The following is a 115,343-nucleotide window of genomic DNA, read 5'->3' on the forward strand; positions in this document are numbered from 1 at the left end:
TGCCCAGTTCGATACCCAGGCGCAGGGCCGCGACTTCTTCCGTGTGCCGTGAACGGTCTTCGCCCATCTGCCAGGTCCCCTGGCCGATAACCGGGACCCTGGCGCCAGCCAATTCAAGCGTGCGCATGCAAACCTCCTGTGTGTATTCGGTGAAAAGTGTAGGAGCTGCCGCAGGCTGCGATCTTTTGACTTTGATTTTTCAAGATCAAAAGATCGCAGCCTGCGGCAGCTCCTACAGGGACCTTCGGTGTTTATGCGGTCACGGCCTGGTCCACCAGATGGCCATTCTCGATACGGATGTGCCGTGGGTGGAAGCGCTTCAAGCTGCTGCGATGGCCGACGCTGACAATGCTCAACCCCGGCAACTCGTCGATCAGCGCCTGATACAGCGTGGCCTCGTCCTCTTCGTCCATCGCCGAGGTCGCTTCGTCCATGTACAGCCATTGCGGTGCATAAAGCAGCGCACGGGCGAAGGCCAGGCGCTGCTGCTCACCCGGGGACAACATGCGCTGCCAGTGGTTGGCTTCGTCGAGACGGGCAATCAGGTGCGGCAAGCGACAGGTTTCCAAGACCTGCACGTAGCGTTCGTTCGGATAGATATCGCCAGCCTGTGGATAACTGAGAACATCACGCAGGGTGCCAATCGGCAAATACGGTTTTTGCGGCAGGAACAGGTAACGCGCCGCTGGCAGGCGAATACTGCCGTGGCCGGCCGGCCACAGATGGCCCATCGCCCGCAACAAGGTCGACTTGCCGCTGCCGGAACGACCGCTGAGCATCACACGGTCGCCCTCCTCCACGGTCATGTCGGCGTTGGTCAGCAGGTGACGACCTTCAGCCAGGTCGAGGCCGAGGTTGTGCACCTTCAGCACCGAGCCCGAATTCTGTACGTCGATGGCCGGCGCACGCTCTTCGTTGTCACGCATGGCCTGGTGGAAGCTCAGCAGACGATCGCAGGTGGCGCGCCAGGAAGCGAGGCTCTGGTACGCGCTGATGAACCAGCTGAAACTCTCCTGCACATTGCCAAATGCCGAGCTGATTTGCATCAGCTCGCCCAGTTCGATCTTTCCGGAGAGGTAACGCGGCGCGGCAACCATGAAGGGGAAAATGATGGCGGCCTGACTGTAACCGGCGGTGAAGAATGTCAGGCGCTTGGACACCTTCATGATGTCCCAGAAGTTATGCCAGACCATCCCGAAGCGACTGCTCAACCGACGATTTTCGTTCGGCTCGCCGTTGTACAACGCGATGCTTTCGGCATTCTCGCGAATCCGCACCATGGAGAAACGCAGGTCGGCTTCGAAGCGTTGTTGCTGGTTGTTCAGGCCGATCAGGCGACGACCGATCAAATGCGTCAGCCAACTGCCCACCACGGCGTAAACCAGCACGCACCAGAACATGTAGCCGGGAATGGTGATGCCGAATACTTCAATGCTGCCCGACACGCCCCACAGAATGATCGAGAACGACACCAGGCTGACGATATTGCGCAGCAACCCGATCCCCAACTCAAGGGTGTTGGAGGTGAAGTTGTTGAGGTCTTCGGAAATCCGCTGGTCCGGGTTATCGGTGTAACCGCCCTGCTCCAGCTGGTAGTAATTCTTGTCGGCGAGCCAGCGCGCAAAGTGCTTTTCCGTAAGCCATGCCCGCCAGCGGATCGTCAGCATCTGCGTCAGGTAGAGCCGATACACCGCACCGACGATCGCCACCGCCGCAATCGCGCAGAAGTACAGGATCAGTTGCCAGAACGCCGCCTCGTCCTTCTTTTGCAGGGCGTTGTAGAAATCCTTGTACCAGGTGTTGAACCACACCGAGATCCCCACACTGATCAGCGACAACGCAATCACCGCGATCAGCAGCGTCCAGGCCTTGACCTTCTCCTCACTGCGCCAGTAAGGCGTGATCATCGCCCACACTTTGCGAAAAAACTGCCCGCGCACGGCGTCGTTGACCGCAGAATACTCAGCGTTCTGATTCATGGATAAGGCTCGATAGAGAAAAGAACACGCACGAACCGATCATAGATGATCGGTTCGGTTTGTCGTGAGATACGGCCTGCATTCGTTCAGCGCAGGTTCAGCGGCGAACGGGACGCTTCTGCAGTTTGCGCTGCAGGGTGCGACGGTGCATGCCCAGGGCACGGGCCGTGGCCGAGATGTTGCCTTCGTGCTCGGTCAGCACGCGCTGGATGTGCTCCCACTGCAGGCGGTCCACGGACATCGGGTTTTCCGGCACCAGGCTGTCGAGGTCAGCGTGTTCGGACAGCAGCGCCGCCAGCACGTCGTCGGCGTCCGCCGGTTTGCACAGGTAGTTGCAGGCACCGCGCTTGATCGCCTCGACGGCGGTGGCAATGCTCGAATAACCGGTGAGGATCACCACGCGCATTTCCGGGTCCATTTCCAGCAACTTGGGCAGCAGCACCAGGCCGGAATCGCCGTCCATCTTCAGGTCCAGGGCGGCGTAATCCGGCAGATCGGCCTTGGCCAGTTCCAGGCCTTCTTCGGCGGAACTGGCAGTGCTGACGCGAAAACCGCGGCGGGCCATGGCGCGGGCCATGACGCGGGTGAACGTGGCGTCGTCATCGACCAGCAGCAAATGCGGCAGTTCTTCGCCTTCGACTTGGATCTCTTCACTCATGTTCGTCTCCTCGGGCGACACGGGGCAGGCGCAGCTCGGTGAGCGTGCCGCCTTCCTCATGACTGTAGAGTTTCACTGAGCCGCCGGCGCGTGTCACGCTGGCCTTGCTCAAAAACAGGCCCAGGCCGAAGCCTTTGCCCTTGGTGGTAAAAAACGGTTTGCCGATTTGCTCGGCGATGGCCAGCGGCACACCGGCGCCGTGGTCACGAATGCTGATGGTGAGGTTTTCCCAATCCCAGTCCAGCGTCACTTGCAGCCCTTCGGGGCAGGCATCGGCGGCGTTGTTCAACAGATTCAGCAAAGCCTGGGTCAAGTCCGGCGGCGGCGCCATGCGCGGTACCGCGCCCTGGCCGAGGCGCTGGAAGCGATAACTGGCCTCCGGGCGCATCAGGTGCCAGCGATTGAGGGCTTCATCAAGCCAATCGGTGACGTCCTGCATCTCCACCGCCAACCGGCGATTGGCCTCGGCGGCGCGCACCAGATGCTGCAAGGTCTCTTTACACAACTTGACCTGATCCTGCAGCACGCTCAGGTCATCTTGCAACATCGGGTCATGGTGGTCCTGACGCATTTCCTTGAGTAGCACACTCATGGTCGCCAGCGGCGTGCCCAGTTCATGGGCCGCACCGGCGGCCTGGGTGGCGACGGCCAGCAGTTGCTGATCGCGCAGGCCTTCTTCGCGACGAATGGCGCGCAGTTCTTCCTGACGGCGCAGCTCTTCGGCCATGCGCGCGGCGAAGAACGTGATCACTGCGGCGGCGAGGGCGAAGCTCAACCACATCCCGTACACCTGCAGGTTTTCCCGAGCGATCGGGAAGGTTTGCAGTGGGTAGAACTGTGCCAGCAACAGCGTGTACATCGTCAGCGCGATACCCGACAGGATCACCGAATAACGCCATGGCAACGTCACCGCGGCAATGGTCAGCGGCACCAGGTAATAGGAGACGAAGGGGTTGGTCGAGCCGCCGGAGAAATACAGCAAGGCGCTGTGGATAAACAGGTCGCAGGCCAGTTGCACGGCGTATTCGAGCTCGGTCACCGGCCACGAGGTACGCAGGCGAATCGCCGTGAACACGCACAACAGCATCGAACAACCGAGGGTCGCGGCCAATTGAAACCAGGGCAGTGGCAGCAATTGGAGCCAGTAGGCCAGGCCCACGGAACCGGCCTGTGCGGCCAGCACCAAGGTGCGGATGAACGTCAGCCGCCAGAGGTTCTGGCGAGTGGCGGAAGTGATTTGAACGGGGGCGAGCATGAGCTCTCCTGATGAGCGCTCCAGGCGGATCGCAGGGAGTATAACCAAGCGCGGGGGCTGACAGGCAAAAGTGCGGCAAACGGCCACACGCATGGAATGCTTCAAGACGCCTCTTGTAGGAGCTGGCTTGCCAGCGAGGGCTGCGTGTCATTCAACGCTTATTTTGAATGATCCACCGATTTCGCTGGCAAGCCAGCTCCTACAAGGACTACAGGTGCCTCGATCTGTATAGAAGTTGTAACTGTGCGAACCGGAACATAAAAGCTAGAGTCTGATGGTTTCACGCAGGCCCGGACCATACCCCTGCGCACCTTTCAAGGAGCCTTCATGTACAGATTCCGCCGCAGCGCCGCCCTCCTCGCCCTGAGTGCTGGCACCGTCGCCAGCCTCCCGGCCCTGGCTGCCGACGAGCTGCATTACAACCAGATTTCCCTGCGCGCCGAAGTCAGTCAGGAAGTGGCCCGCGACTTGATGATCGTGACCCTCTACACCGAAGAACAGAACAGCGACCCGGCCAAACTCGCCGCCGACGTCAGCACTGCAATGAACAAGGCGCTGGCCCAGGCCAAGAAAGTCAAGGACATCACCCTGCGTCAGGGCAGTCGCAACAGCTACCCGATCTACGATACCAAGGGCCAGAAAATCACCGGCTGGCGCGAGCGCGCCGAATTGCGCCTGGAAAGCTCGGACTTCGCCGCGCTGTCGAAGCTGACCGGCGAACTGCTCACCGACCTGAAAATGGGCGGCATGGACTTCGCCATCGCCACCCCGACCCGCAAAGCCAGCGAAGACGCCCTGCTCAAGGACGCCGTGACCGCCTTCAAGGCCCGCGCCCAACTGGCCACCGACGCCCTCGGCGGCAAGAGCTACAAAATCGTCAACCTGAACCTCAACAGCAACGGTTATCCACAGCCTTACCTGCGCGCGCCGATGATGATGAAAGCCGCCGCCATGGACGCCGCACCAGTGACGCCAGATGTTGAAGCCGGCACCAGCCAGGTCAGCATGACCGCCGATGGATCGATTGAAGTGCTGATGCCTTGATTCGATAGCCTCTAAATAAAAAAAACGGCGATCACTCACATGATCGCCGTTTCTTTTTTTTTTTGAGGGGGGGGCTGTTTTCAGGCATGAGCTATAACTGGAGAGTCCACTGAGAAAAGCCGGCAGTTGCACCGGGTGCAACTGAGATTGATTGGCCACTATCGGTGCAACAATAACCACTCTTATTCACGCCATACCCACCTCACAAAACGGGGTATAAATAAGTAACACCCCGCCCTGATCGGGAGCACCCTGCGCTCAGGACGCACCGTGAAAGTGCGTCGTTTGCACCGTGAAAATGTCGCGCAAACGGTAAAATAAGTCAGGATTTATACAAATGCGACATTAAGGTACGTTCGTACCACCGTTTAAGGCTTGCAGTCACTCTGGATCTTGCATTGGGTATGGCCCCTGCATAAGTATCCGCAGGCACGACTCACGAGGTCGTCCTCTAATTCCAAAAATGACAACAAATCATGAGGCCACCATGCTTAAACACGCGGTCATTCCGTTCTTAGTTGGCGCAAGCTTGCTAGCCAGCGCACCGTTCGCCCAAGCAGCGACTAACCTGGTGTTCTGCTCCGAAGGGAGCCCGGCCGGTTTCGATCCAGGTCAATACACCACCGGAACCGACTTCGACGCCTCTGCAGAAACCATGTTCAACCGCCTGACGCAGTTCGAGCGCGGCGGCACCGCCGTTATTCCTGGTCTGGCAACCAGTTGGGACGTCTCCGATGACGGCCTGACCTACACCTTCCACTTGCGTGAAGGCGTCAAGTTCCACACCACCCCGTATTTCAAGCCGACTCGTGAGTTCAACGCCGACGACGTGCTGTTCACCTTTAATCGCATGATTAACAAGGATGACCCGTTCCGCAAAGCCTACCCGACCGAATTCCCGTACTTCACCGACATGGGGATGGATACCAACATCACCAAGATCGATAAAGTCGACGACAAAACTGTCAAGTTCACCCTCAAAGACGTTGATGCCGCGTTCATCCAGAACATGGCCATGAGCTTCGCCTCGATCCAGTCCGCCGAGTACGCTGCCCAGCTGCTCAAGGAAGGCAAGGCTGCCGACATCAACCAGAAGCCGATCGGCACCGGCCCGTTCGTATTCAAGAGCTACCAGAAAGACTCCAACATCCGCTACTCCGGGAACAAGGACTACTGGAAGCCTGACGACGTGAAGATCGACAACCTGATCTTCGCCATCACCACCGACCCGTCGGTACGTATCCAGAAGCTGAAGAAGAACGAGTGCCAGGTCACCCTGTTCCCTCGTCCGGCCGACCTGAAGGCGCTGCGTGAAGACAAAACCCTGAAGCTGCCTGACCAGGCTGGTTTCAACCTGGGCTACATCGCCTACAACGTGATGCCCAAGGTCAAGGGACAAACCGATGCGAACCCGCTGGCCGAGCTGAAGGTGCGCCAGGCACTGGACATGGCGGTCAACAAGCAACAGATCATCGACTCCGTGTACCAGGGCGCTGGCCAACTGGCCGTCAACGCCATGCCTCCGACCCAGTGGTCCTACGACACCACCATCAAGGATGCGCCGTACAACCCTGAGAAAGCCAAAGAGCTGCTCAAGGAAGCCGGCGTGAAAGATGGTACCGAAATCGTTCTCTGGGCGATGCCGGTGCAGCGTCCATACAACCCGAACGCCAAACTGATGGCAGAAATGCTGCAGTCCGACTGGTCCAAGATCGGCCTCAAGGTCAAGATCCAGAGCTACGAGTGGGGCGAGTACATCAAGCGCTCCAAAGGTGGCGAGAACCAGGCGATGCTGATTGGCTGGAGCGGTGACAATGGTGATCCGGACAACTGGCTGAACGTGCTGTTCGGCTGCGACTCGCTGGAAGGCAACAACTTCTCCAAATGGTGCGACAAGAAGTTTGACGACATCGTCAAGCAAGCCAAGCGCACTTCAGACCAAGGCAAGCGCACCGAGCTCTACAAACAAGCGCAACACGTGCTCAAAGATGCTGTGCCCATGACACCTATCGCTCACTCGACGGTGTTCCAACCCATGCGCGCCAACGTGCAGGATTTCAAGATCAGCCCATTTGGCTTGAACTCCTTCTACGGCGTCAGCGTCAGCAAGTAAGACATTGCTACGGCGACGTTTCTGACGTCGCCGTAGCTTTATCTAACGAGAAAGCAGGAATTTGCCTACATCCAAATCCGCAGCTGACTACAGCATCGGGGGAGGACGCGTTGCCATTTCCTACGAGCCTTTAGGACTTTACGCATTTACTGCCGGACCCGCGGCTCATACCGTCGGGATCCGACCAGTGCATGCGTGGGTCATCGGTTACTGCTGCGTGCATGGCTTGAAATCAATGATGCCTCTACGTCCGCTGACGGGACGGCGGCTCATTGACAACACTTTGAGAGAAAAGGAAGCGTTATGCGCCATACCTTGGTTTTATCCGCATTGCTGGGCACCGGCCTGTTGGCCGCCACTTCCATCAGCCAGGCCGCCAACAACAGCCTGGTGTTCTGCTCCGAAGGCAGTCCCGCCGGTTTCGACACGGCGCAGTACACCACTGCGACCGACAACGACGCCGCCGAACCGCTGTACAACCGGTTGGCAGAGTTTGAAAAAGGCGCGACCAACGTCGTACCGGGCCTGGCCACGAGCTGGGATATTTCCGAGGACGGCCTCAAATACACCTTTCACCTGCGCGAAGGGGTGAAGTTTCATACCACCAAGTACTTCACGCCGACCCGCGATTTCAATGCCGATGACGTGCTGTTCACGTTCAATCGCATGCTCGATCCGCAACAACCTTTCCGTAAGGCTTATCCGACAGAGTTTCCGTACTTCAACGGCATGAGCCTGAACAAGAACATCGCCAAGGTCGAAAAGACCGGGCCGCTGACCGTGGTCATGACGCTCAACAGCGTGGACGCCGCGTTCATCCAGAACATCGCCATGAGCTTCGCCGCCATCCTTTCGGCCGAATACGCCGAAAAGCTGCTGGCCGAAGGCAAGCCGAGCGACATCAACCAGAAGCCGATCGGCACCGGGCCGTTCGTGTTCAAGAGCTACCAGAAAGACTCGAACATCCGTTACACCGGCAACCAGCATTACTGGGACCCGAGCCGGGTCAAGCTCGACAACCTGATTTTCGCCATCAACACCGACGCCTCGGTGCGCGTGCAGAAACTCAAGGCCGGCGAGTGCCAGATCACCCTGCACCCGCGCCCTGCCGATGTGACCGCGCTGAAGAACGACCCGGCCCTGCAACTGATCGAGAAGCCTGGTTTCAACCTCGGCTACATCGCCTACAACGTGCGCCACAAGCCGTTCGACCAGCTCGAAGTGCGCCAGGCGCTGGACATGGCGGTGAACAAGCAAGGCATTCTCAATGCCGTTTATCAGGGTGCGGGGCAACTGGCGGTCAACGCCATGCCGCCGACCCAATGGTCCTACGACGACACGATCAAGGACGTCGCCTACAACCCGGAAAAAGCCAAGGAGCTGCTCAAGGCTGCCGGCGTCAAGGAAGGCACTGAAATCACCCTCTGGGCCATGCCGGTCCAGCGTCCGTACAACCCCAACGCCAAGTTGATGGCCGAGATGCTCCAGGCTGACTGGGCGAAGATCGGCCTCAAGGTCAAGATCGTCAGCTATGAGTGGGGCGAGTACATCAAGCGCACCAAGAACGGCGAACACGACATCAGCCTGATCGGCTGGACTGGTGACAACGGTGATCCGGACAACTGGCTGGGCACGCTCTACAGCTGCGACGCCATTGGCGGCAACAACTACTCGATGTGGTGTGATCCGGCCTACGACAAGCTGATCAAGCAGGCCAAGGTCGTCACCGACCGTGACCAGCGCACCCTGCTCTACAAACAGGCGCAGCAGTACCTCAAGCAGCAGGTGCCGATCACGCCAGTCGCCCACTCAACGGTCAACCAGCCGCTGAGCGCCAAAATCGAAGGGTTCAAGGTGAGCCCGTTCGGTCGCAATGTTTTCTCGGGTGTCAGCATAGAAAAATAACCGATTAGCCAGAAATGCCGGGGGGCGGATTTTCCGCCCTCACGCAGACGCTTTGCCGTCTTTTGCCAATTTGGCTGGCAGCAAACGTTTGCGATGCCGTGAATGAGTTCTAAACCAATAGCCGGATCACAAAAAAAGACCGGCATAAAAAAAGAAAGTAAGGAGCTTTACCCATGAAACTGAGCAGCACCGCGTTATTGGCCTTGGCCATAAGCAGCGTAACCGCCACGGCTTACGCAGAAACCCAAAGCCAGGCTTTCACCCCGGTTACCGTGAACGAGAAAAGCGCCCAAAGCGAAGCCACCGGCTTTGTCGAAGGCCAGTCGATCACTGGCACCACGCGTAACTGGTACGCCAACGAGCAATTGCAACGTGGCGCCAAGTTCGCCTACAAGAAAGACGGCGTTTCGACCCCGACCGATCGCCGGATCAACTGGGTCCAGGGCACCATCCTCAAGTACAACTCGGGCTTCACTGAAGGCACTGTCGGTTTCAGCACTGAAGTCGCCGCCTACAACGCCGTTGCCCTGGACCGGGACCGCAAAGACCTGGCGTCCAACAACGGTGGCGCACCGGGCTCTCGTCCAGGCGCGGGCAACAACCGCACCCTGACCAAGGAAGGCGGCGACGCTCAAGGACAGTGGAGCAAGCTGGGCCTGGCCAACGTCAAGGCCCGTGTCTCCAACAGCACCCTGACTGCCGGCCGCATGAACTTCAGCAGCCCGATGGTCGACGTGATCGGGAACCGTGCACTGCCTTCGAGCTTCCAGGGCGTGGCCATCCACAGCGAAGAACTGAACAACCTGGCCTTCGACCTGGCCACCTTCGACCGCAACTCACCGCGTACCGAAGAAAGCCTGCGCAAATTCCGCACCGAATACGCCAACGGCATCGTCGAAACCGACCACATCTACACCGGCGGTATCACCTACAACCCGCTCGCCAGCCTGACCACCAGCCTCTGGGCGACCCAGGCTGAAGACATCTGGAACCAGTACTACTTCGGCGCCTCTCACGTACTGGGCGACAGCCAGGTACTGAGCCTGACCACCGGCCTGAACTACTACAAAACCAAGGAAACCGGAAAGGCCCTGATCGGCGATATCGACAACGACACCTACTCGCTGTCGTTCGGCCTGACCCACCAGGCCCACACCCTGACCTTCTCGTACCAGGAAGTGAACGGTAACGAGTACTTCGACTACCTGCACGAAACCAACGGCATCTACCTGGCCAACTCCCTGCTGTCGGACTTCAACGGCCCGAACGAAAAATCGTTCCAGGTTGCCTACGGCCTGAACATGGCCGAATACGGCGTACCGGGCCTGAAGTTCAACATCTACCAGGCTCGCGGCTGGGGTATCGACGGTACTCACTACACCGGCAACGGCGGCGTGGCCGGCAAGGGTTACGACGGCATCCAGTCCCAGGATGGCGAACACCACTATGAATACGGCATCGGCGCGACTTACGCCGTGCAGAGCGGCCCGCTCAAGGCCACCACGATCCGCGGCACCTACACCGCTCACCGTGCCAGCGAAAACCAGGCTGACGGCAGCATCAACGAGTTCCGTCTCGTGACCACGGTTCCGTTCAACATCCTGTAATGCCGCTGCCGAACGGCTGATTCATTGACGAGTCGGCCGTTGGGCTTTTGTCCTTTAACTGATTGCAGAGGGTTCTTGATGAAAATGCTTCCCCTACGTGCGGCCATCGCGGCTGCGTTGCTCAGTGTCGCTGTCGGTGTCTCGGCCAAACCCCTGGTGGTTTGTACCGAAAACAGCCCCGAAGGCTTCGACATGGTCCAGTACACGACTGCAGTCACAGCCGATGCGGTGGCCGAAACCATCTTCAATCGCCTGGCAGACTTCAAGCCCGGTACCACCGAAGTGATTCCGGCGCTGGCCGAATCCTGGGATATCAGCGAAGACGGCCTGAGCTACACGTTCCATCTACGTAAAGGCGTCAAGTTCCACACCACCGAATACTTCAAGCCGACCCGCGACATGAATGCCGACGATGTGGTCTGGAGCTTCCAGCGCCAGCTGGACCCGAATCATCCGTGGCACAAACTGTCGAGCGTGGGCTTCCCGTACTTTGAAAGCATGGGCTTCAAGGAGCTGCTCAAGAGCGTCGAGAAAGTCGACGACAACACGGTCAAGTTCACCCTGACCCGTCCTGAAGCACCGTTCCTGGCCGACATCGCCATGGCGTTCTCCTCGATCTATTCCGCCGAGTATGCCGACCAGTTGCTCAAGGCGAACAAGAGCGGTGACCTGAACAACAAGCCGGTCGGCACCGGCCCGTTCGTCTTCCAGCGTTACAACAAGGACGCCCAGGTACGCTTCAAGGCCAACCCGGACTACTTCCGCGGCAAGCCTCCGGCTGATGCGCTGATCCTGGCCATCGCCACCGACAACAACGTGCGCCTGCAGAAGCTAAAGGCAAACGAGTGCCAGGTCGCGCTGTATCCAAAACCGGATGACATTCCGAGCATCAAGAAAGACGACAAGCTGAAAGTCGATGAGCTGAATGCGATGACCGTCGCGTACATCGCCATCAACACCACGCACAAGTACCTGAGCGATGTACGGGTGCGTAAAGCCATCGACATCGCCTTCGACAAGGAAGCGGCTGTCAACGCGCTGTTCGGCAAGGACAATGCAACAGCCGCAGTCAACCCGTTCCCGGACACCCTGCTGGGCTACAACCACACACTGAAGAACCCGGCCCGTGACCTGGACAAGGCCCGCGCCCTGCTCAAGGAAGCCGGCGTACCGGAAGGCACCACCTTCACCCTGTTCACCCGCAACGGAGGCGGTGCAACCAACCCGAACCCGATGCTCGGTGCGCAGATGATGCAGGCCGACCTGGCCAAGGTCGGGATCAAGATCGACATTCGCGTGATGGAATGGGGCGAAATGCTCAAACGCGCGAAAAACGGCGAGCACGACATGGTTTCCGCCGGATGGGCGGGCGATAACGGCGACCCGGATAACTTCCTGACGCCTATGCTCAGTTGTGATGCGGCCAAGAACGGCGAAAACTACGCACGCTGGTGCAATGACAAGTTCCAGGCCCTGATCGATCAGGCCCGGGAAAAAACCGACCCGGCCGAGCGTGCAGCCCTGTACGAGCAGGCCCAGGTCATTTTTAACCAGGACCAGCCGTGGATCAGCTTGGCGCACACTAGAATGTTTACCGCAATGCGCAACAACGTAGAGGGCTATCACATTAGCCCCCTCACCACGAATAACTTCGCCACCACCCAGGTGAAGTAATAAGAAAACTCCCGGCATGCCTGACCCAGGCATGCCGGGCACGCCTAACCGGCTGATGAGGTACAACACACGATGTTTAGTTTTATTGCCCGCCGACTGGGGTTACTGATCCCCACGTTCTTCGGTATCACCTTGCTGACTTTCGCGTTGATTCGCATGATCCCGGGCGACCCCGTGGAAGTCATGATGGGAGAACGTAGGGTCGATCCCGAAATGCACGCTCAGGCAATGGAACGCCTAGGTCTGAACAAACCCCTGTATGCCCAATACCTGGATTACATCGGCAAACTGGCCCACGGCGATCTCGGTGAATCCCTGCGTACCCGTGAAAGCGTCTGGACCGAATTCACCTCTCTGTTCCCCGCGACCCTGGAACTGTCCTCGGCCGCGCTGTTGTTCGCCGGTGTCCTGGGACTCTTGGCCGGAGTGATCGCGGCACTCAAGCGAGGATCCCTGTTCGACCATGGGGTGATGGGCATCTCCCTGGCGGGATATTCGATGCCGATCTTCTGGTGGGGCCTGATCCTGATCATGTTCTTCTCGGTGTCGCTGGGCTGGACCCCAGTGTCCGGGCGGATCGATCTGCTCTACGACATCGAGCCACGCACCGGCTTCATGCTGATCGATACGCTGCTGGCCAATGACGTCAGTGCGTTCTTCGATGCCCTGCACCACCTGATCCTGCCGGCCATCGTGCTGGGTACCATCCCGCTGGCGGTGATCGCGCGGATGACCCGTTCGTCGATGCTCGAAGTGTTGCGTGAAGACTACATTCGCACCGCCAAGGCCAAAGGCCTGTCGCCGTCGCGCGTGGTGTTCGTGCACGGTCTGCGTAACGCGTTGATTCCGGTACTGACCGTGGTTGGCCTGCAAGTCGGCACATTGCTGGCCGGTGCGGTCCTGACCGAAACCATCTTCTCGTGGCCGGGCATCGGCAAATGGCTGATCGAAGCCATTGGCGCCCGGGATTACCCCGTCGTGCAAAACGGCATCCTGTTAATCGCCTGCCTGGTGATTGTGGTCAACTTCGTAGTGGACATCCTCTACGGCTTTGCCAACCCACGCATCCGTCACCAGCGCTGAGATCATGACCATGACCACTCCAATTCCATCGGTAGCAGTCGATCAAAGCCTGCTGTACCCGTCTCCGTACAAAGAATTCTGGCAAGCGTTCTCCAAGAACAAAGGCGCCGTCGCCGGCCTGATGTTCATGCTGCTGGTGATTTTCTGCGCGATCTTCGCCCCGTGGGTTGCCCCTCACGACCCGAGCGAGCAGTACCGCGATTTCCTGCTGACCCCGCCGGCCTGGCTGGAAGGTGGGCAACTGCAATTCCTGCTCGGCACCGACGAACTGGGCCGCGACCTGCTGTCGCGTCTGATCAATGGTTCGCGCCTGTCATTGCTGATCGGCTTGTCGTCGGTGGTGATGTCGCTGATTCCGGGCATCCTGCTGGGCCTGTTCGCCGGGTTCTACCCGCGGATTCTCGGCCCGACCATCATGCGTCTGATGGACATCATGCTGGCCCTGCCATCCCTGCTGCTGGCCGTGGCGATTGTCGCCATCCTCGGCCCTGGCCTGATCAACACCATCATTGCCATCGCCGTGGTTTCGTTGCCGTCCTATGTTCGTCTGACTCGCGCCGCGGTGATGGGCGAGCTGAACCGCGACTACGTGACCGCCGCGCGCCTGGCCGGTGCCGGCCTGCCGCGCCTGATGTTCGTTACCGTGCTGCCTAACTGCATGGCGCCGCTGATCGTTCAGGCCACCCTGAGTTTCTCCTCGGCGATCCTCGATGCCGCCGCACTGGGCTTCCTCGGCCTTGGCGTACAACCGCCAACCCCTGAGTGGGGCACCATGCTGGCTTCGGCCCGCGACTACATCGAACGCGCCTGGTGGGTGGTGAGCCTGCCTGGTTTGACCATTTTGCTCAGCGTGCTGGCAATCAACCTGATGGGCGACGGCCTGCGCGATGCGCTGGACCCGAAACTCAAGAACGCCGCCTGAGGAGATTCCCATGTCACTGTTAGAAATCAAGAATCTCAACGTTCGCTTCGGCGACAAAAACGCCACGCCAGTAGTCGATGGCCTCGACCTGCAAGTGGACAAGGGCGAAGTGCTGGCCATCGTTGGCGAATCGGGTTCCGGCAAGTCCGTGACCATGATGGCGCTGATGGGCCTGATCGAGCATCCGGGGATCGTCACCGCCGACGCCCTGAATTTCGACGGCAAGAACATGCTCAAGCTCAACAATCGCCAGCGTCGACAGATCGTCGGTAAAGACCTGTCCATGGTCTTCCAGGATCCGATGACCGCGCTGAACCCGAGCTACACCGTCGGCTTCCAGATCGAAGAAGTGCTGCGCCTGCACCTGAAAATGTCCGGCAAGGCCGCGCGCAAGCGCGCCATCGAACTGCTGGAAAAAGTTGAAATCCCGGGTGCCGCGAGCCGTATGGACGCCTACCCGCATCAACTGTCCGGTGGTATGAGCCAGCGTGTCGCGATTGCCATGGCGATTGCCGGCGAACCGAAACTGCTGATCGCCGACGAACCGACCACGGCGCTGGACGTCACCATTCAGGCGCAGATCATGGACCTGCTGCTGGCGCTGCAGAAAGAGCAGAACATGGGCCTGGTGCTGATCACCCACGACCTCGCCGTCGTGGCCGAAACCGCCCAGCGCGTGTGCGTGATGTACGCCGGCCAAGCGGTCGAAGTCGGCCAGGTGCCGCAACTGTTCGACATCCCTGCGCACCCGTACAGCGAAGCGCTGCTCAAGGCGATTCCGGAACACAGCCTGGGCGCCTCGCGCCTGTCGACCCTGCCGGGCATCGTTCCCGGTCGCTACGACCGTCCGCAGGGTTGCCTGCTGTCGCCCCGCTGCCCTTACGTGAAAGACAACTGCCGTCAACAACGTCCGGCACTAGACCAGAAAAGCAACAGCCTCGCTCGCTGCTTCTACCCGCTGAACCAGGAGGTGGCGTAATGGCCGTCGTTCTTACCGCCCGCGACCTGACCCGTCACTACGAGGTGTCCCGAGGCCTGTTCAAGGGTCACGCCACTGTGCGCGCCCTCAACGGCGTGTCGTTCGAACTGGAAGCCGGCAAGACCCTCGCTGTCGTAGGCGAGTCGGGTTGCGGCAAGTCCACCCTGGCCCGGGCCTTGACCCTGATCGAAGAGCCGTCCTCCGGTTCCTTGAAAATTGCCGGACAGGAAGTCGCCGGTGCCGACAAGGCCCAGCGCAAACAACTGCGCAAAGACGTGCAGATGGTGTTCCAGAGCCCGTACGCATCGTTGAACCCACGGCAAAAAGTCGGTGATCAGCTTGCAGAGCCATTATTGATCAACACCAACCTCAGCGCCGCGGAACGTCGCGAGAAAGTCCAGGCGATGATGAAGCAGGTGGGCTTGCGTCCCGAGCACTACCAGCGTTATCCGCACATGTTCTCCGGCGGTCAACGCCAGCGGATCGCCCTGGCCCGGGCAATGATGCTGCAACCGAAAGTGCTGGTAGCGGACGAACCGACCTCGGCGCTGGACGTGTCGATTCAGGCGCAGGTGCTCAACCTGTTCATGGATTTGCAGCAGGAGTTCAACACCGCCTATGTGTTCATCTCCCACAACCTGGCGGTGGTACGCCACGTTGCCGACCACGTGATGGTGATGTACCTCGGTCGTCCGGTGGAAATGGGCTCGAAAGAGGACATTTACTCTCGTCCTCTGCACCCCTACACCCAGGCGCTGTTGTCGGCGACGCCAGCCATCCACCCGGATCCGAACAAGCCGAAAATCAAGATCGTCGGCGAATTGCCCAACCCGCTGAACCCGCCGTCCGGCTGCGCTTTCCATAAGCGCTGCCCGTACGCCACCGAGCGTTGCAGCACCGAAGAGCCGGCCCTGCGCCTGCTCGACGGCCGCCAAGTGGCTTGCCACTACGCCGAGCAATTCCTCGACGGCGCGGCATAAAAAACTGTAGGAGCGAGCTTGCTCGCTCCTACAGGGATTGAGTTGCTCAAATTCTTGATGCGTTGACCAAACCCCTTCCGCCTCGATTGCGCATCAGTCAGGCAGAAGGGGGTTTCTTTTACCTGCCATTCAGCGACTACGTCTGGCTGTCACCTTCTTCTTCATCGGAGTCCGGCTCGTCGGTGGTCGAGTCATCGTCGTTGTCAGCACCACCCTGCCCCTGATCTCCCGGCTCCGATTCGGATTTGGCGAGCATCAACCCCGCGTACCCCGCCTGCCCGCTCGAGGCCTGCTCACCGTGATTGGTGCACTCGGCCCACGCCATCGACGTTCCGAGCGAAAGCATCACCAACACCTTCAACAGCAGTAAAACGCGAAACAACCTGTTCATAGCCGATTCCTTCCTTTCGTAGAGTGCCTGTCTGGCGCTGAGTCAAATCTAGTTCCGATCAGTCGGGTTCTCCAGATTGGACGTTGTCGAACCCGCGGAAATGCCCTTGGCTTGGAGACTGGTTTGCTATAAAGGTTATGCCGAAAAAATCAAAGCGTGTTCCGCCGTCCAGAACGCTTGTGTACCCACAGAATTCCTCGCAGGATTCGCGGGATGTACGCAGGACAGGACTTCCCGCGATCGGCACGTTTAATCAAAGGACACAGCATGATCAGCAGCACCTTCGCACCGATGCAATCACTCGCCACCACCCTGCTGCCCCACGTCCTGGAACCCTCGGAAGACGGCGCTCACGACCTTTCGCACCTGCAACGGGTTTGGCACAACGCCCACTTGATTCAGGCACAGGAAGGTGGCGATCTTGAGGTGCTGCTGGCGGCGGTGCTGCTGCATGATTGTGTAGCAGTGGAAAAGAACTCGCCGTTGCGCTCGCAGGCATCGCAATTGGCAGCGCGCAAAGCGTCAGGGGTATTGGCGAAGATGGATTGGCGCGAGACAAAAATCGCCGCCGTCGCCCACGCCATCGAAGCCCATAGCTTTTCCGCCAACATCCCGCCGACCTCGCTGGAAGCGAAAATCGTGCAGGACGCCGACCGCCTCGACTCCCTGGGTATGCTCGGAGTCGCCCGCACCTTTTACGTTGCCGGGCGCATGGGCAGCGCCCTCTACGACCCGCAGGACCCGCAGGCCAATGACCGCGACTATGACGACACTCGCTTCTGTATCGACCATTTCCAGACCAAGCTGCTGCACTTGGCAGACGGTTTCCAGACTGCGACAGGGCAACGTCTGGCACAGGTTCGTCATGAGCGTTTGAAGGGGTTTCTGGAGCAGTTCAAGGAAGAGATCGGGATTGGCTGATACGCCAGGAGCACTGAACCTGCATAACTCAGGAAAGGACAAGCGCTATGGATCTGTCGCAAATACTGCTGCAACTTGAACGACGCCTCCTATCACACACGACTCGACGAAATGCTGAAGAAATCTCACGCCTGCTCGCGGATGACTTTATCGAGTTCAGCGCCAGTGGCGGCATCTGGAGCAAGGCCGAAGTGGTCGAGCAGTTACCCCATGAGTCGTTTATCCAACGGAGCATCAGCCATTTTGCCATCAAGCCATTGTCAGAAGAGACCGCCTTGGTGACTTATCATTGTTACGGCCATCCCGGCGCAGTCCACAGTCTGCGCAGTTCCATCTGGCGTAATCGGGGCGAGCAGTGGCAGATGGTTTTCCACCAGGGGACATTGATTCCCAGTGAACAATGACGCAGGCATTCATGGCGAATCCGGATCCCTCGCGAGCAAGCTCGCTCCTACAGTGCCCGCGGCGAGTCAGAGAATGTTGTGAACACCCCGGATTACTGTAGGAGCGAGCCTGCTCGCGATGGACGTCAATGATGACGCATACTGCCTGAATAAACGCGGCGGGTCTGAATTCTTCGCGAGCAGGCTCGCTCCTACAGGGGGTTGCGTCAGGTAACAAAAAACCCCGCAGCTTTCGCAACGGGGTTTCTGGTGTTTCAACTCAGCGCTTAATGGTGCTCACGCGTCGCACGGAATTTAACATCCGGCCAGCGCTCTTCCATCAGTGCCAGGTTGACCCGCGTAGGCGCGAGGTAGGTCAAGTGACCGCCGCCGTCCAGTGCCAGGTTTTCCACAGCCTTGTTGGAGAATTCCTCAAGCTTCTTCTTGTCGCTGCATTCGATCCAGCGCGCGGAATAAACGGTGATCGGCTCGTAGGAGCATTCGACCTTGTATTCCTCTTTCAAGCGGCTGGCGACCACATCGAACTGCAGCACACCGACGGCGCCGAGGATGATGTCGTTGCTGCGTTCAGGGAAGAACACCTGGGTCGCGCCTTCTTCGGCCAACTGTTGCAAGCCTTGGCGCAGTTGCTTGGATTTCAGCGGATCCTTCAGACGCACGCGACGGAACAGTTCCGGGGCGAAGTGCGGGATGCCGGTGAAGCCCAGGACTTCGCCTTCGCTGAAGGTGTCGCCGATCTGGATGGTGCCGTGGTTGTGCAGGCCGATGATGTCGCCGGCGAACGCTTCTTCCAGTTGCTCACGCTCGGAGGAGAAGAAGGTCAGCGCGTCGCCGATGCGCACGTCCTTGCCGGTGCGCACGTGGCGCATCTTCATGCCCTTCTCGTATTTGCCGGAGCAGATACGCATGAAGGCGATGCGGTCGCGGTGTTTCGGGTCCATGTTCGCCTGGATCTTGAAGATGAAGCCCGAGAACTTCTCTTCCACCGGCTCCACGGTGCGCTCGTTGGCCACGCGTGCCAGTGGGCGCGGCGCCCAATCAACGACGGCGTCGAGTACGTGGTCGACACCGAAGTTGCCCAGTGCCGTACCGAAGAACACCGGGGTCAGTTGGCCGTCGAGAAATTCCTGCTGGTTGAACTCGTGGCAGGCGCCCTGCACCAACTCCAGCTGCTCGATGAAACGCTCGTACTCGTCACCCAGATGCGCACGGGCTTCATCGGAGTCGAGCTTCTCGATGATCTTGGTTTCGGTGCGCTCGTGGCCGTGACCGGCGGTGTACACGATGATGTAGTCATCGGCGAGGTGATACACGCCTTTGAAGTCACGGTAGCAACCAATCGGCCAGGTGATCGGCGCAGCCTTGATCTTGAGGACAGCTTCGATTTCGTCGAGCAGTTCGATCGGGTCACGGATATCACGGTCGAGTTTGTTGATGAAGCTGACGATCGGCGTGTCACGCAGACGGCAGACGTCCATCAGGGCAATGGTCCGTGGCTCTACACCCTTACCGCCGTCGAGAACCATCAAGGCCGAGTCCACTGCCGTCAGGGTGCGGTAGGTATCTTCGGAGAAGTCTTCGTGGCCCGGGGTGTCGAGCAGGTTGATCATGTGCTCGCGATACGGGAACTGCATGACCGACGTGGTAATGGAAATACCCCGCTGCTTTTCCATTTCCATCCAGTCGGAGGTGGCATGGCGGTCGGATTTACGCGATTTCACCGTACCAGCTACCGCAATCGCCTTGCCCATCAGCAAGAGCTTCTCGGTGATGGTGGTCTTACCGGCATCGGGGTGGGAAATAATGGCGAAAGTGCGGCGTTTCGCGACTTCGGCGGCCTGTTTGGTCATGGGAAATCGCCTGGCAGGTGATTCAAAAAAGGGCGCAGATTATAGCCCAAGTTGATCGAAGAACCGAACCGTTGAGCACATTAGGGGTGGCCAAATGCAGCTTCAGATGGGAACCTTTTAAAGCACGGAGACGTCCACTCCCCCGTTACGACCACTCGTCGGGGGCCTGAAACACCTGCAATTCAGCCTGACGAGGCTGTGCTCATGGCTCAATAGCCGTGTGCCTACCCTCTGTAGGAGCGAGCTCGCTCGCGAAAAACGTCCAGACAACGCGTACATTCAGATACCCAGCGTTATCGTTGACGTCCATCGCGAGCAGGCTCGCTCCTACAGTGGAACGCACTCGGCATGAGCTGCTTCTCGCGATCATTTTTCGGCAGCCAGGCATGGCGTTGCCACACGAAAATTTTTCGCCGACTGAAAAAAGGAGTCCGCCTGTGGCTATCCACTATGGCAAAGGGCTGATAGGAGGCGCGCTGGTAATCGCCCTTCTGGCCCTGCTGATCCACTGGATCGGCATCGACACGATCGAACACTACCGCGACGATTTGTTGTTTTACCTGCAAGCTCATCTGATTCTCGTCCTCGCTTCCATGCTGGCCGCCCTTGTCGTGGGCATTCCTGCCGGCATCCTCCTCAGCCGCCCGTCCATGGTCGGCCGTGCCGAACGCTTCATGCAGTTTTTCAACATCGGCAACACCGTTCCGCCCCTCGCCGTTCTGGCCATAGCCCTCGGTATCCTCGGCATCGGCAGCGGCCCGGCCATCTTCGCCCTGTTCCTCGCCTCGCTACTGCCCATCGTACGCAACACCTACGAAGGCCTGAAAAACGTTCAGGGTTCGCTCAAGGAAGCCGCCGTCGGCATCGGCATGACCCCGCTCCAGGTGCTGCGGAAAGTCGAATTGCCCAACGCGGTGCCGATCATCATCGGTGGTGTGCGCGTGGCGTTGGCGATCAATGTCGGGACGGCGCCGCTGGCGTTCCTGATCGGCGCCAACAGTCTCGGCAGCCTGATCTTCCCCGGCATTGCCCTGAACAATCAGCCGCAATTGCTCCTCGGCGCGGCCTGCACCGCTCTGCTGGCCTTGTTGCTCGACGGCCTGGTGACACTCGCCAGCCGCCTCTGGCTCGAACGCGGCTTGCGCCCGTCTTAAGCCTCGGCAAAGGAATCGTCATGAAAACATCAAGCTTTTTACTAGGCTGCGTCCTGCTGTTCGCAGGATTTGCCCAAGCCGCTGACAAACCCTTGATCCGCATCGGCGCCCGGGTGTTCACCGAACAGACCCTGCTGGCGGAAATCACTTCGCAGTACCTGCGCACCAAGGGTTACGAGGTGCAAGTGACCGGCGGCCTGGGCAGCAATCTGGCCCGCAGCGCCCATGAAAGTGGCCAGTTGGACATGCTCTGGGAATACACCGGCGTTTCGCTGGTGGCCTACAACCATGTCACTGAAAAACTCGACAGCGAACAGTCCTACGCCCGAGTGAAAGAACTCGATGCGAAAAAAGGCCTGGTCTGGCTCACCCCGTCGAAATTCAGCAACACCTACGCCCTCGCCCTACCGAAGAATGTCGCCGACCAATACCCGCGAATCAACACCATCAGTGAGCTGAACACGGTGCTGCGAAAGGAAGCCGAGACCAACAACCTGGTGGCGCTGGATACCGAGTTCGCCAACCGTTCGGACGGTCTTGATGGCATGGTCAAGCTCTACGACATGAACCTGACCCGCAAAAACATCCGGCAGATGGACGCAGGGTTGGTCTACACCGCCCTGCGCAACGGCCAGGTGTTTGCCGGTCTGGTCTACACCACTGACGGTCGCCTCAACGCCTTCCAGCTGAAACTGCTGGAAGACGACAAGCACTACTTCCCCGACTACACCGCCGCGCCCGTGGTGCGTCAGGCCTACCTCGATGCGCATCCGCAATTGGCCGCACAGCTCAAGCCGCTGGCTGAACTGTTCGACGACAACACCATGCGCGAACTCAACGCGCGGGTCGACGTCGAGCACCAAAATCCTTCAGCCGTTGCCGCGGATTTCCTGCGCCAACACCCCTTGCTTTCTAATAATTGAGGCGGGAAGAGAAAAAGTCATGGAATTTATCAACGCCTTTTCCCATCTCGACTGGCAGCAGGTGATCCACCTGACCTGGCAGCACATCATGCTGGTCGGCATCGCCGTGACCCTGGCGATTGTGGTTGGCGTGCCGCTGGGCATCCTGATGACACGCTTCCCGAGCCTCGCCGGGCCGTTGCAGGCCAGCGCCACCGTGCTGCTGACTGTGCCGTCGATTGCCCTGTTCGGCCTGCTGCTGCCGTTCTACTCAAAGTTCGACCAGGGCCTGGGGCCGATGCCGGCGATTACCGCGGTTTTCCTGTACTCGCTGTTGCCGATCATGCGCAACACCTACCTGGCCCTGACCAGCGTCGAGCCGGGCATCCGCGAAGCCGCCCGCGGTATCGGCATGACCTTCGGCCAGCGCCTGCGCATGGTCGAACTGCCCATCGCCGTACCGGTAATCCTCGCCGGTGTGCGCACCGCCGTGGTGATGAACATCGGTGTCATGACCATCGCCGCCACCATCGGCGCCGGAGGCCTCGGCGTACTCATCCTCGCTTCCATCAGCCGCAGCGACATGTCGATGCTGATCGTCGGTGCTGTGCTGGTCAGTGTGCTGGCGATCATCGCCGACCTCATTCTGCAAGTGCTACAGCGCTCGTTGACTCCAAAAGGACTGCTCAAATGATCGAACTTCAAAACCTCAGCAAGACCTTCCAAAGCAACGGCAAAGATGTGAAAGCCGTGGATTCGGTGAGCCTGACCGTCAATGAAGGCGAAATCTGCGTGTTCCTCGGGCCATCGGGTTGCGGCAAAAGCACCACGCTGAAAATGATCAACCGCCTGATCAAACCGACCTCGGGCAAGATCCTGATCAACGGCGAAGACACCACCGGCCTCGACGAAGTGACCCTGCGGCGCAACATCGGCTACGTGATCCAGCAGATTGGTCTGTTCCCGAACATGACCATCGAGGAGAACATCGTCGTGGTACCGAAACTGCTCGGTTGGGACAAGCAGAAATGCCACGACCGCGCCCGCGAGTTGATGAGCATGATCAAGCTCGAACCCAAGCAATACCTGCATCGTTATCCACGAGAATTGTCCGGTGGCCAACAACAGCGGATCGGCGTAATTCGCGCACTGGCCGCCGATGCGCCACTGTTGCTTATGGACGAACCCTTCGGCGCGGTCGACCCGATCAACCGCGAGATGATCCAGAATGAGTTCTTCGAAATGCAGCGGGCGCTGAACAAGACCGTGATCATGGTCAGCCACGACATCGACGAGGCGATCAAGCTCGGCGACAAGATCGCGATCTTCCGTGCCGGCAAACTGTTGCAGATCGATCACCCGGATACTCTGCTCGCGCATCCGGCGGATGAGTTTGTCAGCAACTTCGTCGGTCAGGACAGCACACTCAAGCGCCTGCTGCTGGTAAAAGCCGAAGACGCGGCGGACAACGCGCCTTCCGTCAGCCCGCAAACCCCGGTGGCCGAAGCGCTGGAGTTGATGGACGAGCATGACCGACGCTACGTGGTGGTCACTTGTGCCGAGAATAAAGCCCTGGGTTACGTGCGCCGTCGCGACCTGCACCGTCAAGCCGGCACTTGCGCGCAGTACCAACGCGAGTTCAACGCCACCGCAGCGTACGACGAGCACTTGCGCATCTTGCTGTCGCGCATGTACGAGTTCAATCGCGCGTGGTTGCCGGTGATGGATGCCGAGCGGGTGTTTTTGGGGGAGGTGACGCAGGAGTCGATTGCGGCTTACCTGAGCTCTGGCCGATCGCGCGGGATGAAGACCAATATCGTGTCGCCTGCCAAGGCAGTGATCGCCTGATCACCCATATCGCCAGGTAAAAAACGCAAAACCTGTAGGAGTGAGCCTGCTCGCGATAGCGCAATATCAGTCAACGACGATGTTGGCAGTGAAAATGCCATCGCGAGCAGGCTCGCTCCTACAAGGTAGGTGCAATTTTTGGGTAATCGGCATACCGGAAAAAAATATCAACAGTCGCGTCTGTAAAAGCTATCCGAAAACACGCTAAGAAATAGTCAAATCCCCTCTCAGCCTACCTTTTCGCAGCCAACGTCGGCGATATTAACGCTATCGTAGTTACTAGCGACTTGGCGCACAAAAGCGTCGAACGTGCAGGTATTCTTAACACTTCACAATTCCTTGGGAACATCCGACTGTCATCTGTGTCGGTTACAAAGAGTAATGCTCGCAACGCACGTCAGAAGAGTGCAAAAACGCGACATTTTTTGTTGATCTCAGGCCCCTCACGCCCTAAAGTTCGCGCCGAACGTCCATGCTGGAAACGATCCATCCGGCTCAAGTACTGACGACGAGACAGCAAGGCCAAGGGAAAGCTGCACTTCCCATGGCCTTTTTGCTTTCGGCGACATGCCTTGGGAAGTAGGCGAACCAAAGTGGGGATACGGAGGACGTTCATTTGCACCCATTGATTACTAATGTTTGCCACTAGGAGTCCCAGGTATGTCGATCCAGGTCGAAGACTATTTCGCGCGTGAAACCTTTCAGAAAATGAAGGCGTTCGCCGACAAACAGGAAACCCCGTTCGTGGTGATCGACACCGCGATGATCAGTCAGGCCTATGACGACCTGCGCGCCGGTTTCGAATTCGCCAAGGTCTACTACGCGGTCAAGGCCAACCCGGCCGTCGAGATCATCGACCTGCTCAAAGAGAAAGGTTCGAGCTTCGACATCGCCTCGATCTATGAGCTGGACAAAGTGCTCGATCGCGGCGTCAGCGCCGACCACATCAGCTACGGCAACACCATCAAGAAGTCCAAGGACATCCGCTACTTCTATGAGAAGGGCGTGCGCCTGTTCGCCACCGACTCCGAAGCCGACCTGCGCAACATCGCCAAGGCGGCACCGGGTTCGAAAGTCTACGTACGCATCCTGACCGAAGGCTCGACCACCGCCGACTGGCCGTTGTCGCGCAAATTCGGCTGCCAGACCGACATGGCCATGGACCTGCTGATCCTCGCCCGTGACCTGGGCCTGGTGCCTTATGGCATCTCGTTCCACGTGGGTTCGCAGCAGCGCGACATCAGCGTCTGGGACGCGGCCATCGCCAAGGTCAAAGTGATCTTCGAACGCCTGAAGGAAGAAGACGGCATTCACCTGAAGCTGATCAACATGGGCGGCGGCTTCCCGGCGAACTACATCACCCGCACCAATAGCCTGGAAACCTACGCCGAGGAAATCATCCGCTTCCTCAAGGAAGACTTCGGTGACGACCTGCCGGAAATCATCCTGGAACCGGGCCGTTCGCTGATCGCCAACGCCGGCATCCTGGTCAGCGAAGTGGTGCTGGTCGCGCGTAAATCCCGTACTGCTGTCGAGCGTTGGGTGTACACGGATGTGGGCAAGTTCTCCGGCCTGATCGAAACCATGGACGAAGCCATCAAGTTCCCGATCTGGACCGAGAAGAAAGGCGAGATGGAAGAAGTGGTCATCGCCGGCCCGACCTGCGACAGCGCCGACATCATGTACGAAAACTACAAGTACGGCCTGCCGCTGAACCTGGCCATAGGTGATCGCCTGTACTGGCTGTCGACCGGTGCGTACACCACCAGCTACAGCGCCGTCGAATTCAATGGCTTCCCGCCGCTGAAGTCGTTCTACGTTTAAATCCTGCGTGCTGTACAAAAAAGGCCTGTGAGTAATCACAGGCCTTTTTTATTTCTACCATTTCCTCTTGAAAGCGATTTCAAAGCAACTTCACAACACATTACGTTTCGATATCAGAAAGCTGCACTTTATTCAATAGAAACAGCAAAACTCAGAGTTTCACTCCCTACCCGACACACATTGAAATTCTTCCAGACTTAACTTTAACCACAACTACCATTACTTTTCAGCGGCAACAACAAGGACCTCCATGACGAAAAAACATAAAAGGGATTTTCATGTTAGCCATTCAAGAACAGACCATTACCGCCGAAGAACTTAACTCACTGACATCGGATTTCATGGGGGCCGTTTCCGGCACCCTCGAAGGTGTCGAGCGTGAACGTGGACTATTGGTTACAAACGATGACATCAGAAAAATAAGACGCTACGTCAATGCCGGACTGGCGCTACCCATCGAAATTGATGAAATAGAACAGATACACAAGTATGACCAACTGAATATCGCCGGGCTTAAATCTGCCGATATGCAAAAATTGTATAAATCCATGAGAAATCATGCTGAAACCTGGTCGCCACTGGAATCAAACATGAAGAGAGTTGGTTCGGATCTTCATGTATTTGCCGACAATTTCACTTCAAGCAGTCAATCCATCATTCACTATCTGACGAGCCTTCCCAGTTACATCAGCGGAATCGGAAAAGTCGGTGGCCTGAGCCCGGAGGAAATCGACAATCTGCCGGAAATCCAATTGACTGGAGATGAGAAACGAAAAATTCCGGCATTACTGGAACTGGTTGAAGAGCTTAAAGCAGTTATTACCGAACACAGCGCAAGCACACAGATCACCAAAGCCCAGATCACCGAATTCAAATGGAAAATCAGCAACTCACTGAAACCGGCACTGGGTTTAAAAATAGCCCTGTGCAACAGCCGCAACTTCGACGTAGAAATAAAACTGCTCAATGAAAGGCTTGAAATTCTCAACCAGCGCATCAACGGAAAACTCGCGGAAATCGAAGAATACTCCAAAAGTAAATGGTGGGGACTCATCGGTGGCGCAATTGGCTTTATCATTGCTTCTACAATATATGGAGACAACGCCAACAAGGCTCGTAATGAACTGGATCTGCTAACAACCGAACGACGTGAAATCGAAACAAAAGTTGCAACCACCAATGCGATCCTCGCATCGTTGCGGGCATTCGAAACCAGCCTACAGGACCTGCATGTCAGGATTGAAGGTGCTGCTGGCAGTTCATCGAACCTCGAAAGCCTCTGGGAATTGATACAGGCTTATATCGACTCATCCAGCAAAAGACTCGATGGCGTTACCAATGCCATGTACCTGGTGTCTTTTGTCTCCAGGCTAACCACGATGATGGATAACTGGTCAGCGATAAAAAAGCAGGCAGGTGATTTACTGACCGCCTTCAACAATGCCACGAGCACTATCTGATATTCCGGCTTGCACACCAATGCCAAATCCGAAACTTACTTTTTTAAAGGCGGAACAATCATGACCGTATACACTCTCGACTTGCCATTTCAATACCCCTCTCCCGACATGAAAAAAATCAAGCAAAACAGGGATGAGCTCCATTATAAAATACGTACATTGAGCACTGTTTACCTACCGATACTTGGCGAGCAATTAACATCATTACTGGAGGAATTGAATTCCATCGACAAGCAAGCACTTAGCACCCTGACTCTGCTACCCACCGTATTACCCATTAGCGAAATTCAACGCTTTTACACCACCATCGAAAACCTGAAACTCAAGCCCTCCTCCCCCGAGCAACGGGAGGCCATAGACAGTTTTTACGAAGAAATCAATTCATCGATTAAAATCGGCACGTCCGAAGTCTCAAAACTTGCAACAATACTGAACAACAATTTGGTGAACCTCAAAGCGGTGACCCTCAGCGACAACCAATACCGCATCAAGGAACTGGAAGCATCCATCAGCAACATCAGCCCGAATGTAGCAGAGCTGGAAAGCGACATCGAGAAACTGGTAATAGACGAATCAGAACTGAACAGCGCCATCAAACTCATTGAAGCGACGGACACTTTCTCGCTAATCAAAGAGTTCTTTCTCACGGCGGAAAAACTTGCAGACCTTAACCTGTCCGCTCCTCAAATTGAACTCGTCAAGACTGGTATTTCCGTCGCTGGCAAGATCCTCAATTTAATCAGCGACAGAATTAAATATGGCAACCTGATTGAAGCCAGGCGCCAGATCCAGGTGCGACTTGATGGCCGCCGTGAAAACCTCGCCCGTATTAATAAAGATATAAAAACCTTGCAAGACCAAAAAAATCAGTTAGTGGAATTCCAGTCTGTGCAAACCCCCAGAGAGGTTTATACGAATGAGATAAGCACCCTCGTCGACGCCGCTTACAAATTCCTGGAGATTAATGAATATGATGCTGCGGACGATTTCAATTCGGTTGTCAAACGGTTCATCGAACAGTCGAACATCTTCAGCAAGCATTTGAAAAACCTGCGCCAGGACTGGAGAAGCTAAACCGGGCTCGCTCCGTTTGGAGATAACCCCCTGATCAGCGCGAGCGAAGGCGCGCACAACGCCATTTCGCTCGCCTTGATGACAGCTACAGTTCTCGGTATCTAGGCCACCTGCGCGTGATTTTGCAATTGCTCGGCACGCTGTTGAAAGCGCGGGGCCAATGCCCGCAGATCAGGGTGGGGAGCACACAGCAGTGCCTGGCCGCTCACTTGCAGGAAACTCAGATTGCCTGCCTCCAACGCCCGATGAAGCCACACCAAGGCCTCTTCGACTTTCCCGGCCTGCGCCAGAACAGCCGCATAGCTGAATTGCCCGCGAAAATCTCCGCCCTCAGCAGAACGTCGATACCAGTTGAAAGCGGCATCCTGGTCCGCCGGACAGTACCGGCCTTCCTCCAGATAACGCCCCAGCAGGTTCATCGACTTCGCATGGCCGAGGTCCGCCGCACGCCGATACCCGTTCAGCGCCAGCACCTGATCCTTGGTCACACCGCGCCCGGTGGCCAACAGGTTGGCGAAGTTGTACATCGCCCAATCCAGCCCTCCTTCAGCTGCGATCCGATAATGCTGTGCCGCAATCGTGGCATCGGCAACACAACCCCAGCCATGTTCATGACAACGACCGAGCATATTGCGCGCCATCAGGTGCCCCTGGCGAGCGGCGATACCGAACCAGCGTAACGCCAGCGACTGGTCCTGCGCGATACCCTGCCCGTCCAGCAGAATCTGCCCGAGCAAGGCCTGGGCCTCGATCTCACCCTCACGTGCAGCGATCAGGATGGCCTGGGCCGCACGTGCCGGGCTTTCGTCGAGCATGGAACGCAGGCGTTCACCGTCGAGCGTTTCCTCGCGGCGTAAACGAAAATCCGCCACTTACACCTCGACCCAGCGACGCAGCAGATTGTGATAAGTGCCGGTCAGGCGGATCAGCGATGGATGATCGGGCACATCGCGGGCCAGTTGCTGGATTGCCCCGTCCATCTCGAACAACAGGGCGCGCTGGCTGTCTTCGCGCACCAGGCTTTGAGTCCAGAAAAACGAGGCGAGTCGCGTTCCGCGCGTCACCGCGTTGACCTTGTGCAGGCTGGTGCCGGGGTACAGCACGATGTCACCGGCAGGCAGCTTCACCCGTTGGGTGCCGAAGGTGTCCTGGATTTCCAGCTCGCCGCCGTCGTAATCCTCGGGCTCGCTGAAGAACAGCGTGGCGGACAAATCCGTGCGCACTCGTTCGACGCTGCCTTTGGGCTGACGCACCGCGTTGTCGATATGGAAGTCGAAACTGCCACCGGCGGTGTAACAGTTCACTAACGGAGGAAAGACTTTGTGCGGCAGTGCAGCTGACATGAACTGCGGATTTTTCCACAGCCGTTCCAGCATCGCCGCGCCGATCTCCTTGGCCAGCGGATGCCCTTCAGGCAGCTGCAAATTGTGCTTGGCCTTGGCCGACTGGTAGCCGGCGGTGATCTTGCCATCGGCCCAATCGGCCTGTTCCAGAGCCTCGCGAATGCGCTGCACCTCGTCTTTTTCGAACAGGCCGGGAATGTGCAGCAGCATGACAAAGACACCTGAAAACCAAGGGGTGCCAATGGTATTGATTCTTATTGCCCTTGTAAAACCCATCTGACGAATGAGTCAGCAAAAACCGTAAGGGTAAATTGTAAAGAATGTAAATCCAGTGCAAATAGCAATATTTCGCAATTGATACAAATACGTGTTTACCCTATATTCCGCCGCCTCAAATCCTTGGGGAGGGGAATTCAAATGTCGCGTCAACAACCACAAGTACCGGTCAGTTCACCACGTTTGCTCGCATCGGCCATCGGCATGGCGATTACTGCCGGCTCTGCGGGCCACATGGTTTTCGCGGCGGAAAAAACCGACGAAAAAGCACCGGACAAAGTGATTTCGCTGGGCGCCACCGCCATCACCGGCGAAGCCCGGGACGAGACGACCTACAACGTCGAGAAAGCCTCTTCGCCCAAGTACACTGCACCGCTGATCGACACACCGCGCTCGGTGACCGTTGTTCCGCAACAAGTCTTGAAAGACACCGGCTCGCTCAACTTGCAGGACGCGCTGCGCACCGTTCCGGGCATCACCTTCGGTGCCGGTGAAGGTGGCAACCCGCAGGGCGACCGCCCATTCATCCGCGGCTTTGACGCCCAGGGCGACACCTATCTGGACGGCGTGCGCGATACCGGTTCCCAGAGCCGCGAGATCTTCGCCTTTGAATCGATCGAAGTCAGCAAAGGCCCGAACTCCGCGATCGGCGGCCGTGGCGCCGCCGGCGGCAGCATCAACCTGGTCAGCAAGAAAGCGCACCTGGGCGATTCGCTCGACGGTGGTTTCACCTGGGGCTCCGACCAGACCCAACGCTACACCTTCGACGGCAACTATCAGTTCACCGACACCGCCGCTGGCCGTCTGAACCTGCTGAGCCACGAGAGCAACGTCGCCGGACGTGACAGCGTCGACTACGACCGTTGGGGTGTTGCACCGTCCCTGGCCTTCGGCCTGGGTACGGACACACGCGTCAACCTCGACTACTACCACCTCGAAAGCAATGACACGCCGGACTCGGGTATTCCGTACTCCATCCCGGTCGGTGGCTCGACTGCCCGTACCAAGGCCAATCCGGACAAGCCGAATGACGGCGGCGACAGCAGCAACTTCTATGGTCTGACCGATCGCGACTTCCGCAAGACCCGCACCGACACCGCGACCTTCGCCATCGAGCACGACCTGAGCGACTCGCTGACCATCAAGAACACCCTGCGTCACGGCACCAGCATGCAGGATTACATCCTGACCCAGCCGGACGACAGTAAAGGCAACGTCAACAACGGCAGCGTCTGGCGCCGCGCGAACACCCGCGTGAGCAACACCGAGACCACCACCAACCAGACCGACCTGTTTGGCGATGTCTACATTGCCGGGTTCAAGAACAGCTTCTCCACCGGTGTCGAATACACCCACGAGGAAAGCGAAAAGTCCTCGTACAACGTCAACACGGACACCACCCCGGGAACAGCAGCGGTGACCACCAACTGCTCGCCGGCACTGATCGGCGCGCCAAGCGGCTTCAACTGCACCTCGCTGTCCAACCCGAACCCGAATGATCCATGGAACGGTGCCATCTCGCGTAATTACGCCGGCACCAACACCAAGGCCGACACCTACGCACTGTACGTGTTCGACACCCTGACGTTGTCCGAGCAGTGGCTGGTGAACATGGGCCTGCGGTATGACCATTTCAATACCCAGTACCGTACCTTTGACGGTTCCGGCGCCACCGTCGTGACCAAAGGCAACGCAGCCAAAGGCAAGGACACCAGCGAATTCGTCACTGGCCAGTTCGGCGTGGTCTACAAGCCAGCCGAAAACGGCAGCATCTATGCGTCCTACGCGACGTCTGCCACGCCACCGGGCAACACCTTGGGCGAAGGTTCGGAAGGCAACCCGTTGGGTGGCACGCCGGATCGCAACGGCAACCTGCTGAGCAGCGACATGGAGCCGGAAACCACCAAGAACTACGAAATCGGTACCAAGTGGGATCTGCTGAACAATCGCCTGTCATTGACCGCCGATATCTTCCGCACCGAGAAAGACAACGCTCGTGTGCAGACCAACACCACCACCTTCGAAAACGTCGGCAAAACCCGCGTTCAAGGCATCGAACTGTCGGCCAGCGGCAAGCTCACCGACAAATGGCAAGTGTTCGCCGGTTACGCCTACATGGACAGCGAACAAATCGATGGTGGCCCATTGGGCGCGGCCAATGACGGCAACCAGTTACCTAACACGCCGGAAAACAGCGCCAGCCTGTGGACGACCTACCAGGTCACGCCAAGGCTGACCATCGGTGGCGGTGCGTTCTATGTCGATGACGTGTTCGGCAGTACCGCCAACACCACCATGGTTGATTCCTACGTTCGTTACGACGCGATGGCGGCCTATAAGCTGACCAAGAACGTCGACCTGCAACTGAACGTGCAGAACCTGACCGACGAAACCTACTACGACAAGGCGTTCTCGACTCACTTCGCCAACCAGGCGGCCGGTCGTACCGCCTTGCTGAGCACCAACTTCCACTTCTGATGGAATTGTGAAGGTCGAGCCAATGTAGGAGCTGCCGAAGGCTGCGATCTTTTGATCTTGAATGTTGGCGGCATTTGAATCGCCGAAGATCAAAAGATCGCAGGCTTCGCCAGCTCCTACATTGGGCAGGGCCCCGTTCATCCATATGATCGGGGCTTTTGTGCGTAAAAAAGAATGCGTCTCGACAACCCCACGGCATAATGCGCACCGTGATGAATCAATTTGAACGAACAAGGCGAGCGACGTGTTGAAGAAAACCCTGTTCCAGTTGCACTGGTTTTTCGGCATCAGCGCCGGGCTGGTCCTGGCCCTGATGGGCATCACCGGGGCGACGGTGTCGTTTCAGGATGAAATCCTGAGCACACTCAACCCTTCTGTGTTGCAGGTCGAGAAGCAGGTCGCCGGTGTGCTGCCACCCGCCGAACTGGTGGAGCACATCGAAGCCGCGTCGGGTAAAAAAGTCTCGATGCTCACCGTGGAAACCGACAGCGGCAACGCCGCTAAAGTGTGGTTCACCCCGCCGCCGGGTGAACGCCGTGGCGAGATGCGCTACTTCGATCCATACACGGCCGAGTTCCTCGGCGACGCTACCGGCCAGGACTTCTTCGGCCTGATGCTGCAACTGCACCGCTTTCTCGCCATGGGCGACACGGGTCGGCAGATCACCGGCGCGTGCACGCTGATCCTGGTGTTCTTCTGCCTGTCCGGCCTGTACCTGCGCTGGCCTCGCCAGTGGAGAAGCTGGCGCGCCTGGCTGACTCTGGACTGGAAGAAAAAGGGTCGCAGTTTCAACTGGGACCTGCACTCGGTGGCCGGCACCTGGTGCCTGGTGTTTTACCTCCTGGCGGCGCTGACCGGGTTGTCCTGGTCCTACGAGTGGTACAACAAGGGGTTGACCCGGTTGCTCTCCGACTCACCGCAGAACGAACGCGTTCGCGGCGGACGCGGCCCTGCGCCAAGCGGTCCGGCACCGACGGCCGATTACGCGGCGATGTGGAGCAGCATCTACAGCGCGGCCGGTCCGCAACTCAGTTCCTATAATGTGCGCATGCCGTCCGTGGCCGGCCAACCAGCGACCGTGTACTTCCTGCTGAAAACTTCGCCTCACGACCGCGCCCTCAACCAGATCACCCTCGACCCGGCCACCGGTGTGGTCAAACGGGTTGATCGCTACAGCGACAAGAGCCTCAAGGCGCAACTGCTGACCAGCATCTATGCGCTGCACGTCGGCAGTTACTTCGGCATCGTCGGGCGCATCATCCTGACCCTCACCGCGTTGACCATGCCGCTGTTCTTCGTCACCGGCTGGATGCTGTACCTGGATCGTCGGCGCAAAAAACGCCAGATCAAGGATGCGCGCAGAGACCTCGTGCAAACCGCCAGCGATGCGCCGGCGTGGCTGATCGGCTTCGCCAGCCAAAGTGGTTTTGCCGAGCAGTTGGCATGGCAGACCGCCGGTCAATTGCAGGCCGCAGGCTTGCCGGTAAAAGTGCAACCATTGGCGGACGTCAGCGAGCAGGACTTGCATGAATCGAACAATGCCTTGTTCGTCATCAGCACCTTCGGCGACGGCGAAGCACCGGACAGCGCCCGCGGTTTCGAGCGCAAGGTACTGGGCCGGGCACCGAGCCTGGGACGCCTGAATTATGCCGTCCTTGGGTTGGGCGACCGGCAGTATCAACACTTCTGCGGTTTCGCCAAACGCCTGCACGCCTGGTTGGGTGAACATGGCGCAAAGACCCTGTTCGCCCCGGTGGAGGTCGACAGCGGTGACCCTTACGCCTTGCGTCACTGGCAACAGCAACTGGGCCTGTTGACCGGTCAGGCCCCCGTGGATACCTGGCAAGCACCCAACTACGACAACTGGACCCTGCTGCGTCGTGAACTGCTCAACCCGGACAGCAGTGGCTCGCCGGTGTACTTGTTGGGCCTCAAGCCTCCTTCCACCAGCAGCTGGCTGGCGGGCGACCTGGTGGAAGTGTTGCCGCGCAATTGCCCGTGGGCCATCGAGCATTTCCTCGACGGCCTGGGCATTCACGGTGAAACCAGGGTGCAACTCAACGGCCTGGAGGAAACCCTCGAACAGGCCCTGGCCAGCCGCCAGTTGCCGGAGAACCGCGCCCATCTGGTCGGCCTGCACGCCCAAGCGTTGGCAGAGGCCCTCGTGCCGTTGGCCATGCGCGAGTATTCCATTGCGTCGATCCCGGCCGATGGCGTGCTGGAATTGATCGTGCGCCAGGAAGTGCATGCCGACGGCAACCTCGGCGTCGGCTCCGGTTGGCTGACCGAGCACGCGCCCGTAGGCAGTTCCATCAGCCTGCGAGTGCGGCGCAATAGCGGTTTCCATCTGCCGGCGCAGCCGGTGCCGATGATCCTGCTGGGCAACGGCACGGGGCTGGCCGGGTTGCGCAGCCTCCTCAAGGCCCGGATTGCCGACGGTCAGCAACGTCACTGGCTACTGTTTGGCGAGCGCAATCGCGAACACGATTACCTGTGCCGAAAGGAGCTGGAGGAGTGGCTGATCAATGGTGATCTGGCGCGCCTCGACCTGGCGTTTTCCCGCGACCAGGCCGAAAAGGTTTACGTACAGGATCGCCTGCGCGAATCGGCAGCCGAGCTCAAGAAGTGGCTGGCGGACGGTGCGGTGATCTACATCTGCGGCAGCCTTCAAGGCATGGCTTCAGGCGTGGACCAGGTGCTCAACGAGGTGTTGGGCGCCGCCGAAGTGGAGCGCCTGATCGAACAGGGCCGCTACCGCCGCGACGTGTACTGATTCACTGAATTCCCTGTGGGAGCGAGCTTGCTCGCAATGACTGTTTTACATTCAACAAATCTGTTGGTTGTCAGACCGCCATCGCGAGCAAGCTCGCTCCCACGGGGGCTTTGTGTCCAGCGATCAGACCGGCTGCAACTTCTGCTCAAACACCGACACACCATCCAGATCGCGCAACACCACGCTCAACTCCCCGCTCTGCCCATCGATGTTCACCTCGCCAAAAAACTGAAACCCGGCAAACGGCGAGAGGTTCTGCGCCGGTGGGGCCTTTTCGAACACCGCTTCAGGACCAAAGGTTTTATCCAGCGGATTCGGCCCGTAGCTGCCGGCATTCAAAGGCCCGGCGACGAACTCCCAGAACGGTTCGAAATCCTGAAACGCCGCCCGATCCGGGTGGTAATGATGGGCCGCGCAGTAATGCACATCCGCGGTCAGGAACAGGAAATTGCGCACCTGCTGCGCCCGCAGAAAGCCGAGCAATTCGGCGATTTCCAGTTCGCGGCCCTGGGCCGGGCCGGGGTCACCGTTGGCCACCGCGTCCCACCTCATGACACCGGGGCTGACTTCGCCGTCCCCTTCGCCGAGGCCGATGGGCATATCGGCGGCGATCACTTTCCATTGCGCATTCGAGGCCTGCATTTCGCGCTTGAGCCAGTCCAGTTGCTCACGACCGAGGAATGGCTTGGCCTCGCCCAGATTGTCGTCATTGGCCCCGCGATAACTGCGCATGTCCACCACGAACACATCGAGCATGGGCCCGTAACCGAGCTTGCGATAGATCCGCCCGCCGCCATCGGCGCTCTGCCAGCGCATCGGCGCGTATTCGAGCCAGGCCTGGCGTGCGCGGTCCACCAGACTGTGGATATCTTTGCTCTGGTAACGCGCACCCAGCTGCTTGCCGGGCGACCAGTTGTCCACCACTTCGTGGTCGTCCCACTGCCAGATCTGCGGGACCTCGGCGTTGAAGCGACGGATGTTTTCGTCCATCAGGTTGTAGCGGTAATTACCACGGTACTCATCGAGGGTCTCGGCGCCTTTGCTCTTGGCCTCGGTGGTGATGTTGCGCCATACCCGGCCGCCTTCTGTGGTGAGCTGCGCCCGGATCGGGATATCGGCGTAAATGATGTCGCCGCTGTGGATAAAGAAGTCCGGCAGCCGCCGGCGCATCGCCTCGTAGATGCGCATGCCGCCAAAGTCCGGGTTGATGCCGAAGCCCTGGCCGGCGGAGTCGCCGCTCCAGACAAAACGGAGGTCGCGCCGGGTCTGCGGCACGCTGCGCAAGTGACCGAACCAGGGCTCGCTGGCAACGCCGCTCTGGGCGTCCTCAAACTGCACGCGATAGAAAATCGCCTGGTCGGCGGGCAGCCCGCTGAGTTCGACCCGAGCGGTGAAATCGGTGCGCGCATCGGCCAGGGGCGAGACGAAACGTCGAGGGTTGGAAAACAGGCTGCGGGTGTCCCACTCCACCACCATCCGCGCGGGGCGATCGCAGCGGCTCCAGATGATCGCCCGGTCGCCCAGCAGGTCGCCGGACTGCACGCCGTCGGTGAGTTGCGGCCGGTCCTTGACCGAAGCAATCACCGCCGGCGCCAGCCCTGGCAACAACAATCCGGCGCCGACCGCTTGCATGACACGACGGCGCCCGAGGTTGAAATCGCTCATGGTGTTCTCCTTGAAAAAGGAAAAACTAAAGCATGGACCTTTGACCCTGGCATGACACAGATCCCGCCAACACCACAGGGGACAGGTGTCAGGCGGTGACGGGTTCTACCGCCAACTCCACCGTCTCCGGCCGCTTGACCAGCGCATACGCCACCGCCGTCAACAGACTCCCTGCCACAATCGCCAACAAGTAAAGCAGCGCATGGTTGATCGCATTCGGGATCGCCAGCACGAACAACCCACCGTGGGGCGCCATCAGTTTGCAGCCGAAATACATCGACAGCGCACCAGTCAACGCACCGCCGGCGATGCTCGCCGGAATCACCCGCAACGGATCTTTCGCGGCAAACGGAATCGCCCCTTCGGAAATGAAGCACAGCCCCAGCACCAGCGCCGCTTTACCGGCCTCGCGTTCGGCCTGGGCGAACTTGCGCCGGGCAATGAACGTGGCGATGCCCAGGCCAATCGGCGGCACCATGCCGGCGGCCATGGTCGCCGCCATCGGCGCGTAACTCTGCGACGCCAGCAACCCCACCGAGAACGCATAGGCCGCCTTGTTGATCGGCCCGCCGAGGTCGACGCACATCATGCCGCCCAGCAACACACCCAGCAGGATCGCGTTGGTGGTGCCCATGCTGTCGAGGAAATGCGTGAGGCCGGCGAGCATGCCGGCCACAGGTTTGCCGACCACGTAGATCATCACCAGGCCGGTGAACAGACTCGCCACCAACGGGATGATCAGGATCGGTTTCAGCGCCTCAAGGCTCTGCGGCAAACGCGCATATTTATTGATCGCCCTGGCCGCATAACCGGCGAGGAAACCGGCAATGATCCCGCCGATGAAACCTGCGCCCAAAGTGCTCGCCAACAGACCGCCGATCATCCCCGGCGCGAGGCCCGGACGGTCGGCGATGGAATAGGCGATATAGCCTGCCAGCAGCGGCACCATCAGCTTGAATGCAGTGTCGCCACCGATCTGCATCAACGCCGCCGCCAGCGTGCCCTGCTCCTTGAATGCGGTGATGCCGAACACGAACGACAAGGCGATCATCAAGCCGCCGGCCACCACCATCGGCAACATGAACGACACGCCGGTCAGCAGGTGTTTATAGACACCGGTTTTCTCCTGTTTGACCGTTGTTTTGGCAGCGCCTGATGCGCTTTCCTGCCGGCCTTCGGCCAAGGCCTTTTTCAAAGTCGCTTCGGCTTGCTTGAGGGCAATGCCGGTGCCACAGCGATAGATTTTCTTGCCGGCAAAGCGCTCGGTGGCGACTTCGATATCGGCCGCCAGCAACACCACATCGGCCTCGGCAATCGCCACTGCGCTCAGTGGATTGCGCGCACCGACCGAGCCCTGGGTTTCCACCTGCAGGTCATAGCCCAGGCGTTTGGCCGCTTGCTGCAAGGCCTCAGCGGCCATGAACGTATGAGCGACGCCGGTCGGGCACGCGGTGACGGCCACCAGTCGCGGCGTGTTTTGAGGTACCGTCACAGGTTCGACGACGGCTTCGTCAGCGGCGTAAACCTGTGCTTCCTGCGCTCCACGCCGCAGCACGGCTTCCACGTCTTGCAGGGCCTGGGCCGGGGTGCTCTGGAACACTCGCTTGCCAACAAACCGCGACATGTCCACTGGTGCGCTGGTCACCAGCAGCACCCACTCGGCCGCGTCGAGGGTGGCCGCCGACAGTTGCTTTTCGGGATGCGCGGTATCGGTGATTTCGACACTGGTGCTCCAGCCCTGACGCTGGGCCGCGGCATCGAGCAACCGGGCACACAGCACACTGGTGACCATGCCGTTCGGGCAGGCCGTAACGATGGCTAACTTCATGACAAACCCTCTTATTGTTCTGTCAGGGGACGCACGCGCACACCCTGTTCGAGCTGCGCCAGTTGCGCTGCATCGCCAATGCCGAATCCGATCTGGGTCACTGCCATCGCGGCAATCGCCGTGGCGGTGCGCAAGGTCTGCTCCGGCGTATCGGCACTGAGCAAACCGTGGAGCATCCCCGCCAGCAATGAGTCGCCCGCGCCCACCGTACTGGCGACACTGACCCTGGGCGGAGTGGCATGCAGTGCCGAACCGACGCTGAACCAGTTCACACCCTCGGCACCATGGGAAATCACCACATGCTCGATGCCCTGGGCGTGCAAGCGCTCCGCCGCCAAGGCCTGGGCACTGACCGAGACGACCTCGCAATCCAATACTTCGGCCAGCTCTTCAGTGTTGGGTTTGATGAGCCACGGTCCCGCTTTCAGCGCTGCACGCAACGCCTCGCCGCTGGTGTCGAGGGCGACGTTCAAGCCCAACTTCTTCAAGCGCAAAATCAACGCCTGCAACCACTGCGCACTGACGCCCAACGGCAAACTGCCGGCAACCACCACCGCATCATGGCCCGGGGCAATCTGCTCCAGTCGATCCATCAAGGCCTGCTGCGCCGCTTCGCTGACCTGCGGCCCCGGCCCGTTGATGTCGGTGATGCGGCCGTCGCTTTCCGCCAGTTTGATATTGCTGCGGGTTTCACCCGGAACGCGGATGAAGGCATCGACAAAACCGCGGTTGGCGAACAATGTTTCGAACGCTTGCAGGTTGTCCTCACCGAGAAAGCCACTGACAGTCAGCTGGTGACCGAGGTCCGCCAACACTTGCGCCACGTTCACGCCTTTACCGGCGGCGTGGGTGTGCATCACCTCGCTGCGGTTGACCTGGCCGGCTTCAAGGCGCGGCAACTGGACGGTCAGGTCCAGCGCCGGGTTAAGGGTCAAGGTAAGTATCCGGGCCATTACAGGGCCTCCACTAATGCGCGCACTTCATTGGCGCTGCCCACGGCCAGGGCCTGTCGGGCAAGGGTTTGAGTCTGAGTGAAGTCTAGTTCGCGAATCCGCGCCTTGACCTCGGCAATGCTGCGTGCCCCGACGCTGAGTTCATCCACCCCGAGGCCGACCAGCACCGGCACCGCCAGCGGGTCGGCCGCCAGCTCACCGCACACACCGACCCACTTACCGTGAGCATGGGCCGCGCGCACGGTGATGTCGATCAGTTGCAGCACCGCCGGATGCAAACCATCGGCCTGGGCCGACAGCGTCGGATGGCCACGGTCGATGGCCAGGGTGTATTGGGTCAGGTCGTTGGTACCGACACTGAAAAAGTCGACCTCTTTGGCCAGCACCGGCGCCAGCAATGCCGCCGATGGCACTTCGATCATGATCCCCAGTTGCAGGTCGGCGACCGGGATTTCCTGGCGCAGACGTTCGGTCATGTCACGGGCCTGGCGCCACTCGTCAACACTGCCCACCATCGGGAACATGATCCGCAGCGGCCGGTTGTCGGCCGCCCGCAGCAAGGCGCGCAATTGCGCTTCCATGATCTGCGGGCGCTGCAAGGTCAGGCGAATGCCACGCACGCCGAGGAAGGGGTTTTCTTCCTTCGCAATCGGCCAGTACGGCAGCGGTTTGTCGCCACCGACATCGAGAGTGCGCACCACCAGCGGCCGCCCGGCCAGACCGTCGAGGACGCGGCGGTACTCGACTTCCTGGGTCGCTTCGTCGGGCGCTTGTGAGTGGGCCATGAAAATCAGTTCGGTGCGCAACAGGCCAATGCCTTCGGCGCCCTGCTCCACCGCGCCGGTCACGCCAGCGCTTTCACCAATGTTGGCGAACACTTCTACGGCGTGGCCATCGGTGGTCAGCGCCGGTTGATGGCGCCGTTCAGCAGCCGCCTTCAAGCGTTGCTCGCGGGTATCGCGCTCGGCGGTGGCGCGCTGCAAGGTCGCCGCGTCGGCGTCCACATGCAGGCGACCCCGCTGGCCATCGAGCAGCAATGGCGTACCCGGCGCCAGCAGCAACACGCCGGGGCCGGCGCCGACCAGTGCCGGAATGCCCAAGGCCCGGGCAACAATCGCACTGTGCGCCGTAGCGCCACCCCGGGCGGTGAGAATCCCGGCCACGCGAGCCGGATCCAGACGCGCGACGTCGGACGGGCCAACCTCGTCCATCACCAGAATGTACGGTTGATCTGGTTCGCTCGGGGTTTCGATGCCACTGAGCTGCATCAGCACCCGGCGCCCGATGTCGCGCAAGTCGGCTGCGCGCTCGGCCAGCAAGGCATCCTGCAACGCTTCCTGCTGCCGGGCCGCCGCCTCAATCACAGCCATCCACGCCGCCTGGGCGCTTTCGCCCTGCTTGAGGCGCGCATCGACCTCATCGGTCAGTTCCGGGTCGTCGAGCATCTCTTGGTGGGTGATGAAGATTTCGCGGATGGCTTTGCTCTTGCTGCGCTCGATCAGGCCCTGAATGTCACGACGCACCTGCGCCAGGGCGTGCTGGAGACGCTCACGCTCGATGCCGGCGGACTCGCCGCGCAACGGGTAATCGATGGTTTGCAGCACTTGAATATGCGCCGGGCCGATGGCAATCCCCGGGGCGGCGGCAATCGCCTGGACCACGCTGCCTGACACCGGGGCGAGGACCACTTCGGCCATATCGGCAACGACTTCGCGTGCCTGGCTTACTGGCGGCAGCGGCTCGACTTCCTCACCGAGGCCTTCTTCGATGGCGGCCAACAAGGCCGGCAACGCATCAGCCGCGATGCCCGGTTCGGCAATGATTTCCAGAACCTGTCCCCGACGGGCGCCGAGGCTGAGCAACTTGCTCAAACTCTTTACCGACACCGCGCTGTCGTGACCATCGACAATGCGCACGCGGATGTCACCTTCAAAACTCTTTGCCAGTTGCGCGAGGATTTTCGCCGGCCGCGCATGCAAACCGTGGGCGTTGGCCAATGCAATTCGCGCGCTGGGCCAGTCGGCGGGCACTTCACCACCGAGCACTTCGAGGACTTTGCGGCTGCTGGTGGCGCGTCCCAACTCATGGCCACGCCCTTCGATCAACAACGCGCACAGGCGTTCGAGCAGCGCTTGATGGGCCTCACCAAGGCTGGCCAGGCAGAACAGTCCATTGAGTGGCTGGCCGAGATAGCGCAGCGGTTTGTCCGGGGTGACGAAGGCAAGGCCAGGGCGCTTCACCGTTTGCTCGCTGTGCAACCACCACAGGCCATCGCCCAGGGGCAGCGCTTCAACCTGCTGCAGCACGGCGGAGAAACCGTTGCTCACGCAGTCGGCCTGCCGCAACAGACGTGCGCCGCGCCAGACCAGCTCTTCGAAATCTTCGGCCGCCACACCCAGGCCGATCATCTGCGCATCCAGCGCCAGCTCCTGCGGCGCGCCTTGCAGCAACTTCAGCAATGCTTCGGCGGAACCGGCGCGACGCAGGGCCTGGCCCAGATCCGTCTCGCCGAGGGCGCGGGTCAGCAATTGCAACAGGCGCAGGTGTTCATCGGATTTGGCGGCGATACCGATCGCCAGGTAAACGATATGACCATCGCCCCAGTCCACGCCATCGGGGAACTGCATCAGGCGCACACCGGTGGTGAACACCAGGTCGCGGGTTTCGGGCGTACCGTGGGGGATGGCAATACCTTGACCGAGAAAGGTCGAGCCTTGGGCCTCCCGCGCCTGCAAACCGGCGAGATAGCCCTCGGCAACCAGGCCGTCGGCGACCAGATGCCGGGCCAGCAATTGCAGCGCTGCGGATTTATCCACAGCCGACTGGCCCATGGAAATCTGCTCTACAGTGAGCTCGAGCATGTGTTCTCCTTTTTGGCGCCTTGGGACGCCAGGTATTGTTTTGAATGAGCCAGCTCAGACGCTTGGTCGTCATTTTGGCGGTTTCACGGCAGAACCGGCCAAAGGCGCCTCTAACGTAGAAAATACGCTTGCTGAAACGTTTAATCTAGAATGAATGGCACGTTACTCGATAATGTCCCATCCTTGAAGCTCAACTTGTCGGATGCGTTGCGACAATGGTCGCCTGCCTTAATCGGTTAGGATTGACGAAAATGTCGAGGCAATCTCGAAAAAACAAGGAAACAGCGGGTTGAAACTCAGTGATATCGCCCAGTTGGCCGGTGTGTCCGTCACCACCGCCAGCTATGTCATCAATGGCAAGGCCGAACAACAGCGCATCAGCAGCGCCACCGTCGAACGCGTGCGCGCAGTCGTCGAACTGCATGGCTTCACGCCTAACCCACAGGCCGCTGGCTTGCGCAGCCGACACACGCGCACATTGGGGTTCATTCTGCCGGATCTGGAAAACCCCAGTTACGCGCGAATCGCCAAATTGCTGGAACAAGGTGCGCGAGCCCGGGGCTATCAGTTGCTGATCGCCAGTTCCGACGATGCACCGGACAGCGAACGGCAATTGCTGCAACTGTTCCGCGCCCGGCGCTGCGACGCACTGATCGTTGCCAGTTGCCTGCCGACCGGCGACGACAGCTATCGCCAATTGCAGGCCAAGGGCCTTCCGATCATCGCCATCGACCGGGTCATGGAGCCCGAGCATTTCTGTTCGGTGATCAGCGACGACCGCGAGGCCAGCCTGCAACTGACCCGCAGCCTGCTGGAACCGCTGCCCAGGCACATCGCGCTGATCGGCGCCCGCCCAGAGCTGAGCATCAGCCGGGAACGTGCCGCTGGCTTCAAAGAGGCCCTCGTCGGGTTCAACGGGGAAGTGCTGATCGAAGAAGGCGAATCCTTCAGTCGCGAGTGCGGCAAACAATTGATGGACGAGTTGCTGCAGCGCCTGGGCCATTTACCCGATGCCCTGGTGACCACCTCCTACGTGCTGCTTCAGGGCGTGTTCGATGCGCTGCACGACTTCCCGCTGAGAAACCGCCCGCTACGCCTCGGCACGTTCGGCGATACCCAGTTACTGGACTTCCTGCCACTGCCGGTCAACGCCATGGCCCAGCAACATCAGCTGATCGCAGACAAGGTCCTCGCGCTGGCCCTGGCAGCCATCGAGCAGTCGGATTACCGGCCCGGCGTGCAAGCCATCCCGCGCACGTTCAAGCAGCGTATTCGCCAGGATTGAACCGTGGAGCTGATCGACACCCACACCCATCTGGATTTTCCGGACTTCGACGCCGACCGTCAGGCGCTGCTGGCCGAAAGCCGCGCCCTGGGGGTGCGGCGGATCGTGGTGCTGGGGGTTTATCAGGCCAATTGGCAGCGGGTCTGGGAGCTGGTGCAGAGTGATCCCGACCTGCACGCCGCGTTCGGATTGCACCCGGTGTACCTGGACGATCATCGACCGCAACACCTGAGCGAACTCAGTGACTGGCTGACCCGTCTGGCTGGCCATCGGCAATTGTGTGCGGTGGGCGAGATCGGCCTGGACTACTTCATCGAAACCCTGGACCGCGACCGCCAGCAGGCATTGTTCGAGGCGCAATTGCAACTGGCGGTGGATTTCAATCTTCCGGCATTGATCCATGTGCGGCGTAGCCATGCGGCGGTGATTGCCACGCTCAAACGGTTTCGCTTGAAACGGGCCGGCATCATCCACGCCTTCGCAGGTAGCAAGGAAGAAGCGCGGGAATACATCAAGCTCGGTTTCAAGCTCGGCCTTGGTGGTGCCCCGACCTGGCCGCAGGCGCTGCGCATGCACCGCGTGCTCGGCGAACTGCCGCTGGATTCGGTGGTGCTGGAAACCGACTCGCCGGACATGGCCCCAGCCATGTTCCCCGGCCAGCGCAACAGTCCGGCACACTTGCCGGCGATCTGCACGGCACTGGCGCAATGGATGGCGATCAGCCCGCAACGACTAGCGGCTGCCAGCACCGCCAACAGCTGCGAAGTATTCGGCTGGTAATCAGTCGACGTGAGCCCTTGCGGCTTCCAGGATCAGCGTCAGGTGCTGGCGCCGGCGGAAATAACGGATCACCGCGAAGTACACGAATATGACGATCAGCGAAGCATTCAGCTGTTCGATGACGCTGAGCATTCCCACCCACTCCATCACCAACGCCACCAGCAAAGCAGTGCAGACCATCACCCGCAAGCTGGCGCGCAACAGCGAAAAAGAGTCGAGCGACTTGAAGCGCCTGAACTGTTCCGGACAACGTAACTGAACGTGTTTCTGGCAGTGGGCACAGGCAAACGCCTCATTGATCGCAATGGCGTTGAGCTGCCAGGGTTGAAGCCGCAATGTGCGCTGACAATGCGCACAGCGTCCCTGGACTCCTGATGTTGCAACAGACATAACCAAGTTCCTCCATGAAGTAAGCCGCGTCACTCTTCCTTGATTGACATCCAAAATCCAGCGCGCGGAAAGAATCAGGAGCATTCTCACCTGGAAAAGGAAAAAGTATTACGAAACTTTCCGACAGTACACCAAAACGTGGGAGCGGGATCGCCGCCCGGAGCAAGCTCGCACACAGGGTTCCCGAGCAGTCTTTCAGACCCGGAATGCACTGATCAACTGTTTCAACTCCACGACCTGGGCCGACAACGCCCGGCTGGCATCTTCGGTCTGATGTGCACCTTCAGCGGTACGCTCGCCGGCGCGATTGATCTCGACGATGTTCTGGTCGATGTCGTGGGCTACGGCGGTTTGTTGCTCCACGGCGGCGGCAATCTGCTGGTTCTGGTCGACGATCATGCCGACCGCGCCCAGGATGTTTTCCAGCGCCCGCTGGACCTTCTCCGACTGCCCCACCGTGCCGTTGGCCATTTCATGGCTGGTGCCCATGGCCTTGACCGCCGCGCCGACACCGCCATGAAGCCTGGCGATCATCTGCTCGATTTCTTCGGTCGATTGCTGGGTCCGTTTGGCCAGGGTCCGGACTTCATCGGCTACCACGGCGAAACCACGGCCCTGCTCACCGGCCCGTGCGGCCTCGATGGCGGCATTGAGCGCCAGCAGGTTGGTCTGCTCGGCGATGCTCTTGATCACGTCGAGCACGCGGCTGATGGACTGGCTGTCGTTGGCCAGTTGATTGATCACCCGCACCGATTGATCGATCTCGCTGGCCAGCGCGGCAATGCTGCCTTGCTGCGACTCCACCAAGCCGCGACCACTGATGGTTTCGTCGTTGACACTGTGGGCACTGCTCACCGCCGCGGCGGCACTGCGCGCGACCTCCTGGGAAGTGGCCGACATCTGGTTCATCGCCGCGGCCACTTGCTCGATTTGCGTGCGCTGCCCGGCGACGGCCTGGTTGCTTTGCGCGGAAACATTTTCCACTTGCCCGGCCTGACGCTCGACTTCGCTGACGGTCTGCCCCACCCGCTCGATCAGGTCATGGATTTTTTTCACCGTGCCGTTGAACACCTCGCCCAGCTCCCCCAGTTCATCGCGGCTGTGGGCGCTGAAGGTCACGGTCATGTCGCCGGCCGCCACCTTGTCCATCACCGCCCCCAGGCGCTTGAGCGTGGTGCGGGTCGAGACATAGAAAGCGCCGTAGAGATAAAAGATCAATACAAATACGACTGACAACGCCACGGCCTGCAAGACCATGTGCGTACGGTTCTGGCCCAGGCGTTGCTGCAACTGCGGGCCCATATACTTCAGGGTCGCCTCGTTGAGTTGGTAGGTCTGGTCCATCAGGGCGCTGACCTGATCGTAAAAGCCCTGCCACGGCGCGTCGAGGGTATCGGCCATGACCACTTGTTCTTCAAACAGCTCGCTGGCTTTCTTCAAGGATGCCCGGCTGCTATCGGCCTGAGCGGCCAAGGTATCGCGTGCGGCTTTGCTGGAACCCAGGGCATCCTGCAGTTTCAGGCCATACTCGGCCTGGAGCTTTTCAATCTGCGCCAGCAATTCATCGAAACGGGTACTCGAAGCCGAGTTGATGAAACCCTGCCCCAACGAATAGGAACCCATTGCCCGACCTTCGCCCAGGATCTGGGTGACACGTGGCGTGACGAGGGTGACCAGCTCGCTCAACTGGCGCATGTCGCTCTGATTGTCGCGACTGAGGCCGGCCTGGCTGGTGATGAGCTGGCTGAAAATCTGCGCGCTGCCGACCAGTTTGCCAATCAGGGCACTTTTGCTTTGCAGGGAGTTTTCCGTTTGCTGGGCCTTGAACGCGGCGATCATTTCATCGCGTTTGCCATCAAACACCGCGACCTGCTCCGGGTCGCTGGTCATTGCCGTCAGCCCTTGCAGGCGAGTCAGAATATTCTGCTCAAGGGCGCTGATTTTCGATTCGACATTGCTGGCCTTGCCGGACTGGCCGAGGCTGACATCGATCTGCACCAGGTTGTTCAGGGTTTCCAGATCGCGCCGCAACGTCAGGCTGCTGCCCAACAGGTCGAGACTTTGCAGTTCGATGCGAGTGCCCTGGAACTCGCGGTAGGAGTCACGTACCAGATAGAAGTTGGTCACCAGCATCGGCACCAGGAACAGTACGCTGATCAGGCTGAACTTCATGCCGAAGCTCAGGCGGTTCATCAGTGCGACAGCGGGATAGAGCAAGCTCTTCACTGGATGTCTCCCTTCGATTTCTTATTTTTTTTATTGGCAGGCGCAGACGGGCGGCAGATAGCCACTATTCAGCGCTATCTCTGTATAACTTAAATCGGCAGGGGGTTTTGTAACTTAAGGTTAACGACAGGGCGAAGCACTTCGGATAAGTGATCGCCCTGTGGCGAGGGAGCTTGCTCTGATTTCTGACTACAGCGCTAAGGCAGGACCGTCCACAGCGCAAACCCGGCATACCAGAGCACTGCGGCACGCAGCAGCAGTTCCCAGATGCGGTCCAGGTTGTTGATACCTTCTGCGCCAGCCACCGGCGCCGGAATTTCACCGGCCACCAGCCCGACTTTCACGATCAATTGCGCGGCGCTGATGTTCCAGTTCAGCAGCTCATGCAGCATGACCCGGCTGACCGCGACAAAATTGCCGACCAATGCCAGGCTCGCCGCCAGCAGACGCACCGGCCCCCAGTCGAAGGCGTGACGCAGTTGCCCGGCGCGTTCGACCACCGCCGGGTTTTTTCCGTGTTCTTCGGCCAGCGCCAGCAACCGATAGCTCAGCGCGGCGACCGGACCCAACAGGAAGTACCAGAAAATCACCGCAAAAAAACTATGGTAGGCCTCCCACAGCAAATGCCCTTCGACCTGTTCCAGCAGTTGCTCGCCACTGTCGGCGCAAATGTCCAGATCGCGCTTGGCGACATGGGCTGCTGCTTGCAGGTCCTCCCGACGCCAGGCATCGCGGAACGGCCCGAGATCGCCCAGCAGATCACCGCGCCCCAGGCTGTAAATCACCACCAGCAAATGAATCGGCAACGCCAGCAACCCGTAGGCCACCGGCTCGATGATGACCAGCAGCAAACCCAGCAACGCCACCGGCAACAAGACCAGTACCGACAACACCAGCCAGGGCCGGCCCGAAAGTCGCGGGCTGGCCTCAAGCTTGTTCAGCTCCTGTGTCCAGCCACTGTCACGCTGAACCCGATGACGCAAGGCCGAGAACTTCTCGATCCACACCGCCAACAGCAACACCAGAAAACTCATCGTCCTTCCTCTTGTGCCAGGGCGGCACGATAGCGTGCCCAGTCGAACGCCGGCCCTGGATCGGTTTTGCGCCCCGGTGCAATGTCGCTGTGCCCGCAGATGCGCTCTGTGGTGATTGCCGTGAACGCCTGCTGCAACTGGCGGGTCAGGGCTGTCAACGCGCTGTATTGCGCGTCGGCGAACGGCTGATCATCCGTGCCTTCCAGTTCGATGCCCACGGAAAAATCGTTACAGGTTTCCCGTCCCTCGAAGCTCGAAACACCCGCATGCCAAGCACGCTCAAGGCATGAAACGAACTGGGTGACGGTACCGTCACGCTCAATCAGAAAGTGCGCGGACACCCGCAAATCCGCGATCCCTTCAAAATAGGGATGTTCGGTGACATCCAGACGATTCTGGAAAAACTCCTGCACCTTACCGGTGGCGAACTGCGCCGGTGGCAGGCTGATGTTGTGGATCACCAGCAGGGAAATTTCGCCTGTGGGGCGCGCATTGAAGTTGGGTGAGGGGCAGACATGCACACCCTGAATCCAACCGCTCGCGGGGTCCAACTGCATACATATTCCTTCGACATCGACTGAGTTGACACAGTATGCCGTGATAATCCCCCGGGGCGCGATCACTTGCCGCGATTGAGGCGCTGGAGGTTGCCGATCTCAAACTGGCGTTTGTTCGGAATCGACGGCCTACGCCGACAACGACAGGGATTCGACCAAATGCAGGCGCCAGCACCAATGTAACGCGCTGATGCCTTGGGTTGGTCGCTGCCATGGCCCTATAATCGAGCCACTTTGTTTGTGGAGTCCGTTATGCCGAATCTACGTCTCGCCGATCTGACCGCCGAAATCGAAGCCAACGTGCGCCGTGCGTTGCGCGAAGACATCGGCAGCGGCGACATCACCGCGCAGTTGATCCCGGCTGAACGCCTGGCCAAAGCCACCATCATTACCCGCGACGCGGCCGTCATCAGCGGCACCGCCTGGGTAGATGCCGTGTTTCGGCAACTGGATCCACGGGTGGCGGTGCACTGGCAGGTTGCCGACGGTGAACGGGTGACGCCCAACCAGGTGCTGTTCCACCTCGAAGGCCCTGCACGCTCACTGCTGACTGGCGAACGCAGCGCCCTGAACTTCCTGCAATTGCTCTCCGGCGTGGCGACCCGCGCGCAATACCTGGCGGACTTCGTGGCCGAGACTCAGGTCAAACTGCTCGACACTCGTAAAACGCTACCGGGGCTGCGCCTGGCGCAAAAGTACGCCGTGACCTGCGGCGGTTGCCATAACCACCGCATCGGCCTGTATGACGCCTTCCTGATCAAGGAAAACCACATCGCCGCCAGCGGCGGCATCGCCCAGGCCATCGCCGCCGCGCACAAGATTGCCCCGGGAAAACCGGTCGAGATTGAAGTGGAAAGCCTGGATGAACTGAAAGAAGCGCTGACGGCCGGTGCCGACATCATCATGCTCGACGAACTGAGCCTGGACGATATGCGCGAAGCCGTGCGCCTGAATGCCGGCAAGGCCAAACTGGAGGCCAGCGGCGGGATCAACGAAAGTACGTTGCTACCGATTGCCCGGACCGGGGTGGATTACATTTCGATTGGCGCGATGACCAAGGATGTGAAGGCTGTAGACCTTTCGATGCGCCTGAGCATCTGATCGCTCTTGTGCAATGAAAAACGCCAGCCCCATTGAGGCTGGCGTTTTTGTTCAAACCACCAGATTGTTCATCTCGCAGTACTCTTCCCACTCGACACCTAGCACCTCGGCCGCTTCTTTATGCAGCTTCAGGCGTTCTGTCTCGTACTCTTCTGGTGTCGAGGTGTATTTGAGGCTCAACTCCCACGGCTGCAAGCCCTGGGCTTCGGCTTCATCCTCAAACGCCCACTGAATCTGGTCCTTCTGATCATCGGCACTCAGGTCCTTGATCTCTTCCATCAGATCCGGCACATCCAGCACGTACTTTTTCAGTGCTTCTTCGTGTCTGGCTTCTTGGGTCAATTCTTTTATTGTCATGACGTTCTCGTTGATCTGGGGAATGGAAGATGGATATGGATCATCAAGGATCTCTCTGACGCAAAAAAACCGTATGAAGCGCGGTTTGTCTGGCCTTCAGAACCATTCGGGATCATCTGAAAACAAGTCTTGCTGGTGCCCGAGACAGGAATCGAACCTGCGACCTTCGCGTTACGAGTGCGCTGCTCTACCGGCTGAGCTACACGGGCGGTGGGCTAAACCTAGCACTGACTTCAGGGGCAGGCAACTTCTGGAACGTCTCAATTTCCTACAGACAAAAAAATGCCCCTTCGTTTTCACGGCGGGGCATTTTTTACAACGTTGAAGCGGTCAGGCGTGAGGCGCGATTAAACGCCCGAAGCCTTGGCTGCTGCCACGTCTTTGATGGACAGCTTGATACGGCCGCGGTTGTCCACGTCCAGTACCAGCACTTCCACTTCCTGGCCTTCTTTCAGGATGTCGGTCACTTTCTCGACGCGAGCGTCGCTCAGCATGGAGATGTGAACCAGACCGTCCTTGCCTGGCAGGATGTTGACGAATGCGCCGAAGTCGACGATGCGTTCAACCTTGCCCACGTAGATCTTGCCGATTTCGGCTTCAGCGGTGATGCCCAGAACGCGCTGACGAGCAGCTTCTGCCGCTTCCTTGGTTTCGCCGAAGATCTTGATCGAGCCGTCGTCTTCGATGTCGATCGAAGCCTTGGTCTCTTCGCAGATCGCACGAATGGTCGCGCCGCCTTTACCGATAACGTCACGGATCTTGTCGGTATCGATCTTCATCGCGATCATGGTCGGAGCGTTGGCCGACAGTTCGGTACGCGACTGGCCAATGATCTGGTTCATCTGGCCGAGGATGTTCAGGCGCGCTTCCAGGGCTTGGCCCAGAGCGATCTCCATGATTTCTTCGGTGATGCCCTTGATCTTGATGTCCATCTGCAGCGCGGTGACGCCTTTGGCGGTACCGGCTACCTTGAAGTCCATGTCGCCCAGGTGGTCTTCGTCACCCAGGATGTCGGTCAGGACGGCGAATTTCTCGCCTTCTTTAACCAGACCCATGGCGATACCGGCAACCGGCGCCTTCATCGGCACACCAGCGTCCATCAGGGCCAGGGAAGCGCCGCAAACGGAAGCCATCGAGCTCGAACCGTTGGATTCGGTGATTTCCGAAACCACGCGGATGGTGTACGGGAACACGTCAGCGGCAGGCAGCATGGCCGAAACCGAACGACGGGCCAGACGGCCGTGACCGATTTCACGACGACCAGCGCCACCCATGCGACCACACTCGCCCACCGAGAACGGAGGGAAGTTGTAGTGCAGCATGAACGGGTCTTTTTTCTCGCCTTCCAGGGTGTCCAGCAGCTGTGCGTCACGGGCGGTGCCCAGAGTCGCGACTACCAGGGCCTGGGTTTCACCACGGGTGAACAGGGCCGAACCGTGAGTCTTCGGCAGAACACCGACTTCGATGTTCAGCGGACGTACAGTCTTGGTGTCGCGCCCGTCGATACGTGGCTTGCCGTTAACGATGTTTTCGCGAACGGTGCGGTATTCGATTTCGCCGAAAGCGGCTTTGACTTCGCTGGAAGAAGGCTGGCCGTCTTCACCGGACAGCTTGGCAACGACCTGGTCCTTCAACTCGCCCAGGCGAGCGTAGCGGTCGGCCTTGACGGTGATGGTGTAGGCCTGGGAGATCGCTTCGCCGAACTCGGCACGAATAGCGCCCAGCAGTTCGGTGGCTTCTGGCGCAGGAGCCCAGGTCCAGGTTGGCTTGGCAGCTTCGGCAGCCAGTTCTTTAACAGCGTTGATCACAACCTGGAACTCGTCGTGAGCAAACAGTACCGCGCCCAGCATCTGGTCTTCGGTCAGCTCTTTGGCTTCCGATTCAACCATCAGCACAGCGTCCGAAGTACCGGCAACGACCATGTCCAGGCTCGAAGCAGCCTGTTGCTCGTAAGTCGGGTTCAGCAGGTAGCCGGTGCTTTCGTGGAACGCAACGCGGGCAGCGCCGATCGGGCCATCGAAAGGAATGCCGGAGATCGCCAGGGCAGCCGAGGTACCGATCATCGCAGCGATGTCCGGATCGGTCTTCTTGCTGGTGGAAACGACGGTGCAGACAACCTGCACTTCGTTCATGAAGCCTTCCGGGAACAGCGGACGGATCGGACGGTCGATCAGTCGGGAAGTCAGGGTTTCTTTCTCGGAAGGACGGCCTTCGCGCTTGAAGAAACCGCCAGGGATCTTACCGGCAGCGTAAGTCTTTTCCTGGTAGTGAACAGACAGAGGGAAGAAGCCCTTGCCTGGATCGGCTTGTTTTGCACCGACTACGGTCACCAATACGCTGACGTCGTCGTCAACGGTGACCAATACTGCGCCGGAGGCCTGACGGGCGATACGGCCAGTCTCGAGGGTAACGGTCGACTGACCGAACTGGAATTTTTTGATTACCGGGTTCACGGTGTCCTACCTTCTTTGTGGCTCTTGGGGGAACTGGTTTCTTGCGAAATTCTTGGGCAACGCCGGGAATCGGCCCGACTGGTTTGTCCAGGTGTTACTCAGGCAAAGCAGGTATCCAGATAAAACTTGAGGCTGGGAGCCTGCCATGCACCGGCGGGAAACCCACTGGTGCACGACAGACAACCAACCTCTAGCGCAATCGCTTATTAGCGACGCAGACCCAGGCGACCGATCAGAGTCTGATAGCGACCCAGATCCTTGCCTTTCAGGTAGTCCAGCAGCTTACGACGCTGGTTAACCATGCGGATCAGACCACGACGGGAGTGGTGGTCTTTACCGTTGGCCTTGAAGTGACCTTGCAGCTTGTTGATGTTGGCGGTCAGCAGTGCAACTTGCACTTCTGGCGAACCGGTGTCACCAACAGCTTGCTGGTAGTCAGTTACGATTTGAGCTTTTTCTTGAACGTCGAGAGCCATGAGGCAATCCTTTTATCAGGAAACTGTTTCAGAAAAACAGTTTCAACAGGCCAGGGACAAATCCCTGTATCTAAAAATGAGTAGTGACCGTGCCTGTTGACAGCCACCCTCGCCAGCCTGCTTTGTCACAAGCTGGTTTCCGGTCATTCTGACCGAATCAGTCGACGCGGCGCGATGCGCCCGTCTTCGCTCACTTCACCGATACCGATGAAGCGACCATTGTGATCCTGTACCCGCACCATGCCGAACTTCGGAGCATCCGGGGCACGTACCGGCTGGCCGTTGAGCCAGTAGAACGCACTCGCTTCCGAGAACTGCAACAGTGGCCAATCCAGCAGGCCGCTGTCCGATGGCATCAGGAAGCGATCGACCGCTTCGTTGCCGCCTTCGGCATGTACCGCTTCCAGCTCTTCGAGGGTAACCGTCTGCGCCAAGGTGAATGGCCCGGCCTGGGTACGTCGCAGTTCTGCAACGTAAGCACCACAACCGAGTTGCTCACCGATATCCTCCACCAGGGTGCGGATATAGGTGCCTTTAGTGCAATCCACCGCCAGCCGCGCAGTATCACCTTCGAAGGCCAGCAATTCCAAGCGCGTAATAGTAACAGAACGCGGTTCGCGCTCCACTACTTCGCCTGCACGCGCCAGCTTGTACAGCGGCTGGCCATCACGCTTGAGCGCCGAGTACATCGGCGGTATCTGACTGATTTGCCCACGAAATTTCGGCAGTACCGCCTCGACATCGGGGCGACCAACGGTCACCGGGCGCTCCTGCAAAACTTCACCTTCGGCATCCGCCGTGGTGGTGGTCTTGCCCAGTTGCGCCAGGGTTTCATAACCCTTGTCGGAGTCGAGCAGGTATTGCGAGAACTTGGTGGCTTCGCCGAAGCACAGCGGCAACACGCCGGTGGCCAAGGGATCGAGACTGCCGGTATGACCGGCCTTTTCGGCGTTCAGCAACCAGCGAACCTTCTGCAAGGCCGCGTTGGAGGTGAACCCCAGCGGCTTGTCGAGAAGGATAATGCCGCTGACGTTACGACGGATACGTTTGACCTGAGCCACCGATTACTCCTTGGTGTCTTCGGCTTCTGCCGCAACCGGATGCTGATTGTCTTCAGCCACTGCGCGCTCGATCAATGCCGACAGATGCGCACCACGCACGACGCTTTCGTCGTAGTGGAAGTGCAACTGTGGAACGCTGCGCAGCTTCATCTCGCGAGCCAGCTGCATGCGCAGGAAACCGGCGGCGGAGTTGAGCACCTTGATGCTTTGTGCGATTTCTTCGGCGCTGTCCTGCCCCATCACGGTGATGAAGATCTTGGCGTGACCGACGTCACGGCTGACTTCCACTGCGGTAATGGTGACCAGGCCGACGCGCGGGTCTTTGACTTCACGACGGATCAGTTGTGCCAGCTCACGCTGCATCTGATCGCCGATGCGTTGGGTACGGCTATATTCTTTTGCCATGTCTTGTTACCTGTTACTGCCCCACGGTGAAACCCGTGAGGTCTGAAAGCGGCAAACGCCCGGCCTGACAAAAGCCAGACCGGGCGTTGCGTTTAGAGTCCTGGTGACGAACTGCGCATTTGCATGCGACGACCCGTCACGGCTCCTGAAGTGCGCGAATTAGAGGCTGCGAGCAACCTGCACCTTCTCGAAGACTTCGATCTTGTCACCGACTTTAACGTCGTTGTAGCTCTTCACGCCGATACCGCATTCCATGCCGGCACGTACTTCGGAAGCGTCATCCTTGAAGCGGCGCAGGGATTCCAGCTCGCCTTCGAAGATAACGATGTCTTCACGCAGTACACGGATTGGACGGTTACGGTGCACAACACCTTCGATAACCATGCAACCGGCGATCGCGCCAAACTTCGGCGAACGGAACACGTCACGCACTTCGGCGATACCCAGGATGTTCTCGCGAACATCGCTGCCGAGCATACCGGTCAGGGCTTTCTTGACGTCTTCGATGATGTCGTAGATCACGTTGTAGTAACGCATGTCCAGACCTTCCTGCTCGACGATCTTGCGCGCGCCGGCATCGGCACGCACGTTGAAGCCGAACAGTACAGCGTTGGAGGCCAGTGCCAGGTTGGCATCGGATTCGGTGATACCACCGACGCCGCCACCGACCACGCGCACTTGCACTTCGTCGTTACCCAGGCCGTTCAAGGCACCGTTCAACGCTTCGAGCGAACCACGGACGTCGGATTTGAGGACGATGTTGAGCGTCTTCTTCTCTTCCTGACCCATGTTTTCGAAGATGTTTTCCAGCTTGCCGGCGTGAGCGCGAGCCAGTTTGACTTCGCGGAACTTGCCTTGACGGAACAGAGCCACTTCACGGGCTTTCTTCTCGTCGGCAACCACGCTCATCTCGTCGCCAGCATCCGGGGTACCGTCCAGGCCGAGGATCTCGACAGGGATGGCCGGACCGGCTTCCTTGATTGGCTTGCCGTTCTCGTCGAGCATGGCGCGAACGCGGCCATAGTTCGAACCGACCAGGACCATGTCGCCCTGACGCAGGGTACCGTCTTGAACCAGAACGGTAGCCACCGGGCCACGGCCCTTGTCCAGACGGGATTCAACCACGACGCCACGGCCAGGAGCCGACGGAGTTGCGGTCAGTTCCAGGACTTCGGCTTGCAGCAGAACAGCTTCGAGCAGTTCGTCGACGCCAGTACCCATCTTCGCCGAGACCGGTACGAACGGCGTGTCACCACCCCACTCTTCCGACGTCACGCCGTGAACCGACAATTCGCTACGGATGCGATCGAGATCGGCGCCCGGCTTGTCGATCTTGTTCACCGCGACGACCAGCGGAACACCCGCGGCCTTGGCATGCTGAACAGCTTCGATGGTCTGCGGCATCACGCCGTCGTCCGCCGCCACCACCAGGATCACGATGTCGGTCGCCTTGGCACCACGGGCACGCATTGCGGTAAACGCGGCGTGACCAGGGGTGTCGAGGAACGTCACCATGCCACGGTCGGTTTCAACGTGGTACGCACCGATGTGCTGGGTGATACCGCCGGCTTCGCCAGCAGCTACCTTGGCACGACGGATGTAGTCGAGCAGGGAAGTCTTACCGTGGTCAACGTGGCCCATTACGGTCACGACTGGTGCACGGGAAACTGCCTCGCCTTCAAACTTCAGGGACTCGGCCAGGGAATCTTCCAGGGCGGTGTCGCTGACCAGGGTCACTTTGTGGCCCAGCTCTTCGGCAACCAGTTGAGCAGTTTCCTGATCCAGTACCTGGTTGATGGTCGCTGGAGTACCCAGTTTGAACATGAACTTGATGATTTCAGCAGCCTTCACCGACATCTGCTGGGCGAGATCGCCAACAGTGATGGTCTCGCCGATCTTCACTTCGCGCACGACAGGGCCGGTCGGGCTCTGGAAACCGTGGGCGTTGCGCTTCTTCAGCTTGGCCTTGCCACGACCACCACGACGGAAGCCATCGCTTTCTTCGTCGGTAGTACGTGGGGCGACGCGTGGAGCCGGCGCCTTTTCCTTGACCGAAGCACGATGCGGAGCGTTTTTGCGCTCGCCATCGCCGCTACCGCGACGACTGTTGTCGTCGGCACGTGGCTTGTCCGGACGACGCTGTTCGTCACGCTTGCGGGTATCGGCCGCAGGAGCTGGAGCGGCTGCCACAACCGGTGCGCTTTCGCGAACTGGCTCGGCCACCACAGCAGGCGCTGCAACAGGTACGGCTTGAGCGGTCGGCGCAGCAGCAGGCTGGCGACGCGCTTCTTCTTCGGCGCGACGCTTGGCTTCTTCTTCAGCCTTCTGACGAGCAGCATTTTCTACTGCGCGACGTTCATCCAGTTCACGCTTGCGCTCGGCTTCGATTTCTTCCGGGCTGCGCTGTACGAAGACTTTCTTCTTGCGTACTTCAACGCTGATGCTTTTGCTGCCAGCAACACGCAGGGTGCTGGTGGTTTTACGCTGCAGCGTAATCTTGCGTGGTTCTTCCACTTTCGCCTTGTGGCTGCTTTTCAAGTGAGTCAGCAACGATTGCTTCTCACTGTCAGTCACATGTTCTTCGGCGGCGGTGTGCGGCAGACCTGCCTCACGCATCTGCTGCAACAGGCGCTCTACCGGTGTTTTGACCTCATCGGCCAGTTGTTTCACCGTGACTTGCGTCATGCACTTCTCTCCTCAGGCCGCGCCTAATTACTCGAACCAGTGGGCTCGGGCGGCCATGATCAACTTGCCGGCACGATCATCGTCAATGCCGTCGATGTCGAGCAGGTCGTCAATAGACTGCTCGGCCAGGTCTTCGCGGGTAATTACGCCGCGCACCGCCAGTTCCATCGCCAAATCCTTGTCCATACCCTCAAGCGAGAGCAGGTCTTCGGCCGGATGGGCGTCTGCCAGCTTTTCCTCAGTAGCGATGGCTTTAGTCAACAAGCGATCCTTGGCCCGAGCGCGAAGCTCGTTGACGGTGTCTTCGTCAAAGCCGTCGATGTTGAGCATTTCTTCCAACGGTACGTAGGCAATCTCTTCCAGGCTGGTAAAGCCTTCGTCCACCAGCACCTGCGCCAGATCTTCGTCGACTTCCAGCTCGTCGATGAAGTTGCGCAGGATGTCGCCGGTTTCTGCTTGCTGTTTAGCCTGGATGTCCGATTCGGTCATCACGTTCAGGGTCCAGCCAGTCAACTGGCTAGCCAGACGCACGTTCTGACCACCGCGACCGATGGCCTGAGCCAGATTGTCTGCGCCAACGGCGATGTCCATTGCGTGGGCATCTTCGTCAACGATAATTGCCGCAACCTCGGCCGGGGACATGGCGTTGATCACGAACTGAGCCGGGTTGTCGTCCCACAGAACGATGTCAACACGCTCACCGCCCAACTCACCCGACACTGCCTGGACGCGCGAACCGCGCATACCGATGCAAGCGCCCTGCGGGTCGATGCGTTTGTCCTTGGAGCGAACGGCGATCTTGGCGCGCGAACCCGGATCACGGGACGCAGCCATCACTTCGATCAGGCCTTCGGCAATTTCCGGCACTTCGATGCGGAACAACTCGATCAGCATTTCCGGCGCGGTGCGCGACAGGATCAACTGCGGGCCGCGGTTCTCGGTGCGGATTTCCTTGAGCAGCGCACGCAGACGCACGCCAACCCGGAAAGTTTCGCGAGAAATGATGTCTTCACGAGCCAGCAACGCTTCAGCGTTGTTACCCAGATCAACGATCACGTTGTCGCGGGTGACTTTTTTCACGGTGCCGGAGATGATTTCACCCAGGCGCTCGCGGTAAGCGTCAACCACCTGAGCGCGCTCGGCTTCGCGAACTTTCTGCACAATGACTTGCTTGGCAGTTTGTGCAGCAATGCGGCCGAACTCGATGGATTCGATTTTCTCTTCTACGACATCACCGACCTTGGCGCCAGGATGCGTTTCGGCAACCTTGCTCGGCCAGGTTTCGATGGCCGGATCGTCCAGGTCTGCTTCTTCGACGACCGTCCAGCGACGGAATGTCTCGTATGCACCCGTGTGGCGATTGATTTCCACACGCAGATCAACTTCGTCTTCGAAACGCTTTTTGGTAGCAGTGGCCAGAGCCAGCTCCAGCGCTTCAAAAATAACGTTTGCCGGTACGCCCTTTTCATTGGATACCGACTCAACAACCAGCAGTACTTCTTTGCTCATCGTACGCCTCGCCTTTCGCAAGCCATTGGATCCGCGGGATCCGCAGTATCTGGCACGCCTCAGTCAAAACTGGGAATAATGTTGGCCTTGTCGATCATATCGATCGGCAACAGGAACTCATGGTCTTCTACCTGCACCACGACATCCTGCTCTTCTACGCCGCGCAGAAGGCCCTGAAAGTTGCGTCGTCCTTCAAAAGGCGAGCGCAGCTTGATCTTCACTTGTTCACCGGCAAATTTTGCAAACTGCTCAAGAGTGAACAGCGGGCGTTCCATGCCAGGCGAGGAAACTTCAAGGGTGTATTCAACGGAAATTGGATCTTCAACATCCAGCACACCGCTGATCTGACGGCTGACGATGGCGCAATCGTCCACCAGCACGCCGCCTTCTTTATCGATATAAACGCGCAACATCGAGTGACGACCCTGAGCCGAAAACTCGATACCCCAGCATTCATAGCCTAGGGCCACGACCACCGGGGCCAGCAAGGCCTGCAACTCTTCTAGCTTGCTCGACACCTGAACCCCCTAGTGCATGTATGTGCATGCTATGCAAAATAAAAAAATGGGCGAAACGCCCATCCTTGAAACGCCGTCGAACAGCGGCGTTGAAAGTGTCCAGCTAACAAAAAGCCCCTTAAAAGGGGCTCCTTAAACTGGTTGCGGGGGCCGGATTTGAACCGACGACCTTCGGGTTATGAGCCCGACGAGCTACCAGACTGCTCCACCCCGCGACAAAGCTGGGGCGGAAGTATACGACCGATCCCCTACAGGGTCAATGTAACCTTCCACCTGCAAGAAAGCCCGCAACAGCGGGCTCTCCTGACTAATTGGTACCGAGAAGGGGACTCGAACCCCTACACCCTATGGGCACAACCACCTCAAGGTTGCGTGTCTACCAATTCCACCACCTCGGCAATACTACGTTTGGAACCCTTCTTACTTCTGCTCTTGAGCTGGAGGCACGTCAGTCGCTGGGGTAGCCGACTTTTGCTCTTGAAGCACCGGGACATCATCAGAAGCCGGTTGTTGCTTTGGAACTTCCAGTACCGCTGGATTTGGGAGACCTACTTGAGTCAGCTGGTGAGCCTTCTCTTTAGCAAAGTAACCTAACCCCAAGCTGGTTATGAAAAAACCTGCGGCAAGTATAGCAGTAAACTTACTAAGAAAGGTAGAGGAACCTTGGCTTCCGAACACAGTATTTGAAGCACCTGCTCCGAAAGACGCGCCAGCATCCGCACCTTTACCCTGCTGCAGCAAAACCAGAGCTACTACGCCCAATGCACCCAGCAGATGAAAAACGACTACGACTGTTTCCAGCATTTTTTCAGTTTCCCGCGGCGCGACAAATCGCACCGAACTCATCTGCATTCAGGGAAGCCCCACCAATGAGACCCCCATCGATATCCGGCATGCCGAACAGTTCGACCGCATTGGCCGCCTTCACGCTGCCGCCGTATAGAAGCCGCACACCTTGTGCGACCTCAGAATTCTCTGCCGCCAACTGGGCGCGAATGGCTGCGTGCACATCCTGCGCCTGTTGTGGCGTTGCAGTCAGCCCGGTGCCAATGGCCCAGACCGGCTCGTAAGCGATCACTGCCTTGGCAAAGACACCGACACCCAGCTCCTCGATGATACTGCCCAGCTGACGCGAGACAACCTCAAGAGTCTTTCCGGCTTCACGCTGTTCAAGGGTTTCCCCTATGCACAACACCGGAATCAAGCCACATGCCTGTGCCGCTGCGAACTTGCGGATCAGCATTCCGTCCTGCTCACCCATGATCTGGCGGCGTTCGGAGTGCCCGACAAGCACCAGGGAACAACCTGCATCCACTAACTGACTCGGTGCAACTTCACCGGTCAACGCACCTTGTCCGGATTCCACCGCAGAATTCTGCGCGCCGACCGAAATCGACTTTCCTTCCAGGCCATCAATCACTTGATTGATATGCAGGCAAGGCGGGAATACCGCAACATCAATATCGCTCGGCAAGGCCAAGTCACGAAGGCCGTTGATCAGCTCAGCGACGCTGGCGCGGGTACCGTGCATCTTCCAGTTACCAGCTACCATAGGGCGACGCATGCTGTACCTCGTCGGTCAAAGTGGGCGCAGATGTTACCCAACACAATCATGGCTGGCAAGCCGAATTCAGGCAGAAACTTCAGTAACCAGTTTTGCCAGCTCTTCGGCATAGCCACGAACCTGCGTTTCGTCTTCGCCTTCGACCATCACACGCACCAGCGGTTCGGTTCCGGACTTGCGCAACAGCACGCGCCCCCGACCCGCCATGGCCTTGGTCACACGCTCGCTGGCTTCCTTGACCGACGGATGGTCGAGTGGGTTTGCGCCGCCACCGAATCGCACATTGATCAGCACCTGAGGGCATTTGCGCAGCGCCTGACGCGCTTCAGCCAAACCTTGCGCACGGGCTTTCAACGCCTTCAGCACCTGCAACGCGGCGATAATCGCATCACCAGTGGTGGTGTAATTGAAGCAAACGATATGACCCGAATTTTCGCCACCGACCAGCCAGTTACGCTCCAGCAGATCAGCAATCACATAACGATCACCAACATTGGCGCGGACAAATGGAATCCCCAGGTCGGCCAAGGCCAACTCCAGTCCCAAGTTGCTCATCAGTGTACCGACTACACCACCTTGCAGCTTGTCTCGCTCATGCAGGTCGCGAGCAATGATGAACAGCAACTCATCACCATCGACGATGGCCCCCGTGTGATCCACCATCAACACCCGGTCGCCATCACCATCGAAGGCGATACCCAGATCGGCGTGTTCAGCCAGCACAGCGGCCTGCAGTTGCCCCATATGGGTCGAGCCGCAGTTGTCATTGATATTCAAACCGTTGGGCTGCGCGGACAAGACCACGACTTCGGCACCCAACTCACGAAACACACTCGGCGCCACTTTATAGGTCGCACCATGGGCGCAGTCGATCACAATCTTGAGGCCGGTAAAGCTGGTACCGGTCGGCACACTGCTCTTGCAGAATTCGATATACCGACCCGACGCGTCATTGATTCGCGACACCTTGCCGATCTTGCTCGACTCAACCACAGTCATCGGGGTATCGAGCAGCTCTTCGATCATGTGCTCGACCTCATCCGGCAGCTTGGTGCCATTGCCGGAGAAGAACTTGATGCCATTGTCATCATGCGGATTGTGCGACGCACTGATCACGATGCCAGCTTCGGCATGAAAGGTACGCGTCAGGTAGGCAATCGCCGGGGTCGGCATAGGCCCAAGGAGCATCACATCAGCACCCGCGGAGGTAAGCCCCGCTTCAAGCGCAGACTCGAACATGTAGCCGGAGATCCGGGTGTCCTTACCTACCAATACCTTGCAGGCGCCCATCTTGCGGAACGCCATACCTGCAGCCCAGCCGAGCTTGAGCATGAAATCAGGAGTAATCGGGTATTCACCGACACGCCCACGAATACCATCGGTGCCAAAATATTTTTTGCTCATAAGTGCTCCATCATTCTTATTCGGCTGATTCCACTGCGGCGATCATCCGCACCACATCCATTGTTTCGGCTACATCATGGACGCGCAATATACGCGCACCTTTCGCCGAAGCCAGCGCCGCGAGCGCCAAACCACCATACAGCCGGTCTCCCACCGGACGATTCAACGCCTGACCAATCATGCTCTTTCGCGAAACCCCGACCAACAGGGGGCGCCCCAAGGCATGCAGGGCTTCCATATGTTTGAACAAACTCAGATTGTGCTGCAAGGTTTTGGCGAAGCCAAAGCCGGGGTCAAGAATGATCCGCTCAGCCGCAATTCCCACCAATGAACACTCATGCATGCGTTCGGCGAGAAACTCACCGACTTCCCTTGTAACGTCCTGATACTGCGGATTGTCCTGCATATCGCCTGGCTCTCCAAGCATATGCATCAGGCAAACCGGTAACCCGGTGGCCGCCGCAGCATCCAGGGCACCATCGCGACGCAACGAACGTACGTCATTGATCAGCCCGGCACCCAGGCGCGCAGTTTCACGCATGACCGCTGGCGTGGAGGTGTCGACCGAGATGATGACGTCCAGTTCGCGACTGATGCGCTCGACAATGGGCGCTACGCGCTCCAGCTCTTCCAGCGGCGACACCGCCCTGGCACCAGGACGGGTGGATTCGCCACCGACATCGATCAGCGTCGCGCCGGCCACAACCATGGCTTCGGCGTGGCGCATGGCCGCGTCGAGCTGGCTGTATTGACCACCATCGGAGAAAGAATCAGGAGTGACATTGAGAATGCCCATGACATGCGTCTGGGCCAAATCAAGAACCCGGTTGCCGCAAGGCAACCGGGTCGAGGACTGAACAGAAGTCATTTCAAACCTTATACGTCAGCAGCAGGACCGCCAATCGGTGTTTCCGGACGCTCATCCTGCACCACCGGAGGGGTGCCGGAAGTACCCGTGCCACCCGACCAATCGCGCGGCTCGCGAGGCGTACGACCCGCCATGATGTCGTCGATCTGCTCGGCATCGATTGTCTCGTACTTCATCAAGGCATCGGCCATCGCATCGAGCTTGTCACGGTTGTCCGTGAGAATCTGCTTCGCCGTGCCATAGCACTGATCGATGATGCTGCGCACTTCGGAGTCGATCAGCTTGGCTGTCTCACCGGAGAAACTTGCATTCTGACCACCGCCGCCGCGACCGAGGAATACCTCACCCTCTTCTTCGGCATACATCAACGGACCGAGTTTTTCCGAAAGACCCCACTTGGTCACCATATTCCGCGCAATCTGGCTGGCGCGCATGATGTCGTTGGAGGCACCGGTGGTCACGCCATCGAAGCCCAGGGTCATTTCTTCAGCGATACGACCACCGTACAGCGAGCAGATCTGGCTGATCAACGCACGCTTGGACAGGCTGTAACGATCTTCTTCCGGCAGGAACATGGTTACACCCAGCGCACGACCGCGCGGGATGATCGACACCTTGTACACCGGATCATGCTCAGGTACGACGCGACCAACAATGGCGTGGCCGGCTTCGTGATAAGCGGTGTTCTGCTTTTCTTTCTCGGACATGACCATGGATTTGCGCTCGGCGCCCATCATGATCTTGTCTTTGGCCAGTTCGAACTCTTTCATTTCGACGATGCGCTTGCCGGCACGGGCAGCGAACAACGATGCCTCGTTCACCAGATTGGCCAGGTCAGCACCGGAGAAGCCTGGAGTACCACGAGCGATCACGGCCGGAGCAACGTCGTCGCCCATTGGCACTTTGCGCATGTGAACCTTGAGAATCTGTTCGCGACCACGGATGTCCGGCAGCCCCACAACAACCTGACGGTCGAAACGGCCTGGACGCAGCAACGCAGGGTCCAGTACATCAGGACGGTTGGTTGCGGCGATCACGATGATGCCGTCATTCATTTCAAAGCCGTCCATCTCGACCAGCAACTGGTTGAGAGTCTGCTCGCGCTCGTCGTGACCACCACCCATGCCGGCACCACGATGGCGACCGACCGCATCGATTTCGTCGATGAAGATGATGCATGGAGCGTGCTTCTTGGCCTGTTCGAACATGTCGCGAACACGGCTGGCACCGACACCGACGAACATTTCGACGAAGTCGGAACCGGAAATGGTGAAGAACGGCACTTTGGCTTCGCCGGCAATCGCCTTGGCAATCAAGGTTTTACCGGTACCTGGAGGACCAACCATCAGCACGCCGCGAGGAATGCGGCCACCCAGGCGCTGGAACTTGCCCGGATCGCGCAGGAACTCGACCAACTCACCGACTTCTTCCTTGGCTTCGTCGCAACCGGCAACGTCAGCCAGGGTAGTTTTCACCTGATCCTCAGAGAGCAGGCGCGCCTTGCTTTTACCGAAGCTCATCGGCCCGCCCTTGCCACCGGCACCGCCCTGCATCTGCCGCATGAAGAACATGAACACAGCGATGATCACAAGGATCGGGAAGCTGGCGACCAGAAGTTGAGTCCAGATGCTTTGCTGTTCAGGCTGCTTGCCTTCGACCACGACGTGGTTATCCACCAGGTCACCGATCAGGCCGTTGTCCTGGATCGCCGGGCGAATGGTCTTGAAGCTGTCGCCATCGTTGCGCTTGCCGGTAATCACGTAGCCATCAACCGCCACGCGTTCGACCTTGCCATCCTTGACCTGCTGGATGAAGTCGGAATAGTTGAGGGTCTGCGGCTCGTTAGGGCTGGAGAAGTTGTTCATCACCGTCACCAGGACAGCCGCGATGATCAACCACAGGATCAGATTCTTTGCCATATCGTTCAATTAACTACCCTCTGAAGCAAGCTCCGCTACTGGCGCGCGCTTCGCATGATATTCACCGGCCTAACTTACTACATTACCTACAACTTGGCAGGCGCCGTCTGTAACCCTTTGTGAAACACTTCCTACACAATATTCGCTAATTCTGACAAGGCGTAATACAAAAATCCTATCACCCCGATCGAAAATTCACTCATTCCTCACTGCGTCCGCGGAAACCGCGGCCCAGCAGGTACTGCTCGCGAGAACGGTCGCGCGACGAGGTCGGTTTGCGCATCTGCACCTTCTCGAACTGCTGGCGAACGCTCTTGTGGAATTCGTCGAAGCCTTCGCCCTGGAAGATCTTGATCAAAAAATCACCACCGGGCTTGAGCACCCGCGTCGAAAGATCCAGTGCCAACTCGCACAGGAACATCGCTCGCGGCATGTCCACGGCCGGTAATCCACTCATATTGGGGGCCATGTCGGAAATCACAAGGTCTACTTCCTTATTTCCGACGGCATCGAGGATCTGAGCCAGCACGGCATCCTCGGTAAAGTCGCCCTGAATGAAGGTCACGTCCGGGATACTGTCCATTTCCAGAATGTCAGAAGCGATCAGTGTCCCCTGCCCACCAATCAGACGACTGGTCACCTGGGACCACCCACCGGGGGCCGCACCAAGGTCGATTACGCTCATGCCCGGGCGGATCAGACGGTCCTTTTCCTGGATCTCCAGCAGTTTGTAGCTGGCGCGGGAACGGTACCCGTCTTTTTGTGCCATTTTGACGAATGGGTCGTTGAAATGTTCTTTCAGCCAGTTAAGGCTTGTCTTGGAACGGGCCACGGGATACCTCGGAAATAAAACGGGTCGTGATTAACTGGGCGGTCCCGGACTCGCTCGGGTAAACTGGCCGCCGCTTTTTACAAGATCAGACGCAGGGGTCAGATTATGCCGCTCACTCAAGAGCAGAAGAAACAGTACAAATCCATTGGCCACCATCTGAAACCGGTTTTGATTGTGGCAGACAATGGTTTGACTGAAGGTGTGTTAGCCGAACTCGAACGCGCATTGGCGGATCACGAGCTGATCAAGATCAAGCTCAACATCCTCGATCGCGAATCGCGCCTGGCGTCCATTGCAGAGCTCTGCAAGGTCGGCAAAGCGGATCTGGTTCAGGTCATCGGCAAGATGGCACTGATCTACCGCAAGAACTTCAGCGTCAACAAGCAGCTGTCGAACGTCCATCGCTTCAAGTGATGACAAGGGTCAAGGGTGTGCTTCGCGCACCCTGCCACTCCCTCCCGGTACCGGTTCCAACACCAGCACCAGCCCGGAAAAACCCAGAACAAGATAGCTGAACGCCTGCCAACGCACGGCATCCGGCCAGCCGAAACGCACCGCGAAGTACATCGCGCACGCATACAGCGCCATCAACAGCAGTTGCCCGCGAATATCCCGCCATAGACTGACAAGGCCCTCGGTCTTTATCAGCACCAAAGCCTGAAAAATCAAACACGCCGTGGCGAATCCCACTACCAACGTATTGAGCGTGCCTGCGATTTCGTCGATCAGCAGCGGCGCCAGGCCAATTCGCCCCAGCACCGGCAACAGACCAATTTGCAACAGCCACAAGCCGCCGACCCACAACACCTGGGTCAGCTGCCAAAGCATGGCGCCCGCACGAAACGGGCGCCGATCTTCAGATGTGGCGAACTTCGACAATCTCGTACTCGATAACGCCGCCAGGCGTTTTGACTGCAACCACATCACCCTCTTCCTTGGCAATCAAGGCGCGAGCCAGTGGCGAGCCGACCGAAATCTTGCCGAGTTTGAAGTCAGCCTCATCCTCACCCACGATGTGGTAAGTGACGCGCTCATCCGTCTCGACGTTGGCGATTTCAACGGTGGTGCCGAAAATCACTTTGCCGGTGTGCGGAATGCTCGTGACATCAATGATGACCTGATTCTGAATCCGGCCTTCGATATCACGGATCCGCGCCTCGACCATACCCTGCTGCTCGCGGGCAGCGTGGTATTCGGCGTTTTCCTTCAAGTCACCCAACTCGCGGGCCGTACCGATGTCCTGGCTGAGCTTCGGACGAACGACCTTGGTCAGGTGAGTGTGCTCTTCTTCCAGGGCGCGAGCGCCCTGAACGGTCATTGGGTACTTCGTTATGCTCATGCCTTCAATCCTGCGTGTAGATCCTGCAAGCGGCGCACGGTCTTTTCGGGACCGAACTTCAGCGCTTCACAGATGGCTTCGCCAGCAGCAATGGTGGTGGTGCAGTAAATCTTGTGCTGCAGGGCATTACGACGAATGGAGTACGAATCAGCGATCGACTGACGCCCTTCGGTGGTGTTGATGATCAGCGTGACTTCGTCATTCTTGATCATGTCGACCACGTGCGGACGACCTTCGGTCACCTTGTTCACGCGGCGCACTTTCAGGCCTGCCGCTTCGATCAGCTTGGCAGTACCGGCGGTGGCGACCACTTCGAAGCCCAAGTTGATCAGATCACGGGCCACGCCCGCAACCAGTGGCTTGTCGTCGTCACGTACGCTGATGAACGCAGTACCACCGGTCGGCAGCACTTCGCTGGCACCCATCTGGGCCTTGGCGAACGCTTCACCGAAGGTGTCGCCCACGCCCATCACTTCACCGGTGGACTTCATCTCTGGGCCGAGGATCGGGTCAACGCCAGGGAATTTGGCGAACGGGAACACCGCCTCTTTCACGCTGTAGAAGTTCGGGATGATTTCCTTGGTGAAGCCGATTTCCTTCAAGGTCTTACCGGCCATGACGCGAGCCGCGATCATTGCCAGGGAAACACCGATGCACTTGGACACGAACGGCACAGTACGGGAAGCGCGCGGGTTGACTTCGATGACGTAGATGTCGTCGCCTTGCAGCGCCAACTGAACGTTCATCAGGCCGATCACGCCGAGCTCCAGGGCCATTTTCTTGACCTGTTCGCGCATCTCGTCCTGGATGTGCGCCGGCAGCGAGTACGGCGGCAGCGAGCATGCGGAGTCACCGGAGTGAACGCCAGCCTGCTCGATGTGCTGCATGATCGCGCCGATCACCACATCTTTACCGTCGCAGACCGCATCCACGTCCATTTCGATGGCGCAGTTGAGGAAGTGGTCCAGCAGCACCGGGCTGTCGTTGGACACTTGAACCGCTTCACGCAGGTAGCGCTTGAGTTCTTCTTCTTCGTAGACGATTTCCATCGCACGACCGCCCAGTACGTAGGACGGGCGCACCACCAGCGGGTAACCGATCTTGGCGGCGGCACGAATCGCTTCGTCTTCGCTGCGCACGGTGGCGTTTGGCGGCTGACGCAGGTTCAGGCGCTGGACCATCTGCTGGAAGCGCTCACGGTCTTCGGCGCGGTCGATTGCATCAGGGCTGGTGCCGATGATCGGCACGCCGGCGGCTTCCAGGGCACGCGCCAGTTTCAGCGGAGTCTGGCCGCCGTACTGGACGATCACGCCTTTCGGCTTCTCGACGCGGACGATTTCCAGCACGTCTTCCAGGGTCACTGGTTCGAAGTACAGGCGATCGGAAGTGTCGTAGTCAGTGGAAACGGTTTCCGGGTTGCAGTTGACCATGATGGTCTCGTAGCCGTCATCGCGCAGGGCCAGTGCCGCGTGTACGCAGCAGTAGTCGAACTCGATGCCTTGGCCGATGCGGTTAGGACCGCCACCCAGGATCATGATCTTGTCACGACCCGATGGCGCCGCTTCGCACTCTTCCTCGTACGTCGAGTACAGGTAAGCAGTATCGGTGGCGAACTCGGCAGCGCAGGTGTCGACGCGCTTGTAGACCGGGAAGATTTCCAGTTTGTGACGGTGAGCACGCAGGCTCTTCTCGGTCACACCCAGCAATTTGGCCAGGCGCATATCGGAGAAGCCTTTGCGCTTGAGGCGGAACATCAGATCGCGGTCGATGCTGGTCAGACCCAGGGTCTTGACCTTCTCTTCTTCCTTGATCAGGTCTTCCATCTGCACCAGGAACCAAGGGTCGATCATGGTCATGCCGAAGATGTCTTCGACGGTCATGCCGGCGCGCATTGCGTCCGCCACGTACCAGATACGCTCGGCACCCGGCACGGTCAGCTCGCGCTTGAGTACGCTCATGCTTTCCGGGTTGGCCAGATCAACCTTCTCGTCCAGACCGCAAACGCCCACTTCCAGACCGCGCAGGGCTTTCTGCAGGGATTCCTGGAAGGTACGGCCGATGGCCATGACTTCACCCACCGACTTCATCTGAGTGGTCAGGCGCGCGTCAGCCTTGGGGAACTTCTCGAAAGCGAAACGTGGCAGCTTGGTGACAACGTAGTCGATGGACGGCTCGAAGGACGCCGGTGTCTTGCCGCCGGTGATGTCGTTCGACAGTTCGTCGAGGGTGTAGCCTACAGCCAGCTTGGCCGCGACCTTGGCGATCGGGAAGCCGGTGGCTTTCGAAGCCAGTGCCGAGGAACGGGATACACGCGGATTCATCTCGATCACGACCATGCGGCCGGTGTTCGGGCAGATACCGAACTGAACGTTGGAACCGCCGGTTTCCACGCCGATCTCGCGCAGTACCGCCAGGGAGGCGTTACGCAGGATCTGGTATTCCTTGTCGGTCAGGGTCTGTGCCGGAGCCACGGTGATCGAGTCACCGGTGTGCACGCCCATCGGGTCGAAGTTTTCGATGGAGCAGACGATGATGCAGTTGTCCTTCTTATCGCGGACAACCTCCATCTCATACTCTTTCCAGCCGATCAGCGATTCGTCGATCAGCAGTTCCTTGGTTGGCGACAGGTCCAGACCACGGGCGCAGATTTCTTCGAACTCTTCACGGTTGTAAGCGATACCGCCACCGGTGCCGCCCATGGTGAAGGACGGACGGATGATGCACGGGAAGCCGAGCTTCTCGAGGACCGCATTGGCCTCTTCCATGCTGTGGGCGATACCGGAACGCGGGCACGCCAGGCCGATGGATTTCATCGCCTTGTCGAAACGCGAACGGTCTTCAGCCTTGTCGATGGTGTCGGCGTTGGCACCGATCATCTCTACGCCGAACTTCTCCAGAACGCCTTCGCGCTCCAGGTCCAGGGCGCAGTTCAGGGCGGTCTGGCCACCCATGGTCGGCAGCAGCGCGTCCGGACGCTCTTTCTCGATGATCTTGGCAACGGTCTGCCACTTGATCGGCTCGATGTAGGTGGCGTCGGCCATGGCCGGGTCGGTCATGATGGTGGCCGGGTTGGAGTTCACCAGGATGACGCGGTAACCCTCCTCGCGCAGGGCTTTACAGGCCTGGGCGCCGGAGTAGTCGAATTCACAGGCCTGGCCGATCACGATCGGGCCAGCGCCAAGAATCAGGATGCTTTTAATGTCTGTACGTTTTGGCATGGGTTTGTCACTCAAATCCGCAGGTCAGTCGGCAAGCCGTCTTGTTCAATCTCTGAAGCCTTGAGGGGGCCGCCGGTGTCGGGACCACCCTCAAGCTTCGCTACATCAGGGCCAGCGATCAGCGTCGCTTTGCCATCTCGGTGATGAAGCGATCGAACAATGGCGCTACGTCGTTCGGGCCAGGGCTGGCTTCCGGGTGACCCTGGAAGCTGAAGGCGCTCTTGTCGGTACGCTCGATACCTTGCAGGGTGCCGTCGAACAGCGATTTGTGAATCGCGCGGACGTTGGCTGGCAGGGTCGCTTCGTCTACCGCAAAACCGTGGTTCTGGCTGGTGATCATCACTACGCCGCTGTCCAGGTCCTGGACGGGGTGGTTGGCACCGTGGTGGCCGTGACCCATTTTCAGGGTCTTGGCGCCGGAGGCCAGGGCCAGCAGTTGGTGACCGAGGCAGATACCGAAGACCGGAATCTCGGTTTCCAGCACGTCCTTGATCGCCTGGATCGCGTAGTCGCAAGGCTCCGGATCACCAGGGCCATTGGACAGGAACACGCCGTCCGGCTTCAGTGCCAGCACATCGGCAGCAGGCGTTTGTGCAGGCACGACGGTCACGCGGCAACCGCGCTCGACCAGCATGCGCAGGATGTTCACCTTGACGCCGTAGTCGTAGGCAACCACGTGGTACGGCAGCTCGGAGGCTTCGATGGTTGCGTGGCTGTCGGTTTTCAGATCCCAGACAGTCGAGCGCCACTCGTAGCTTTCCTTGGTGCTGACGACTTTCGCCAGGTCCATGCCCTTGAGGCCAGGGAAACCCTGGGCGGCGGCGATGGCGGCGGCTTCGGAAATGTTGTCGCCAGCCATGATGCAGCCGTTCTGCGCGCCTTTTTCACGCAGGATGCGTGTCAGGCGGCGGGTGTCGATACCGGCGATGGCCACAACGTTGTTGGCCTTCAGGTAGTCGGACAGGGACATCGTGTTACGCCAGTTGCTCGCCACCAGTGGCAGGTCACGGATGACCAGGCCGGCAGACCAGACGCGGTTGGACTCGGCGTCTTCCGGCGTGGTGCCGGTGTTGCCGATGTGCGGGTAAGTCAGGGTAACGATCTGTTGGGCGTAGGAAGGATCGGTAAGGATTTCCTGATAGCCGGTCATTGCGGTGTTGAACACCACCTCACCAACGGTTTGACCGTCGGCTCCAATGGCTTCGCCGCGAAAAATGCTGCCATCAGCAAGGGCGAGTATGGCTGGCTTAGTCAAGAAGACCTCCCGTAAATAAAGCCTGAAAGGGCGATCGCAGGTTGTAAAAAAGCGGAGTGACGTATGGACACGTCACCCCGCTTCTTCACTGAATTATTCTGCGCGCTTTTAGTGGACACACTAAAGCTGTAGCTTACAGAAAAAGGCCTTTTTGGTCTACCGCAAATGAGCCTTAAAGGCTGGAGAATGCGACAGGACGTCGCTTGGCAGAACAAAACCGGGCTCAAACGCTGTGCGCGAGCCCGATTTCGGGTGCATCTTAACGCAGATCGAGCACGTCTTGCATGTCGTAAAGGCCAGGCTCGCGCCCGTCCAGCCACAATGCAGCACGCACCGCACCCTTGGCGAACGTCATGCGACTGGACGCCTTGTGAGTGATCTCGACACGCTCGCCGTCGGCGGCGAACAGCACAGTGTGATCACCGACGATGTCGCCGGCACGCACCGTGGCGAAACCGATGGTTTCACGATCACGAGCGCCGGTCTGACCTTCACGACCATACACCGCCACCTTTTTCAGATCGCGGCCCAACGCATCGGCAATCACCTCGCCCATGCGCACGGCAGTGCCGGACGGCGCATCGACTTTATGCCGATGGTGAGCTTCGGTGATTTCGATGTCGACATCGTCGCCCAATACGCGAGCTGCCGTGTCGAGCAACTTCAGGCACAGGTTGACCCCGACACTGAAGTTGGCCGCGAAGACAATCGGAATGTCCTTGCCCGCTTCCGCCAGCAACTGCTTTTCTTCAACGCTGAAACCGGTGGTACCGATGATCATGGCCTTGCCGTGCTTACGGCAGAAAGCCAGGTTCTTCAAGGTCACCGTCGGGTGAGTGAAGTCGATCAGCACGTCGAACTCGTCGACCACCCGATCCAGATCACCGGACAGAGGCACACCGATACGACCCAGTGCAGCCAGCTCACCGGCATCTGCACCGACCAACGTGCTGTCGGGACGATCCACCGCCGCCGTCAGACCGGCGCCCGGAGTTTGCTGCACGGCTTCAATCAGGGTCTTGCCCATGCGCCCGGCGGCGCCCATCACTGCAATACGTCGCATGCCCGTCTCCTTACAAATCGCCGAAGAAGCGCTTCACGCCTTCGAACCAACCGGTGGTTTTTGGCGAATGGCTGTTGTCATCCGCCAGCGAACTACGGAATTCCTCGAGCATTTCACGCTGGCGACGGCTCAGGTTGACCGGAGTCTCGACCGCCACGCGGCACATCAAGTCGCCAGCACCACCGCCACGCACAGGCGCAACGCCCTTGCCACGCACACGGAACTGCTTGCCGGTCTGAGTCCCCTCAGGGATCTTCAGCTTGACCCTGCCATCAAGGGTCGGAATCTCCAGCTCGCCACCCAGCGCCGCATCGACGAAGCTGATCGGCACTTCGCAGAACAGGTGTTTGCCATCGCGCTGGAAAATCGAGTGCTCGCGCACATTGATCACCACGTACAGGTCGCCTGTCGGGCCACCATGAGCGCCCGCCTCGCCTTCGCCGGACAGACGAATGCGGTCACCGGTATCGACACCGGCCGGCACTTTCACCGACAGGGTCTTGTACTCTTCGACACGACCTTCGCCGTGGCAGGAATCGCACGGATCGGAAATGATCTTGCCCTGGCCATGGCAGCGCGGGCAGGTCTGCTGCACCGAGAAGAAGCCTTGTTGCATGCGCACCTGACCGATACCGCCGCAAGTCGGGCAGGTCACCGGGGAAGAACCTTTCTTGGCACCGGAGCCATCGCACGGCTTGCAGTTGACCAGCGTCGGAACGCGGATATTCACGGTCGTACCGCGCACCGCCTCTTCGAGGTCCAGTTCCAGGGTGTAGCGCAAGTCACTGCCGCGCTGAGCGCCGCCACGGGAACCGCCGCGACCGCCACCGAAGAAGTCACTGAAGACATCGCCAAAGATGTCGGAGAAGTTCTGACCGCCGAAACCGGCACCGCCGCCCCCCATGCTCGGATCGACACCGGCATGGCCGTACTGGTCGTATGCCGCGCGCTTGCTGGAATCGGACAGCACTTCGTAGGCCTCGTTGGCCTCCTTGAACATATCTTCCGACGCCTTGTCATCGGGATTACGGTCCGGGTGGTGCTTCATCGCCAGGCGACGGTAAGCCTTCTTCAGGTCCGCTTCGCTTGAGCCACGCTCAACACCCAACACTTCGTAATAATCACGCTTTGCCATAAGTCTTTGCACTCTTGAGGACGTCCGACAAAACCCTCCTGAGTTTGCCGAACTCGTTGAGCCCCAATACAGGCCCGGACCCAACTCACGTCAATTCAACGATCCTGGTCTTTGATTCAATGCGGTACTTTGAGCTCGAGAAGCAGGAGCATTCCCGGCCATACCACCAGCAAACGAATGTTGTCGCATGCTGTAAAAATTCGTGTATTCCAGACACGCCAACGCGGGAGCAAGCTCCCGCGCGGCGACATCCTACCAGTCACCGCCTGAAGGCAGTCAACCGGCCGACCAACAACTTACTTGTGGTCTTTGACTTCTTCGAACTCGGCGTCGACAACGTCGTCAGCCTTTTCCGCCTTGTCGTCGTGCGGTGCCGCGCCTTCAGCAGGCTGAGCCTGTTCGGCGTACATCTTCTGCGCCACTGGAGCGGAGACTTTCGACAGCTCTTCAACCTTGGCGTCGATAGCAGCCTTGTCGTCGCCTTTGACGGCGGCTTCCAGGGCAACTACGGCAGCTTCGATTGCAGTCTTCTCTTCAGCGGTCACTTTATCGCCGGCATCGGTAACCATTTTGCGCGTCGAGTGAACCAGTGCGTCGCCCTGGTTGCGGGCAGTGGCCAGCTCTTCGAACTTGCGGTCTTCCTCGACGTTAGCCTCGGCATCACGCACCATGCGCTCGATTTCTTCGTCGGACAGACCGGAGTTGGCCTTGATCACGATCGACTGAGTCTTGCCGGTAGCCTTGTCTTTCGCACCTACGTGCAGGATGCCGTTGGCGTCGATGTCGAAGGTCACTTCGATCTGCGGCACACCACGTGGAGCCGGTGGAATGTCGGCCAGGTCGAACTTGCCCAAGGACTTGTTCTGTGCGGCTTGCTTACGCTCGCCCTGCAGCACGTGAATGGTCACGGCGCCCTGGTTGTCATCGGCAGTCGAGAACACTTGCGATTTCTTGGTAGGAATCGTGGTGTTTTTCTCGATCAGCGCGGTCATCACTCCACCCATGGTTTCGATACCCAGGGTCAGCGGGCTGACGTCGAGCAGCAGAACGTCTTTCACGTCACCGGCCAGTACCGCGCCCTGGATAGCAGCACCCATGGCAACCGCTTCGTCCGGGTTGACGTCTTTACGAGCTTCTTTACCGAAGAACTCGGTTACCAGCTTCTGAACCAGCGGCATACGGGTCTGACCGCCCACCAGGATCACGTCGTTGATCGCGCCAACGTCGATACCGGCATCTTTCATTGCGATGCGGCAAGGTTCGATGGTGCGCTGAACCAGGTCTTCCACCAGCGCTTCGAGCTTGGCGCGGGAGATCTTCACGTTCAGGTGCTTTGGACCGGTGGCGTCTGCAGTGATGTACGGCAGGTTCACGTCGGTCGACTGGCTCGAGGACAGCTCGATCTTGGCTTTTTCAGCGGCTTCTTTCAGGCGCTGCATGGCCAGCGGGTCGCCCTTGAGGTTCATGCCGCTTTCTTTCTTGAATTCGTCGACGAGGTAGTCGATCAGACGGATGTCAAAGTCTTCACCGCCCAGGAACGTGTCACCGTTGGTGGCCAATACTTCGAACTGGTGCTCGCCATCGACTTCAGCGATCTCGATCACGGAAACGTCGAAAGTACCACCGCCCAGGTCGTAAACGATCACGGTGTGATCGCCCTTCGCCTTGTCCATACCGTAAGCCAGAGCAGCTGCGGTTGGTTCGTTGATGATACGTTTTACGTCCAGACCGGCGATGCGGCCGGCGTCCTTGGTGGCTTGACGCTGGCTGTCGTTGAAGTAGGCCGGAACGGTGATCACCGCTTCAGTCACAGTCTCGCCGAGGTAGTCTTCGGCGGTCTTCTTCATTTTCTTCAGGATTTCAGCCGAGATTTGTGGCGGTGCCATTTTCTGGCCGTTCACTTCAACCCAGGCGTCGCTGTTGTCAGCCTTGACGATCTTGTAAGGGACCATCTGAATGTCTTTCTGCACGACTTCTTCGTCGAAACGACGACCGATCAGACGCTTCACCGCATACAGGGTGTTATGCGGATTGGTCACAGCCTGACGCTTGGCCGATTGGCCAACCAGAATTTCGCCATCGTTGGCGTAAGCGATGATCGACGGCGTGGTACGCGCGCCTTCAGCGTTTTCAATAACTTTTGCCTTGCCGTTTTCCAGCACGGAGACGCAGGAGTTGGTAGTCCCCAGGTCGATACCGATAATTTTGCCCATGTTCACTCTCCCGAAACTTTGGATTTGGTTGCCGCAGCAGTGGTGGCTAACTGCGGTAGCACTTAAACGCTTGACTTATAAATGGGGGCCTTGCGGCGGATTTCAAGCCTGCTCGTCAATCGAAGGCGAAACCGGCGCAGGCGCCTTGCTGACCACGACCATCGCCGGGCGCAGCAAGCGACCATTGAGCTGATAGCCCTTCTGGAACACCTTCAGAACGCTGTTCGGCTCGACATCGGCGCTTTCCTGCATGGCCATCGCCTGATGTTGAACGGCGTTGAACGGCTCGCCATGCGGATCGATCGCTTCAAGCTGATAACGCTTGAGGGTGTCCTGGAACATTTTCAGGGTCAGCTCGATGCCTTCGCGCATCGGACGGATGCTTTCGTCGTCCGGGCTGGACAGTTCCAGGCCGCGTTCCAGGCTGTCGACGATCGGCAGCAGGTCGCCGGCGAATTTTTCCAGCGCGAACTTGTGAGCCTTCTCCACATCCTGCTCGGCGCGACGGCGGACGTTCTGCAGATCGGCGGCTACACGCAAAGCCTGATCCTGAGCGCCTGCCAGTTGCTCTTCGAGCACTTGTACACGAGCCGCCAGGTCTTCACCCGAAGCCTCGGGCGCCTGGTTGGCGTCTGGGTTTTGCGTATCCACTGTCTGTTCGTCAGCCATAGATTTCTCCTTTCAATATCGTCCGCGAGCTCAACTCGCGCTTCTGCCCAGCTATATGGGGCCGCAAAATCCGGCTTCAAGGGGCGCCGACGATTAACCCTACAAAAAACAACTGCTTTGTCATTCCCGGTCGCGATAAGGCTTTCGTCGGGTCGAGCGAATCGAGCTAACGAGGGGCATTGTCAGCCAGAAACAAAACACTGTATAAATAACCAGACCTAACACCTGGGAGCGGCCCATATGCTGGTGCACCTGTCCGTACACAACTACGCCATCGTTGAACATCTCGATCTCGAACTCGATCGCGGGATGAGCGTGATCACCGGGGAAACCGGCGCGGGCAAGTCGATCATGCTCGACGCGCTGGGCCTTACCCTGGGTGATCGCGCCGACAGCGGCGTGGTCCGCCCCGGCGCCGACAAGGCCGACATCCTGGCCACCTTTGACCTGGCCGACATTCCGGAGGCCAGCGCCTGGCTGGCCGAACGCGACCTCGAAAGCGACGGCCCATGCATCTTGCGCCGGGTGATCACATCCGAAGGACGCTCGCGCGGCTACATCAACGGCACGCCCTGCCCGCTTGGCGACCTCAAGGCGCTGGGCGAGCTACTGATCGACATTCACAGCCAGCACGAACACCAATCCCTGCTCAAGACCGACACCCACCGCCGCCTGCTCGACGAGTACGCCGGGGCCACGGACCTTGCCCGCCAGGTGCAGCTTGCCGCACAGCGCTGGCGCCAGACTCGCCAGGAGCTGGAGCGACTCTCCAACTCCGGCGATGAGCAACGCGCCCGCCATCAGTTGCTCAGCTATCAACTCGAAGAGCTGGAAAACCTTGGTCTTGGCGACAACGAACTGGAGCAGCTTGAGCAGGAACACAAGAACCTGACCAACGCCGAGACCTTGCTCGGGATCTGCCGGCAAGTCGTCGAGCAATGCAGTGAAAGTGATTCCGGAAATGTCCTCAACGCCCTCACTGCCAGCCTCAACCGCCTGTCGAGCGTGAACAGCTCGATCGGCGCGCTGGGCGAAGCCAGCAGCTTGTTGACCAGTGCACAGATCCAGGTTGAAGAGGCCGTGGGTGAACTGAACCGCTTCCTCGACAACTTCGACGCCGATCCGTCGCGCCTTCAATACCTTGAAGAACGCCTCGACGCGATCTACACCCTGGCGCGCAAACACCGCATCCAGCCGACCGAAGTCGCCGAGATGCAGCAGAAACTGCTGGATGAAATCGAAACCCTCAACGCCAACGACGAATCCATCGAGCGGCTGAGCGATGAGCTGTCTTCATACGCTCGCCATTATCAGGAAAAGGCTCGCGAACTGAGCGATCTGCGTCATCAAGCCTCGAGCAGCCTGGCCAGCGCCGTGGAACTGGAGATCCAGCGCCTGGGCATGCCTGGCGGGCGCTTCACCATCGAGTTGCGCCCAAACAGCAGTGATGAACTGCTGCCTAATGGACTTGAACAGGTTGAATTACTGGTCAGCGCCAACCCTGGCCAACCATTGAAAGCCTTGGCAAAAGTCGCATCCGGTGGCGAGCTGTCGCGGATCAGCCTGGCGATTCAGGTCATCACCGCGCAGACCTCCCGCGTACCAACCCTGGTGTTCGACGAAGTCGATGTCGGCATTGGCGGTCCAACCGCGGAAATCGTCGGCCAGTTGCTGCGCAGGCTCGGTGAGCGCGGGCAGGTACTGACCGTGACCCACTTGCCGCAAGTGGCGGCGCAAGGTCATCAACATCTATTTGTGCATAAAGTGCGCGGCGAAGATGCCACCCGCACGGCCGTTTCAAAATTGAGCAAAAACGACCGCGTCGAAGAAGTCGCACGGATGCTGGGCGGCATCGATCTCACCAAGGAATCCTTGGCGCATGCCAAAAAAATGGTGGTGGCCGCAAAAGCCTGACTAAAGGCAGAAAGCACGAAGGCGACCCTGGGGTCGCCTTCGTTCGTTTCGCGAACCTCAAGTTCGCGCGACATGCTTACTTTTTCTTGCGCACGTACAGCACCAGATTGTGATCAACCATCTCGAAGCCATACTTGTCGACGATTGCTTTCTGAAGCCGCTCGATTTCTTCGTCGAAGAATTCGATCACTTCGCTGGTTTCGACGTTGACCATATGGTCGTGATGCTTTCCGTCGTCCAGCTCGAAGACCGCATGGCCTCCGTCGAAGTTGTGCCGCACCACAAGGCCAGCTGCCTCGAACTGGGTCAGAACACGGTAAACCGTGGCCAGACCGACGTCCTCACCAGCCTCCATAAGGGCCTTGTAGACATCCTCGGCACTCATGTGGCGCTGCTCGGCGGAATCGAGCATTTGCAGAATTTTGACCCGTGGCAGGGTCACTTTGAGGCCGGCTTTGCGTAGTTCGCTATTTTCAACCATGGTCAGCTTTCTCGCGATGCTGCTTCGCAGCTTCTCTTAATGCGGGTATGATCGGCGTTTACGTTGTCCCAGCCAAGATAGTGGAAGTCGCCCACCGATGCAAAACACCAAGCTCTTGCTAACCAGTTTCACCTTTGTGGGACTGCTCGCACTCGCCGGTTGTTCATTCCCCGGGGTTTACAAAATCGACATCCAGCAGGGCAATGTCGTCACGCAGGACATGATAGACCAGTTACGCCCGGGAATGACCCGTAAGCAAGTACGGTTTATCATGGGCAACCCTCTGCTGACTGACACGTTCCATGCCGATCGCTGGGATTATCTGTACAGCCTGCAACCCGGTGGCGGTGAACGCCAACAGGAACGCATCAGCGTTATCTTCAACCCAAATGACCAGCTTGTCAGCCTCTCCGGTGATTTCATGCCAGGCGTGAGCCGTGACGAAGCCATCCTTGGCAAGGACAGCGGCACGACAGTGGCTGCCCCGGCAGAAAACGTCGAAAAACCAAAACCGGAAAAACCGGTCAAGCCAGGTTCGTTGCTGGATCAGATCCAGAAGGACGTCGACGGTGTAGAAACCGCTCCAGTCCCGACGCCTGAACCGCTGGACACCTCGCCGCAGTAATTGGCGAATGATGCCGCTTGCCTGGGTATTCAAGCTCCAGCAAGGCTGCTCTGAAAATCCGCTACCAGACCTCTGGCGGCGGATTTTTTTGTACCGGCAATAGTGATCGATCCGGATCGCTTGCCGGAATCACTATCGATGATTCCCGCTTATTTAATACACATCAGCATAAAGTCTTGGGAACCATCACCGGAAGGGCCCTTCATTCCTGCCAGTTGAGTGATCACACTCAAATTATCCTGCTTGGGTGTAGACCCAAGTCGCGCCCGCCCATAATAAATATCATCTTCGGAACTGCTGTTCGTAAGGGATACAGAGCAGAACCGTGGAGCCTGGATGAAGACATCCGACTTGAAGCTAACCTTATAGTTCGCAAAATAATCAGCCTGGGAGAAGTACTCTACCGCAGAGATCCACTCGGGTGCCTGAGCCACCACCTTGCCTTGTGCGCTTATCGTGGCGGTTAACACATTGGAGGCTGCACTGGCCGGCATGACAGTGAAAGCCGCACCCATTGCTGCCAGCACACTTATATGCTTCAACGACTTGATCAAGTCCATTTCAGATTTATCCCTAAATGAGTTTATTTGCCCCTCACATAACGAGGGCAAGACTTGATTTAGGCTTAATCGGAACCACATTCAATCAAGATTGAAGCAAAGAGAAAATTCTCTTCAATACTCAAACCAATCCTACATTCCCCCGATAAAAAGCCTACAAAGCATATTTACACTCAGGGATTGAACCACCTGTGGGCGGAAATTTTAGTGCCTGGCGCGCAATTCAATCATTGATTCCGCGCCTTGGCCTCGGCCGCTTTTGCTGCACGCAGGCGACGGACCTCTTTCGGATCCGCCAGCAGCGGCCGGTAGATTTCGATTCGATCCCCCGCCTGAATCGTTCGAGTGTCCGGGTCGGTGATCACCTTGCCAAAGATACCCACCGGGCAGGCGGCAAGATCCAGCTCAGGAAACTCTGCCCCTACACCAGACTTGAGCACGGCCGCCCGAACCGTAGTGCCGACCGGCACCGCGAGTGAAAGTAGCACCTGCCTGTCCACAGCGGCGTACACCACTTCGATATCGATCACGGCTTCAACCATGAATCTGCTTGGCGCGCTGACAGAACGCATCCACCAGCGTATTGGCGGCCTGATTGAACAATGGCCCCAATGTGGCGCGAACCAGCGGCCCGGCATAATCGAACGAAAGATCAAGACTGATCTTGCAGGCCTTCTCGCCCAGCGGCTTGAACACCCACACCCCATGCAATTGATTGAAAGGGCCTTCTTCAAGATTCATTTCGATTGATTGACCGGGAACCAGAGTATTGCGCGTCACGAAATGCTGACTGAGGCCACCCTTCGCCACGCCAACGCTCGCCCGCATATGCTCAGGCGAGCTCTCCAGGACTTCGGCTGCCGAGCACCACGGCAGAAACTCCGGATAGCGTGCCACGTCGTTGACCAGGTCATACAGCGCTTGTGCCGGGTACGGCAGCAAGGCCGAACGTGAAATGTGTGTCGTCATGTCAGCGTCACTTCCACAGCTGGGCGGCAAACACTACGAGAATGCCGATGGGCGCCACATAGCGCATCAAGAACAAGGACAGGCCAAACAGCGCAGGGTTGCGGATCGACAACTCGTCGCGCACCGCTTCACGCCCCATGATCCAGCCCGCAAACACCACGAAACACAAACCGCCAAGCGGCAACATGAGTCGCGAGGTGAAGAAATCGATCACGCCAAAGAAGTCGAGACCACCGGCGGCTCCCCATTGGTAGAGGTGGAACATCCCGCCTTCGTTCACGAAGAACTTGGCCTCCTTCCAGATATTGAAGGAGAACACAGTGCCCAGACCGACAAACCAGCAGCTGAAAGCCAGCCAGAAAGTAACCCATGCACGACTCACCTTAGTGCGCTCGACCAGGTAGGCCACCATCGGTTCAAGCAGGGAAATCGCCGAACTCCAGGCAGCGACCGCCACCAGCACGAAGAACACCACCCCCATCAATTGCCCGAACGCCACGTTACCGAAGGCAAACGGCAGGCTGACGAACATCAGCCCCGGCCCTTCGCTCGGATTCAGGCCCGCCGCGAAAACAATCGGAAACAATGCCAGTCCGGCAACCAGGGAAACGAAGGTATCGAGCAGCGCCACGCCGACGACCGTCCCTGAGATCGACGAGTTCTTCGGCATGTAGGCGCCATAGATCATGATCGAGCCGACGCCCACGCTCAGGGAAAAGAACGCATGCCCCATCGCGGGCAACAAGCCGTCCAGAACCTTTTCCGGGTGGAAGTCGAACATGAAATGCACGCCCTCCATGAAATGACCGGTGGTCATGCTGTAGCCCAGCAGCACCAGGATCATCACGAACAACAACGGCATCATGATGCGCAAACTGCGCTCAAGCCCGGCAACCACGCCCTTGGCGATCACCACCGCGGACAACAGCATGAAAATCGTGTGCCAAAGTGTCAGGCGCCAGGGATCGGCGATCACATTGCCGAAGTAAGCCCCCACCTGATCAGGCGTCGCGCCCTGAAAATCGCCACGCCCCATGTCGATGATGTAATCCAGCGACCAGCCGCCAACCACACTGTAGAAAGACAGGATCAGCAATGCCGTGATCATCCCGGCAAATGCGCCCCAGGACCATTTCGTCGAGTGCCCCGCCTCGACCGCCAGCGTCTTCAAGGCATTGGCCGGGCTCTGCCGGGCACGCCGGCCGATCAGGGTTTCGGCCAGCATGACCGGTACGCCAATCAGCGCGATGCAGGCCAGAAACATCAGCACGAAGGCGCCGCCGCCATAGACGCCGACCATGTACGGGAATTTCCAGATACTACCCAGCCCCACGGCCGAACCGGTCGCGGCGAGTATGAAGACCCAGCGGCTAGCCCAACTGCCGTGGACAGAAACCTTGTCTGTCGACATCGTTATCACGCCCAAGCGTTCAAAAAAGAGGCCGCATTGTCCGGGATTCAATCAACCTGCTCAAGCACGTAGCAACACCGTAGCCGACTCGCGTGCAACTCCCTATAATGCCGCCCCTATGGCTAAACAGAAGAAACACCCAACAGGGACCATCGCGCAAAATAAAAAGGCGCGACACGATTACTTCATCGAACATCGGTTCGAGGCTGGTCTGGTCCTGGCCGGCTGGGAAGTAAAAAGTCTGCGGGCAAGCAAGCTGCAGCTGGTTGACAGCTACGTACTGCTCAAGGATGGCGAAGCCTGGCTGCTCGGCAGCCACATTACGCCCCTGACGACCGCCAGTACCCACGTCATCGCTGACCCGGTGCGCACCCGTAAATTGCTGCTCAATCGGCGCGAGCTGGAAAAGCTGGCCGCTGCCGTGCAGCAAAAGGGTTACGCCTGCGTGTGCCTGTCCTGGTACTGGAGCAAGCACATGGTCAAGTGCGAGATCGCGCTGGGCAAGGGCAAGAAGGAATACGACAAGCGCGATACCGAGCGCGAACGCGACGCCGGTCGCGAGTTGCAGCGTGCGGTGCGCAACAAGGGCAAGGAAGAGTAATTTTCCTGCTTGAGGCGAGGGAGCTTGCTCCCTCCCACAGCCACCTCTCTACATCCCCTTGCGCCGCTCCGCCCGGGCCATGCGCTGCACTTCCTGACGCACTTCTTCCAGCACCTCCTGTACATACAGAATGTGTCGACTGGAAACTTCACGCGCCTGCTCCGCCCGCCCTTCGATGATCGCCTGATACAACTCCCGATGCTGCGCGATCAACATGTCGCGGGTTTCGGTGCGCTGCTTGTACATGCCACCGATGTTGGTCACCACGTTGCGCTTGAGCAGGTCGAACAGCCCGCGAATGGTGTGCAGCAACACGGCATTGTGGCTGGCCTCGGCGATCGCCAGGTGAAAACTTGCGTCTGCAGCCCCCTCTTCGGCACGACTCACTTCTTCGTGACGGGAATAGCAGTCCTGCAGTTCGTTGAACGCAGCGGTCAGCCGTTCGCGATCCACCTCCGTGGCACGCAGCGCCGCGTAGTAGGCGCAAGACGCTTCCAGCGTATGGCGAAACTCCAGCAGATCGCGTTGCGCCTCAGGATTGCTTTCCAGCAGATGCAACAAGGGATCACTGAAGGTGCTACCCAGTGATTCCACCACATAGTTGCCGCCACCCTGGCGACTGACCAGCAGGCCCTTGGCGGTCAGCTTCTGAATGGCTTCGCGCAACGAAGGGCGTGACACGCCAAATTGCTCGGCCAGCGCGCGCTCGGCCGGCAAGCGCTCACCCGCTTTCAGCGTGCCCTCGAGGATCATGCCCTCAAGCTGCTCGACAATATCGTCAGACAAACGGCGCTGACGAATCTGATCAAACCCCATAACTCGATTACTCCACGATCCGACGGCTCGCCGGGGCTCTATTCTGGCCTATCGGCGCCGCGCCAGCACCTGCCACAGCGCATTTGGTCATACCAGACAGACGACCTGCGCACTTCGCATTCGACAAAAGTTTTAGGGCGGCAAATTGACACACCGCCTACAAGGCTTTTACCCTAGCCAACAGCGATTGTAAATTGGTCTTACCAATTGTCCAAGAACGCTGATCAGTGCCTGACCAACAACAATTAGGGGCCACCCCATATGCAAACCTGGCAACAGCTCTATACCCCGCTCGGCAGCCTCGGCCTGTCCGCACTCGCAGCCGTTATCCCCATCGTGTTTTTCTTCCTGGCTTTGGCCGTGTTCCGCCTCAAAGGGCATGTGGCCGGTAGCATCACCCTGGCGTTGTCGATTCTGGTGGCGATCTTTGCTTTCCAGATGCCGGTCGATATGGCGTTCGCCGCCGCCGGGTATGGCTTCGCTTATGGCCTGTGGCCGATTGCCTGGATCATTGTGGCAGCGGTGTTCCTCTACAAACTGACGGTCAAGAGCGGGCAGTTTGAAGTCATCCGCAGTTCGGTCCTGTCGATCACCGATGACCAGCGCCTGCAGGTCCTGCTGATCGGCTTCTGCTTCGGTGCCTTCCTCGAAGGGGCGGCCGGTTTCGGCGCACCGGTAGCAATTACCGCCGCCCTGCTGGTAGGACTGGGCTTCAACCCGCTGTACGCCGCTGGCTTGTGCCTGATCGCCAACACCGCGCCGGTGGCCTTTGGCGCCCTGGGCATTCCAATCATCGTTGCCGGGCAAGTCACTGGCATCGACGCGTTCAAGATCGGCGCCATGACCGGCCGCCAATTGCCGCTGCTGTCGCTGTTCGTGCCGTTCTGGCTGGTGTTCATGATGGACGGCCTGCGCGGCGTGCGGGAAACCTGGCCCGCAGCCCTGGTGGCCGGCTTGAGCTTTGCCGTGACCCAGTACTTCACCTCGAACTTCATCGGCCCGGAACTGCCGGACATCACCTCGGCCCTGGTCAGCCTGATTTCCCTGACCCTGTTCCTGAAAGTCTGGCAACCAAAACGCGCCGCCGGCCAACACATCGTCGGCGCCGTCTCGGCCTCCGTGGTGAGCGCCAGCGTCGGTGGTTTCGGCCAGAAACGCACAACCGTGGCTTCGCCTTACAGCCTTGGGGAAATCTTCAAGGCCTGGTCTCCGTTTCTGATTCTCACCGTACTGGTCACGATCTGGACCTTGAAACCGTTCAAGGCCATGTTCGCCGCCGGCGGTTCGATGTACAGCTTCGTATTCAACTTCGCCATCCCGCACCTGGACCAGATGGTGATCAAGGTCGCACCGATCGTGGCCGCGCCAACCGCCCTTCCGGCAGTGTTCAAACTGGACCCGATTTCCGCCACCGGCACGGCGATTTTCTTCTCGGCGCTGATCTCGATGCTGGTCCTGAAGGTCAATTTCAAAACTGGTCTGACCACTTTGAAAGAGACCTTCTACGAACTGCGCTGGCCGATCCTGTCCATCGGCATGGTGCTGGCGTTTGCCTTCGTGACCAACTACTCGGGCATGTCCTCGACCATGGCTCTGGTACTGGCGGCGACGGGTGCAGCCTTTCCGTTCTTCTCGCCGTTCCTCGGCTGGCTGGGCGTGTTCCTCACCGGTTCCGATACCTCGTCCAACGCCCTGTTCAGTTCGCTGCAAGCGACCACCGCGCACCAGATCGGTGTCAACGACACCTTGCTGGTGGCGGCGAACACCAGTGGCGGTGTGACCGGCAAGATGATCTCGCCACAATCGATCGCCGTGGCTTGTGCCGCGACCGGCCTGGTGGGCAAAGAATCGGATCTGTTCCGCTTCACCCTCAAGCACAGCCTATTCTTTGCAACGATTGTCGGTTTGATCACATTGGCCCAGGCCTACTGGTTCACCGGCATGCTGGTGCACTAAGGGCTACAGGCAACACGATAAAAACCGACACCGGGCCACGCCCCCGGCGTCCGCTATTCACACCCCGGTCTGTAAGGCTGCTGAAAGCTTCCGGTTTTATATTCAGCAGCCTCAACAGACGAATAACCGGGACCACCCGGAGACCGCCTGATGAGCGAGCTTTTTTACAACGCCGTGCCGAATGCGACCCGTGTCGCCCCGCCACTGCCCGAGCCTCGGCAGTACCCCAGCGAGAAACCATCACGGGTTTACCTGTTCGGGACCTGCGTGGTCGATTTGTTCTACCCCGAAGCCGGGATGGATGCGATCCACCTGTTGGAGCGCGAAGGCATTCGTGTCGAATACCCGCAAGGGCAAAGCTGCTGCGGCCAACCGGCCTATACCTCCGGTTACACCGAACAGGCACGGACCGTGGCGCGCTCGCAACTGGCGCTGTTTGCCGGCGACCATCCGGTGGTGGTGCCGTCGGGCTCTTGCGCGGGCATGCTGCGCGAACATTACGCCGACTTGTTCAAGGACGAGCCGGACACGTTGAAACAGGTTCAGGCCTTGGCTGCCAGAACCTACGAACTGGCCGAGTTTCTGTTGTTTGTCTGCAAGGTGCAGCTCAAGGACAGCGGCGAACCGGTAAAAGTGGCGCTGCACACCTCGTGCTCGGCACGCCGTGAAATGAACACCCACCTGCACGGCCGCGAATTATTGGCGCAGTTGAGCAACGTGGAACGGGTCAACCACGACCACGAAAGCGAATGCTGTGGCTTCGGCGGGACATTCAGCGTCCGTATGCCAGACATTTCCGGCGCGATGGTGGCTGACAAGACCCGGGCGTTGAAGGAATCCGGCGCGCACAAGATATTGAGTGCCGACTGCGGTTGCTTGATGAACATCAACGGCTCGCTGGAAAAACAGCAGGAAGCGTTGCGCGGTCAGCATCTGGCCAGTTTCCTCTGGCAGCGTACCGGAGGTGCCCGATGAGCACTTCCGCGATTATTCCTACGGTTGCCGTAGAAGAAGATTTTCGCACCCGCGCCCACAAGGCGTTGGGTGACGCGCAATTGCGAGGCAACTTTCGCAAGGCGATGGATTCACTGATGAGCAAACGGGCAGCGGCGTTCAGCGATGCCCATGAAAGAGAACACTTGCGCGCACTGGGCAATGCCGTCCGTGCCCGCGCGCTCTCCAAGTTGCCCGAGCTGCTCGAGCAACTGGAACAGAACCTGACCCGCAACGGTGTGACAGTGCACTGGGCGGAAACGGTGGACGAGGCCAATGGCATCGTCCTCTCGATCATCCGCGCTCACGAGGGGCGGCAAGTGATCAAGGGCAAATCGATGGTCAGCGAAGAGATGGAGATGAACCATTTCCTCGCTGAACAGGGCATTGAATGCCTGGAATCGGACATGGGCGAGTACATCGTCCAGCTCGACCACGAGAAGCCTTCACACATAATCATGCCGGCGATCCACAAGAATGCCGGTCAGGTCGCGTCCTTGTTCCACGACAAACTTGGGGTGGAATACACCAAGGACGTTGACCAACTCATTCAGATCGGTCGCAAGGTCTTGCGGCAGAAATTCTTCGAAGCGGACATCGGCGTCTCCGGTGTCAACTTCGCCGTAGCCGAAACCGGCACCCTGCTGCTGGTAGAAAACGAAGGCAACGGCCGCATGACCACCACGGTGCCGCCCGTGCATATCGCCGTCACCGGCATCGAAAAAGTCGTCGAGAACCTGCGCGATGTGGTGCCGTTGCTGTCATTGCTGACCCGCTCGGCCCTGGGCATTCCGATCACCACTTACGTCAACATGATCTCCGGCCCGCGCAAGGAACATGAACTCGACGGCCCGCAGGAAGTGCACCTGGTACTGCTCGACAACGGCCGTAGCCAGGCCTTTGCCGACAGCGAACTGCGCCAGACCCTGAACTGCATTCGCTGTGGCGCCTGTATGAATCATTGCCCGGTCTACACCCGAATCGGTGGTCACGCCTATGGGGAGGTTTACCCCGGGCCTATCGGAAAAATCATCACCCCGCACATGGTTGGCCTGGCGAAAGTGCCGGATCACCCGAGCGCCTCGTCGCTGTGCGGCGCCTGCGGTGAAGTCTGCCCGGTGAAAATTCCGATCCCTGCTCTGTTGCGTCGCCTGCGGGAAGAAAACGTCAAGGCCCCCGACAGCCCCCATCAAGTGATGCGCGGTCAGGGCAGCAAGTATTCGCGCAAGGAGCGGTTCATCTGGAATGCCTGGGCGAAGCTCAACAGCTCGCCGACGCTGTATCGCCTGTTCGGATTCTTCGCCACCCGTTTGCGCGCCCTCACGCCGAGCAATGTCGGTCCGTGGACGCAAAACCACAGCGCACCCAAACCCGCCGCCCGCTCACTGCATGACATGGCCCGCGAGCATTTGGCCAAACAGGGAGACCGTTGATGAGCGCCAAGCAAAATATCCTCGCCAAACTGCGTAAAAGTCTGACAGGCACCACGCCAGTGGCCGATAACTTCGATATCGATCTGGTGACCCAGCCTTACACCTACGCGCCAGAGCAGCGCATTGCGCAACTGCGCAAACTGATGGAAGCGGTGCACACGGAAATTCATCTGACGTCCGGCCAAGAATGGCCGACGCTACTCGCGCAATTGCTGCGCGAGCGCCAATTGCCGAGTCTGCTGATCGCACCGACAACGCCCCACGGTCAACGGATCACACAGCACTGGGCGAACAATCCCGATTTACCGAAGCTCAAGGCCTACGACCGCCCGGTTGAAGAATGGAAGGCCGAACTGTTCAACGACACCCCGGCGAGCCTGACCGCCAGCCTCGGCGCCATCGCGGCGACCGGTAGCCTGATTCTCTGGCCTACGCGGGAAGAACCGCGCCTGATGAGCCTCGCACCACCGGTGCATTTCGCCCTGCTCAAGGCCAGTGAAATCCACGACAACTTCTATCAGGTGCAGCAGGAGTTCGAATGGGCCCAGGGCATGCCGACCAATGCGTTGCTGGTGTCCGGCCCGTCGAAGACTGCCGACATCGAGCAAGTGCTGGCGTACGGCGCCCACGGTCCGAAAGACCTGGTGGTATTGATCCTGGAGGACCAATGAGTCTACCGGCTGCTTTCCTGCGTGATGCACAGCAACTGATTCCACAAGAGCGACGCTTCGACGACCCGCTGTCGACCCTGGCCTTCGGCACCGATGCCAGTTTCTATCGGTTGATTCCGCAACTGGTAATCCGCGTCGAGTCCGAAGACGAAGTGGTGGCGCTACTGAAACTGGCGCAGCGCGATCACGTCCCGGTAACTTTCCGTGCTGCCGGCACCAGCCTCTCTGGTCAGGCCATCAGCGACTCGGTTTTGATCGTGCTTGGGGATAACTGGAACGCGCGCGAGATTCGCGGGCAAGGCACACAGATTCGCCTGCAACCGGGCGTGATCGGCGCCCAGGCAAACGCCTGGCTGGCGCCTTTCGGACGCAAGATCGGCCCGGACCCGGCCTCGATCAACGCCTGCAAGATCGGCGGTATCGTCGCCAACAATGCCAGCGGCATGTGCTGCGGCACGGCGCAAAACACCTATCACACCCTGGCCGGCATTCGTCTGGTGCTGGCCGACGGCAGTCGTCTCGACACCGAGGATGCCGCAAGCGTCACGGCGTTTCGCCAAAGCCACGCCGCTCTGTTGGAGCGTTTGACAACCCTGGGACGCGAGACCCGCGCCAACGCCGAACTGGCTGCGAGAATTCGCCACAAATACCGTCTGAAAAATACCACCGGCCTGTCGCTCAATGCCTTGGTGGATTTCGACGAGCCTGTGGATATCTTGAGCCACTTGCTGGTGGGCTCCGAGGGCACGCTAGGGTTCATCAGCGCGGTGACCTACGACACGGTGATCGACCATCCGAACAAGGCCTCGGCCCTGATTGTGTTCCCGGATGTCGAGACCTGCTGCAACGCGGTCACCGTACTGAAAAGCCAACCGGTGTCGGCCGTGGAACTGCTGGACCGGCGCAGCCTGCGTTCAGTGCAGGACAAACCCGGCATGCCGCCTTTCGTACAACAGCTGTCGAACAATGCCTGCGCCTTGCTGATCGAATCCCGCGCCGCGTCGTCCACCTTGCTGCACGAACAACTGGCGCAGATCATGGCGTCGCTGAAAACGTTCCCCGTGGAAAAGCAGGTCGATTTCACTGAGGATCCACAGGAAAACGCCCGACTCTGGGCCATCCGCAAAGACACCTTCCCGGCCGTCGGCGCGGTACGCAAGACCGGCACCACGGTGATCATCGAAGACGTCACCTTCCCGGTCGAACAACTGGCCAGCGGCGTTAACCGCCTGATCGAACTGTTCGACAAACATCACTACGACGAAGCGATCCTTTTCGGACACGCGCTGGAAGGCAATCTGCACTTTGTCTTCACCCAGGGCTTCAACAACGCAGAAGAAGTCGCACGCTATCAGGCGTTCATGGACGACGTGGCGCAACTGGTGGCAGTGGAGTTCGGCGGTTCGCTGAAAGCCGAACACGGCACCGGGCGCAACATGGCACCCTTCGTTGAGCTGGAATGGGGCAGCGATGCCTACCAATTGATGTGGCAGCTCAAGCGTCTGCTGGATCCCAACGGCATTCTCAACCCGGACGTGGTACTCAGCGAAGATCCGCAGATCCACCTCAAGCACCTCAAGCCCTTGCCGGCCGCCGACGAGATTGTGGATAAGTGCATCGAGTGCGGCTTCTGCGAACCGGTCTGCCCGTCGAAAGGCCTGACCCTGAGCCCACGCCAGCGCATCGTGATCTGGCGCGACATTCAGGCGAGAAAACGCGCCGGCATCGACACCACCGAACTCGAAGCCGCGTACGAATACCAGGGCATCGATACCTGTGCCGCCACCGGCCTGTGTGCACAACGTTGCCCTGTAGGCATCAATACCGGCGAACTAGTGAAAAAGCTGCGTAGCCGGAAGGCGACGCATACGAAAACCGCCAACTGGCTTGAAGGAAATTTCGCCACGGCACTGCAAGGTGCACGCTTCACCCTGCACGTGGCCAATGGCGCGCGGATGTTGCTGGGGGCACCAAGATTGGCGAAGTTGTCGGCGACGTTGACGCGCCTGTCCAAGGGTCAGGTCCCGCAATGGACCAACGCGATGCCGCAACCGGAAAAAGCCATTCGCTTCAGTCCGGCGGTGACCGACGCGCGTCCGCGTGTGGTCTATCTGGCAGCCTGTGTATCCCGCGCCATGGGTCCGGCGGCGGGCGACACGGAACAAATGTCGCTGCACGACAAGACCCGAGGCCTGCTGGAAAAGGCCGGTTATCAGGTGGTTTTCCCGGACAATCTCGACAACCTGTGCTGCGGTCAGCCGTTCGCGTCCAAAGGCTACGCCGAGCAAGCCGAACACAAACGCCAGGAGCTGATTGGCGCGTTGCTGCACGCCAGCCGCGGCGGGCTCGACCCGATCTACTGCGACACCAGCCCCTGCACCTTGCGTCTGGTTCAGGACATGAGCGAAAACCGTCTGGACCTGTACGACCCGGTGCGCTTCATTCGCACGCACTTGATGGATCGCCTCGACTTCACACCGCAGGATGCGCCGATTGCGGTGCACGTCACTTGCAGCACTCAGCACCTTGGCGAAAGTCAGGCGCTGATCGATCTGGCGCGCAAATGCAGCAAAAACGTGGTCATTCCCGAAGGCATTCACTGCTGCGGCTTCGCCGGCGACAAGGGTTTCACCACGCCGGAGTTGAACGCCCATTCCCTGCGCACGCTCAAGGACGCGGTGCAACAATGCAGCGAGGGGATATCGACCAGCCGCACCTGTGAGATCGGTCTGACGCAACATGGCGGCATTGACTACCACGGACTAGTCTATCTGGTGGACCGCGTTACCCAGGCTAGGGTGCCCTGATAGCAGGATCTACAGGAAGGTGCATAGACGTGCATTCCTTAACGCTACTTGCCGGAATCGACAGCTCTACAGTAGAAAAGCAGAACCCTGACGTGCCGCCGCAGTCCACTGATCAAGTCCCGCTAATGCGGGACTTCCTAAAACTCGGTAGACCGTTTTGATGGCCAGCAATGACTGGTCCTTCAGTCCAAGGAGATACACATGAATCGTTCTGTGCTGTTAGGTTTGTTCGTTGTTGCTTCCATGATGGCTTCCACTTCGTTTGCGGCCGAAAAAGACCAGTGCGCGGTCAACCTGCAAACCATCGAAAACGGCAAGGCACAGATTCCCGGGGAAATGCTTGACCAGGTGGAGGCCTCCGTCAAGAAAGCCAAAGCCGACCAGGCAAAAGGCACCAAGGCAGGTATTGATGATTGCATCGCCGAGACCAACCAAACCATCATGGACGTCACGAACGCGCACAAAGGCGCGAAGTAACTCAGTTCAAGGCCAACCTTCGGGTGGGCCTTGTTGGTGTACATCAACAACGGAGTACTGGCAGCCGGGAGTTCAAAGCCCGGCCGCGTCCGATACGAAGCAAACCAAAACCCGCCAGTTGCGGGTTTTGTTGCATCTTGGGTCTGGAAATGTGTAACCGTCCGCATCGCTGGAAAAAGCTCGACACGTTTTCTGAAAAACCGAATTCTTGCGTTGAATCGTAGTCTTTGAGGTAAGCCCCATCAGATCGTGGCTGATTTTTCGGGCTCGGCTTGGCCGTCCACTCATACGGCAGCACCGAGACCATCAGCTCAAGGAGATACCCATGAAACGCACCACACTCGCTGGCCTGTTCATTGCTGCTGCCATGCTGGCTTCTCCTGTATTTGCTGCGGACAACAACCTTTGTACGAGCAAGCTGCAAGAGCTCAAAGGCAAAGTGAATGCGCTGCCGGCGACCTCCGGAAGCACCACAATGGAGATCAAAAGACTGATGTCCAGCGCCGAAGCCTCACAAGCCTCCGGAGACGACAAAAAATGCGTCACCGAGGCCACCCAGGCGATGGCACTCGCTGACAGACAGAGCAACGAGCCCAACCCATAATTTGTGGTGGCCAACCTTCGGGTTGGCCTTCTGGGTCACGTTGACGTACACTGTACAGGCTTGTTGCTCACTTGATTCAAAGAGCACCAGGCTCGGGGCCGTTTAGGATTCGACGCCGGTTGCGAAACTTTAGGTGCATGCCGAGTTGGTAACAGAACTCGTAAATCCACTGTTGCAACTTCCTATAGTTGCCAATGACGAAACCTACGGGGAATACGCTCTCGCTGCGTAAGCAGCCTTAGCCCTTCCCTCCTGGTACCTTCGGGTCCAGCAATCATCAGGGGATGTCTGTAAACCCAAAGTGATTGTCATATAGAACAGAATCGCCGTGCAGTACGTTGTGGACGAAGCGGCTAAAACTTACACAACTCGCCCAAAGCACCCTGCCCGTCGGGTCGCTGAGGGTTAACTTAATAGACACGGCTACGCATGTAGTACCGACAGCGGAGTACTGGCGGACGGGGGTTCAAATCCCCCCGGCTCCACCACTTCATCATCTAAAGACGTCCACGGACGTCTTTTTTTGTGCCTGAAATCCAGCAAAATCAAGGGTTTAAGCGCTACTGGGCGCTGGAGAGTTTTTTTGAGTTCCAGCCGTTTGGGTATTCCAAATGGTATTCCAAGCCTTCCGGTGCTATTTTTTGGAATACCAAAACGGTGTCAGAGGTAGCTCTCATGCCTGCTCTAGCCCTTCGCCTCTCCGACCGCCAGCTCAAGGCAGTCAAGGCAAAAGACAAGGATTACGTCCTCAGCGATGGTGATGGCCTTCAGCTCCGAGTCAGGAGCAATGGCTCGATGCTGTGGAACTTCAACTACCGCGAGCCGGTAACCAAAAACCGTATCAATATGGGGCTGGGCACGTACCCAGAGCTCTCACTAGCGAACGCCAGGAAAAAAGTGGTTGAAGCGCGCGAGCTGCTGGCACAAGGCATTGACCCCAAGGTGCAACGCAATGCACAGGACGAAGCCAAACGAGCAGAGACGGAACACACGTTCGAGAACGTGGCCACCGCCTGGTTCGAGCTGAAGAAGGACTCCGTCACGCCAGCGTACGCCGAGGACATTTGGCGATCGCTCACGCTGCACGTATTTCCAGACCTGAAAACAACGCCGCTCTCGAAAATCACCGCACCGATGGTCATCGAACTGCTTCGCCCGATTGAGGCCAAAGGCAGCCTCGAAACAGTGAAGCGGCTGAGCCAGCGCCTTAACGAGATCATGACCTACGGGGTCAATTCAGGACTGATCTTTGCGAACCCCCTCAGTGGCATTCGGGCGGTGTTCAAGAAACCCAAGAAAGAGAACATGGCCGCGCTACGACCTGACGAGCTTCCGGAGCTCATGATGGAAATCGCAAATGCCAGCATCAAGCGGGTCACACGCTGCCTGATCGAATGGCAGCTGCACACCATGACCCGCCCTGCCGAAGCGGCCACCACTTGCTGGGCAGACATCGACTTCGACAAACGCATTTGGACCATCCCACCGGAGCGCATGAAAAAGCGTCGCCCGCACACCATCCCGCTGACGGAACAGGCACTCGCACTACTGGAGACACTCAAGCTCCACAGCGGCCACAGAGAATATGTGTTCCCGGCAGATAGAAACCCACGCACCCACGCCAATAGCCAGACCGCCAACATGGCGTTGAAACGCATGGGCTTCCAGGACCGCTTGGTCAGCCACGGCATGCGCTCCATGGCCAGCACCATCCTGAACGAGCATGGGTGGGATCCGGAGCTGATCGAAGTCGCGCTGGCGCATGTCGACAAGGACGAAGTCCGAAGCGCTTACAACCGAGCTGACTACATTGAGCGTCGGCGTCCGATGATGGCTTGGTGGAGTGAGCACATCCAAAAAGCAGCAACGGGTAGTCTGTCGGCAGCTGCCATCAATGACACCAGGAACTGCAATGTCGTGCCGATACGGTGAGCGCTCACCGAACGCCGCCGGTAACCGAAAATGACTCCCCAGATGGAGTGATGGTTGATTTGGCGACAGCGGCGACACTGGCGACAACCCGTGTAATACCTGGTCTGCAGCATGGCGACAGAGGTGGCGACTGTCGCCGCTGTAAGCCTCTCTCTTGGGACTTTCTCGGCTAAGCCCACGCGAGCGGGAAGGCTCCGCATTCCCACTCGCATGGGCTCACATTAAAAACCGACGAACGACCACCCGCCCATGGAAAACCACCGGGCTCCAAGGTCTTCCAGCGCTACCGATTGGCGCAAAAGTGACCCCCAAAATGCTGTTGACCGCAAGCAGAACGAGCGCTAAACCAGAACCGTACAAGCGCTGTCCTCGACAGCACCCAGGTAGCCAGAACCTTTGAGGCTACGCCACATCGTGGTGGTTCCCCCTAAGTGCGATTAGCGTCCGGCGGCTCGCACGGTCACAGCGATGTGATGGATGCCACTTCTTCCAGAATGCCCACTGCGGCAACTCATGCCCCCTCTTGGCTGCTCTGCAGCAACTTATCCGCGTGGCCATTTCTTGCGCCAACCTTTTGCCCGTCTCTTTGCCCCCTAAAGAGACGGGCGCTCCTACCGCTGCTGCAGCCCAACTCGTACAAGGCTTTGCGGCATTTCCCCTCGTGACAATCGGCGTGACAAATACCGAAGTCACCAGCAATAGCGATGCAGATGATGGTGCCGCAGCCCAGGGAATGGACTGCACCTGACTGACAGTCAGGCATGCCCCGGTCATCGCATCACTGCCTTCACCCGACTCAGGATCTCGCGGCGCTGGTCTCGTCAGCCAGCGCAGCCTCCACCCGCCCACCGCTATCGGTGTTCAGGAGGCCAGATCATGAGATGCCCAAGCTCCCGGTCGTAAAGAGCCGTCAGTCCCGCGTTAGTGGACAACCCTCACAGGTCGCAGGGGCCTTGATCCCTGATAACACTCAACAACCGTGGCGGGATGAGCGAGGGCGAAGTCGATAATCTCAGGAGAATTGCGATGCAACTGTGCGAAGCGTTCGAGCCACCACAACCATTGCTGGAATACCAGCAGACGCCACTGCCGTACCCGGTCGAAGCACTCGGGAATCTGTTGGGCCCTGCGGTCGAACGACTGGCCGAGGTGATCGGCGTACCCTGCGCCATGGCTGCACAATCGGTGCTGGCTACTGCTGCCCTAGTGAGCCAGGGTCATGCCAATGTACAACTCGACGGCCGAACCTATCCGCTGTCCCTCTACCTACTGACGGTGGCGTCCTCGGGTGATCGCAAAAGCGCGGTGGACCATCTGGCACTGAAGGCGGCGCGCGACTGGGAACGGCAGCAGTGGGCCCTGTATGCGGAAAAGCTCAAAACCTATCGCGCCGCTACCACCATCATGGCCAAACCCAAAACCTCAACAAAGCGTGCTGAGGCAAAAGGCGGTGAGCTGTCCGAGCCGGTACCACCGAGACTGATCATTGCCGAGCCCACCATTGAGGCCCTGGTCAAAAGTCTATGCCAGGGCTTGCCCAGCATGGGCTTATTCAATGATGAAGGTGGCCAGTTCTTGGGCAGCACCACCATGAGCAAAGAAAACCTGCTCAAGGCGATCACCACCTTGTCGACACTGTGGGATGGCAGCCCCATCGACCGGGCGCGCTCCATGGCCGGAGAAAGCCTGCGCGCCTATGACCGCCGTCTTAGCCTGCATCTGATGCTGCAGCCCTACCTGGCCAACCAACTGTTCAAAGACCCGGTGATCAATGGCCAAGGCATCCTCGGGCGTTGCCTGATCAGTTGGCCCGAGCGCCTGGCCGGCCAACGACTTTACAAGGCGATCGACCTGACCCGAGATGCCAAGGTCCAGCGCTACCAACAGCGGATCACCGCCCTGCTGCAACAGCCCTGGTCGCTTCACCAGGATGGCTCACTCAATCCCGCCACGCTGGAGCTGACTGCCCGTGCCCGGCGTGCCTGGATTGATATTCACGACACTATCGAGTGCCAGTCTGGCGAGTTCGGTGAGCTAGCCGGCGTCCAGCCTGTCGCAGGCAAAGCCGCGGCGAATGTACTGCGCATCGCAGGTGTGCTGGCCATGGTGGAAGAGGCCAGTGCGTTGGACGAAGCACACATACAGCGCGCCTCCACGCTGATGGATTACTACCTGGCCGAGATCCAGCGCCTGACCGAACAGGAGCCGGTCAATAGCCGATGCGAAGAGGCGGATCGACTGCTGCGCTGGCTGGTACAGAAAGGCTGGACTCACTTCACCATTCGCGACGTCAATCGCAACGGCCCTCGTTTTGCCCGTAAGAGCGCTGACCATACCGCCTCTTTATTGGTCGTGCTGATCACTCATCGCTGGCTGACCAGCCGCGACGGAAAAACTTTCGAGGTTCGCCATGTTTCGCCTCAATGACGCGGTGCGCCGCTACCAGACGCAACATCAACCGCAGCCAGAATCGCGGTGTGTCGCCGCCTCAGTCGCCACCCTGTCGCCACGCGCCAGGCCAGAAACGACGCGGGTTGTCGCCACTGTCGCCGCAGTCGCCACACCACCCCTGGAACCTGCCCACATCACTCTGCTGATAAAGCAACTGCGTGAGGAAGGGGCGCTGCTGCAACACCACGGGAACTCCCTCCTGATTCGCCCGACACACTGGCAGCAGCTGGCCAGGCTCAGCCCCCACTGGAAAGCCCTACTGCTCTTTCTGCAAACAAACGAAAACGGTGAAGACGATGGCCCTGGTCGGTCGGCGTGATGGTCGCAACTTTGGCTATGGCCGCCAGCTGAGCTACGCCGGCCCACAAGCGCTAAAGGATTTGTTTGGCGGCGGCCACTTCGCCACGGTCAAAGCTCATAGCGATCGCTGGCAAGCATTCGTGCGTTGGTGTCGGTCAGAGGACGGTCCCGGTTACAACGATGCGCGCCAGATCGATCGACGGACGCTGCAAGACTACGCTGCTTACCTGCGCCAGCAGATCCAGCAAGGTGAACTCTGCATCGCGACCGCGCAGAACCGCCTGAGCAGCGTCAACCGTGCCCTCGCGGCGCTGCGCGGTGATCAGGACGTGAGGATCGCCAGCCCGAGTCAGGCGTTGGGACAACAGCGCTCGAGCGTACGCACCCGTGCGCCGGATGGCCAAGACCACCAACAGGTGCGGCGAGTACTCGAGGCGCTTGGCGAACAGCAACACGAGCGGGTGGCCGCGATTGTCCTGTTGGCCCGAACAACCGGCATGCGCCTGCGCGAAGCGATCCTGGCCGACCTGCCACGCTTGCACCGCGAAGCCGAACACTTAGGCCGCATCAACATCCAGGACGGCACCAAAGGCGGCCGCTCAGGCGCATCAGCGCCGCGATGGGTCGCGGTAAATGAAGAGGTGAAGGCGGCGCTGCAGTTTGCTCGTAAGGCATCGCCGCCCCGCAGCCGCAACTTACTGGCCCGCGACGAAAGCTACTCCGCGTTTCTGCAACAGACCCTGCTCCCCGCCCGAGAAACGCTGCATGAACAAGGGCTGAAGGGTTTCCATGAACTGCGAGCAGCCTACGCCTGCGAGCGCTACGAACAGCTCACGGGGCATGCCGCACCAGTCAATGGTGGCCACTGCTATCGCATTGACCGCGACCTTGATCAACAGGCGCGCCAACAAATCAGCCTAGAGCTCGGGCATAACCGGATCGATGTGGTTTCGGCCTACATTGGAGGTCGAGAGTGACCAAACCATTCGATATAGCGCTGTTCCTGAGCGGCGTACTGACCGGCTCGCAGGTCACGCAGCAACGACACCTACGGCAAGCCCGAATCATGCAAGCGGCCATTCAACAGCGATGGCAGCGAGACAATCCCTGGACCTGGCAGCTCAAGCATGTGCGCTGGTTTCTCACTCAGCACCTGAAAGACCATTCCGACGCCACCCGGTATTACTATCGACTCACCGCTCTGCTGATCTGGAAGCGATCAGGCAACGGCCGGCAATTGCTGATGGATCGCTCGAATCGTGAGTAGGCAGCCTTCCAGGCACACTTGTCCGCCGTCATCTATCTCCAGCGCGGATATCCTCTTGCTGATAAACCTGCTCGAAGCACACGCGGCAACGGCAAAAAGCGGCCAAAAGCAGCCTTTCGATTCGCCTAGTACACAAGGGGCAATTCACTAGGAAATAACGTATATACTAGTGCCACCTCTAGCGCGGTGATATTGAATGAACTTGAGTAGTCAATTTTAGTTTAACTCTCAGGTTAGCCTCTGGTGATAGACATATGCGTCCTTCAGGGCCGCCATGATCAACACTGAGTTTATAAAAAACCCTGACACATGCACCATCCTGTTGAATAGTTGTTATTTTTGTACCGTATCCAGTAAAGGTAATAACTTCGTAACTAAAAGAGGTAACTGGATTTTTATCTGCTCTACAAATAATCTCCATGCTTTCTATAGCGCAACCGATAGGTCCAGAAGATAAAGCGCCAAAAGGAAAATACGCTCGCCAGAATCTCTCTACTTCTTCAGGCCCGGGAAATTCTTTTCCAGTATCTTTGTACATCCCCTCTGCTTTAACGACGTGAACTCCCAGAAAAAACAAAGCGCTAAGCAAATATAGGCCAGTGGCGTAGGCTGGTTTTTTTAATTTCTCGATACAAGAACTTCTATTTTTTCGAGACGAGCCGAGGGTGCGTCTGTCAGGCTTTCTAATTTGTCGTAGTGCGTCAGATTTTTCGCTCATGAGCATCTCCTTCAGCTTCGAAAGAATTCGATAGTGCAAGCGTAGCAGCACTACCGGATTGCGAGCAAACTTTGCGCACATTTTAAACGAATACCGTCAATACAACCTAAGGCAATATGTGTTATTCCGAGAAATAGAAAGACCAAATCAATATTGCACAACTTTAAGGAAAATGATTGATGCGCCGAATTTAAACTGAAGCATCTTATAAATTAATGGACTATTCTTTATTCCATTACATCATAATAGCTTGCCTAATAATTTTTGACATTTTACACGCCAGGGGCTAAACCCAATAACGATACTGACCTTTTGATTGACAATATCGCACACTCAAGCTTGTTAGAGCATTCATGATTCAAAAATCAAATACAGCTTAAGTTGTCGGAGGTTTTTATGAGCCCGAAAGAAACCATCATAACCGCTCAAGATTTTGACGCCTTTAGTAAAGCCCTGCAAAAAGCTTAAGACTATCTGAAAGATCAGGGCTCCGACTATGTAATAAGCTCGTTCCAAGTTATTAAGACCGATGACTTGAAAAACGAGGCTTCGCGAGGCGGGCCAATATTAGTAGGGAAAAGTTCGCCAGAAGTTAAAGATATCTGCTGTGATCTCTGGGATTGCACATCCGGAAGGTGCCACTGCACACTGTGGAAAAATTGTTAAGTTATAACACATGACTGCGTATAACGCCAAGTCAACCAACAGCATATAAAAACATGATTCATGGTCTTTTCAATAGTCACGCAACGTTACCATGCCGGTTTGCGGATGACCGTGACATCCGGAAGAAAGTGTCGGTGCAAGCAGGGGCGACTGCTTCCCGTGACGAATGAAAGGAGAGCACCTAAGATTTCTTCAGGGTTGAGAAGCAGGTGTCGCTTTTGTTCGGTAACTCCAATCACCAGCGAGGACGATATGGCAGAAAGTAGAAAGAAGGCGGGCTCGAAGAAGCCCGACGAGCGGCACAACTCTGACATCCGAGAGCGTGAATACGAGCGTCGCTTCGCGATGTTGTTGGCGACTGCGTGGAGCGACAAGGCCTTCATGCAGAGGCTGGTACAAGACCCCGTGAAGTGTTTCGAAGAATTCGGTCTCACCTTGCCTGAGGGGCGAAAAGTCCACGTCCACGTCGACACCGCCAACGAGATGCACATAGTCATCCCAGAAGAGCCACCTGCATTTGACGAAGCCATCGAAGTTGAGCAGGCTCGTAATTGCTGGAAATCGAGCAAGTGCTGGAATCTTTGTGACTAGTGTCAGTCGCGGTGTATCGGGGAGTATGTATGCTTCGCGTTCCAGCCTTAAGGAAGGGTCTAAGGATTCGGATAGTTCGCGATGAGGGTATATGCCTGTTTGATGGGGCTGAAGCCACAGTAGTGAGCGACACCCGTCTTTGCGCCGTACTCGAGCTTGTCGATGGAAGACGTACTTCCTACGATTTGGCGCGACTACTTGCCGATCGGCTGCCGACAGCGGAAGTTTTCTACGCGCTCATGCACATGGAAGGCAAGGGATACATCATCGAAAGCCAGGCCTGTACTGACTACTCGCTTGTCGATGAACTCGCAGCCGCGAGCGGGGATCCGCGGAATGTGTCCCCTGAGCTGAAGAGTTGGTACGTTCTTGTCGAGAGCCTGTCGGTAGTTGAAGGGGCAGAAACCCGCCTCGCGGATTGGCTTAACGACGACGGATTGAGGGCAGGCACCAAGATGTTGGACGCCTATCCTGGTAGATGTATACGAATAGTCCTAGTTGATGATCTCCTCGACCCCCTATTAGCGAGATACTGCTTAAGCAGAAGTGAAGACGGAGACCCTTGGATAGTACTTAAGATCTCCGGCACTAACGGATGGGTGAGCCCCCTATTTCAAACGGCAAAGGTGCCGTGCTACAACTGCATGGCGTCCCGCATAAGCCAGAATCGCTTAGTTGAGACGTATGCGAACCGAAAACTCGGGCCTGCTGGCCAGATCGAAGCGACCGTCTTCCCTAGCGTGGAAAGAGGAACTTCCGGAGCTCTTAGTTCGCTCTTGCTCACGGTATACCTGCAGGGCCAATCGCTTAAGAACAATTCGCTGACGCAGTTCGACATACGTGACGCGTCGATAACCCGTCATTCCGTGATCGCGCTTGACGGGTGCCCAGCATGCGGAAACACGAACCACGAGTACTCTCCGCCGTTGCTCACGTCTCAATCCAAGGCTGACATTTCGGATGGAGGATATAGGAGCGTCCATCCAACGGAGACATTGACACTTGAAGATCGTCTGGTGAGTCCTATTACGGGCATTGTCAGCCATCTGTTCCCGTTGGATGGGGCTCCTGCCACGATGCCGGTGTTCTTGGCCAGACATAACTTTGGGTATCAACCCTCATCCCTCCTGGCAGGAGCGGACAACCTCGCCAATACAAGCGCAGGAAAGGGAAGAACCACGGTGCAGGCAAGGGCCAGCGCGCTCGCGGAAGCTGTTGAACGGCACTCGGTTTTCTTTCAGGGGTACGAGCCCGTTATAATCGGGAGCTTAGATACACTTGGCGAAGAGGCCATTCACCCTAACAGATGCATGCTGTTCAGCGAGCAGCAATTCTCCAAGAGGGATGAATGGAACCGACTTGCCCCGTGGAGCCTGCGAGTGCCCGAGTGGCTCGAGTCCTCCACCGAAATTGAGTGGTCACCAATCTGGTCGCTCACTAATGGTTTCATGCGATTTCTTCCCACCTCGTATCTATATCACACGCATCATCTGCCCGTGACGCAGAACGGAAGACGTTACTGTTTCTCCGATTCCAACGGTAACGCCGCCGGGAACAATCTTGAAGAAGCTGTCCTGCAAGGCTTTTTAGAGGTGGTGGAAAGGGATGCAGTAGCAGTTTGGTGGTACAACAAATTGCGTCGCCCCACTGTGTCTCTTGGATCACTCAATGATCCGTATATCGACGCACTAGCGGATCGCCACAGACAATTGGGACGAAGGCTGTGGTTGCTCGATATTACACATGACTTTGACATTCCGGTTTATGTCGCGCTGTCATGTCTCGACGGCGAAAACGGTGCGGGGACCGAAATTCTAACCGGTTTCGGCTGTCATCTTGATTCGAAGATAGCGGTCTCGCGTGCATTGACTGAACTGAACCAGATGCTGCCTAGGTCGCGAAGGGAGGGACGACATCATGTCGACGCCGAAACGCAAGACTGGTTCAACCGGGTAAGTCTTAGATCGCTCCCATTTCTCAGCGGGGACGAAAGTGAATGTGTCGGATTCCGTCCTGACGTGGGGCCTAAGACAAACGACATTCTCGACGACATTCATCACTGCGAATCCATTGCTCGGGCGCTGGGGCTCGAAGTCCTCATCCTCGATCAGTCAAGACGGGAGACGGGCCTCCATTCCGTCAAGGTTGTTGTTCCAGGATTACACCATTATTGGCGCCGATTGGGACAAGGGCGCCTCTATTCGGTGCCGGTGGGGCTTGGATGGCTAAGTGGGCAGTTGCGTGAGTCCGAGCTTAATTCCGTCGCTATGCTGGGCTGAGGAATCGACCTCTCATTATCGGTGAAGTACATGGATACTTGGAGCATAAACGCTGACGTTCAGGTCACCAGAATCGCGCTCGGCGAAATCACTGTGATGGTCTTGACCGACGTCTATCAGAATCCGGATGCGGTTCGTATATTCGCCATGAACCAGCGCGCCTGGACACAGGGCAGAGGTCTCTATCCCGGCCATTTCCTTTTTACGCCCATAACGACGAAGTTTTTCTGTCCGTTCCTCGGCAGGCACATGGGGCTACGGGTTCGACCTCACGTGGAGTACCAATTTGCGCCATTTGCGCGTATCCAGGGTGGCAAGGACCTCCAAGATCTGGAAAGCGTCCCACACATCGATGACTTTTGTGACCACGTGGGTGTCTTGTCGCTCAGCACTACAGAGGATATTCCAAGCACGGCGATCTGCGGAACCTCGTTCTGGAGGCATCTTCCGACTGGCGCCGAAATCGCCCCTGACTGCGAGCCAGTCAGCCGATTCTTTACCGCACCTAATTCGTCCTGGGAGCAGACGGGAGCGGTGCAGCATCAGTACAACCAACTGTTGATATTCCCCGCGAGAGCATTCCACCGGATCGATATGACCGGAGCCGGACCGCGAGCAAATCGGCTGACTCAGAATTTTTATCTGATCACATGTGGGCAACCTGAATGAGAAGTAACGCCTTTGCTGTTCTGGGGTTAAAGCGAAAGTCAGCTAAGCTCCGCGAATTCAACGAGGATACCCACGGGGTACTCGCAGCAGTTTGGTCTGCTCTTGACACCGGCATCTGTTCGCTGGAGGACTTGACGGATTTCTCGCTGCAGTTTTTCGATGTGAAGACAGCGGCGGTAATGATTAAGCGCATCCGGGAAATGCACGAAGCCGGCGCGTTGACTTTCTTCATTCACTCGCATGGCACTTGCATTGCGGAGTGTCGTGGCAACTTCCTCGAGACGCCCATGGTCAGTTTGAACGCGCAGTACCAATTGTCGCGCTTCGCTTATGCCACGGCGTCCGCAGAAGCAGATGTGATCTGCCTCAAGTCTGCTACCAGTCAAGACGAGATCCTGGTGCCTTTGTCCGTCGCTAAGGTCGTATTTGACGTGGTCGGGGTGGGAGGGCCCAATGGGAAAGTCCTAGTGGATTTGCTGACCTCCGCGCTTTCGCTTGAGTCGCCGACTGTTGCGCATACATTGCTTAGCGTGCTCTTACGAACCCAAATTGTGGACCTTGTTGATGTGTTGGGGGGAAAGCGACGTCAGCAGGTTTGGGAATTCCATGACCTCCTCTTCCATGCGCACTCAACGCAGAAGCGGGCTTCTCCTACACGCCACGGGGCTACCTTTCGCTTGGGTGCGCCCACAGGGCATCGGGACGAAATTAGCTACGAGAGTTGGCCTGTCGTCGCAATGCTCGCACGGGCCGATAGTGCAGACCTTTCTATATCTCTTTGGGACGTGTTGCAACGCCGGAGATCTCCCCCTTCCGACGCAGTCGGGGGGGAAGTGGGAATCACCGATTTAGGGAAGCTTCTTTCGGGGCTAGCTCCAGTAGTACGGAGTTTTGGGCGATCGGGGGAAGCCCAGTCCAGGCTCTATGCGGGTGCCGGTGGCTGCTATGAGCTTGAGTTTTATGTTCTCGGGTCCGATTCCTCCGGAGCCCTGAGTGGGATCCTCTATTACGACTCAAGCACTCACGCACTCAGGCAGGTATGTGGCTGGAACGACCAAGTTTCGGTGCTTAGGTCAAATGCCTGCAGGGCTACCGGGCGAATCGATTCTCCCGCGTTCATTATTCTAATCACGGCTCGCTTTACTCATCTGGCCTGGAAGTATGAAGGGATCGCTTACGCTCTGTGTCTGAAGGATGTTGGTGTGGTATTTCACCATATGTATCTGCTTGGCGCAGCGCTCGGTGTGGAGGTGTGCGCACTGGGTGCTGTTGATGCCGAACTATTCTCGAAGATCTCTTTCATTGATCCCCTGGAACAACCCCTCGTAGGCGAATTCATGATTGTTGGAGAGCGGCCGCTTGGTGACGCGTGAGACTAGTTGGGAGCGGCAACTCTTATCTGCTTGGGGCAGGCGCTCAACATTGTTTGAGGACAGTAGGACGTTGATTGAAGCTAGCGAGCTGTTCTGCTATCTGTGTGAACTGGGTAAGCCTGGCCTAAAGGGTCGTTTGCTGCCCTTGGCGACAGACAGCAATCGGCCAAAAGAAGTCTCTCAGGATGACCGCAAACAATCCCAAGCGCACCCCGCCTAGCGTCCGACCTGAGTCAAGTGATGTGGCTGCGGCAAGCGCTCTGGTAGGCGACAGTAATGTCTAGATTGAGTGAAATGGATCAATTGCTGCCGCATAGGTGGCAGCCGGTCTAATCATGCAAGGCGTGATGCCCGGACGCACGCCTGACTCTGAAAAAAGGTAGGCGATTCCGATGAAGGCCAACGTCAACCCTTTCGGCGGATATGGAAAACAAACGCTAAGGCCGCGCTAACAAAAAACGCAAGCGTCTGAGGTAGTTTATTAACCCCTCCGTGGCTTGAACACGCTCCCTGCCTACCAATTGACCCAGAGGCCCAGCCATCTCCGCACACCAAAGATCCCGCTAAAAGCGAGGCTACGATCCAAGCGAGAATAAAAACGATCACAGTCGGGATGAATGATGAGTGCTTTTTTGGGGATACTGAACCTTGATTTTTGTGGGTCACTGCAATTGGTGATACCGCTACCGTCGGCGAAGATATTGCCGACAGGTTAGGTTTTGACCTGTTCCGCTTACTGTGTTTTTTTTGTAAGTCACTTTTTCCTTCACGCTCATTATTGGGAAACATTGATGATTTCCACTGATGCGCACAACTACGACAATGGCGGTCTACTTCCATATCAGTAATGACACAGCCGCCAAGCTCTACTTCTCCTTTCTCGGCCAATGTCAAATCAGCGGCATCCGGCATTCCCCATAGCAACTGGACGCCATTGATTTTCTCACAGGATGGACAGATAGCTCTTTTCATCGGATTGCTTCTCCTTGCCTTTCCTCAGTTCTGCGCGCATGTCTGTGCGTTTGTAATCGCCGTCAATTCTGTCCTTGATGATTGTCGCCATGATTCGCGAGTTTTCGGCTTCGAACCAAGCTATCTCGTCTCCCATCGCCAGTGCCTGGGGCTTCTGCAGTAAGCAGCGAAAGCGTTAAATCGTGGGTTTGAGATAGGGCGCACGTCAACCTCCTGTAGTTGCATCAGATCAGAAGAGGATCTTAAGCAGTGGCAATCCTAATGAGAAGTGCAAAGCCGGTTCGGCCTACGCTTAAGCCGTTCGAGCAGAGCTTGGATCAGCCGAATCGTCACCAAAATCTATCGAAGAACGAAGAACATGAGGGCAGTCCAACTCCTCCTCGGCCAAACGAAGCTTGAACGCACCTTCAGATACCTCGAATTTGGTTGACTGACTTCCTCAGGGCGTGAAGCTGACGGTGGCGAGAGGCAAATATCGGCCAAAAGCGGACGCGGGCAACCACTGCTTTCGAGATTCTACGGTACGGTTTTTGGCGGACTGTGCGTTAATAACAGGCAGGTTTGCGTAATATTAAATAGTGTTCCATAACAACGCTGTAGAGCCTGCAAGGCGGTCTGAATTACAAAAAAATTCTCACACTCGAATAAAGTATGCCGATTAACACCTCGCAACTCTGATATGTGGTCTAGTCTGCTTACACCCTCAAGGACTTGGTGTAGATATGGTCACTCACGATCCCTTACGATTTGTCACTGGTTTAGGGGCGAAATTGGCAACGCGCTCCCGACACGTATGTACCTTTTTTGGAGCTGGAACTTCAAAGGCATGCGGCCTTCCAGACATTGCCCAGTTACAGGACCGAGTGCTTGCAAGCCTCAACAATGACCAAAAACCCCTATTAACCCTACTGCTTACAGGTCGAAACTTGGAACAAGGCCTTAGCCGGCTCAGGCGAATATCTGCACTGTTAGATGGCGATCAGACTTTAGACAACTTCACTGCTCAGACGGCATTAGATTTAGATCTGGCTATCTGCCAAATAATCATTAAAGAGTTAGACATTAGCAACGCCAATCTTACACCAAGTAGGTACTTTGCTGCTTGGCTTGCCCGTACAAATTACCACATGCCAGTTGAGATCTTTACAGTCAACTATGATCTCTTACTAGAAACCGCACTGGAAGAAATGCAAGTTCCTTATTTCGACGGGTTTATTGGGAATTTGCGAGCTCGATTTCAGACTGATCTCGTTGAGATTCGGCCAGGTTCTGAAGCAGAAGGTATCCCTGCTTTTTTTTCACGCTTGTGGAAGCTACACGGATCCGTCAACTGGGCATGGGAAGATGATCGCCAAATTGTTCGAGTCGGCCAGCCAGTCAACAATGAAATGGCGGCAGCGATATACCCCTCCGATACAAAATATGAAGAGTCGAGGCGAGTCCCTTTTCTTGTTCTTCAAGATCGCATGCGCCGAGCGTTTCACCAACCAGAAACACTTGTATTAGTAGCTGGCTATTCGTTCGGAGACGCGCATTTAAACGAACTATTCTTCGATGCCGCGATGCGACGTGAACGCACAGAAATAGTTGTTTTTTGTTATTCGACCATTCCAGATATTCTGGCCGCTCAAGCACTTTTGACGCCAAACCTCCAGGTGCTAGGCAACCAAGAGGCAATCATTGGGGGAGTAAGGGCCAACTGGGCAGAAACCGAAGAAGAATGTCCTGGTATACATGAGGGAAATTCATTCTTACTCGGAAACTTCAGCAAATTGGCAGAATATCTAGCAAAGAGTACTAGCCGTGACTTTGACAATGATATTCGATTGGAAAATATACTAAAAGCGGCAGCGGAAATCCAAAATCCAGGCATAGGAGAATAAGCATGTCATGGCAAGATCCGACATGCATCGGCAAGGTCAAAAACGTTCTTGGCGCTACTATCATAGTTGCACTCGACCCTAATCTTGCTGGAGTGGCACCAATTTACCGGGGACGACTTCAACCTATTGGACAAATCGGCTCGCTTGTTCGAATCCCTCAGGGCCTTATCGATCTTATTGCTACCGTAACTCTTGTAGGTATCGCAGAACTTGTGGGAAAAGTAGCTCTTTCCGATGCTATTGAGCGCGACGAACGCTGGTTAGAAATTCAATTACTCGGAGAGATTGATCGAGCAACGGGTCGGTTTCAACGAGGCGTTGGTGTATTTCCCGGACTCGATGATCCAGTTCATTTCGCGACGCCTGAAGAACTCGCCGCTATTTTTCCCCATGCGGATGATGAACATTTACGATTAGGGTGTTTATCCGCAACCGAAGACGTACCAGTTTGCCTTAACGCAAAAAAACTTGTCGTGCGACATGCCGCGGTAGTCGGATCAACAGGATCCGGAAAAACGACTGTAGTGGCATCTCTACTACAAAGTTTCATAAGAGGCGGCTGGAACGCAGCCAATATTGTAGTTGTAGATCCTCACGGAGAATATGCACGCGCTCTTGCGGAGAGTGCCTCCGTTCGTAGTGTGCTCGCTGACGATATGAACCGTCTCAGGGTTCCATATTGGGCATTGCCTGCAAGCGACATAGTAAGAATATTTGCCGGCGCGTCAGGCGGCCCGACATTCACTAATCGATTCAACGATCTTGTGGCGCAGGCCCGTAGAGAATTTGTTGCCACTTCAAGTTGGTTAACTCTTGATCCAAATGCCGTCACTGCTGATACGCCAGTTCCATTTGATATCCGTCCAATTTGGCACCAACTGGACTCAGAAAATCGTGAGACTCGCCGAGTAAAATCGGATCCCGGAACAGTGTGTCAGATTGATCCGGGCGATGCAGCTACGTTGCGATCAGGCCAATTCGAGCCTTATGGACCTGGAGGTCAACCGCCTCATCAAGGTCCTACATTCGGAGTCTACGGTTCAACACCTGATCTAATCCGTTTAGGACTACTTGACCCGCGTCTACGCTTTTTTCAAGAACCTACGGGTGATCCGGTTGGCACTGACCCACTCGTTGAGGTGATGCAAGATTGGTTAGGTGGGAATCGCGCAATATCGGTACTAGATTTCAGTGGGGTCCCTGCAGCAGCTGCAGATCTCGCAATCGGCGTCGTCTTAAATATGTTGTTTGAAGTCGCGCTGCGTAGTGAGCCGGAGGGGCCTGGAATTGGGCGCCCAAGTCCCGTTCTAATTGTACTAGAGGAAGCGCATCGATACCTCGGAGCATCTGCAAGCGCTGTTACGCGTGACTCAGCCAATCGGATAGCCCGAGAGGGGCGTAAATACGGTGTTGGTTTACTGTTGGTAACCCAGCGACCAACTGAACTCCCGGAAACAGCACTAGCACAGTGTGGAACGATAATTGCCCTTCGTCTTACGAATGCCGGAGATCAAGGAGCAATTCGTGCTGCGTTACCTGACAGCGTGGCAGGGTTGGCATCGGTTTTACCGTCATTGCGGACAGGGGAAGCTATAGTCAGCGGAGAAGCGCTTGTACTGCCAGTCCGGGCGATGTTGGATAAACCGAATCCAATGCCGCGAGCAGAAGATCCTTCTCTTGAGTCTTGGCGTCAAGCTCCGCATCTTCCAAATATAAGTGAACCATTAGCCGCATGGCGCGGCACCTACGAGGCTGAAGATGACTGAATGGATTGCTGTGTTTGGTTCAACTCGAATAGTTGCAGAAAAATACGATGCGGGTTCGGAAACCATTTATGTCAGATTTCCCAATGGCGTGGAATGGTGGTACTCAGCTTGTCCTCCGCACGTGTGGGAAGCGTTCACCGCGCCAGGACAGTCAAGGGGCCAATTTATTCATATGACGCTCAACCATAAACCAAATGGGCGAAATGCTTAAAAAGTCTCAGCGAAACTGGCAACACGTTCAGTCCAAATCCGACTGATTAATCAAGCCCTTTTCCCTGTTGAACAAGTAGTTTTATTAGCAAAATCCGCAACGTAAGCCATAAGGGGACACACCTCCTAGACATCTTGAGAAAAAAGGGATCAGACCACATGGATCCCTCAGTGTCAGACCCCGTTTTTGCCAGTGGCTTTTAATATTTAACCGCCGATAATAAAAAGCCCTCCGGCATACTCGATGACGAAGGGCTGCCAGGCTGGCCCTAATCTCCTGGCTTGTGCTTGTGGATAGGCAAAGTCGGGTGTTTCTTATCGTTGGGTGGGTCCACATGCCGTCTGCGGTCGTCCTTGCCATCCTCGCGTTTGGGCTTCGGGCCTGGCTTGATATCAGTAAACATACATACTCCTTTAAAAACGACAGATGAGAAGCTTTGAAAACGTAGCACATAGCCACCCATCTCGCTCATATCGCCAAAATAACCGACGCTGCCCAGCCGCGCTTTTGGATTGGGCAGCGGCAGCAGATAGGTGCGTTTGTCCCAGCCGCCAAAAAGGCAGAGGATTTCGTTATTACTGGAATGTCGTTACTTATTGAATCGCCCCCAATTTCGTGGGCGCTGACTGACCGCTTCTGGCCGATTCTGTTGAAAAAGTCGGCGATAGCTTCCACGGCAGAAAAGTACGCGCTTGAGATTGAAATCTTTACTTTGAGCAGCGGATTTCTGGCTCCGATTTCGCGTAGCAGCGCGCAAAAAAGGCGTTTTCAGCGGTCAGTATGCGGACAGTCTGGAAGGACCGACTTTTTCAACAGAATCGGCCGATTTCTGCCTGTCGCAACCGGCAGCTATGGGTAGTTCACTGTCAATCATGGTTACGAAACGTGCTGGTCAGATCGAATGCAAACGGGTGGTCAACTGGAGTGCAGTATTCCAGTTGGTATTCCAACTAAAAATCAAATTAGATATTAATGTTATAAATCAACAATTTACTAAACGGATTCAAATTACCCCGGCCCACCAATTGAAACACCAACGAAGCCCGCCCAGTGCGGGCTTTGTTGTTTCTGGCTGTATCGCAAGCCCTGCAACAGTCTGAAGCAGGACCCACGCTAACGATCAGTACTTGATGTCCCGGGCTGTACGACGGGTATCTTGCTTGGTACTGCGCTTGTCCTGGCGACACTCTACGTTGCTCTTGTCATTGCCTTTTCTACAATCATCCTTGGTTTGCCGGGCAGTGGAGCGCCCTTCCTGCCTGGTATCGCGAGCTTCACGCCGTTGTTGACCCTGCTCGGTTGCGTTGACGGGTAGCGTCACCCACTGCACGCCAGCGGCAATGAGCAGCATCGCCAGGGCTTTCAAGTAGTGCTTGCGAATCATGATTTTTCTCCAATGCCATATCGCTTGGTCGCTTCGTTCGCGCCCCCAGGAATTCAGCGAAAACGTGAGTTACATCGTACGCTCACAACTCACAAAAGCACTTTGTGGTACGTGAATTCTGACGATAGGGTCACATAGGCCGTCGCGCTAGGCTGTTATGTGCATGGTTGCAATATGGGTATCGGTAACGGCTGAGCTGTTTAATGCGGGTTTGCAGCCGACATTGATCACGGATCTGACGGTGGGGTAGTCACTGGACAGGACAGGCGGGTTGGGGGTCAGGCTTTGGGAGCATCATTTCAAGCACACGGTGAGATCGAGCGATCTGTGATCAGTGCAACCTCTTCACCGCGTCCTAGGACATTTCCCGCAAAACGCATCGCCTTTCATGAACTGGCGGACGCAACTTCTCGACGATAGCCTTCAGGGGTCGCTGCAAATCAGCGATCGGCTTTGACAGGCTGAAAAGTGTAACCTTCACACCTCCCAAATCAGACAGCATGCATTCGCGCATGTAGTCACGATTATGGCGGCTGTGCGCGGGGCACCTTCGGGTGCACCGGGTTCTCACACTTCCGGTCTGTCAACCCGCGTATAGCTGCCACCCAATCCTGTTTGACAGCAGGGGATGGCAGCTTCTCTAAACAGTGTGAGGAATGCCATCTTGAAAAAAAACAGCCCCAATCCCCCGGAAACCCCAACCAATTTAGCTGAAGACAAAATCGACTTATCGAAAACCACAGAACCCACCATCAGCGCCCGCCTCCGCAACCCCAATCACCTCGACCCCGTCAGCCACGTCTTCACCCTCCGCCCAAACATCGACACACCGTCCCTGCTCACCCACGCCAGCGAAACCCTCGCCTCGCTCAACGTCATGAGCACCGACCTTGCCTGCGAGCTTGAGAGTTCGCGTCGCAACATCGCCCTGGCGATCCAGCAGTTGGCCGTGCTGGCGCAATTGCTGGTGAACCGGGCACTGGACAACATCGCGCCTCTCGACGAAGTGGAGGCCTGAAATGAATCGATACATGCCAATGACCGGCATCGACTGCACCATCGCGTCGCTGCTGATCGACACCGAGGCACCGCTGGATGTGCTGCACGAAACAGCCGCCTATCGCATTCGAACCGCGACGCAATTGCTGGAGAGTTTCGCGGCTGATGAGGGTGTTTACAGCGAACTGGCGCGGGTGCTGGTCACGTCCCTGCGCGATGGATGCGATTTGCTGGATGTGGTTGGGCGACGGCTGCAAATGCAGGTTTGATCCTTGAAAAATGGACGGTCTCATTGAGGTCGTCCAACTCCAGAGCCGCGATCATCAAGCACGCAGTCGCCTCACCCCAACCCCCACCAATATCCCCAACACAATCGACACCAACGGCACCGCCCCCACCCAGGTCAGCGTCGGAAACACCAACAAAATCTGCGAGTCATTGCCGCCCAGCATCATCGATGCACCGGTCCCCATCAACACACCCGCGAGCAAATGCCTGACCGCTGTCGTCGCCGCAAAGCGCTGATAGTTGAACGTGCGGCGATACAAGGTGTAACAGAGCATGCCCAGCATCAGCATGGCGAACACCGCCACACGCGGGGTGGTCAATGATGTGTCGCCCGAGACCCAGAACATGTGCGAGAGATCGTAGAAAAACACGCTGGGCGTCCACAGTGGTTCGAAGGTGTAGAGGGCGCCGGTCAGGGCACCCAGCAGCAGGCTCGACAGCACCAGGTGTTTGTCGCCGTGAATCCGGATCAGGAACAGCAAAATCAGCAACACGATGCCAATGACCAGCCAGTAATGACGGCTGGTGATCATCGGCATTTTCAGCGCCCGGTGTTCGGTCAGCATGTTCAGGTGATGCCACAGCACGATGCCCAACACCCAGCCGAGGATGGTGAAGACCTTGTTGAGGTTGCCGCTGGCGAGCTTGGTGAGGGTGCCGACACTGCATCCGTCGTTGAGCACCGACGCGAGGCCGAACAACAACCCGCCACCGACCAGTGACAGATAGCCAACCTCAGGGATGAACAGCGGCTGACTGACGCCAGACAACGCGTAGAACGGTGCGAGCAACAAACCGAACAAACCGCAGCTGACCAGCGACACGAACAGGGTCGGCCGGCGTTTGAGCAGCAGCCCCATCGCATTGACCAGGCACATGCCCATGCGCTGGGACACCCAGCCAATGAGGAACGCCAGCAGCAGTGAAACCGGTAATGAAAACACTGGGCTCCCTGTTTCCGGGTGATGGCGCCGAGTCGATGCCTGACAGACAGATTAGTCGCTGGGCAAACACTTCGGATGAACCCGCAAAGCCCTTCTACACTCAATTCGCAATCGTCCTATAACCCTGTCGAATAGGCCTCCATGACCACCCTCACCGACCGTTTGAAGCAAGGCAAGGATGCGCGCAAGAAGTGCTCCCGCAGTTCGCAAGCAGCCTTGGGTAAGGTCGACCGCGACCCAATACCGCTGATCAAGGCGTCGAGTGAAGGACGCGTCAAATCCCTGGTGGAGTTGCGCTACGGACGCATGCTGGTGTCACCATTCACCTTTTATCGCGGCAATGCGCTGCTGCAGGCCCACGACCTGGCGGGCACCTCGAGCATGGGGCTGGTATCGCCGATTTGCGGTGATAGCCACCTGATGAATTTCGGGGGATTCGCAACGCCTGAACGCAACCTGCTGTTCAGCGTCAACGACTTCGATGAGGCCCACCCCGGGCCGTGGGAGTGGGACTTGAAACGGCTGGTGGCGAGTTTCCTGGTGGCGGCTCGCGATCTGCGTCATGGGGAAACGGTTGAAGAAATGGTCTGCCATCAGGTCGTGGGCGCCTATCAGAAAACCATGCTCGAATGCGCCGAACAAAGTTCGCTGGAAACCTGGTACGAATCCATCAGCTATGACGACCTGCTGGCGCAGGCCAACAAAAGCACTCTGGAACATGTGCAACGCGCCGTCGAAAAGGCCGAACGTCGCACCCATGCCGAACTGCTGCCAAAAATCAGCGAACGCGACGCCCATGGTCGTCTGATCATTCGCGATGACCTGCCGGAAATTTTCCACCTGCACAAAAACACCACGCTGCTGGATGCCGATGATGACTGGTTGCGCCTCTCGGACTGGCGTCCGCTCTACGACACCTTCATGCGCGACTATCGCGGCACCCTGCAAGCGGACCGCCGTGATCTGGTGTCGCGTTTTCACGTTCAGGACATGGCGTTCAAAGTGGTGGGCGTGGGCAGTGTCGGCACCCGTTGCCTGGTGGCGCTGCTGACCGACGATCAGGAGTTCCCGCTGTTCCTGCAATTCAAGGAAGCGCGACGCTCGGTGCTCGCCGGCTACGTGAAGACCAGGTCGCGGGTGCGGCATGAGGGGCAACGGGTGGTCGACGGCCAGCGGTTGATGCAATCGGCCAGCGACCTGTTCCTCGGCTGGACCACCGGTCCCAGCGGGCGACATTTCTATGTGCGGCAATTGCGCGACATGAAAATCTCCGCCGAACTCGAGACCTTCGATGGCGACGCATTCGCCGCCTATGGCCGGCTCTGCGGCCGGGCCCTGGCTCGCGCCCATGCCAAGTCTTCCGGGCACGCGGCGGTGATCAGCGGCTACATCGGCAAGAGCGACGCACTGGCCGATGCGCTCTATAAATATGCCCAGGGCTATACCGAGCACAACGAGCGCGATTTCGAGCGGTTCCAGCAAGCCTGCCGCAAGGGCCGCTTGCGGGCACGGTCGGAAGCCGACTTTGCCGCGGATCATTTGCCATAGCTATGTCGCAAGCTCTGGTACGGAGCTTTGAGCGAGATGAATTTTTCTTCACCCCACCACCCCGCGCGAGCCTGTACATTTCGCTCGCTCATTCAAGAAACTACGGTTTGCCCGCTCTCCCGCGGGCTTTTTTTTACCTGCGGGTTTGCGCCCATCACTGTGCCACCTGCGCGACGCTCCCTTGCGATGGCTCGGGCAGCAAACAGCCTTTGGCCATCCACTGGCAGTCTCTGACCCAGCGAAAGCCGGATTCCAGATCGCCGC

At 58.0% G+C, this 115,343-nt stretch carries 96 protein-coding genes, 3 tRNA genes, 1 other RNA gene and 4 pseudogenes (1 of these 104 running past the window's edge); 51 read left to right on the forward strand and 53 right to left on the reverse strand.

Features of this window, described 5'->3' with window-relative positions; translation table 11 throughout:
• The 4 genes and pseudogenes from AC1DWG_RS15700 to AC1DWG_RS15715 form a co-directional block, all read right to left on the reverse strand.
• Window positions 1-127: pseudogene (locus AC1DWG_RS15700) on the reverse strand (aldo/keto reductase); the annotation flags it as partial.
• 124 nt (window positions 128-251) lie between these two features.
• Window positions 252-1,979: an ABC transporter ATP-binding protein/permease gene (locus AC1DWG_RS15705; protein WP_477763208.1), complete on the reverse strand. Its 1,728-nt coding sequence runs from the start codon at window positions 1,977-1,979 to the stop codon at window positions 252-254.
• Between the two features lie 97 nt (window positions 1,980-2,076).
• On the reverse strand, window positions 2,077-2,637 hold the full coding sequence (locus AC1DWG_RS15710; RefSeq protein WP_007981466.1) for a response regulator transcription factor: 561 nt from the start codon (window positions 2,635-2,637) through the stop codon (window positions 2,077-2,079).
• Entirely contained in the window at window positions 2,630-3,892 is a 1,263-nt protein-coding gene (locus tag AC1DWG_RS15715) for an ATP-binding protein (RefSeq protein WP_477759865.1), read from the reverse strand. Before AC1DWG_RS15715 ends, AC1DWG_RS15710 begins: the two co-directional genes overlap by 8 nt.
• A gap of 327 nt (window positions 3,893-4,219) precedes the next feature.
• Between AC1DWG_RS15715 and AC1DWG_RS15720 the strand changes: the two genes are divergently transcribed.
• From AC1DWG_RS15720 to AC1DWG_RS15760, 9 genes are all read left to right on the forward strand, one after another.
• Window positions 4,220-4,936: an SIMPL domain-containing protein gene (locus AC1DWG_RS15720; protein ID WP_477763207.1), complete on the forward strand. Its 717-nt coding sequence runs from the start codon at window positions 4,220-4,222 to the stop codon at window positions 4,934-4,936.
• A 487-nt stretch (window positions 4,937-5,423) separates the two neighbouring features.
• The gene (locus AC1DWG_RS15725; RefSeq protein ID WP_477753393.1) at window positions 5,424-7,049 is read left to right on the forward strand and encodes an ABC transporter substrate-binding protein; all 1,626 of its coding nucleotides are present in this window, start codon (window positions 5,424-5,426) and stop codon (window positions 7,047-7,049) included.
• Between the two features lie 303 nt (window positions 7,050-7,352).
• On the forward strand, window positions 7,353-8,954 hold the full coding sequence (locus tag AC1DWG_RS15730) for an ABC transporter substrate-binding protein (RefSeq protein WP_477753392.1): 1,602 nt from the start codon (window positions 7,353-7,355) through the stop codon (window positions 8,952-8,954).
• Between the two features lie 173 nt (window positions 8,955-9,127).
• On the forward strand, window positions 9,128-10,561 hold the full coding sequence (locus AC1DWG_RS15735; protein ID WP_477753391.1) for an OprD family porin: 1,434 nt from the start codon (window positions 9,128-9,130) through the stop codon (window positions 10,559-10,561).
• A gap of 78 nt (window positions 10,562-10,639) precedes the next feature.
• The gene (locus AC1DWG_RS15740) at window positions 10,640-12,235 is read left to right on the forward strand and encodes an ABC transporter substrate-binding protein (RefSeq protein ID WP_477787971.1); all 1,596 of its coding nucleotides are present in this window, start codon (window positions 10,640-10,642) and stop codon (window positions 12,233-12,235) included.
• Between the two features lie 72 nt (window positions 12,236-12,307).
• Window positions 12,308-13,318: an ABC transporter permease subunit gene (locus AC1DWG_RS15745; RefSeq protein ID WP_477763205.1), complete on the forward strand. Its 1,011-nt coding sequence runs from the start codon at window positions 12,308-12,310 to the stop codon at window positions 13,316-13,318.
• A 10-nt stretch (window positions 13,319-13,328) separates the two neighbouring features.
• Entirely contained in the window at window positions 13,329-14,240 is a 912-nt protein-coding gene (locus AC1DWG_RS15750) for an ABC transporter permease subunit (RefSeq protein WP_223516079.1), read from the forward strand.
• Between the two features lie 10 nt (window positions 14,241-14,250).
• Window positions 14,251-15,219 (forward strand): ABC transporter ATP-binding protein, encoded by a 969-nt coding sequence (locus AC1DWG_RS15755; RefSeq protein ID WP_057716450.1) that lies wholly within the window; start codon window positions 14,251-14,253, stop codon window positions 15,217-15,219.
• On the forward strand, window positions 15,219-16,199 hold the full coding sequence (locus tag AC1DWG_RS15760) for a peptide ABC transporter ATP-binding protein (protein ID WP_477753386.1): 981 nt from the start codon (window positions 15,219-15,221) through the stop codon (window positions 16,197-16,199). Before AC1DWG_RS15755 ends, AC1DWG_RS15760 begins: the two co-directional genes overlap by 1 nt.
• A gap of 136 nt (window positions 16,200-16,335) precedes the next feature.
• Here AC1DWG_RS15760 and AC1DWG_RS15765 read toward each other — a convergent pair whose 3' ends face one another.
• On the reverse strand, window positions 16,336-16,590 hold the full coding sequence (locus tag AC1DWG_RS15765) for a hypothetical protein (RefSeq protein WP_223454129.1): 255 nt from the start codon (window positions 16,588-16,590) through the stop codon (window positions 16,336-16,338).
• A 267-nt stretch (window positions 16,591-16,857) separates the two neighbouring features.
• Here AC1DWG_RS15765 and AC1DWG_RS15770 point away from each other — a divergent pair, with 267 nt between their 5' ends.
• Both AC1DWG_RS15770 and AC1DWG_RS15775 read left to right on the forward strand, forming a co-directional pair.
• Complete coding sequence (locus tag AC1DWG_RS15770; protein WP_477763203.1) at window positions 16,858-17,511, forward strand: HD domain-containing protein; 654 nt, start codon at window positions 16,858-16,860, stop codon at window positions 17,509-17,511.
• A gap of 47 nt (window positions 17,512-17,558) precedes the next feature.
• Window positions 17,559-17,915: a nuclear transport factor 2 family protein gene (locus tag AC1DWG_RS15775; protein WP_477787972.1), complete on the forward strand. Its 357-nt coding sequence runs from the start codon at window positions 17,559-17,561 to the stop codon at window positions 17,913-17,915.
• 266 nt (window positions 17,916-18,181) lie between these two features.
• On the opposite strand, the gene AC1DWG_RS15780 is transcribed toward AC1DWG_RS15775, so the two are convergent.
• Complete coding sequence (locus AC1DWG_RS15780) at window positions 18,182-19,765, reverse strand: peptide chain release factor 3 (RefSeq protein WP_060541686.1); 1,584 nt, start codon at window positions 19,763-19,765, stop codon at window positions 18,182-18,184.
• 437 nt (window positions 19,766-20,202) lie between these two features.
• Between AC1DWG_RS15780 and AC1DWG_RS15785 the strand changes: the two genes are divergently transcribed.
• The 7 genes from AC1DWG_RS15785 (at window position 20,203) to AC1DWG_RS15815 (ending at window position 28,027) form a co-directional block, all read left to right on the forward strand.
• Window positions 20,203-20,919: an ABC transporter permease gene (locus AC1DWG_RS15785; protein ID WP_477755287.1), complete on the forward strand. Its 717-nt coding sequence runs from the start codon at window positions 20,203-20,205 to the stop codon at window positions 20,917-20,919.
• 20 nt (window positions 20,920-20,939) lie between these two features.
• Window positions 20,940-21,842: a glycine betaine ABC transporter substrate-binding protein gene (locus tag AC1DWG_RS15790; protein ID WP_477787973.1), complete on the forward strand. Its 903-nt coding sequence runs from the start codon at window positions 20,940-20,942 to the stop codon at window positions 21,840-21,842.
• A 19-nt stretch (window positions 21,843-21,861) separates the two neighbouring features.
• A complete protein-coding gene (locus AC1DWG_RS15795; RefSeq protein WP_477755289.1) occupies window positions 21,862-22,515 on the forward strand; it encodes an ABC transporter permease in 654 nt (217 codons plus the stop codon).
• Entirely contained in the window at window positions 22,512-23,669 is a 1,158-nt protein-coding gene (locus tag AC1DWG_RS15800; protein ID WP_477755290.1) for an osmoprotectant ABC transporter ATP-binding protein OsmV, read from the forward strand. Before AC1DWG_RS15795 ends, AC1DWG_RS15800 begins: the two co-directional genes overlap by 4 nt.
• Before the next feature lie 660 nt (window positions 23,670-24,329).
• Window positions 24,330-25,493, forward strand: a complete 1,164-nt coding sequence (locus AC1DWG_RS15805; RefSeq protein ID WP_110657157.1) for a type III PLP-dependent enzyme — start codon at window positions 24,330-24,332, stop codon at window positions 25,491-25,493.
• A 278-nt stretch (window positions 25,494-25,771) separates the two neighbouring features.
• Window positions 25,772-26,953 carry an alpha-xenorhabdolysin family binary toxin subunit A gene (locus AC1DWG_RS15810; protein WP_477787974.1) on the forward strand — a complete coding sequence of 394 codons (1,182 nt, stop codon included), beginning with the start codon at window positions 25,772-25,774 and terminating at the stop codon, window positions 26,951-26,953.
• A 60-nt stretch (window positions 26,954-27,013) separates the two neighbouring features.
• The gene (locus AC1DWG_RS15815; RefSeq protein ID WP_477787975.1) at window positions 27,014-28,027 is read left to right on the forward strand and encodes an alpha-xenorhabdolysin family binary toxin subunit B; all 1,014 of its coding nucleotides are present in this window, start codon (window positions 27,014-27,016) and stop codon (window positions 28,025-28,027) included.
• Window positions 28,028-28,128: 101 nt separating this feature from the next.
• Here the strand turns inward: AC1DWG_RS15815 and AC1DWG_RS15820 are convergent, their stop codons facing one another.
• Complete coding sequence (locus AC1DWG_RS15820) at window positions 28,129-28,899, reverse strand: tetratricopeptide repeat protein (RefSeq protein WP_477763198.1); 771 nt, start codon at window positions 28,897-28,899, stop codon at window positions 28,129-28,131.
• Complete coding sequence (locus tag AC1DWG_RS15825) at window positions 28,900-29,580, reverse strand: Fe2+-dependent dioxygenase (RefSeq protein WP_477763197.1); 681 nt, start codon at window positions 29,578-29,580, stop codon at window positions 28,900-28,902.
• 207 nt (window positions 29,581-29,787) lie between these two features.
• Here AC1DWG_RS15825 and AC1DWG_RS15830 point away from each other — a divergent pair, with 207 nt between their 5' ends.
• A complete protein-coding gene (locus AC1DWG_RS15830; protein ID WP_477787976.1) occupies window positions 29,788-32,124 on the forward strand; it encodes a TonB-dependent receptor in 2,337 nt (778 codons plus the stop codon).
• 244 nt (window positions 32,125-32,368) lie between these two features.
• Window positions 32,369-34,897, forward strand: coding sequence for a PepSY domain-containing protein (locus AC1DWG_RS15835; protein ID WP_477787977.1), 2,529 nt, complete (start codon window positions 32,369-32,371; stop codon window positions 34,895-34,897).
• A gap of 123 nt (window positions 34,898-35,020) precedes the next feature.
• On the opposite strand, the gene AC1DWG_RS15840 is transcribed toward AC1DWG_RS15835, so the two are convergent.
• The 4 genes from AC1DWG_RS15840 to ptsP all read right to left on the reverse strand — a co-directional run bounded on the left by AC1DWG_RS15840 (window position 35,021) and on the right by ptsP (window position 42,204).
• Complete coding sequence (locus AC1DWG_RS15840; protein ID WP_477787978.1) at window positions 35,021-36,562, reverse strand: alkaline phosphatase D family protein; 1,542 nt, start codon at window positions 36,560-36,562, stop codon at window positions 35,021-35,023.
• A gap of 88 nt (window positions 36,563-36,650) precedes the next feature.
• Window positions 36,651-38,390 carry a PTS fructose-like transporter subunit IIB gene (locus AC1DWG_RS15845; RefSeq protein ID WP_477787979.1) on the reverse strand — a complete coding sequence of 580 codons (1,740 nt, stop codon included), beginning with the start codon at window positions 38,388-38,390 and terminating at the stop codon, window positions 36,651-36,653.
• Window positions 38,391-38,401: 11 nt separating this feature from the next.
• Window positions 38,402-39,343, reverse strand: coding sequence for a 1-phosphofructokinase (gene pfkB, locus AC1DWG_RS15850; protein ID WP_477787980.1), 942 nt, complete (start codon window positions 39,341-39,343; stop codon window positions 38,402-38,404).
• Window positions 39,343-42,204, reverse strand: coding sequence for a phosphoenolpyruvate--protein phosphotransferase (ptsP, locus tag AC1DWG_RS15855; RefSeq protein WP_477763191.1), 2,862 nt, complete (start codon window positions 42,202-42,204; stop codon window positions 39,343-39,345). The genes pfkB and ptsP overlap by 1 nt, the downstream gene beginning before the upstream one ends.
• Window positions 42,205-42,493: 289 nt before the next feature.
• On the opposite strand from ptsP, the gene cra reads away from it, so the two are divergent.
• On the forward strand, window positions 42,494-43,489 hold the full coding sequence (gene cra / locus AC1DWG_RS15860; protein ID WP_477763190.1) for a catabolite repressor/activator: 996 nt from the start codon (window positions 42,494-42,496) through the stop codon (window positions 43,487-43,489).
• Between the two features lie 3 nt (window positions 43,490-43,492).
• Window positions 43,493-44,269, forward strand: a complete 777-nt coding sequence (locus tag AC1DWG_RS15865) for a TatD family hydrolase (RefSeq protein ID WP_477787981.1) — start codon at window positions 43,493-43,495, stop codon at window positions 44,267-44,269.
• On the opposite strand, the gene AC1DWG_RS15870 is transcribed toward AC1DWG_RS15865, so the two are convergent.
• From AC1DWG_RS15870 to ampD, 5 genes and pseudogenes are all read right to left on the reverse strand, one after another.
• Window positions 44,270-44,659, reverse strand: coding sequence for a hypothetical protein (locus AC1DWG_RS15870; protein ID WP_477787982.1), 390 nt, complete (start codon window positions 44,657-44,659; stop codon window positions 44,270-44,272).
• Between the two features lie 195 nt (window positions 44,660-44,854).
• A pseudogene (locus AC1DWG_RS15875) lies at window positions 44,855-45,391 on the reverse strand (methyl-accepting chemotaxis protein); the annotation flags it as partial.
• Window positions 45,392-45,760: 369 nt separating this feature from the next.
• Window positions 45,761-46,852 (reverse strand): annotated as a pseudogene (locus tag AC1DWG_RS15880) (methyl-accepting chemotaxis protein); the annotation flags it as partial.
• A 230-nt stretch (window positions 46,853-47,082) separates the two neighbouring features.
• Window positions 47,083-47,919, reverse strand: coding sequence for a regulatory signaling modulator protein AmpE (gene ampE, locus AC1DWG_RS15885; RefSeq protein WP_477763187.1), 837 nt, complete (start codon window positions 47,917-47,919; stop codon window positions 47,083-47,085).
• Window positions 47,916-48,476: a 1,6-anhydro-N-acetylmuramyl-L-alanine amidase AmpD gene (gene ampD / locus AC1DWG_RS15890; protein ID WP_477763186.1), complete on the reverse strand. Its 561-nt coding sequence runs from the start codon at window positions 48,474-48,476 to the stop codon at window positions 47,916-47,918. Before ampD ends, ampE begins: the two co-directional genes overlap by 4 nt.
• Before the next feature lie 252 nt (window positions 48,477-48,728).
• Here ampD and nadC point away from each other — a divergent pair, with 252 nt between their 5' ends.
• On the forward strand, window positions 48,729-49,577 hold the full coding sequence (nadC, locus tag AC1DWG_RS15895) for a carboxylating nicotinate-nucleotide diphosphorylase (RefSeq protein WP_477763185.1): 849 nt from the start codon (window positions 48,729-48,731) through the stop codon (window positions 49,575-49,577).
• A 51-nt stretch (window positions 49,578-49,628) separates the two neighbouring features.
• Here nadC and AC1DWG_RS15900 read toward each other — a convergent pair whose 3' ends face one another.
• The 17 genes from AC1DWG_RS15900 to rlmE form a co-directional block, all read right to left on the reverse strand.
• Window positions 49,629-49,934 carry a DUF6388 family protein gene (locus AC1DWG_RS15900; protein ID WP_223448135.1) on the reverse strand — a complete coding sequence of 102 codons (306 nt, stop codon included), beginning with the start codon at window positions 49,932-49,934 and terminating at the stop codon, window positions 49,629-49,631.
• Window positions 49,935-50,067: 133 nt separating this feature from the next.
• Window positions 50,068-50,143 (reverse strand) — tRNA-Thr (locus AC1DWG_RS15905).
• Between the two features lie 138 nt (window positions 50,144-50,281).
• A complete protein-coding gene (gene pnp / locus AC1DWG_RS15910; protein WP_477763184.1) occupies window positions 50,282-52,387 on the reverse strand; it encodes a polyribonucleotide nucleotidyltransferase in 2,106 nt (701 codons plus the stop codon).
• 206 nt (window positions 52,388-52,593) lie between these two features.
• Window positions 52,594-52,863, reverse strand: coding sequence for a 30S ribosomal protein S15 (gene rpsO / locus AC1DWG_RS15915; RefSeq protein WP_347910535.1), 270 nt, complete (start codon window positions 52,861-52,863; stop codon window positions 52,594-52,596).
• A gap of 143 nt (window positions 52,864-53,006) precedes the next feature.
• Window positions 53,007-53,924: a tRNA pseudouridine(55) synthase TruB gene (gene truB, locus AC1DWG_RS15920; RefSeq protein WP_046038714.1), complete on the reverse strand. Its 918-nt coding sequence runs from the start codon at window positions 53,922-53,924 to the stop codon at window positions 53,007-53,009.
• A 3-nt stretch (window positions 53,925-53,927) separates the two neighbouring features.
• The gene (gene rbfA / locus AC1DWG_RS15925) at window positions 53,928-54,329 is read right to left on the reverse strand and encodes a 30S ribosome-binding factor RbfA (RefSeq protein WP_007973108.1); all 402 of its coding nucleotides are present in this window, start codon (window positions 54,327-54,329) and stop codon (window positions 53,928-53,930) included.
• A gap of 159 nt (window positions 54,330-54,488) precedes the next feature.
• Window positions 54,489-57,014: a translation initiation factor IF-2 gene (gene infB / locus AC1DWG_RS15930; RefSeq protein WP_477763183.1), complete on the reverse strand. Its 2,526-nt coding sequence runs from the start codon at window positions 57,012-57,014 to the stop codon at window positions 54,489-54,491.
• Window positions 57,015-57,041: 27 nt separating this feature from the next.
• The gene (gene nusA / locus AC1DWG_RS15935) at window positions 57,042-58,523 is read right to left on the reverse strand and encodes a transcription termination factor NusA (protein ID WP_008057419.1); all 1,482 of its coding nucleotides are present in this window, start codon (window positions 58,521-58,523) and stop codon (window positions 57,042-57,044) included.
• Window positions 58,524-58,582: 59 nt separating this feature from the next.
• Entirely contained in the window at window positions 58,583-59,041 is a 459-nt protein-coding gene (rimP, locus tag AC1DWG_RS15940; protein ID WP_007973115.1) for a ribosome maturation factor RimP, read from the reverse strand.
• A gap of 138 nt (window positions 59,042-59,179) precedes the next feature.
• Window positions 59,180-59,256: transfer RNA gene (locus AC1DWG_RS15945), tRNA-Met, on the reverse strand.
• Between the two features lie 97 nt (window positions 59,257-59,353).
• Window positions 59,354-59,439: transfer RNA gene (locus tag AC1DWG_RS15950), tRNA-Leu, on the reverse strand.
• 22 nt (window positions 59,440-59,461) lie between these two features.
• Entirely contained in the window at window positions 59,462-59,845 is a 384-nt protein-coding gene (secG, locus tag AC1DWG_RS15955; RefSeq protein WP_017336473.1) for a preprotein translocase subunit SecG, read from the reverse strand.
• Window positions 59,846-59,849: 4 nt separating this feature from the next.
• Window positions 59,850-60,605, reverse strand: a complete 756-nt coding sequence (gene tpiA, locus AC1DWG_RS15960; RefSeq protein WP_477763182.1) for a triose-phosphate isomerase — start codon at window positions 60,603-60,605, stop codon at window positions 59,850-59,852.
• Window positions 60,606-60,671: 66 nt separating this feature from the next.
• On the reverse strand, window positions 60,672-62,009 hold the full coding sequence (gene glmM / locus AC1DWG_RS15965) for a phosphoglucosamine mutase (protein ID WP_477752813.1): 1,338 nt from the start codon (window positions 62,007-62,009) through the stop codon (window positions 60,672-60,674).
• Window positions 62,010-62,025: 16 nt separating this feature from the next.
• Window positions 62,026-62,877: a dihydropteroate synthase gene (folP, locus tag AC1DWG_RS15970; protein WP_477763181.1), complete on the reverse strand. Its 852-nt coding sequence runs from the start codon at window positions 62,875-62,877 to the stop codon at window positions 62,026-62,028.
• Window positions 62,878-62,885: 8 nt separating this feature from the next.
• Entirely contained in the window at window positions 62,886-64,796 is a 1,911-nt protein-coding gene (ftsH, locus tag AC1DWG_RS15975) for an ATP-dependent zinc metalloprotease FtsH (protein WP_057398827.1), read from the reverse strand.
• Window positions 64,797-64,995: 199 nt separating this feature from the next.
• A complete protein-coding gene (rlmE, locus tag AC1DWG_RS15980) occupies window positions 64,996-65,628 on the reverse strand; it encodes a 23S rRNA (uridine(2552)-2'-O)-methyltransferase RlmE (RefSeq protein WP_429368067.1) in 633 nt (210 codons plus the stop codon).
• Between the two features lie 105 nt (window positions 65,629-65,733).
• Between rlmE and AC1DWG_RS15985 the strand changes: the two genes are divergently transcribed.
• Entirely contained in the window at window positions 65,734-66,042 is a 309-nt protein-coding gene (locus tag AC1DWG_RS15985) for a YhbY family RNA-binding protein (protein WP_007942889.1), read from the forward strand.
• 9 nt (window positions 66,043-66,051) lie between these two features.
• On the opposite strand, the gene AC1DWG_RS15990 is transcribed toward AC1DWG_RS15985, so the two are convergent.
• The 8 genes from AC1DWG_RS15990 to grpE all read right to left on the reverse strand — a co-directional run bounded on the left by AC1DWG_RS15990 (window position 66,052) and on the right by grpE (window position 76,520).
• A complete protein-coding gene (locus AC1DWG_RS15990; protein WP_477788027.1) occupies window positions 66,052-66,456 on the reverse strand; it encodes an MFS transporter in 405 nt (134 codons plus the stop codon).
• A gap of 28 nt (window positions 66,457-66,484) precedes the next feature.
• A complete protein-coding gene (gene greA, locus AC1DWG_RS15995; RefSeq protein WP_108218328.1) occupies window positions 66,485-66,961 on the reverse strand; it encodes a transcription elongation factor GreA in 477 nt (158 codons plus the stop codon).
• 2 nt (window positions 66,962-66,963) lie between these two features.
• A complete protein-coding gene (gene carB / locus AC1DWG_RS16000; RefSeq protein WP_477752815.1) occupies window positions 66,964-70,185 on the reverse strand; it encodes a carbamoyl-phosphate synthase large subunit in 3,222 nt (1,073 codons plus the stop codon).
• 118 nt (window positions 70,186-70,303) lie between these two features.
• Window positions 70,304-71,440, reverse strand: a complete 1,137-nt coding sequence (carA, locus tag AC1DWG_RS16005; protein WP_046038697.1) for a glutamine-hydrolyzing carbamoyl-phosphate synthase small subunit — start codon at window positions 71,438-71,440, stop codon at window positions 70,304-70,306.
• Between the two features lie 259 nt (window positions 71,441-71,699).
• Window positions 71,700-72,503, reverse strand: a complete 804-nt coding sequence (gene dapB, locus AC1DWG_RS16010) for a 4-hydroxy-tetrahydrodipicolinate reductase (RefSeq protein WP_057716481.1) — start codon at window positions 72,501-72,503, stop codon at window positions 71,700-71,702.
• Window positions 72,504-72,513: 10 nt separating this feature from the next.
• Window positions 72,514-73,638, reverse strand: coding sequence for a molecular chaperone DnaJ (gene dnaJ / locus AC1DWG_RS16015; RefSeq protein WP_477787983.1), 1,125 nt, complete (start codon window positions 73,636-73,638; stop codon window positions 72,514-72,516).
• Between the two features lie 296 nt (window positions 73,639-73,934).
• Window positions 73,935-75,851 carry a molecular chaperone DnaK gene (dnaK, locus tag AC1DWG_RS16020; RefSeq protein WP_477787984.1) on the reverse strand — a complete coding sequence of 639 codons (1,917 nt, stop codon included), beginning with the start codon at window positions 75,849-75,851 and terminating at the stop codon, window positions 73,935-73,937.
• 102 nt (window positions 75,852-75,953) lie between these two features.
• A complete protein-coding gene (grpE, locus tag AC1DWG_RS16025; RefSeq protein ID WP_223458579.1) occupies window positions 75,954-76,520 on the reverse strand; it encodes a nucleotide exchange factor GrpE in 567 nt (188 codons plus the stop codon).
• Window positions 76,521-76,760: 240 nt separating this feature from the next.
• On the opposite strand from grpE, the gene recN reads away from it, so the two are divergent.
• On the forward strand, window positions 76,761-78,434 hold the full coding sequence (gene recN / locus AC1DWG_RS16030) for a DNA repair protein RecN (RefSeq protein WP_477763178.1): 1,674 nt from the start codon (window positions 76,761-76,763) through the stop codon (window positions 78,432-78,434).
• A gap of 76 nt (window positions 78,435-78,510) precedes the next feature.
• Here the strand turns inward: recN and fur are convergent, their stop codons facing one another.
• Window positions 78,511-78,915, reverse strand: coding sequence for a ferric iron uptake transcriptional regulator (gene fur, locus AC1DWG_RS16035; protein WP_003197684.1), 405 nt, complete (start codon window positions 78,913-78,915; stop codon window positions 78,511-78,513).
• Window positions 78,916-79,012: 97 nt separating this feature from the next.
• On the opposite strand from fur, the gene AC1DWG_RS16040 reads away from it, so the two are divergent.
• The gene (locus tag AC1DWG_RS16040; protein WP_223458575.1) at window positions 79,013-79,540 is read left to right on the forward strand and encodes an outer membrane protein assembly factor BamE; all 528 of its coding nucleotides are present in this window, start codon (window positions 79,013-79,015) and stop codon (window positions 79,538-79,540) included.
• Between the two features lie 149 nt (window positions 79,541-79,689).
• Here AC1DWG_RS16040 and AC1DWG_RS16045 read toward each other — a convergent pair whose 3' ends face one another.
• From AC1DWG_RS16045 to AC1DWG_RS16060, 4 genes are all read right to left on the reverse strand, one after another.
• On the reverse strand, window positions 79,690-80,100 hold the full coding sequence (locus tag AC1DWG_RS16045) for a hypothetical protein (protein WP_477763177.1): 411 nt from the start codon (window positions 80,098-80,100) through the stop codon (window positions 79,690-79,692).
• Between the two features lie 227 nt (window positions 80,101-80,327).
• Window positions 80,328-80,642: an RnfH family protein gene (locus AC1DWG_RS16050; protein ID WP_108218129.1), complete on the reverse strand. Its 315-nt coding sequence runs from the start codon at window positions 80,640-80,642 to the stop codon at window positions 80,328-80,330.
• Window positions 80,635-81,069, reverse strand: a complete 435-nt coding sequence (locus AC1DWG_RS16055) for a type II toxin-antitoxin system RatA family toxin (protein ID WP_007988702.1) — start codon at window positions 81,067-81,069, stop codon at window positions 80,635-80,637. Before AC1DWG_RS16055 ends, AC1DWG_RS16050 begins: the two co-directional genes overlap by 8 nt.
• Before the next feature lie 7 nt (window positions 81,070-81,076).
• Window positions 81,077-82,480 carry a sodium-dependent transporter gene (locus tag AC1DWG_RS16060; protein WP_477760715.1) on the reverse strand — a complete coding sequence of 468 codons (1,404 nt, stop codon included), beginning with the start codon at window positions 82,478-82,480 and terminating at the stop codon, window positions 81,077-81,079.
• 118 nt (window positions 82,481-82,598) lie between these two features.
• Here AC1DWG_RS16060 and smpB point away from each other — a divergent pair, with 118 nt between their 5' ends.
• Window positions 82,599-83,081: an SsrA-binding protein SmpB gene (gene smpB, locus AC1DWG_RS16065; protein WP_007993569.1), complete on the forward strand. Its 483-nt coding sequence runs from the start codon at window positions 82,599-82,601 to the stop codon at window positions 83,079-83,081.
• A gap of 48 nt (window positions 83,082-83,129) precedes the next feature.
• Here smpB and AC1DWG_RS16070 read toward each other — a convergent pair whose 3' ends face one another.
• Window positions 83,130-83,897 (reverse strand): GntR family transcriptional regulator, encoded by a 768-nt coding sequence (locus AC1DWG_RS16070; protein WP_477760714.1) that lies wholly within the window; start codon window positions 83,895-83,897, stop codon window positions 83,130-83,132.
• 261 nt (window positions 83,898-84,158) lie between these two features.
• Here AC1DWG_RS16070 and AC1DWG_RS16075 point away from each other — a divergent pair, with 261 nt between their 5' ends.
• From AC1DWG_RS16075 to AC1DWG_RS16135, 13 genes are all read left to right on the forward strand, one after another.
• Complete coding sequence (locus tag AC1DWG_RS16075; protein ID WP_477787985.1) at window positions 84,159-85,853, forward strand: lactate permease LctP family transporter; 1,695 nt, start codon at window positions 84,159-84,161, stop codon at window positions 85,851-85,853.
• A gap of 150 nt (window positions 85,854-86,003) precedes the next feature.
• Entirely contained in the window at window positions 86,004-86,828 is an 825-nt protein-coding gene (locus AC1DWG_RS16080) for a (Fe-S)-binding protein (RefSeq protein WP_477787986.1), read from the forward strand.
• Window positions 86,825-88,279 carry a LutB/LldF family L-lactate oxidation iron-sulfur protein gene (locus tag AC1DWG_RS16085; protein WP_477763174.1) on the forward strand — a complete coding sequence of 485 codons (1,455 nt, stop codon included), beginning with the start codon at window positions 86,825-86,827 and terminating at the stop codon, window positions 88,277-88,279. Before AC1DWG_RS16080 ends, AC1DWG_RS16085 begins: the two co-directional genes overlap by 4 nt.
• A complete protein-coding gene (locus AC1DWG_RS16090) occupies window positions 88,279-88,950 on the forward strand; it encodes a LutC/YkgG family protein (RefSeq protein ID WP_477763173.1) in 672 nt (223 codons plus the stop codon). Before AC1DWG_RS16085 ends, AC1DWG_RS16090 begins: the two co-directional genes overlap by 1 nt.
• Window positions 88,947-91,757 carry an FAD-binding and (Fe-S)-binding domain-containing protein gene (locus AC1DWG_RS16095; RefSeq protein ID WP_477787987.1) on the forward strand — a complete coding sequence of 937 codons (2,811 nt, stop codon included), beginning with the start codon at window positions 88,947-88,949 and terminating at the stop codon, window positions 91,755-91,757. Before AC1DWG_RS16090 ends, AC1DWG_RS16095 begins: the two co-directional genes overlap by 4 nt.
• A 201-nt stretch (window positions 91,758-91,958) precedes the next feature.
• Entirely contained in the window at window positions 91,959-92,234 is a 276-nt protein-coding gene (locus AC1DWG_RS16100; protein ID WP_477756288.1) for a hypothetical protein, read from the forward strand.
• Between the two features lie 325 nt (window positions 92,235-92,559).
• Window positions 92,560-92,838: a hypothetical protein gene (locus AC1DWG_RS16105; RefSeq protein ID WP_477756287.1), complete on the forward strand. Its 279-nt coding sequence runs from the start codon at window positions 92,560-92,562 to the stop codon at window positions 92,836-92,838.
• 94 nt (window positions 92,839-92,932) lie between these two features.
• Window positions 92,933-93,326, forward strand: a transfer-messenger RNA (tmRNA) gene (ssrA, locus tag AC1DWG_RS16110).
• A gap of 187 nt (window positions 93,327-93,513) precedes the next feature.
• Window positions 93,514-94,770: an integrase domain-containing protein gene (locus tag AC1DWG_RS16115; RefSeq protein WP_477788028.1), complete on the forward strand. Its 1,257-nt coding sequence runs from the start codon at window positions 93,514-93,516 to the stop codon at window positions 94,768-94,770.
• 1,026 nt (window positions 94,771-95,796) lie between these two features.
• A complete protein-coding gene (locus AC1DWG_RS16120) occupies window positions 95,797-97,197 on the forward strand; it encodes a YfjI family protein (RefSeq protein ID WP_046031903.1) in 1,401 nt (466 codons plus the stop codon).
• Window positions 97,181-97,540, forward strand: a complete 360-nt coding sequence (locus tag AC1DWG_RS16125; protein WP_046031902.1) for a hypothetical protein — start codon at window positions 97,181-97,183, stop codon at window positions 97,538-97,540. Before AC1DWG_RS16120 ends, AC1DWG_RS16125 begins: the two co-directional genes overlap by 17 nt.
• A complete protein-coding gene (locus tag AC1DWG_RS16130; RefSeq protein WP_477787988.1) occupies window positions 97,518-98,498 on the forward strand; it encodes an integrase domain-containing protein in 981 nt (326 codons plus the stop codon). Before AC1DWG_RS16125 ends, AC1DWG_RS16130 begins: the two co-directional genes overlap by 23 nt.
• A complete protein-coding gene (locus tag AC1DWG_RS16135; protein WP_223542513.1) occupies window positions 98,495-98,788 on the forward strand; it encodes a hypothetical protein in 294 nt (97 codons plus the stop codon). Before AC1DWG_RS16130 ends, AC1DWG_RS16135 begins: the two co-directional genes overlap by 4 nt.
• A 178-nt stretch (window positions 98,789-98,966) precedes the next feature.
• Here AC1DWG_RS16135 and AC1DWG_RS16140 read toward each other — a convergent pair whose 3' ends face one another.
• Complete coding sequence (locus AC1DWG_RS16140; RefSeq protein ID WP_477787989.1) at window positions 98,967-99,506, reverse strand: hypothetical protein; 540 nt, start codon at window positions 99,504-99,506, stop codon at window positions 98,967-98,969.
• Between the two features lie 918 nt (window positions 99,507-100,424).
• Between AC1DWG_RS16140 and AC1DWG_RS16145 the strand changes: the two genes are divergently transcribed.
• The 4 genes from AC1DWG_RS16145 (at window position 100,425) to AC1DWG_RS16160 (ending at window position 105,084) form a co-directional block, all read left to right on the forward strand.
• A complete protein-coding gene (locus AC1DWG_RS16145) occupies window positions 100,425-100,763 on the forward strand; it encodes a nitrile hydratase subunit alpha (protein WP_477787990.1) in 339 nt (112 codons plus the stop codon).
• Between the two features lie 455 nt (window positions 100,764-101,218).
• On the forward strand, window positions 101,219-103,042 hold the full coding sequence (locus tag AC1DWG_RS16150) for a TOMM precursor leader peptide-binding protein (protein ID WP_477788029.1): 1,824 nt from the start codon (window positions 101,219-101,221) through the stop codon (window positions 103,040-103,042).
• Window positions 103,043-103,072: 30 nt separating this feature from the next.
• Window positions 103,073-103,711, forward strand: coding sequence for a DUF6445 family protein (locus AC1DWG_RS16155; protein ID WP_477787991.1), 639 nt, complete (start codon window positions 103,073-103,075; stop codon window positions 103,709-103,711).
• On the forward strand, window positions 103,708-105,084 hold the full coding sequence (locus AC1DWG_RS16160) for a SagB family peptide dehydrogenase (RefSeq protein ID WP_477787992.1): 1,377 nt from the start codon (window positions 103,708-103,710) through the stop codon (window positions 105,082-105,084). The genes AC1DWG_RS16155 and AC1DWG_RS16160 overlap by 4 nt, the downstream gene beginning before the upstream one ends.
• Before the next feature lie 405 nt (window positions 105,085-105,489).
• Here AC1DWG_RS16160 and AC1DWG_RS16165 read toward each other — a convergent pair whose 3' ends face one another.
• Window positions 105,490-106,056, reverse strand: a complete 567-nt coding sequence (locus AC1DWG_RS16165) for a hypothetical protein (protein ID WP_477787993.1) — start codon at window positions 106,054-106,056, stop codon at window positions 105,490-105,492.
• Window positions 106,057-106,778: 722 nt separating this feature from the next.
• On the opposite strand from AC1DWG_RS16165, the gene AC1DWG_RS16170 reads away from it, so the two are divergent.
• The 3 genes from AC1DWG_RS16170 to AC1DWG_RS16180 are packed head-to-tail and all read left to right on the forward strand — an operon-like array spanning window position 106,779 to window position 109,916.
• The gene (locus AC1DWG_RS16170; protein WP_477787994.1) at window positions 106,779-107,939 is read left to right on the forward strand and encodes an SIR2 family protein; all 1,161 of its coding nucleotides are present in this window, start codon (window positions 106,779-106,781) and stop codon (window positions 107,937-107,939) included.
• Between the two features lie 2 nt (window positions 107,940-107,941).
• On the forward strand, window positions 107,942-109,705 hold the full coding sequence (locus tag AC1DWG_RS16175) for an ATP-binding protein (protein ID WP_477787995.1): 1,764 nt from the start codon (window positions 107,942-107,944) through the stop codon (window positions 109,703-109,705).
• Window positions 109,698-109,916, forward strand: coding sequence for a KTSC domain-containing protein (locus AC1DWG_RS16180; protein WP_477787996.1), 219 nt, complete (start codon window positions 109,698-109,700; stop codon window positions 109,914-109,916). Before AC1DWG_RS16175 ends, AC1DWG_RS16180 begins: the two co-directional genes overlap by 8 nt.
• Before the next feature lie 1,120 nt (window positions 109,917-111,036).
• On the opposite strand, the gene AC1DWG_RS16185 is transcribed toward AC1DWG_RS16180, so the two are convergent.
• Window positions 111,037-111,300: a hypothetical protein gene (locus tag AC1DWG_RS16185; protein ID WP_477787997.1), complete on the reverse strand. Its 264-nt coding sequence runs from the start codon at window positions 111,298-111,300 to the stop codon at window positions 111,037-111,039.
• A gap of 196 nt (window positions 111,301-111,496) precedes the next feature.
• Between AC1DWG_RS16185 and AC1DWG_RS16190 the strand changes: the two are divergent.
• From AC1DWG_RS16190 to AC1DWG_RS16200, 3 genes and pseudogenes are all read left to right on the forward strand, one after another.
• A pseudogene (locus tag AC1DWG_RS16190) lies at window positions 111,497-111,631 on the forward strand (hydrolase); the annotation flags it as partial.
• 333 nt (window positions 111,632-111,964) lie between these two features.
• Window positions 111,965-112,318, forward strand: a complete 354-nt coding sequence (locus AC1DWG_RS16195; protein WP_477787998.1) for a DUF6124 family protein — start codon at window positions 111,965-111,967, stop codon at window positions 112,316-112,318.
• Window position 112,319: 1 nt separating this feature from the next.
• Window positions 112,320-112,568, forward strand: a complete 249-nt coding sequence (locus AC1DWG_RS16200) for a hypothetical protein (RefSeq protein WP_477787999.1) — start codon at window positions 112,320-112,322, stop codon at window positions 112,566-112,568.
• A 54-nt stretch (window positions 112,569-112,622) separates the two neighbouring features.
• On the opposite strand, the gene AC1DWG_RS16205 is transcribed toward AC1DWG_RS16200, so the two are convergent.
• Entirely contained in the window at window positions 112,623-113,531 is a 909-nt protein-coding gene (locus tag AC1DWG_RS16205; RefSeq protein ID WP_477788000.1) for a YeeE/YedE thiosulfate transporter family protein, read from the reverse strand.
• Window positions 113,532-113,672: 141 nt separating this feature from the next.
• Between AC1DWG_RS16205 and AC1DWG_RS16210 the strand changes: the two genes are divergently transcribed.
• Entirely contained in the window at window positions 113,673-115,079 is a 1,407-nt protein-coding gene (locus tag AC1DWG_RS16210; protein WP_477788001.1) for a DUF2252 domain-containing protein, read from the forward strand.
• Window positions 115,080-115,233: 154 nt separating this feature from the next.
• Here the strand turns inward: AC1DWG_RS16210 and AC1DWG_RS16215 are convergent, their stop codons facing one another.
• Window positions 115,234-115,343, reverse strand: the final stretch of a protein-coding gene (locus AC1DWG_RS16215; protein WP_477788002.1) for a metallophosphoesterase. 901 nt of this gene lie beyond the right edge of the window; the window shows 110 of its 1,011 coding nt (coding positions 902-1,011); the start codon falls outside the window, past its right edge — the gene reads right to left on this strand; the stop codon is at window positions 115,234-115,236.

The sequence above is a fragment of the Pseudomonas sp. P4_B3 genome (assembly GCF_056402295.1).

Bases quoted from the DNA above. Each gene is read 5' to 3' on its own strand.
- AC1DWG_RS15825 (WP_477763197.1), bottom strand. From the start codon at position 29,580: ATGCTGCTGCACATTCCCGGCCTGTTCGAAAAAGACGAGGTGCAGCGC.
- AC1DWG_RS15795 (WP_477755289.1), top strand. From the start codon at position 21,862: ATGGAATTTATCAACGCCTTTTCCCATCTCGACTGGCAGCAGGTGATC.
- ampD (WP_477763186.1), bottom strand. From the start codon at position 48,476: ATGCAGTTGGACCCCGCGAGCGGTTGGATTCAGGGTGTGCATGTCTGC.
- AC1DWG_RS16125 (WP_046031902.1), top strand. From the start codon at position 97,181: ATGTTTCGCCTCAATGACGCGGTGCGCCGCTACCAGACGCAACATCAA.
- smpB (WP_007993569.1), top strand. From the start codon at position 82,599: ATGGCTAAACAGAAGAAACACCCAACAGGGACCATCGCGCAAAATAAA.
- AC1DWG_RS15735 (WP_477753391.1), top strand. From the start codon at position 9,128: ATGAAACTGAGCAGCACCGCGTTATTGGCCTTGGCCATAAGCAGCGTA.
- ampE (WP_477763187.1), bottom strand. From the start codon at position 47,919: ATGAGTTTTCTGGTGTTGCTGTTGGCGGTGTGGATCGAGAAGTTCTCG.
- AC1DWG_RS15715 (WP_477759865.1), bottom strand. From the start codon at position 3,892: ATGCTCGCCCCCGTTCAAATCACTTCCGCCACTCGCCAGAACCTCTGG.
- AC1DWG_RS15830 (WP_477787976.1), top strand. From the start codon at position 29,788: ATGTCGCGTCAACAACCACAAGTACCGGTCAGTTCACCACGTTTGCTC.
- fur (WP_003197684.1), bottom strand. From the start codon at position 78,915: ATGGTTGAAAATAGCGAACTACGCAAAGCCGGCCTCAAAGTGACCCTG.
- AC1DWG_RS15765 (WP_223454129.1), bottom strand. From the start codon at position 16,590: ATGAACAGGTTGTTTCGCGTTTTACTGCTGTTGAAGGTGTTGGTGATG.
- AC1DWG_RS15845 (WP_477787979.1), bottom strand. From the start codon at position 38,390: ATGAAGTTAGCCATCGTTACGGCCTGCCCGAACGGCATGGTCACCAGT.
- AC1DWG_RS16180 (WP_477787996.1), top strand. From the start codon at position 109,698: ATGACTGAATGGATTGCTGTGTTTGGTTCAACTCGAATAGTTGCAGAA.
- AC1DWG_RS16130 (WP_477787988.1), top strand. From the start codon at position 97,518: ATGGCCCTGGTCGGTCGGCGTGATGGTCGCAACTTTGGCTATGGCCGC.
- secG (WP_017336473.1), bottom strand. From the start codon at position 59,845: ATGCTGGAAACAGTCGTAGTCGTTTTTCATCTGCTGGGTGCATTGGGC.
- AC1DWG_RS16085 (WP_477763174.1), top strand. From the start codon at position 86,825: ATGAGCACTTCCGCGATTATTCCTACGGTTGCCGTAGAAGAAGATTTT.
- AC1DWG_RS15805 (WP_110657157.1), top strand. From the start codon at position 24,330: ATGTCGATCCAGGTCGAAGACTATTTCGCGCGTGAAACCTTTCAGAAA.
- AC1DWG_RS16070 (WP_477760714.1), bottom strand. From the start codon at position 83,897: ATGGGGTTTGATCAGATTCGTCAGCGCCGTTTGTCTGACGATATTGTC.
- AC1DWG_RS16105 (WP_477756287.1), top strand. From the start codon at position 92,560: ATGAAACGCACCACACTCGCTGGCCTGTTCATTGCTGCTGCCATGCTG.
- AC1DWG_RS16100 (WP_477756288.1), top strand. From the start codon at position 91,959: ATGAATCGTTCTGTGCTGTTAGGTTTGTTCGTTGTTGCTTCCATGATG.
- AC1DWG_RS16150 (WP_477788029.1), top strand. From the start codon at position 101,219: ATGTTGGACGCCTATCCTGGTAGATGTATACGAATAGTCCTAGTTGAT.
- AC1DWG_RS15870 (WP_477787982.1), bottom strand. From the start codon at position 44,659: ATGTCTGTTGCAACATCAGGAGTCCAGGGACGCTGTGCGCATTGTCAG.
- AC1DWG_RS15990 (WP_477788027.1), bottom strand. From the start codon at position 66,456: ATGCTTTGGCAGCTGACCCAGGTGTTGTGGGTCGGCGGCTTGTGGCTG.
- AC1DWG_RS16050 (WP_108218129.1), bottom strand. From the start codon at position 80,642: ATGGTTGAAGCCGTGATCGATATCGAAGTGGTGTACGCCGCTGTGGAC.
- AC1DWG_RS16045 (WP_477763177.1), bottom strand. From the start codon at position 80,100: ATGGACTTGATCAAGTCGTTGAAGCATATAAGTGTGCTGGCAGCAATG.
- carB (WP_477752815.1), bottom strand. From the start codon at position 70,185: ATGCCAAAACGTACAGACATTAAAAGCATCCTGATTCTTGGCGCTGGC.
- glmM (WP_477752813.1), bottom strand. From the start codon at position 62,009: ATGAGCAAAAAATATTTTGGCACCGATGGTATTCGTGGGCGTGTCGGT.
- AC1DWG_RS16170 (WP_477787994.1), top strand. From the start codon at position 106,779: ATGGTCACTCACGATCCCTTACGATTTGTCACTGGTTTAGGGGCGAAA.
- AC1DWG_RS15760 (WP_477753386.1), top strand. From the start codon at position 15,219: ATGGCCGTCGTTCTTACCGCCCGCGACCTGACCCGTCACTACGAGGTG.
- AC1DWG_RS15740 (WP_477787971.1), top strand. From the start codon at position 10,640: ATGAAAATGCTTCCCCTACGTGCGGCCATCGCGGCTGCGTTGCTCAGT.
- AC1DWG_RS16060 (WP_477760715.1), bottom strand. From the start codon at position 82,480: ATGTCGACAGACAAGGTTTCTGTCCACGGCAGTTGGGCTAGCCGCTGG.
- dapB (WP_057716481.1), bottom strand. From the start codon at position 72,503: ATGCGACGTATTGCAGTGATGGGCGCCGCCGGGCGCATGGGCAAGACC.
- AC1DWG_RS15725 (WP_477753393.1), top strand. From the start codon at position 5,424: ATGCTTAAACACGCGGTCATTCCGTTCTTAGTTGGCGCAAGCTTGCTA.
- AC1DWG_RS15790 (WP_477787973.1), top strand. From the start codon at position 20,940: ATGAAAACATCAAGCTTTTTACTAGGCTGCGTCCTGCTGTTCGCAGGA.
- ftsH (WP_057398827.1), bottom strand. From the start codon at position 64,796: ATGGCAAAGAATCTGATCCTGTGGTTGATCATCGCGGCTGTCCTGGTG.
- infB (WP_477763183.1), bottom strand. From the start codon at position 57,014: ATGACGCAAGTCACGGTGAAACAACTGGCCGATGAGGTCAAAACACCG.
- nusA (WP_008057419.1), bottom strand. From the start codon at position 58,523: ATGAGCAAAGAAGTACTGCTGGTTGTTGAGTCGGTATCCAATGAAAAG.
- tpiA (WP_477763182.1), bottom strand. From the start codon at position 60,605: ATGCGTCGCCCTATGGTAGCTGGTAACTGGAAGATGCACGGTACCCGC.
- dnaK (WP_477787984.1), bottom strand. From the start codon at position 75,851: ATGGGCAAAATTATCGGTATCGACCTGGGGACTACCAACTCCTGCGTC.
- nadC (WP_477763185.1), top strand. From the start codon at position 48,729: ATGCCGAATCTACGTCTCGCCGATCTGACCGCCGAAATCGAAGCCAAC.
- rpsO (WP_347910535.1), bottom strand. From the start codon at position 52,863: ATGGCTCTCGACGTTCAAGAAAAAGCTCAAATCGTAACTGACTACCAG.
- AC1DWG_RS15800 (WP_477755290.1), top strand. From the start codon at position 22,512: ATGATCGAACTTCAAAACCTCAGCAAGACCTTCCAAAGCAACGGCAAA.
- AC1DWG_RS15730 (WP_477753392.1), top strand. From the start codon at position 7,353: ATGCGCCATACCTTGGTTTTATCCGCATTGCTGGGCACCGGCCTGTTG.
- AC1DWG_RS16160 (WP_477787992.1), top strand. From the start codon at position 103,708: ATGAGAAGTAACGCCTTTGCTGTTCTGGGGTTAAAGCGAAAGTCAGCT.
- folP (WP_477763181.1), bottom strand. From the start codon at position 62,877: ATGACTTCTGTTCAGTCCTCGACCCGGTTGCCTTGCGGCAACCGGGTT.
- AC1DWG_RS15755 (WP_057716450.1), top strand. From the start codon at position 14,251: ATGTCACTGTTAGAAATCAAGAATCTCAACGTTCGCTTCGGCGACAAA.
- AC1DWG_RS16080 (WP_477787986.1), top strand. From the start codon at position 86,004: ATGAGCGAGCTTTTTTACAACGCCGTGCCGAATGCGACCCGTGTCGCC.
- ptsP (WP_477763191.1), bottom strand. From the start codon at position 42,204: ATGCTCGAGCTCACTGTAGAGCAGATTTCCATGGGCCAGTCGGCTGTG.
- AC1DWG_RS15705 (WP_477763208.1), bottom strand. From the start codon at position 1,979: ATGAATCAGAACGCTGAGTATTCTGCGGTCAACGACGCCGTGCGCGGG.
- AC1DWG_RS15815 (WP_477787975.1), top strand. From the start codon at position 27,014: ATGACCGTATACACTCTCGACTTGCCATTTCAATACCCCTCTCCCGAC.
- AC1DWG_RS16090 (WP_477763173.1), top strand. From the start codon at position 88,279: ATGAGCGCCAAGCAAAATATCCTCGCCAAACTGCGTAAAAGTCTGACA.
- AC1DWG_RS16115 (WP_477788028.1), top strand. From the start codon at position 93,514: ATGCCTGCTCTAGCCCTTCGCCTCTCCGACCGCCAGCTCAAGGCAGTC.
- AC1DWG_RS16175 (WP_477787995.1), top strand. From the start codon at position 107,942: ATGTCATGGCAAGATCCGACATGCATCGGCAAGGTCAAAAACGTTCTT.
- AC1DWG_RS16120 (WP_046031903.1), top strand. From the start codon at position 95,797: ATGCAACTGTGCGAAGCGTTCGAGCCACCACAACCATTGCTGGAATAC.
- rbfA (WP_007973108.1), bottom strand. From the start codon at position 54,329: ATGGCAAAAGAATATAGCCGTACCCAACGCATCGGCGATCAGATGCAG.
- AC1DWG_RS15810 (WP_477787974.1), top strand. From the start codon at position 25,772: ATGTTAGCCATTCAAGAACAGACCATTACCGCCGAAGAACTTAACTCA.
- AC1DWG_RS15720 (WP_477763207.1), top strand. From the start codon at position 4,220: ATGTACAGATTCCGCCGCAGCGCCGCCCTCCTCGCCCTGAGTGCTGGC.
- AC1DWG_RS15710 (WP_007981466.1), bottom strand. From the start codon at position 2,637: ATGAGTGAAGAGATCCAAGTCGAAGGCGAAGAACTGCCGCATTTGCTG.
- AC1DWG_RS16145 (WP_477787990.1), top strand. From the start codon at position 100,425: ATGGCAGAAAGTAGAAAGAAGGCGGGCTCGAAGAAGCCCGACGAGCGG.
- recN (WP_477763178.1), top strand. From the start codon at position 76,761: ATGCTGGTGCACCTGTCCGTACACAACTACGCCATCGTTGAACATCTC.
- pfkB (WP_477787980.1), bottom strand. From the start codon at position 39,343: ATGGCCCGGATACTTACCTTGACCCTTAACCCGGCGCTGGACCTGACC.
- AC1DWG_RS15770 (WP_477763203.1), top strand. From the start codon at position 16,858: ATGATCAGCAGCACCTTCGCACCGATGCAATCACTCGCCACCACCCTG.
- dnaJ (WP_477787983.1), bottom strand. From the start codon at position 73,638: ATGGCAAAGCGTGATTATTACGAAGTGTTGGGTGTTGAGCGTGGCTCA.
- AC1DWG_RS16165 (WP_477787993.1), bottom strand. From the start codon at position 106,056: ATGAAAAGAGCTATCTGTCCATCCTGTGAGAAAATCAATGGCGTCCAG.
- AC1DWG_RS16185 (WP_477787997.1), bottom strand. From the start codon at position 111,300: ATGATTCGCAAGCACTACTTGAAAGCCCTGGCGATGCTGCTCATTGCC.
- AC1DWG_RS16055 (WP_007988702.1), bottom strand. From the start codon at position 81,069: ATGACGACACACATTTCACGTTCGGCCTTGCTGCCGTACCCGGCACAA.
- AC1DWG_RS16075 (WP_477787985.1), top strand. From the start codon at position 84,159: ATGCAAACCTGGCAACAGCTCTATACCCCGCTCGGCAGCCTCGGCCTG.
- AC1DWG_RS16155 (WP_477787991.1), top strand. From the start codon at position 103,073: ATGGATACTTGGAGCATAAACGCTGACGTTCAGGTCACCAGAATCGCG.
- AC1DWG_RS16200 (WP_477787999.1), top strand. From the start codon at position 112,320: ATGAATCGATACATGCCAATGACCGGCATCGACTGCACCATCGCGTCG.
- AC1DWG_RS15775 (WP_477787972.1), top strand. From the start codon at position 17,559: ATGGATCTGTCGCAAATACTGCTGCAACTTGAACGACGCCTCCTATCA.
- AC1DWG_RS16140 (WP_477787989.1), bottom strand. From the start codon at position 99,506: ATGAGCGAAAAATCTGACGCACTACGACAAATTAGAAAGCCTGACAGA.
- AC1DWG_RS15750 (WP_223516079.1), top strand. From the start codon at position 13,329: ATGACCACTCCAATTCCATCGGTAGCAGTCGATCAAAGCCTGCTGTAC.
- AC1DWG_RS15900 (WP_223448135.1), bottom strand. From the start codon at position 49,934: ATGACAATAAAAGAATTGACCCAAGAAGCCAGACACGAAGAAGCACTG.
- AC1DWG_RS15780 (WP_060541686.1), bottom strand. From the start codon at position 19,765: ATGACCAAACAGGCCGCCGAAGTCGCGAAACGCCGCACTTTCGCCATT.
- AC1DWG_RS16095 (WP_477787987.1), top strand. From the start codon at position 88,947: ATGAGTCTACCGGCTGCTTTCCTGCGTGATGCACAGCAACTGATTCCA.
- AC1DWG_RS16210 (WP_477788001.1), top strand. From the start codon at position 113,673: ATGACCACCCTCACCGACCGTTTGAAGCAAGGCAAGGATGCGCGCAAG.
- AC1DWG_RS16040 (WP_223458575.1), top strand. From the start codon at position 79,013: ATGCAAAACACCAAGCTCTTGCTAACCAGTTTCACCTTTGTGGGACTG.
- AC1DWG_RS15840 (WP_477787978.1), bottom strand. From the start codon at position 36,562: ATGAGCGATTTCAACCTCGGGCGCCGTCGTGTCATGCAAGCGGTCGGC.
- AC1DWG_RS15985 (WP_007942889.1), top strand. From the start codon at position 65,734: ATGCCGCTCACTCAAGAGCAGAAGAAACAGTACAAATCCATTGGCCAC.
- grpE (WP_223458579.1), bottom strand. From the start codon at position 76,520: ATGGCTGACGAACAGACAGTGGATACGCAAAACCCAGACGCCAACCAG.
- AC1DWG_RS15745 (WP_477763205.1), top strand. From the start codon at position 12,308: ATGTTTAGTTTTATTGCCCGCCGACTGGGGTTACTGATCCCCACGTTC.